Origin of the sequence: Subtercola sp. YIM 133946, from assembly GCF_036553535.1 — a bacterium.
Taxonomy (GTDB): Bacteria; Actinomycetota; Actinomycetes; order Actinomycetales; family Microbacteriaceae; genus Subtercola.
This window is the reverse complement of the sequence record NZ_JAZHPE010000049.1, coordinates 1-111,611: the sequence shown is the minus strand read 5'-3', so window position 1 is coordinate 111,611 and position 111,611 is coordinate 1. Positions and strand designations below refer to the sequence as shown.

111 protein-coding genes, 4 tRNA genes, 1 other RNA gene and 1 pseudogene (1 of these 117 running past the window's edge) are annotated in these 111,611 nt (G+C 68.8%); 71 read left to right on the top strand and 46 right to left on the bottom strand.

The window, feature by feature from the left end; all coding sequences use genetic code 11:
• Positions 1–79, top strand: partial view of an inositol monophosphatase family protein gene (locus V3W46_RS16950; RefSeq protein ID WP_443070002.1) — the 3' portion only. The gene continues 743 nt to the left of window position 1, outside the view; the window shows 79 of its 822 coding nt (coding positions 744–822); its start codon lies beyond the left edge, outside the window; the stop codon is at positions 77–79.
• Positions 80–276: 197 nt separating this feature from the next.
• On the opposite strand, the gene V3W46_RS16945 is transcribed toward V3W46_RS16950, so the two are convergent.
• Entirely contained in the window at positions 277–2,046 is a 1,770-nt protein-coding gene (locus V3W46_RS16945; protein WP_331784308.1) for a glycoside hydrolase family 13 protein, read from the bottom strand.
• A gap of 100 nt (positions 2,047–2,146) precedes the next feature.
• Here V3W46_RS16945 and V3W46_RS16940 point away from each other — a divergent pair.
• The 4 genes from V3W46_RS16940 (at position 2,147) to V3W46_RS16925 (ending at position 4,253) form a co-directional block, all read left to right on the top strand.
• Positions 2,147–2,218, top strand: a tRNA-Thr gene (locus V3W46_RS16940).
• A gap of 46 nt (positions 2,219–2,264) precedes the next feature.
• Positions 2,265–2,338, top strand: a tRNA-Met gene (locus V3W46_RS16935).
• Between the two features lie 398 nt (positions 2,339–2,736).
• The gene (locus V3W46_RS16930) at positions 2,737–3,462 is read left to right on the top strand and encodes a hypothetical protein (protein ID WP_331784307.1); all 726 of its coding nucleotides are present in this window, start codon (positions 2,737–2,739) and stop codon (positions 3,460–3,462) included.
• An 11-nt stretch (positions 3,463–3,473) separates the two neighbouring features.
• Complete coding sequence (locus tag V3W46_RS16925) at positions 3,474–4,253, top strand: PspA/IM30 family protein (RefSeq protein ID WP_331784306.1); 780 nt, start codon at positions 3,474–3,476, stop codon at positions 4,251–4,253.
• Positions 4,254–4,328: 75 nt separating this feature from the next.
• Here V3W46_RS16925 and V3W46_RS16920 read toward each other — a convergent pair whose 3' ends face one another.
• Positions 4,329–5,189 carry an NAD(P)H-binding protein gene (locus V3W46_RS16920; RefSeq protein ID WP_331784305.1) on the bottom strand — a complete coding sequence of 287 codons (861 nt, stop codon included), beginning with the start codon at positions 5,187–5,189 and terminating at the stop codon, positions 4,329–4,331.
• Between the two features lie 86 nt (positions 5,190–5,275).
• On the opposite strand from V3W46_RS16920, the gene V3W46_RS16915 reads away from it, so the two are divergent.
• Positions 5,276–5,998, top strand: a complete 723-nt coding sequence (locus V3W46_RS16915; protein WP_331784304.1) for a TetR/AcrR family transcriptional regulator — start codon at positions 5,276–5,278, stop codon at positions 5,996–5,998.
• Between the two features lie 128 nt (positions 5,999–6,126).
• Here the strand turns inward: V3W46_RS16915 and V3W46_RS16910 are convergent, their stop codons facing one another.
• From V3W46_RS16910 to V3W46_RS16895, 4 genes are all read right to left on the bottom strand, one after another.
• Positions 6,127–6,300: a CsbD family protein gene (locus tag V3W46_RS16910; protein ID WP_331784303.1), complete on the bottom strand. Its 174-nt coding sequence runs from the start codon at positions 6,298–6,300 to the stop codon at positions 6,127–6,129.
• 108 nt (positions 6,301–6,408) lie between these two features.
• Positions 6,409–6,648 carry a DUF1905 domain-containing protein gene (locus tag V3W46_RS16905; protein WP_331784325.1) on the bottom strand — a complete coding sequence of 80 codons (240 nt, stop codon included), beginning with the start codon at positions 6,646–6,648 and terminating at the stop codon, positions 6,409–6,411.
• A gap of 132 nt (positions 6,649–6,780) precedes the next feature.
• Positions 6,781–7,536: a DUF4190 domain-containing protein gene (locus tag V3W46_RS16900; RefSeq protein WP_331784302.1), complete on the bottom strand. Its 756-nt coding sequence runs from the start codon at positions 7,534–7,536 to the stop codon at positions 6,781–6,783.
• A 91-nt stretch (positions 7,537–7,627) separates the two neighbouring features.
• Positions 7,628–8,650, bottom strand: coding sequence for a serine hydrolase domain-containing protein (locus V3W46_RS16895; RefSeq protein WP_331784301.1), 1,023 nt, complete (start codon positions 8,648–8,650; stop codon positions 7,628–7,630).
• A 94-nt stretch (positions 8,651–8,744) separates the two neighbouring features.
• On the opposite strand from V3W46_RS16895, the gene V3W46_RS16890 reads away from it, so the two are divergent.
• The 6 genes from V3W46_RS16890 to V3W46_RS16865 all read left to right on the top strand — a co-directional run bounded on the left by V3W46_RS16890 (position 8,745) and on the right by V3W46_RS16865 (position 13,893).
• Positions 8,745–10,028 (top strand): hypothetical protein, encoded by a 1,284-nt coding sequence (locus V3W46_RS16890; protein WP_331784300.1) that lies wholly within the window; start codon positions 8,745–8,747, stop codon positions 10,026–10,028.
• Between the two features lie 35 nt (positions 10,029–10,063).
• Positions 10,064–10,510, top strand: a complete 447-nt coding sequence (locus V3W46_RS16885; RefSeq protein ID WP_331784299.1) for an FAS1-like dehydratase domain-containing protein — start codon at positions 10,064–10,066, stop codon at positions 10,508–10,510.
• The gene (locus V3W46_RS16880; protein ID WP_331784298.1) at positions 10,507–10,938 is read left to right on the top strand and encodes a MaoC family dehydratase; all 432 of its coding nucleotides are present in this window, start codon (positions 10,507–10,509) and stop codon (positions 10,936–10,938) included. Before V3W46_RS16885 ends, V3W46_RS16880 begins: the two co-directional genes overlap by 4 nt.
• Positions 10,939–10,953: 15 nt before the next feature.
• Entirely contained in the window at positions 10,954–12,120 is a 1,167-nt protein-coding gene (locus tag V3W46_RS16875) for a UDP-N-acetylmuramate dehydrogenase (RefSeq protein WP_331784324.1), read from the top strand.
• A gap of 74 nt (positions 12,121–12,194) precedes the next feature.
• A complete protein-coding gene (locus V3W46_RS16870; protein WP_331784297.1) occupies positions 12,195–13,205 on the top strand; it encodes an ATP-binding cassette domain-containing protein in 1,011 nt (336 codons plus the stop codon).
• A 16-nt stretch (positions 13,206–13,221) separates the two neighbouring features.
• Complete coding sequence (locus tag V3W46_RS16865) at positions 13,222–13,893, top strand: ABC transporter permease (protein WP_331784296.1); 672 nt, start codon at positions 13,222–13,224, stop codon at positions 13,891–13,893.
• 36 nt (positions 13,894–13,929) lie between these two features.
• Here the strand turns inward: V3W46_RS16865 and V3W46_RS16860 are convergent, their stop codons facing one another.
• The 4 genes from V3W46_RS16860 to V3W46_RS16845 are packed head-to-tail and all read right to left on the bottom strand — an operon-like array spanning position 13,930 to position 17,661.
• Entirely contained in the window at positions 13,930–14,553 is a 624-nt protein-coding gene (locus tag V3W46_RS16860; RefSeq protein ID WP_331784295.1) for a response regulator transcription factor, read from the bottom strand.
• Between the two features lie 19 nt (positions 14,554–14,572).
• Positions 14,573–15,802 (bottom strand): sensor histidine kinase, encoded by a 1,230-nt coding sequence (locus V3W46_RS16855; protein ID WP_331784294.1) that lies wholly within the window; start codon positions 15,800–15,802, stop codon positions 14,573–14,575.
• Positions 15,803–16,675, bottom strand: a complete 873-nt coding sequence (locus V3W46_RS16850) for an ABC transporter permease (RefSeq protein WP_331784293.1) — start codon at positions 16,673–16,675, stop codon at positions 15,803–15,805. It abuts the gene before it with no gap.
• Positions 16,672–17,661: an ABC transporter ATP-binding protein gene (locus V3W46_RS16845; protein WP_331784292.1), complete on the bottom strand. Its 990-nt coding sequence runs from the start codon at positions 17,659–17,661 to the stop codon at positions 16,672–16,674. The genes V3W46_RS16850 and V3W46_RS16845 overlap by 4 nt, the downstream gene beginning before the upstream one ends.
• Before the next feature lie 151 nt (positions 17,662–17,812).
• On the opposite strand from V3W46_RS16845, the gene V3W46_RS16840 reads away from it, so the two are divergent.
• Positions 17,813–18,709: a Fic/DOC family protein gene (locus V3W46_RS16840; RefSeq protein ID WP_331784291.1), complete on the top strand. Its 897-nt coding sequence runs from the start codon at positions 17,813–17,815 to the stop codon at positions 18,707–18,709.
• Positions 18,710–18,715: 6 nt separating this feature from the next.
• Here the strand turns inward: V3W46_RS16840 and V3W46_RS16835 are convergent, their stop codons facing one another.
• The 4 genes from V3W46_RS16835 to V3W46_RS16820 all read right to left on the bottom strand — a co-directional run bounded on the left by V3W46_RS16835 (position 18,716) and on the right by V3W46_RS16820 (position 22,735).
• The gene (locus V3W46_RS16835; protein WP_331784290.1) at positions 18,716–19,915 is read right to left on the bottom strand and encodes a pyridoxal phosphate-dependent aminotransferase; all 1,200 of its coding nucleotides are present in this window, start codon (positions 19,913–19,915) and stop codon (positions 18,716–18,718) included.
• Between the two features lie 77 nt (positions 19,916–19,992).
• The gene (locus V3W46_RS16830; protein ID WP_443070001.1) at positions 19,993–20,565 is read right to left on the bottom strand and encodes a flavin reductase family protein; all 573 of its coding nucleotides are present in this window, start codon (positions 20,563–20,565) and stop codon (positions 19,993–19,995) included.
• 127 nt (positions 20,566–20,692) lie between these two features.
• A complete protein-coding gene (locus V3W46_RS16825) occupies positions 20,693–21,670 on the bottom strand; it encodes an NAD(P)H-quinone oxidoreductase (protein ID WP_331784289.1) in 978 nt (325 codons plus the stop codon).
• A gap of 21 nt (positions 21,671–21,691) precedes the next feature.
• The gene (locus V3W46_RS16820; protein ID WP_331784288.1) at positions 21,692–22,735 is read right to left on the bottom strand and encodes an AI-2E family transporter; all 1,044 of its coding nucleotides are present in this window, start codon (positions 22,733–22,735) and stop codon (positions 21,692–21,694) included.
• A gap of 166 nt (positions 22,736–22,901) precedes the next feature.
• Here V3W46_RS16820 and V3W46_RS16815 point away from each other — a divergent pair.
• The 6 genes from V3W46_RS16815 to V3W46_RS16790 all read left to right on the top strand — a co-directional run bounded on the left by V3W46_RS16815 (position 22,902) and on the right by V3W46_RS16790 (position 26,244).
• Positions 22,902–22,974 (top strand) — tRNA-Trp (locus tag V3W46_RS16815).
• Positions 22,975–23,026: 52 nt separating this feature from the next.
• A complete protein-coding gene (secE, locus tag V3W46_RS16810) occupies positions 23,027–23,317 on the top strand; it encodes a preprotein translocase subunit SecE (RefSeq protein ID WP_331784287.1) in 291 nt (96 codons plus the stop codon).
• A 43-nt stretch (positions 23,318–23,360) separates the two neighbouring features.
• A complete protein-coding gene (gene nusG / locus V3W46_RS16805) occupies positions 23,361–24,407 on the top strand; it encodes a transcription termination/antitermination protein NusG (protein ID WP_331784286.1) in 1,047 nt (348 codons plus the stop codon).
• Positions 24,408–24,494: 87 nt separating this feature from the next.
• Positions 24,495–24,926, top strand: coding sequence for a 50S ribosomal protein L11 (gene rplK / locus V3W46_RS16800; protein ID WP_331784285.1), 432 nt, complete (start codon positions 24,495–24,497; stop codon positions 24,924–24,926).
• Positions 24,927–24,935: 9 nt separating this feature from the next.
• Positions 24,936–25,628 carry a 50S ribosomal protein L1 gene (gene rplA / locus V3W46_RS16795; protein ID WP_331784284.1) on the top strand — a complete coding sequence of 231 codons (693 nt, stop codon included), beginning with the start codon at positions 24,936–24,938 and terminating at the stop codon, positions 25,626–25,628.
• 82 nt (positions 25,629–25,710) lie between these two features.
• Positions 25,711–26,244 carry a GNAT family N-acetyltransferase gene (locus tag V3W46_RS16790; RefSeq protein ID WP_331784283.1) on the top strand — a complete coding sequence of 178 codons (534 nt, stop codon included), beginning with the start codon at positions 25,711–25,713 and terminating at the stop codon, positions 26,242–26,244.
• 103 nt (positions 26,245–26,347) lie between these two features.
• Here the strand turns inward: V3W46_RS16790 and V3W46_RS16785 are convergent, their stop codons facing one another.
• The 3 genes from V3W46_RS16785 to paaI all read right to left on the bottom strand — a co-directional run bounded on the left by V3W46_RS16785 (position 26,348) and on the right by paaI (position 29,429).
• Entirely contained in the window at positions 26,348–27,388 is a 1,041-nt protein-coding gene (locus V3W46_RS16785) for an NADP-dependent oxidoreductase (RefSeq protein WP_443069999.1), read from the bottom strand.
• 227 nt (positions 27,389–27,615) lie between these two features.
• Positions 27,616–28,935 (bottom strand): phenylacetate--CoA ligase PaaK, encoded by a 1,320-nt coding sequence (gene paaK, locus V3W46_RS16780; protein WP_331784282.1) that lies wholly within the window; start codon positions 28,933–28,935, stop codon positions 27,616–27,618.
• A gap of 65 nt (positions 28,936–29,000) precedes the next feature.
• Positions 29,001–29,429 (bottom strand): hydroxyphenylacetyl-CoA thioesterase PaaI, encoded by a 429-nt coding sequence (gene paaI, locus V3W46_RS16775; protein WP_331784281.1) that lies wholly within the window; start codon positions 29,427–29,429, stop codon positions 29,001–29,003.
• A 204-nt stretch (positions 29,430–29,633) separates the two neighbouring features.
• On the opposite strand from paaI, the gene V3W46_RS16770 reads away from it, so the two are divergent.
• The 5 genes from V3W46_RS16770 (at position 29,634) to V3W46_RS16750 (ending at position 35,381) form a co-directional block, all read left to right on the top strand.
• Complete coding sequence (locus V3W46_RS16770) at positions 29,634–30,818, top strand: acetyl-CoA C-acyltransferase (RefSeq protein ID WP_331784280.1); 1,185 nt, start codon at positions 29,634–29,636, stop codon at positions 30,816–30,818.
• A gap of 114 nt (positions 30,819–30,932) precedes the next feature.
• On the top strand, positions 30,933–31,679 hold the full coding sequence (locus V3W46_RS16765; protein ID WP_443070000.1) for an enoyl-CoA hydratase/isomerase family protein: 747 nt from the start codon (positions 30,933–30,935) through the stop codon (positions 31,677–31,679).
• Complete coding sequence (locus V3W46_RS16760) at positions 31,676–32,584, top strand: 3-hydroxyacyl-CoA dehydrogenase family protein (RefSeq protein WP_331784278.1); 909 nt, start codon at positions 31,676–31,678, stop codon at positions 32,582–32,584. The genes V3W46_RS16765 and V3W46_RS16760 overlap by 4 nt, the downstream gene beginning before the upstream one ends.
• A gap of 83 nt (positions 32,585–32,667) precedes the next feature.
• A complete protein-coding gene (locus V3W46_RS16755; RefSeq protein ID WP_331784321.1) occupies positions 32,668–33,018 on the top strand; it encodes a hotdog fold thioesterase in 351 nt (116 codons plus the stop codon).
• A gap of 68 nt (positions 33,019–33,086) precedes the next feature.
• Positions 33,087–35,381, top strand: coding sequence for an aldehyde dehydrogenase family protein (locus tag V3W46_RS16750; protein WP_331784277.1), 2,295 nt, complete (start codon positions 33,087–33,089; stop codon positions 35,379–35,381).
• Positions 35,382–35,390: 9 nt separating this feature from the next.
• Here V3W46_RS16750 and V3W46_RS16745 read toward each other — a convergent pair whose 3' ends face one another.
• Entirely contained in the window at positions 35,391–36,416 is a 1,026-nt protein-coding gene (locus V3W46_RS16745) for an aldo/keto reductase (RefSeq protein ID WP_331784276.1), read from the bottom strand.
• 151 nt (positions 36,417–36,567) lie between these two features.
• Between V3W46_RS16745 and V3W46_RS16740 the strand changes: the two genes are divergently transcribed.
• The gene (locus tag V3W46_RS16740) at positions 36,568–37,125 is read left to right on the top strand and encodes a TetR/AcrR family transcriptional regulator (RefSeq protein WP_331784275.1); all 558 of its coding nucleotides are present in this window, start codon (positions 36,568–36,570) and stop codon (positions 37,123–37,125) included.
• 12 nt (positions 37,126–37,137) lie between these two features.
• On the opposite strand, the gene V3W46_RS16735 is transcribed toward V3W46_RS16740, so the two are convergent.
• Positions 37,138–37,794 carry a TetR/AcrR family transcriptional regulator gene (locus tag V3W46_RS16735; RefSeq protein WP_331784274.1) on the bottom strand — a complete coding sequence of 219 codons (657 nt, stop codon included), beginning with the start codon at positions 37,792–37,794 and terminating at the stop codon, positions 37,138–37,140.
• Positions 37,795–37,908: 114 nt separating this feature from the next.
• Here V3W46_RS16735 and paaA point away from each other — a divergent pair, with 114 nt between their 5' ends.
• From paaA to V3W46_RS16685, 10 genes are all read left to right on the top strand, one after another.
• Positions 37,909–38,985: a 1,2-phenylacetyl-CoA epoxidase subunit PaaA gene (gene paaA / locus V3W46_RS16730; protein WP_331784273.1), complete on the top strand. Its 1,077-nt coding sequence runs from the start codon at positions 37,909–37,911 to the stop codon at positions 38,983–38,985.
• Positions 38,985–39,293, top strand: coding sequence for a 1,2-phenylacetyl-CoA epoxidase subunit PaaB (gene paaB, locus V3W46_RS16725; RefSeq protein WP_331784272.1), 309 nt, complete (start codon positions 38,985–38,987; stop codon positions 39,291–39,293). Before paaA ends, paaB begins: the two co-directional genes overlap by 1 nt.
• Positions 39,290–40,165, top strand: a complete 876-nt coding sequence (gene paaC, locus V3W46_RS16720) for a 1,2-phenylacetyl-CoA epoxidase subunit PaaC (RefSeq protein WP_331784271.1) — start codon at positions 39,290–39,292, stop codon at positions 40,163–40,165. The genes paaB and paaC overlap by 4 nt, the downstream gene beginning before the upstream one ends.
• A gap of 104 nt (positions 40,166–40,269) precedes the next feature.
• Complete coding sequence (gene paaD, locus V3W46_RS16715) at positions 40,270–40,800, top strand: 1,2-phenylacetyl-CoA epoxidase subunit PaaD (protein WP_331784320.1); 531 nt, start codon at positions 40,270–40,272, stop codon at positions 40,798–40,800.
• Positions 40,801–40,802: 2 nt separating this feature from the next.
• A complete protein-coding gene (paaE, locus tag V3W46_RS16710; RefSeq protein WP_331784270.1) occupies positions 40,803–42,077 on the top strand; it encodes a 1,2-phenylacetyl-CoA epoxidase subunit PaaE in 1,275 nt (424 codons plus the stop codon).
• A 178-nt stretch (positions 42,078–42,255) separates the two neighbouring features.
• Positions 42,256–43,038 carry an enoyl-CoA hydratase/isomerase family protein gene (locus tag V3W46_RS16705; protein WP_331784269.1) on the top strand — a complete coding sequence of 261 codons (783 nt, stop codon included), beginning with the start codon at positions 42,256–42,258 and terminating at the stop codon, positions 43,036–43,038.
• Between the two features lie 164 nt (positions 43,039–43,202).
• Complete coding sequence (locus V3W46_RS16700; protein ID WP_331784268.1) at positions 43,203–43,619, top strand: nuclear transport factor 2 family protein; 417 nt, start codon at positions 43,203–43,205, stop codon at positions 43,617–43,619.
• Entirely contained in the window at positions 43,616–44,884 is a 1,269-nt protein-coding gene (locus V3W46_RS16695; protein ID WP_331784267.1) for a PucR family transcriptional regulator, read from the top strand. Before V3W46_RS16700 ends, V3W46_RS16695 begins: the two co-directional genes overlap by 4 nt.
• Positions 44,885–44,889: 5 nt before the next feature.
• Positions 44,890–45,774 (top strand): fumarylacetoacetate hydrolase family protein, encoded by an 885-nt coding sequence (locus V3W46_RS16690; protein ID WP_331784266.1) that lies wholly within the window; start codon positions 44,890–44,892, stop codon positions 45,772–45,774.
• 38 nt (positions 45,775–45,812) lie between these two features.
• Positions 45,813–46,217: a nuclear transport factor 2 family protein gene (locus tag V3W46_RS16685; RefSeq protein WP_331784265.1), complete on the top strand. Its 405-nt coding sequence runs from the start codon at positions 45,813–45,815 to the stop codon at positions 46,215–46,217.
• A gap of 39 nt (positions 46,218–46,256) precedes the next feature.
• On the opposite strand, the gene V3W46_RS16680 is transcribed toward V3W46_RS16685, so the two are convergent.
• The 7 genes from V3W46_RS16680 to V3W46_RS16650 form a co-directional block, all read right to left on the bottom strand.
• Positions 46,257–47,852, bottom strand: a complete 1,596-nt coding sequence (locus V3W46_RS16680) for a dihydrolipoamide acetyltransferase family protein (protein ID WP_331784264.1) — start codon at positions 47,850–47,852, stop codon at positions 46,257–46,259.
• Between the two features lie 5 nt (positions 47,853–47,857).
• Entirely contained in the window at positions 47,858–48,937 is a 1,080-nt protein-coding gene (locus V3W46_RS16675) for an alpha-ketoacid dehydrogenase subunit beta (protein ID WP_443069998.1), read from the bottom strand.
• Positions 48,934–50,049, bottom strand: coding sequence for a pyruvate dehydrogenase (acetyl-transferring) E1 component subunit alpha (gene pdhA / locus V3W46_RS16670; RefSeq protein WP_331784263.1), 1,116 nt, complete (start codon positions 50,047–50,049; stop codon positions 48,934–48,936). The genes V3W46_RS16675 and pdhA overlap by 4 nt, the downstream gene beginning before the upstream one ends.
• Before the next feature lie 148 nt (positions 50,050–50,197).
• Positions 50,198–50,662, bottom strand: coding sequence for an Lrp/AsnC family transcriptional regulator (locus V3W46_RS16665; RefSeq protein ID WP_331784262.1), 465 nt, complete (start codon positions 50,660–50,662; stop codon positions 50,198–50,200).
• Positions 50,663–50,732: 70 nt separating this feature from the next.
• The gene (locus V3W46_RS16660) at positions 50,733–51,788 is read right to left on the bottom strand and encodes a YncE family protein (RefSeq protein WP_331784261.1); all 1,056 of its coding nucleotides are present in this window, start codon (positions 51,786–51,788) and stop codon (positions 50,733–50,735) included.
• 54 nt (positions 51,789–51,842) lie between these two features.
• Positions 51,843–52,805 (bottom strand): acyl-CoA thioesterase, encoded by a 963-nt coding sequence (locus V3W46_RS16655; RefSeq protein WP_331784260.1) that lies wholly within the window; start codon positions 52,803–52,805, stop codon positions 51,843–51,845.
• Entirely contained in the window at positions 52,802–54,241 is a 1,440-nt protein-coding gene (locus tag V3W46_RS16650) for a helix-turn-helix domain-containing protein (RefSeq protein WP_331784259.1), read from the bottom strand. Before V3W46_RS16650 ends, V3W46_RS16655 begins: the two co-directional genes overlap by 4 nt.
• A 187-nt stretch (positions 54,242–54,428) precedes the next feature.
• On the opposite strand from V3W46_RS16650, the gene aceA reads away from it, so the two are divergent.
• The gene (aceA, locus tag V3W46_RS16645) at positions 54,429–55,799 is read left to right on the top strand and encodes an isocitrate lyase (protein ID WP_331784258.1); all 1,371 of its coding nucleotides are present in this window, start codon (positions 54,429–54,431) and stop codon (positions 55,797–55,799) included.
• A 29-nt stretch (positions 55,800–55,828) separates the two neighbouring features.
• Positions 55,829–57,466, top strand: coding sequence for a malate synthase A (aceB, locus tag V3W46_RS16640; protein WP_331784257.1), 1,638 nt, complete (start codon positions 55,829–55,831; stop codon positions 57,464–57,466).
• Positions 57,467–57,892: 426 nt separating this feature from the next.
• Here the strand turns inward: aceB and V3W46_RS16635 are convergent, their stop codons facing one another.
• From V3W46_RS16635 to V3W46_RS16625, 3 genes are all read right to left on the bottom strand, one after another.
• Positions 57,893–58,516 (bottom strand): YqaJ viral recombinase family protein, encoded by a 624-nt coding sequence (locus V3W46_RS16635; protein ID WP_331784318.1) that lies wholly within the window; start codon positions 58,514–58,516, stop codon positions 57,893–57,895.
• A 119-nt stretch (positions 58,517–58,635) separates the two neighbouring features.
• Positions 58,636–59,304 carry an ABC transporter ATP-binding protein gene (locus V3W46_RS16630; protein WP_331784317.1) on the bottom strand — a complete coding sequence of 223 codons (669 nt, stop codon included), beginning with the start codon at positions 59,302–59,304 and terminating at the stop codon, positions 58,636–58,638.
• Between the two features lie 93 nt (positions 59,305–59,397).
• Positions 59,398–60,975: an ABC transporter permease gene (locus tag V3W46_RS16625; protein ID WP_331784256.1), complete on the bottom strand. Its 1,578-nt coding sequence runs from the start codon at positions 60,973–60,975 to the stop codon at positions 59,398–59,400.
• A 208-nt stretch (positions 60,976–61,183) separates the two neighbouring features.
• On the opposite strand from V3W46_RS16625, the gene V3W46_RS16620 reads away from it, so the two are divergent.
• Both V3W46_RS16620 and V3W46_RS16615 read left to right on the top strand, forming a co-directional pair.
• A complete protein-coding gene (locus tag V3W46_RS16620) occupies positions 61,184–61,945 on the top strand; it encodes a response regulator transcription factor (RefSeq protein WP_331784255.1) in 762 nt (253 codons plus the stop codon).
• The gene (locus V3W46_RS16615) at positions 61,942–63,573 is read left to right on the top strand and encodes a sensor histidine kinase (RefSeq protein ID WP_331784254.1); all 1,632 of its coding nucleotides are present in this window, start codon (positions 61,942–61,944) and stop codon (positions 63,571–63,573) included. Before V3W46_RS16620 ends, V3W46_RS16615 begins: the two co-directional genes overlap by 4 nt.
• A gap of 245 nt (positions 63,574–63,818) precedes the next feature.
• Here the strand turns inward: V3W46_RS16615 and V3W46_RS16610 are convergent, their stop codons facing one another.
• Positions 63,819–65,240, bottom strand: a complete 1,422-nt coding sequence (locus tag V3W46_RS16610; protein ID WP_331784253.1) for an RNA polymerase sigma factor — start codon at positions 65,238–65,240, stop codon at positions 63,819–63,821.
• Positions 65,237–65,614, bottom strand: a complete 378-nt coding sequence (locus V3W46_RS16605) for a YciI family protein (RefSeq protein ID WP_331784252.1) — start codon at positions 65,612–65,614, stop codon at positions 65,237–65,239. The genes V3W46_RS16610 and V3W46_RS16605 overlap by 4 nt, the downstream gene beginning before the upstream one ends.
• A 105-nt stretch (positions 65,615–65,719) precedes the next feature.
• Between V3W46_RS16605 and V3W46_RS16600 the strand changes: the two genes are divergently transcribed.
• From V3W46_RS16600 to V3W46_RS16565, 8 genes are all read left to right on the top strand, one after another.
• Positions 65,720–66,580, top strand: a complete 861-nt coding sequence (locus V3W46_RS16600; protein WP_331784251.1) for a DUF1684 domain-containing protein — start codon at positions 65,720–65,722, stop codon at positions 66,578–66,580.
• Between the two features lie 57 nt (positions 66,581–66,637).
• The gene (locus tag V3W46_RS16595) at positions 66,638–67,381 is read left to right on the top strand and encodes a YqjF family protein (RefSeq protein WP_331784250.1); all 744 of its coding nucleotides are present in this window, start codon (positions 66,638–66,640) and stop codon (positions 67,379–67,381) included.
• A 227-nt stretch (positions 67,382–67,608) separates the two neighbouring features.
• Entirely contained in the window at positions 67,609–68,124 is a 516-nt protein-coding gene (rplJ, locus tag V3W46_RS16590) for a 50S ribosomal protein L10 (RefSeq protein ID WP_331784249.1), read from the top strand.
• An 80-nt stretch (positions 68,125–68,204) separates the two neighbouring features.
• Positions 68,205–68,588: a 50S ribosomal protein L7/L12 gene (gene rplL / locus V3W46_RS16585; protein WP_231024950.1), complete on the top strand. Its 384-nt coding sequence runs from the start codon at positions 68,205–68,207 to the stop codon at positions 68,586–68,588.
• Positions 68,589–68,885: 297 nt separating this feature from the next.
• Complete coding sequence (locus tag V3W46_RS16580; protein ID WP_331784248.1) at positions 68,886–70,241, top strand: ABC transporter substrate-binding protein; 1,356 nt, start codon at positions 68,886–68,888, stop codon at positions 70,239–70,241.
• Between the two features lie 117 nt (positions 70,242–70,358).
• Positions 70,359–71,330 (top strand): carbohydrate ABC transporter permease, encoded by a 972-nt coding sequence (locus V3W46_RS16575; RefSeq protein ID WP_331784247.1) that lies wholly within the window; start codon positions 70,359–70,361, stop codon positions 71,328–71,330.
• A complete protein-coding gene (locus V3W46_RS16570) occupies positions 71,327–72,316 on the top strand; it encodes a carbohydrate ABC transporter permease (RefSeq protein WP_331784246.1) in 990 nt (329 codons plus the stop codon). Before V3W46_RS16575 ends, V3W46_RS16570 begins: the two co-directional genes overlap by 4 nt.
• Before the next feature lie 83 nt (positions 72,317–72,399).
• Positions 72,400–74,274 (top strand): ABC transporter ATP-binding protein, encoded by a 1,875-nt coding sequence (locus V3W46_RS16565; RefSeq protein ID WP_331784245.1) that lies wholly within the window; start codon positions 72,400–72,402, stop codon positions 74,272–74,274.
• Between the two features lie 186 nt (positions 74,275–74,460).
• Here V3W46_RS16565 and V3W46_RS16560 read toward each other — a convergent pair whose 3' ends face one another.
• Positions 74,461–75,204: an isochorismatase family protein gene (locus V3W46_RS16560; RefSeq protein WP_331784244.1), complete on the bottom strand. Its 744-nt coding sequence runs from the start codon at positions 75,202–75,204 to the stop codon at positions 74,461–74,463.
• A gap of 53 nt (positions 75,205–75,257) precedes the next feature.
• Between V3W46_RS16560 and V3W46_RS16555 the strand changes: the two genes are divergently transcribed.
• Genes V3W46_RS16555 through V3W46_RS16545 form a run of 3 tightly spaced genes read left to right on the top strand, consistent with a single transcriptional unit; the run spans position 75,258 to position 78,116 of the window.
• Complete coding sequence (locus tag V3W46_RS16555; protein ID WP_331784243.1) at positions 75,258–76,622, top strand: cystathionine beta-synthase; 1,365 nt, start codon at positions 75,258–75,260, stop codon at positions 76,620–76,622.
• 60 nt (positions 76,623–76,682) lie between these two features.
• Entirely contained in the window at positions 76,683–77,837 is a 1,155-nt protein-coding gene (locus V3W46_RS16550) for a cystathionine gamma-synthase (protein ID WP_331784242.1), read from the top strand.
• A gap of 48 nt (positions 77,838–77,885) precedes the next feature.
• Positions 77,886–78,116: a hypothetical protein gene (locus V3W46_RS16545; RefSeq protein ID WP_331784241.1), complete on the top strand. Its 231-nt coding sequence runs from the start codon at positions 77,886–77,888 to the stop codon at positions 78,114–78,116.
• Between the two features lie 18 nt (positions 78,117–78,134).
• On the opposite strand, the gene V3W46_RS16540 is transcribed toward V3W46_RS16545, so the two are convergent.
• Both V3W46_RS16540 and V3W46_RS16535 read right to left on the bottom strand, forming a co-directional pair.
• Entirely contained in the window at positions 78,135–79,424 is a 1,290-nt protein-coding gene (locus tag V3W46_RS16540; protein WP_331784240.1) for an arginine deiminase, read from the bottom strand.
• 391 nt (positions 79,425–79,815) lie between these two features.
• Positions 79,816–80,085, bottom strand: coding sequence for a hypothetical protein (locus V3W46_RS16535; protein WP_331784239.1), 270 nt, complete (start codon positions 80,083–80,085; stop codon positions 79,816–79,818).
• A gap of 152 nt (positions 80,086–80,237) precedes the next feature.
• Here V3W46_RS16535 and V3W46_RS16530 point away from each other — a divergent pair, with 152 nt between their 5' ends.
• Positions 80,238–81,248, top strand: coding sequence for an NAD-dependent epimerase/dehydratase family protein (locus tag V3W46_RS16530; RefSeq protein WP_331784238.1), 1,011 nt, complete (start codon positions 80,238–80,240; stop codon positions 81,246–81,248).
• Positions 81,249–81,385: 137 nt separating this feature from the next.
• A pseudogene (locus tag V3W46_RS16525) lies at positions 81,386–81,664 on the top strand (sulfatase-like hydrolase/transferase); the annotation flags it as partial.
• Positions 81,665–81,869: 205 nt separating this feature from the next.
• On the opposite strand, the gene V3W46_RS16520 reads toward V3W46_RS16525, so the two are convergent.
• Together V3W46_RS16520 and V3W46_RS16515 are read right to left on the bottom strand one after the other, a co-directional pair.
• Positions 81,870–82,274, bottom strand: coding sequence for an SHOCT domain-containing protein (locus tag V3W46_RS16520; RefSeq protein ID WP_331784237.1), 405 nt, complete (start codon positions 82,272–82,274; stop codon positions 81,870–81,872).
• 119 nt (positions 82,275–82,393) lie between these two features.
• A complete protein-coding gene (locus tag V3W46_RS16515; RefSeq protein ID WP_331784236.1) occupies positions 82,394–83,392 on the bottom strand; it encodes a formylglycine-generating enzyme family protein in 999 nt (332 codons plus the stop codon).
• A gap of 140 nt (positions 83,393–83,532) precedes the next feature.
• On the opposite strand from V3W46_RS16515, the gene V3W46_RS16510 reads away from it, so the two are divergent.
• The 4 genes from V3W46_RS16510 to V3W46_RS16495 are packed head-to-tail and all read left to right on the top strand — an operon-like array spanning position 83,533 to position 86,727.
• Positions 83,533–85,161 carry a SulP family inorganic anion transporter gene (locus tag V3W46_RS16510; protein WP_331784235.1) on the top strand — a complete coding sequence of 543 codons (1,629 nt, stop codon included), beginning with the start codon at positions 83,533–83,535 and terminating at the stop codon, positions 85,159–85,161.
• Positions 85,162–85,174: 13 nt separating this feature from the next.
• Positions 85,175–85,846: a GAP family protein gene (locus V3W46_RS16505; RefSeq protein ID WP_331784234.1), complete on the top strand. Its 672-nt coding sequence runs from the start codon at positions 85,175–85,177 to the stop codon at positions 85,844–85,846.
• Positions 85,847–85,883: 37 nt separating this feature from the next.
• Complete coding sequence (locus V3W46_RS16500; protein ID WP_331784233.1) at positions 85,884–86,309, top strand: DUF6325 family protein; 426 nt, start codon at positions 85,884–85,886, stop codon at positions 86,307–86,309.
• Positions 86,310–86,361: 52 nt separating this feature from the next.
• Positions 86,362–86,727, top strand: a complete 366-nt coding sequence (locus V3W46_RS16495) for an SHOCT domain-containing protein (RefSeq protein ID WP_331784232.1) — start codon at positions 86,362–86,364, stop codon at positions 86,725–86,727.
• Between the two features lie 90 nt (positions 86,728–86,817).
• Here V3W46_RS16495 and V3W46_RS16490 read toward each other — a convergent pair whose 3' ends face one another.
• Positions 86,818–87,711, bottom strand: a complete 894-nt coding sequence (locus tag V3W46_RS16490; RefSeq protein ID WP_331784231.1) for an ROK family protein — start codon at positions 87,709–87,711, stop codon at positions 86,818–86,820.
• Positions 87,712–87,886: 175 nt separating this feature from the next.
• On the opposite strand from V3W46_RS16490, the gene V3W46_RS16485 reads away from it, so the two are divergent.
• The 7 genes from V3W46_RS16485 to nrdF all read left to right on the top strand — a co-directional run bounded on the left by V3W46_RS16485 (position 87,887) and on the right by nrdF (position 95,753).
• Positions 87,887–89,260 carry an APC family permease gene (locus tag V3W46_RS16485; protein WP_331784230.1) on the top strand — a complete coding sequence of 458 codons (1,374 nt, stop codon included), beginning with the start codon at positions 87,887–87,889 and terminating at the stop codon, positions 89,258–89,260.
• Positions 89,220–89,951 (top strand): cyclase family protein, encoded by a 732-nt coding sequence (locus V3W46_RS16480; protein ID WP_331784229.1) that lies wholly within the window; start codon positions 89,220–89,222, stop codon positions 89,949–89,951. Before V3W46_RS16485 ends, V3W46_RS16480 begins: the two co-directional genes overlap by 41 nt.
• 135 nt (positions 89,952–90,086) lie before the next feature.
• Complete coding sequence (locus tag V3W46_RS16475) at positions 90,087–91,526, top strand: MFS transporter (RefSeq protein ID WP_331784228.1); 1,440 nt, start codon at positions 90,087–90,089, stop codon at positions 91,524–91,526.
• 279 nt (positions 91,527–91,805) lie between these two features.
• A complete protein-coding gene (nrdH, locus tag V3W46_RS16470) occupies positions 91,806–92,042 on the top strand; it encodes a glutaredoxin-like protein NrdH (RefSeq protein WP_331784227.1) in 237 nt (78 codons plus the stop codon).
• Between the two features lie 59 nt (positions 92,043–92,101).
• Entirely contained in the window at positions 92,102–92,521 is a 420-nt protein-coding gene (nrdI, locus tag V3W46_RS16465) for a class Ib ribonucleoside-diphosphate reductase assembly flavoprotein NrdI (protein WP_331784226.1), read from the top strand.
• Positions 92,506–94,653 (top strand): class 1b ribonucleoside-diphosphate reductase subunit alpha, encoded by a 2,148-nt coding sequence (gene nrdE, locus V3W46_RS16460; RefSeq protein ID WP_331784225.1) that lies wholly within the window; start codon positions 92,506–92,508, stop codon positions 94,651–94,653. The genes nrdI and nrdE overlap by 16 nt, the downstream gene beginning before the upstream one ends.
• Before the next feature lie 125 nt (positions 94,654–94,778).
• Positions 94,779–95,753, top strand: coding sequence for a class 1b ribonucleoside-diphosphate reductase subunit beta (gene nrdF / locus V3W46_RS16455; protein WP_331784224.1), 975 nt, complete (start codon positions 94,779–94,781; stop codon positions 95,751–95,753).
• Positions 95,754–95,806: 53 nt separating this feature from the next.
• Here nrdF and V3W46_RS16450 read toward each other — a convergent pair whose 3' ends face one another.
• A complete protein-coding gene (locus V3W46_RS16450; RefSeq protein WP_331784223.1) occupies positions 95,807–96,394 on the bottom strand; it encodes a DoxX family protein in 588 nt (195 codons plus the stop codon).
• 191 nt (positions 96,395–96,585) lie between these two features.
• Between V3W46_RS16450 and V3W46_RS16445 the strand changes: the two genes are divergently transcribed.
• Together V3W46_RS16445 and V3W46_RS16440 are read left to right on the top strand one after the other, a co-directional pair.
• The gene (locus tag V3W46_RS16445) at positions 96,586–97,944 is read left to right on the top strand and encodes a glycerate kinase (protein ID WP_331784222.1); all 1,359 of its coding nucleotides are present in this window, start codon (positions 96,586–96,588) and stop codon (positions 97,942–97,944) included.
• An 8-nt stretch (positions 97,945–97,952) separates the two neighbouring features.
• A complete protein-coding gene (locus V3W46_RS16440) occupies positions 97,953–98,876 on the top strand; it encodes a sulfurtransferase (RefSeq protein WP_331784221.1) in 924 nt (307 codons plus the stop codon).
• 12 nt (positions 98,877–98,888) lie between these two features.
• Here the strand turns inward: V3W46_RS16440 and V3W46_RS16435 are convergent, their stop codons facing one another.
• The 3 genes from V3W46_RS16435 to xylA form a co-directional block, all read right to left on the bottom strand.
• A complete protein-coding gene (locus tag V3W46_RS16435) occupies positions 98,889–99,281 on the bottom strand; it encodes a VOC family protein (RefSeq protein ID WP_331784220.1) in 393 nt (130 codons plus the stop codon).
• 46 nt (positions 99,282–99,327) lie between these two features.
• Complete coding sequence (locus V3W46_RS16430) at positions 99,328–100,929, bottom strand: xylulokinase (RefSeq protein ID WP_331784219.1); 1,602 nt, start codon at positions 100,927–100,929, stop codon at positions 99,328–99,330.
• Between the two features lie 328 nt (positions 100,930–101,257).
• Positions 101,258–102,448, bottom strand: coding sequence for a xylose isomerase (gene xylA, locus V3W46_RS16425; protein WP_331784218.1), 1,191 nt, complete (start codon positions 102,446–102,448; stop codon positions 101,258–101,260).
• A gap of 256 nt (positions 102,449–102,704) precedes the next feature.
• Here xylA and V3W46_RS16420 point away from each other — a divergent pair, with 256 nt between their 5' ends.
• The 3 genes from V3W46_RS16420 to V3W46_RS16410 all read left to right on the top strand — a co-directional run bounded on the left by V3W46_RS16420 (position 102,705) and on the right by V3W46_RS16410 (position 105,974).
• Positions 102,705–103,910 carry an ROK family protein gene (locus V3W46_RS16420; protein ID WP_331784217.1) on the top strand — a complete coding sequence of 402 codons (1,206 nt, stop codon included), beginning with the start codon at positions 102,705–102,707 and terminating at the stop codon, positions 103,908–103,910.
• An 82-nt stretch (positions 103,911–103,992) separates the two neighbouring features.
• Positions 103,993–104,703 carry a phosphatase PAP2 family protein gene (locus V3W46_RS16415; protein ID WP_331784216.1) on the top strand — a complete coding sequence of 237 codons (711 nt, stop codon included), beginning with the start codon at positions 103,993–103,995 and terminating at the stop codon, positions 104,701–104,703.
• Complete coding sequence (locus tag V3W46_RS16410; RefSeq protein WP_331784215.1) at positions 104,700–105,974, top strand: saccharopine dehydrogenase family protein; 1,275 nt, start codon at positions 104,700–104,702, stop codon at positions 105,972–105,974. The genes V3W46_RS16415 and V3W46_RS16410 overlap by 4 nt, the downstream gene beginning before the upstream one ends.
• Positions 105,975–106,011: 37 nt before the next feature.
• Here the strand turns inward: V3W46_RS16410 and V3W46_RS16405 are convergent, their stop codons facing one another.
• Together V3W46_RS16405 and V3W46_RS16400 are read right to left on the bottom strand one after the other, a co-directional pair.
• The gene (locus V3W46_RS16405; RefSeq protein WP_331784214.1) at positions 106,012–106,644 is read right to left on the bottom strand and encodes a hypothetical protein; all 633 of its coding nucleotides are present in this window, start codon (positions 106,642–106,644) and stop codon (positions 106,012–106,014) included.
• A gap of 126 nt (positions 106,645–106,770) precedes the next feature.
• Positions 106,771–107,661 (bottom strand): potassium channel family protein, encoded by an 891-nt coding sequence (locus V3W46_RS16400; protein WP_331784213.1) that lies wholly within the window; start codon positions 107,659–107,661, stop codon positions 106,771–106,773.
• Between the two features lie 20 nt (positions 107,662–107,681).
• Between V3W46_RS16400 and V3W46_RS16395 the strand changes: the two genes are divergently transcribed.
• Together V3W46_RS16395 and V3W46_RS16390 are read left to right on the top strand one after the other, a co-directional pair.
• Positions 107,682–107,885, top strand: a complete 204-nt coding sequence (locus V3W46_RS16395) for a hypothetical protein (RefSeq protein WP_331784212.1) — start codon at positions 107,682–107,684, stop codon at positions 107,883–107,885.
• 31 nt (positions 107,886–107,916) lie between these two features.
• Entirely contained in the window at positions 107,917–109,197 is a 1,281-nt protein-coding gene (locus V3W46_RS16390; RefSeq protein WP_331784211.1) for an MFS transporter, read from the top strand.
• A gap of 9 nt (positions 109,198–109,206) precedes the next feature.
• On the opposite strand, the gene V3W46_RS16385 is transcribed toward V3W46_RS16390, so the two are convergent.
• From V3W46_RS16385 to V3W46_RS16375, 3 genes are all read right to left on the bottom strand, one after another.
• Positions 109,207–110,319, bottom strand: a complete 1,113-nt coding sequence (locus tag V3W46_RS16385) for a DUF4190 domain-containing protein (protein WP_331784210.1) — start codon at positions 110,317–110,319, stop codon at positions 109,207–109,209.
• A gap of 143 nt (positions 110,320–110,462) precedes the next feature.
• A tRNA-Ser gene (locus tag V3W46_RS16380) sits at positions 110,463–110,547 on the bottom strand.
• A gap of 207 nt (positions 110,548–110,754) precedes the next feature.
• Positions 110,755–111,408 carry an NAD(P)H-binding protein gene (locus V3W46_RS16375; protein ID WP_331784209.1) on the bottom strand — a complete coding sequence of 218 codons (654 nt, stop codon included), beginning with the start codon at positions 111,406–111,408 and terminating at the stop codon, positions 110,755–110,757.
• Between the two features lie 105 nt (positions 111,409–111,513).
• Between V3W46_RS16375 and ffs the strand changes: the two genes are divergently transcribed.
• Positions 111,514–111,610, top strand: an RNA gene (gene ffs / locus V3W46_RS16370) — signal recognition particle sRNA small type.
• Position 111,611: the final 1 nt, after the last annotated feature.

Here is a 111,611-nt window from a genome sequence, read left to right as displayed (position 1 = left end):
CACGCTCGCCGCCGAACCGCTGCTCGCGGCGCGGCTCGAGCCGATCATCCGCTCGCTCTTCGACGACGCGGGCCTCTGACGCCGCCCGCAGACGCCGCCCGCAGACGCCGCCCGCCTCAGATGCGCGGCAGTTCGGCGCGTGCGCGGTAGTTCGAACAGGCGCGCATGCGCCGAACGGGCGCGCATGCGCCGAACTACCGCGCATGCCGAACTACCGCGCATGCGCCGAACGGGCGCGCATGCGCCGCGTCGCACGCGTGAGCGACGCGACGCGGGTCAGGCCGTGCGCAGCCAGACGGTGGTGTCGGTCGGCACGACGGCCTCATCGACCGGGCCGCTCGCCAGCAGCAGCTCGCCGAACTCCTCCACGGGAATCTCGACGGGCAGCGCACCCGTGTTCGAGATCACGGTGACGTCGCCGTTGCTGAACGCGATGACATCGGGGCCGAAGCCGAGGTCGTCGAGCCAGGTCAGCCGGCCGAAGCTCAGGTCGAACTCGGCACGCAGGGCGAGCGCGAGCTTGTACAGCTCGAGCGTCGACCCCGCGACGCCGCTCTGCCGGTCACGGGCGTACTGCTGCCAGTCGTCGGGCTGCGGCAGCCAGCTCGCCGTGCCCGGCCCGAAACCGTAGCTGGGGGCGTCGGCCTCCCACGGAATCGGCACGCGGCAGCCGTCGCGGCCGTAGCGCTCGCCGTGGGTGCGGAACCAGGTCGGGTCTTGCCTGGCCTCGTCGGGCAGGTAGATCGATTCGGGCAGCCCGAGCTCTTCGCCCTGGTAGATGTAGGCGCTGCCCGGCAGGGCGAGCATCACTGCGGTCGCCGCGCGCGCCCGGCGCAGGCCGTCGACGGGGTCGGGCAGCCCGGTCGACTTCGGGCCGACGCCGTCACCCTGCAGGTGACCCGGGCCAAGCGAGAGTCGGGTCGCGTGCCGCACGACGTCGTGGTTCGAGAGCACCCAGGTGCTCGGGGCGCCCACGCCCGCGAAGGCGGCGATGGATGCATCGATCACCAGTTTCAGCTCGGGCGCCGACCACTTCGCCTCGAGGTAGGTGAAGTTGAAGGCCTGATGCATCTCGTCGTCGCGCACCCAGTTCGCGAGCTTGTGCAGCGGCTCCACCCACGCCTCGGCGCAGAGCACGCGGTCGCCCTCGTACTCGCTCAGCACGTTGTTCCAGTCGCGGTAGATCTCGTGCACGCCCTCCTGCGCCCAGTAGGGCGGGGTCGGGGCATCCACTGTCTCTGAGATGGCGTCTTGAATCGAGACGCCGCCGCCCATGCTGCCCCCGTCGGCCGGCGGCGTGTAGTCGGGCAGGCCCTCCTCTTTGACGAGGCCGTGGGCGACGTCGACGCGGAACCCGTCGGCCCCACGGTCGAGCCAGAACCGCAGAATGTCGCGGAACTGCTCGCGCACCCACTGGTTCTCCCAGTTCAGGTCGGGCTGGCTCTGGTCGAAGAGATGCAGGTACCACTGGCCGGGGGTGCCGTCGTCGTTCGTCAGCCGGCTCCACGCCGGGCCGCCGAACACCGACTCCCAGTTGTTCGGGGCCTCGTCGCCGTTCGGGCCGCGGCCGTCTCTGAAGATGTACCGTTGGCGCTCGACGCTGCCGGGCGCAGCCGCCGTGGCCTCTCTGAACCACACGTGATCCCACGAGGTGTGGTTCGGCACGAGGTCGACGATGACCCGGATGCCCAGGGCATGGCTCTTGGCCAGCAGAAAGTCGAAGTCGGCCAGCGTGCCGAACCGTGGGTCGACGTCGCAGTAGTCGGCCACGTCGTACCCCGCGTCGTGCTGCGGTGAGGTGAAGAAGGGGGAGAGCCAGATGGCGTCGACGCCGAGCTCCTGCAGAGCATCCATTCGGCTCGTGATGCCGGCGAGATCGCCCAGCCCGTCGCCGTCGGAGTCGGCGAACGAGCGCGGGTAGATCTGGTAGATGACCGCAGACCGCCACCATTCCGACCCGGTCGTGACCAGGGTTTCGGCGTCGATTCCGGTGAACGTTCGCGTCTCGGCGGGTTCGTCGGCCGCAGGAAGGTACTCGGTTGTCATGCTAAAACCCTACTGGCCGAAGCGTGCGTCTTTTCGGGTGGCCTGGGGATGCTATTCTCTTACGGTGCCAAAACGCGGCCGTTCGTCGGTGTGCGTGTGCGCCCCCTTAGCTCATTGGTAGAGCACTTCCTTGGTAAGGAAGAGGTAGTGGGTCCGATTCCCACAGGGGGCTCGCCTCCAGCAATGGAGTGGGTTCGCGCTTCACGCGTCGGGCCCTTGGCGGGGTAGCTCAGGTGGTTAGAGCACACGGCTCATAATCGTGGTGTCGCGGGTTCAAGTCCCGCTCCCGCTACGAAGCCCTCGAGATCTCGCCGTCTCGGGGGCTTCTTCCTTTCCCGCACACCGCCGAACGGGGCAGCAGTGGATGCGATACGGGCACTTCTCGAGGAGCACTGGCGCGCGTCGGAGAGCGGCGATGTCGAGGCCGAGCACGCGCTGGCCGAACGGATGCCGCACGGCAGCTGACAGGACGCTGGCGGGGGCTAACGTTCCCGGGGCGAGAGGCGTAGATTGGCGCTCATCCCTTTCGAGGGGTGCACCTCGAGGTGTGCGCAGATCGGGATGTGCACAGAGCGGGATGTGCACGCAACAGTTCGCGCAGGTCGGTGAAGGTGGTCACATGCAATCGTTCCGTTCGGCATCCGTTCTCGTCTGCGTTGCCGTAGTGCCAGACTCACGGGGAGTGCGCCGATGACCACCCTCGCGATCGTGCTCATCTGCCTGGCCGGCCTCGTGGTGCTGGTGTGGGCGGGCATCGTGCTGGCGATCGTCTCGGGTGTGCGTCGCGCGCGCCGCAGTCGGGCGCTGCAGTCGGCGGCCCTGCGAACGCGTGCCACGCTGAGCGTCGGGCGCCAGCGCACGGTGCTGAAGCTCCGGATGCGCCTGGCCGAGAGCGTGCAGAGCGGGCGGGCGGCCGTCGACCTCGCCGCTCAGCGGGATGTCGCTCGGGGGGAGCTGCCGCGTCTGTTCGGGCGCCTCGAGGCCGAGGCGCGCACGCTCGACGCGCAGTTGCGGCTGATGGAGAGCGAGACCGACAGGGGTGTTCTGGCCCGGGAGCTGGTCTCGGCCGAGAATCGGGTCGCGCAGGTGGGCGCGCTGGTGAGGCAGGTGCGGTCGGCCGTGGCCGACGCTCTCGCCGTCGACGAGGAGTCGCTGGGCTCGCTGGGTGCCGACCTCGACCGCGAGGTCGAGGCGCTGTACGCCGGCGTCGAGGAGCTGCACAGCCTGAACGGCGGCGGCAGCGGAGTCGGCGGCGTCGGCGCGCGTGACGGCCGGGGTTCCCGCGCTGGGAATGAGCGCGCCAGTTCTGCCCGTGCGACGGATGCCCGCGACGCCCGCGCCCGGGATGCCCGCGACGCTCGGGATGGCCGCGACGCCCACCCGCAGCCGGCCTACCGTTCCAGCACCCGCAGATAAGGAAGACACCCATGAGCAGCAACGGCAGCAGCAACACCTCGCGCATGCGAACCATCTTTCGCACCAAGTCGTCGAAGGCCCTCGACCGCATGGAAGACCCCCGCGACGCCCTCGACGACAGCTACAACCAGCAGGTCGCGATGCTTCAGCAGGTGAGGCGGGCGCTCGCCGACGTGGCGACGGCGAAGAAGCGTGTCGAACTTCAGGGTCAGGAGATGGGCGCGCGCTACCAGAAGCTCGCCGACCAGGCGCAGGAGGCGCTGAACCAGGGCCGCGACGACCTCGCCCGCACGGCTCTCGAACGCCGCTCGCTGCTCGAACGACAGGTGGTGGCGCTGCGCGACCAACACGCTGCCGTCACGCTGCAACAGACGCAGCTGCAGCAGAAGGAGCAGCGGCTGGCCGCCAGCGTCGAGGCGTTCCGCACCGAGAAGGAGACCATCAAGGCGCTCTACTCGGCCTCGGAGGCGCAGGTCAGGGCCAACGAGGCCGTCGCGGGCATCGGCTCGGCGAAGAACGATGTGGGCCTCAGCCTCGAGCGCGCCAAAGACCGCGTGGCCCAGATGCAGGCGCGGGCGGCGGCGACGGATGAACTGCTCAGCTCCGGCGCGCTGAACGACCTGACCGCGGCCCCCGATGCCGACCTCGAACGGCAGCTCGCCGCCGGAGCGATGGCGTCTGACGTCGACCGCCAGCTGCGCGAGATGAAGTCGGGTGGGGCGCGGCCGATGGGAACGCGCACCGGCCCCGACAGCTGGCTGACGATTGCGGAGTCGTCGCCGACGCCGTAGGCTCCCCTCGCGCAGTGCGCGGCCCGCTCACTGCGCGGCCGGCTCAGTGCATGGCTCGCTCGAGGCGCCGCTCGCTCAGTGCGCCGTGGCCGGCTGCCGCAGCTGCGCCTGCACCGTGAGCGGCTCGCGGCCGAGCAGTGTTGCGAGCAGCGGGTCGGTGCCGGCGAAGAAGCCGGCCTCTGCGGCCTGGTACATGCCGAGCATGAAACGCGCGACGAACTCGGGCTGCCCCCCCGCCACCTGCGCCGCGACCCACTTCTGCTCGCCCAGAACCTCGAGCTCGACGGGGCGGCCGGCCTGCGGCGAAGCGAGGTCGGCGATCTCGGCGAACGTCGGTGCCGCCCCGGCCGTGAGGGTGACCGGGCCGTCGTAGGCGCCGTCAGAGGCGAGGATGAGCGCGGCGGCCTGTGCGGCATCCTCTCGCGCCGTCCACGAGACGGGACCGTCGGCTGGAACCGTGATGACCCCCGTCTCGCGCCACGCCCCGAGCATGAACCCGAGGCTGTGGGCGTAGAACCCGTTGCGCAGAGAGGTCCAGGCGACCCCGGAGTCGGCGAGCAGCTGCTCGGTCGCCGCGTGGTCGCGGCCCGGTCCGAACGGGGTGTCGAGGGCGGCGCCCTGGTGGCTGGTGTACAGGATGCGCCCGACCCCTGCGCTCACGGCCGCCTCGATGGCGGCCCGGTGCAGGCTCACTGCGTCGGCCTTCGGGTCGCTCGACGACACGAGCAACAGCTGGTCTGCGCCCTCGAACGCGCTCGGCAGTGACCCCGCATCGGCGTAATCTGCGACTCGCACCGCGACCCCGCGGTCGGCGAAGCGCTGGGCCTTCGCGACGTCGCGCACCGCCACCGTGATGTCGTCTGCGGGGGTGGTCTCGAGCAGGTGTTCGACGGTGGCGCCGTTGAGCGCCCCGGTGGCTCCGGTGACGATGATCATGACGTGCCTCTCGGTGTTAGCAATGGATGCTCCACCAGCGTATCAACGGAAACACAACGGTAGCAACTCTGCGTTACCATCGATTCATGACAGAGGCACCGGCGATCGACACCCGCGCGGAGACGCGCACCCGCATCGTCGAGGCCGCCGCGACCCTGTTGCGCGAGCACGGGCCCGCAGCCGTCACCACGCGGCGGGTGGCCGAGACGGCCGGCGTGCAGGCGCCCACCATCTACCGCCTCTTAGGCGACAAAGACGGCCTGCTCGAGGCTGTCGCCGAGCACGTGATGGCCACGTTCGTCTCGGCGAAGGCCGCGATCGTCGAGGCCGCGTCAGCGCAGAACGTCGACCCGCTCGACGACCTGCACGCGGGGTGGCAGTCGCAGATCGAGTTCGGCCTCGCCAACCCCGCCCTGTTCCGCCTGCTGAGCGATCCGAGCCGGATCAACGCCTCGCCCGCCGCCGCGTCGGGGCGACACGTGCTCGAGTCGCGCGTGCACCGCATCGCCGAGGCGGGCCGGCTGCGGGTGAGTGAGCAGCGCGCGGTGGGGCTCATCCAGGCCGCCGGAAGCGGCGCTATCCAGACCATGCTCACCACCCCGCCCGAGCAGCAGGATGCAGCGCTCGCCGATGCCGTCTACGAAGCGGTTCTCGCCCAGATCCTGACCGATGCGCCTGCGCCGGCCGACAGCCGCCGGCTGGCTGCGACCGTGGCCTTCCGGGCCATCGTGCCGTCTCTCGACGTGCTGAGTGAGGCCGAGCAGAACCTCATGCTCGACTGGCTCGACCGGGTGCAGCGGGCCCTCTGACCTCGGGTCGCTCCCGGTCGCCGCACCGCCGGGCATGCGGTCGCCCTGCCACGACCCCATCGTCAGAGAAGGGCCAGCCCCGGCGCACGGTGCGCGCGGAGCCGGCCCTCACTGCGACCTCGAACGATCTACTTCTTGAAGACGTCTTTGACGTTCTCGCCGGCCTTCTTGGCGCTGGCGCCGGCCTGGTCGGCCTTGCCCTCAGCCACCTTCGAGTCGTCGTTGGTCACGTTTCCGACGGCTTCCTTCGCCTTGCCCTTGAGGTCTTGGGCGGCGTTGCTGATCTTGTCTGATGCGCTCATCGTTGTGCTCCTTCTTCGGTGTACAGTGCCTGCGCACGTTCGCGCGAGGCGTCGTACTACCTAGACGCACCCACGCGGAGTTTCGTCACACATCAGCTGCACCTTTTTTCAGGAGAGGCGCTGTTGCAGGTGCACGGCGACGAGTTCGCCGGCGGCGCTCTTGCCGAGCTGGGTGCAGAGGGCGGCCCGCAGCGGCAGCCAGTGAGCGCCGGTGCCCGACGGCATGAGGGTGGCGGCGAATGGATGCCCGTCGAGTGTTCCGGTGACCTTGACCGCCCTGCCTGTCTCGAGCACGGCTACCGAGTCGGGCACGGTCAGAAAGGTCGGGTACGCGTTGTCTTTCTCGATCGGAGCCGTGAACGCGTGATCGAGGGGCGCCGTGGGGGTGCGGTCGCTCAGGGGGTGCTCCTTTCTGCTGGCCGGGGTCGGCGTTGCTCGGGCGGAGCGGGGCCGGGCGCGCTGCGCTGCTGTCGGGGGCCGCTAGCCGCAGAGCGAGCTCAGCGCCGTCAGCGACGAGCCCACCTGTGACGAGTCGTTGACGATGGCGTCGCTGCCGCCGGTCGGGTTCGCGATGTAGGCCTGGATGTCGGCGATCATCGTGTCGAGGTCTGACTTGGTCTGCGTGGCTGCTTCGAGTACGTCGGGGTTGTCGATCTCGCCGTCGGCCGTGCCGAAGTCGTCGGAGAGGTTCTGCAGGGCGGTGATGGCGGCGGCCGGGTTGCTCTGCAGCTGCGAGGCGTTGTCGTTGAGGGCCGAGATGGAGTCGCCGATCTCACCCTCCAGCACGGTGCACGCCTCGGCCGTCGTCTGGGTGCCCAGACCGCTGTCGGGGTCTGACGTGGCGAACGGCTCACTGCTGCTCGTGCTGGCGTGTTCGAGCGCGTCGTTCACACTGTTGCCGGCCACACCGATGGCCGCGAACACGAAGATCAGCACGACGACGACGATGATGCCGGCGAGAATGCTCAGATAGCCGAGAATCAGGCCGGCGATGGCGAACCCGCGCCCCTTGTCGCCCGTCTTCTTGATCTGGCTGAGCGCGATGTGGCCGGTGATGACCGCGCCGATGGCGAGAAAGAAGCCCGTGAAGTACGAGACGATGCCGAGCACCAGCGACACGATCGACAGCACGTTGGTGCGTTGCCCGGCGGGCGTGACCGGCGGCCCCGCGGGGTAACCGGAGTAGGGCGCCGGTGGCTGCGACGGCGGGCCGGGGGGAGGGGGTTGCATGGTCATGTCGGTCTCCTTGCACGCTGCCGGATGTTCAGTTCGCCTGCTGCAATGCTACCGAGGGAGCGGGGCCACGCGGGGCGGTGAGCCGCAGATGTCATGCCCGCGGCGGCAGGCCCCTGACGAAGGCGTTGTGCAGCTCGTCCATTCGCAGCCCGATGTCGACCACGTCGAGCCGGTTGGTGAGCAGCACGAAGCAGGCGTCATAGTCGGGGTAGATCGAGAACTGGCAGCCCGACCAGCCGCCGTGGCCGAAGAAGTCGTGTTCGAGAAGGGCCGACGACTTCTGCAGATTGAATGTCAGGCCCCAGTCTTGGTCACGGGCATCCTGCGGCCGGCCGTTCAGACGCGGCAGGCCGGCCGTTCGGTTCACCCGCATCGCGGCGAGGGTGGCCGGATGCACGACCTCGGTCGAGCCCGCGGTCACCGTTCTGAGCACCGCACTGCCGAGCGCCAGCAGGTCTGTCGCCGTGGCGTGGGCCCCGGCCGCGGGGTGCTTCGCCGCGGCCATGGTGGCGAAGTCGAGCCCGGCCCGCTGCTGGCCGTGCACGTGGTGCGCGCCCCGGCCGGCGCCCGAGTCGAGGCCGAGCGTCGAGACGCCGTCGAGCTCGTTGAACGCCGCGATGTGGTCGGGCATCGCTACCCCGGTGGCGGCCTCGACCAGGGCCTCGACCCCCACGAAGGCGAGGTTGCAGTACTGGCTCATCGTGCCGGGCACGAAGGTGAGCCCGGCGTTCCGCAGCGCGGCGCGCGGGTCGGCCAGGTCGAGCGCGGGGTCGGCTATGCCGCTGGTGTGGCTGAGCAGCTGCTCGAGCGTCACCTCGCCGGCCGGCGTGCCGGCGAGCGACGGAACCGCCTCGGCCAGCCGCGCGCGCAGGCTGAGCTGCCCGCGTTCGACGGCCCGCATGGTGGCCAGGCCCACGAGCGGTTTCGTCACCGAGAACAGGGCGAACTGGTCGTCGACCGCGGCGCGCCTGCCGTCGTCGGTGCCGAATGCCGCGAGCTCCTGGATGCCCGTCGACGTGGCCGCCCCGAAGACGGCGACGGGCATCGGGCCGTCGTCGACCGACCGCTTCACCCAGTCGAGGGCGTCGTCGTAGCTGGTGCCGTGTGCGCTCATGGCATCCATTCTGACCGAGAGTGGGCGGGCATCCCGTCGATTTACGGCCGCAGAACGAATGCTTTCGGCCAGCACCGGTTGTGGAGAAGGCAGAATGAGACGTACGCAGATCAATGATGAGCGCGCAGGGCACGCAGGAGGCGGTGTGGTGGTGATGGTCGATGCAGCCGAAGCCGCTCGCATCCTCGCGCTGGCCCACGACGATCACGTGCTCGCGGAGGCGCTCGACGACGCGCTCGACGGAGCGCTCGACGCCCTGCACTGGCGCGCGCACCCCCTGACCGACGCGCCCAGCGGACGCCCCGATCCGGCTGCCGAGCGCACACGCCTGCAGGCCGAGGCCTTCTCGCGCCAGGCCGAAGACGGCCCGCAGGTCGAGGCGGTCGACCCCGTCACGGGCGAGGCCGCGCTCATGCCGGTTGCGGCCGCCGCGCTCGCCGACCTCGAACGCCGGCTCGCCGACGATGCGGCCGCCCTCGACCAGGCGGTTCAGGATGCCCGGCCGGCCATCGACGCGGCCGAGACCCGCGCAGCCGACCACGCCGCGGCACGCCTGGCCGACGAGGCCGCCGAACGCAGGAACGCCCGCGCCGCCGTCCGCTCGCACCACGCCGGGTCTGCTCAGGACGTCGGGTCTGCCCGCGACGCCGGCCCGACCCGCGACGTCGGCCCGGCTCGTGACGCCGGCCCGGCTCGTGACGCCGGCCCGACCCGCGACGCCGGCCCGGCTCGTGACGCCGGCCCGACGCGTGACGACGCCGGCGCGGCCCCAGACGGCCGGGCATCCGAACGCACCGCCGAGCGCACCGCCGAGTCGTGGCGCAGACGCTCGCAGGTGTGGATGTGGACGGCGATCGCCTGCGGCGTCATGCTGCTCGGCGGCGTCGGCCTCGCGGTCGTTCAGCACGTGTCACCGGGTACGTCGGCCGGCTTCGCCCTGCTGCCGGGCACGGGTGGAACGGTCATCCCGACCCCGCAGCCGACCGAGACCCTCACCGCACCGCGCGGGCTGACCATCTTCGAAGACCCGACGCTGGCGCCGCAGATACCGCCCGCGAACATCGACCCCTACTACAAGCCCGACTCGTTGCGGCTGCTGGGCGTGGCCGACGCGAACCTCACGGTCTACGCCGTGGAGAACCGGCTCGACCAGCCGTGCCTGCTCGCCGTCTACACCGATGGAACCCAGAGCGCGACCTGCGTGACGAAGGCCGAGTTCACCTCGATGGGCATCGAGCTGCGGTTGACGAGCCTGCAGGTCATCTCGGGCGACACCCCCACCAACTACCCGGTGTCGCAAGACGTCGTGTTCTGGAACCCCGACGGCTCGTACGGCGTCAGCTCGAGCCCGCCGGTCGCCGCCGACTCGTCGCCCTGAGGCCGCGCAGCGCGACGGCCTCGTACACTGGTGGGGTGCCGATCAACCCAGAACTGCAGGGGCGCGTCTACGAGAAGACGCCCAGTTATCTCGTCGGGCGGGAGAAGATCCGCGAGTTCTCTCGTGCGGTCTTCTCGACCAGCCCGCTGAACTTCGATGTCGAGGCCGCCCGGGCCGCGGGCTACGCCGACGTGGTCGCGCCGCCCACGTTCGCCATCGTGCTGCAGGAGTTGACGCTGCAGCAGCTGATCGGCGACGAAGATGCCGGAATCGAGCTCTCGCACGTGGTGCACGGCGACCAGCGGTTCAGCTCGACCCGGCCCATCGTGGCCGGCGACGAGCTGACCGCCACGATGACCATCGCCAGCGTGAAGACGCTCGGCGGCAATGCGATGATCACGTCGGAGTCGCGCATCGAAGACCTCGAAGGCAACCATGTCGTGACCTCGATCTCGACCCTCGTGGTCAGGGGTGACGCATGAGCCTCGACGCAGCCTCTCTCGGAGCGCTCGCCGTGGGCGATGTGGTCGCCGAGCGCTCGTTCACGCTCACCCGCGACTCACTCGTGCGGTACGCGGGGGCGTCGGGTGACTTCAACACCATCCACTATCGCGACGACATCGCGAAGGCCGTCGGCCTCGACGGTGTGCTCGCGCACGGCATGCTCACCATGGGCCTCACGGTGCAGCCTGTCGTCGACTGGCTGGGCGACCCTGGTCTGATCGTCGACTACCAGGTGCGCTTCACCCGCCCGGTGTACGTCGACGCCGACACCGGCGCCGTCGTCTCGGTGACCGCGAAGGTGGGCCAGCTCGACGCTGAGGCGGCAACGGCCCGCATCGACCTGGTCGTCACCAGCAACGACCAGACGGTGCTCGGCAAGGCCCAGGTTCGCGTTCGCGCGGCCTAGAGCGGAGTCGACCTGATCGAGCAATCGGCCGGCACGGCGCTGGCTGCACTCACCACCCTGCGGGTCGGGGGTGCGGCCCGTCGGCTGCTGCGCGCGTTCGACCGGGGAGAGCTGGTGGAGGCCTGCCTGTCGGTGTGGGCCGACGGCGAACCCTGGTTCGTGCTCGGCGGCGGGTCGAACGTCGTCGTCTCTGACGAGGGGTTCGACGGCACAGTCATCGCGGTCGCCACACAGGGCATCGAACTGTTCGAGGCGGGCCCGGCGGATGCGCCCGGCACCGTTCGCATGCGAGTTCAGGCCGGCGAGTCGTGGGAGGCGGTGGTCGCCACGGCGGTCGCGCAGGGCCTGAGCGGAATCGAGGCCCTCTCGGGCATCCCGGGCCAGACCGGAGCGGCGCCCGTGCAGAACATCGGCGCCTACGGGCAGGAGATCGCGTCGGTGCTCGTCGGTGTCGAGTTCCTCGACTACGAGACGGGCGAGCTGCAGTGGCTCGCCGCCAGCGAACTCGCGTTCGGCTACCGCACCTCGGTCTTCAAGCGCGGACGCGCGGGCGTCGTGGTGTCGCTCGACCTGCGGCTGTCGCGCGGGGGCGCAGACGGGCCCGAAGCGCTGGGTCAGCCCATCGAGTACGACCAGCTGGCCAGGGCGCTCGGCGTCGGGCTCGGCGAGCGAGTGGCCGTGGGGGCCGTTCGCGACGCGGTGCTCAGGCTCCGGGCATCCAAAGGCATGGTGCTCGACCCTGCAGACCCCGATTCGGTCAGCGCCGGGTCGTTCTTCACCAACCCGATCGTGAGCGAGACCTTCGCGCGCACCCTGCCGACGGATGCTCCGCGGTGGCTGACCGAGCCCGAGGAGCCTGCGACGATCATTCCCTTCGCGGGTTTCGGCGCACACGTCGACGAACCGTCGACGCCGGTGCCGCGTGACAGCGCATACACGGTGAAGCTCAGCGCGGCGTGGTTGATCGAACAGGCCGGAATACGGCGGGGCTTCGCGCTGCCCGGGTCAGACGCCGCGATCTCGTCGAAGCACACCCTCGCCATCGTCAACCGGGGCGGTGCGACGGCCGAACAGGTGGCCGAACTCGCGCGGTTCGTGCAGTGGCGCGTGCAGGCCGAGTTCGGCGTCAACCTCGCGCCCGAACCGGTGTTCGTGGGATTCGGCGCCCCTGCCGACGAGTAGCGCTCCGGGTGTCGGAGGTGTTGAGTAGGGTTCACTAAAACCCGAAACGTCGCCTCGGCGACTGAGGAGCAGCCATGATCCACGCACAGGGCCTCGCCCGCACCTTCCAGACGAAGCGCGGTCGCGAGAAGGCCGAGGTCACGGCCGTGGCCGGGGTCGACATCGACGTCGACGAGGGCGAGATCGTCGGGTTCCTCGGGCCGAACGGCGCAGGCAAGACCACCACACTGCGCATGCTCACCACGCTGCTGACGCCCACCTCGGGCACCGCCACCGTGGCCGGCCACGACCTCTACCGCGAGCCGGTGAAGGTGCGGCAGAGCATCGGCTACGTGTCGCAGAGCGGCTCGGTGTCGAGCGAGGCGCGGGCGGGCGACGAGATCGTCGACCACGGCATGCTCTACGGCATCTCGCGCCAGCAGGCGCTGAGCCGGGGGCACGAGCTGTTCGACCAGCTCGACCTGGGCGGCATGTGGCAGCGCCAGGCGCGCACGCTGTCGGGCGGCCAGCGCCGCCGGCTCGACATCGCCATGGGGCTGGTGCACGACCCGAAGCTGGTCTTTCTCGACGAGCCGACCACCGGGCTCGACCCGCAGGCGAGGGCCAACCTCTGGGTGCACATCGCCGATCTCCGAGCGAAGCTCGGCAGCACGGTGTTCCTGACCACCCACTACCTCGACGAGGCCGACGCTCTCTGCGACCGCATCATGGTCATCGACCACGGCTCGATCGTCGCCAGCGACACCCCCGAGGCGCTCAAGCAGGCGGTCGCCGGCGACCTGGTCGAGCTCGTCGTGACCGACGCGGGCCAGGTGGCCGGCGCGGGGGCGCGGTTGGGCGAACTGGCGGCGGCCGCGGGCGAGGGGCGCGGGCCGGTGCGTGCGGCCGTCCCGCCCGACGTCGAGGTCGACGGGCTGCGGGTGAGCATGCGGGTGCCGCAGGCCGCGACGCTTCTGCCGCGACTGTTGCGCAGCCTCGACGCCGACGGGGTGCTGCTCGCCTCGGTCGATGTTCGGCGGCCGACCCTCGACGACGTGTTTCTCAACCTGACCGGCCGTTCGCTGCGCGACGACAACGCGGCGTGAGCACGAGGAGACAACAATGACGTTCTGGCACGACACCTTCATCATCTTTCGCCGCCAACTGCGGCTGGCCGTGCGAAACCCCGTGTGGGTGTTCGTCGGGCTGCTGCAGCCGATTCTGTACCTCACGCTGTTCGGCCCGCTGCTCGAACCGATCGCCGCGCAGCTCGGCACCGACAACGCGTACACGCTGTTCGTGCCCGGTCTGCTGGTGCAGCTCGGGCTGTTCGGCTCGCTGTTCGCGGGCTTCGGCCTGCTCGGCGAGTGGCGCGACGGCGTCATCGAGGCCGAACGGGTGACGCCGGCGAGCCGCACGGCGCTGCTGCTCGGGCGGGTGCTGCGCGACGTGCTGCAGCTCACCGTGCAGGGCGTCATCCTGGTCGGGCTGGCGTTCCTCTTCGGGCTCACCGGGTCGGTCGCCGGCATGGTGCTGGGGCTGGTGCTCGTCGTGCTGCTGGGTGCGTCGTGCTCGTCGGCTTCGTACGCCCTGGCGCTCACCACCAAGAGCGAAGATGCGCTCGCGCCGATTCTCAACACGGTGGCGCTGCCGATTCTGCTGCTGTCGGGCATCCTGCTGCCGATGAGCATCGGGCCGCAGTGGCTGCAGACGCTGTCAGACTTCGTGCCGGTGAAGTACGTCGTCAACGGCGTGCGGTCGCTGTTCGTCACCTTTCGGCGGCAGAACGCGTAGCGGCAGAACTCCTGGCGGCAGAACGCCTCGCGGCGGCTACAGCAGGCCGAGTTCCATCGCGCGCGTCACCGCGCGGGTTCGGTCGGTGACCTGCAGCTTCTCGAAGGCATGCTGCAGGTGCGTCTTCACCGTCGCGTCACCGATGAAGAGCGCCCGCGCGATCTCGGGGTTGCTGCTGCCGCCCGCCACCAGACGCAGCACCTCGAGTTCGCGGGTGCTCAGGCGCGGGGCGGCCTGGCGATCGCCGCGCATGCGCTCGACCAGTTTCGACGCGATCGAGGGCGCCAGAACGGTCTGCCCGGCCGCGACCGCGCGCACGCCGGCGAGAATCTCCTGCTCGGGGGCGGCCTTCACGAGATAGCCGCTGGCCCCCGCCTCGATGGCCGGCAGAATGTCGTCGTCGGTCTCGTAGGTGGTGAGCACGAGAACGCGAACGCCGGGCGTCTCGGTCACGATGCGCGCCGTCGCCGCGGCTCCGCCGAGGCCGGGCATGCGCAGGTCCATCAGCACGAGGTCGGGCAGAAGCTGGGCGGCGAGTCGCACCGCGTCGGCGCCATCGGCCGCCTGCCCCACCACGTCGAGGTCGGGCTCGTCTTGCAGCAGCGCTACGATTCCGCCGCGCACGATGGGATGATCGTCGGCCACCACGACCCGGATCATGCCGCCACCACTACCCTGATCATGCCGCCCCCACGCTCTGCTCTGCGCCGTTCTCGACGGGCAGCGTCACAGTCAGCTCCGCGCCGCCCGCGGCCGACTGGCCGATCGCGAGCGTTCCGCCCACGATGGCGAGTCGCTGCTGCAGCCCGGTCAGCCCGAAGCCGCCGTCGAGCGGTTTCGCGGCGTCAATGCCCGAGCCGTCGTCGCTGACGACGAGCCGCACGGTGCCCTGTGCGCCTGCCAACCGCCCGGCGGGCCCCTCGGCGGCCACCCGGATGCTCACGGCCGATGCGCCGGAGTGCTTGCGCACGTTCGCCAGGGCCTCCTGGGCCGCCCGCAGCAGCACCACCTCCACCTCGTTCGACTGAGCGACGTAGGTCGACGCGTCGAGGGTGATCGCCACCGAGGTCTCGCGGGTGAACCGGGCGATCAGCCGGTCGAGGGCGGCCAGCAGTCCGCCGGCCGGATCGACGGCCGCGCTGGCGGCGACGAGCGCTCGGGTCTCGACGAGGGCGTCGCGGGCGATGTCTTCGATCAGCCCCAGGCTGTCGCGGGCGGTGGTCAGGTCATCCGGCAGCTGTGAACGCGTGCGCTGGGCGACCATCACGAGCCCGGTCAGGCTCTGCGCGATGGTGTCGTGTATCTCGCCGGCCAGCCGTTCACGCTCGCTGAGCACGCCGCTGTCGCGGTTGAGGGTGGCGAGTTCGTCTTGCGCGGCGCGCAGTTCGCCGAGTAGTCGGGTGTTCTCCTGACCCTGCTGCAGCGCGAAGGTGAACCACAGACCGAGGGCGAGGCTGAACAACAACGAGATGGTCTCGATGACCATCGACTGCACGATGTTCATCGCCGTCGGGCCGCCCGCCACGATGAAGCCCAGCGTCACCCCGACCGCGAGCACGACGTTGAGCAGAACAGCCCGGTAGAGCGGGTCGACCGAGAACCAGATGATCGGAAAGGTCACGGCCTGCAGGATCGCCAGGTTGGGGTCGAACGCCACGCCGACGCTCGTGCAGACGATGGCGAGCAGGGGGAAGGCAAGTGCCGCGGCAGACTCTCGCCGCTGCGCCGACGCCTCGGTGGTGGTGAAGCTGCGCCAGCCGAACACGACGTAGCCGCCGCCGAGCACGGCCAGGCACACCCAGGCGCCGATGGTCGTGCCGGGCGACTCCAGGTAGTTCGCCGCTGCCGCCCCGGCCAGGGCGAGCACGGTCGCCCCGACCGCGACGTGCCACCAGCTGAACCTGACCATCTAGCTATCTTTGCGGATCCAGCGGAAGGTCGCCCGGCAGATCACCAGACCGGCGATCAGCCAGATGAGCAGCGCCACAGCCACCAGGCCGAGCTGCCAGCTGCCACCCGGCTCGACCGAGGCGAACGACTCGGGCAGGAACACCGAGCGCATGCCCTGCGCGATCCACTTGAGCGGAAAGATGCTGGCCACCGTCTGCAGCCAGTCGGGCAGCAGCGCGAACTGCAGGTAGACGCCCGAGATGAACTGCAGAATCAGCACCGGCGGAATGATGACGGCCGTCGCGCTCTTGCCCGACCGGGGCAGCCGCGAGATGGCGATGCCCAGGATGGCGGAGGTTGCGATGCCGAGCAGATAGACCCAGGCGAAGGTCATCCACTTGGCCGGGTCGGTCGGCAGCGACACCCCGAAGGCGACGACGGCCACCACGAGCAGCAGCGCGATCTGCAGCACCGAGGTGGCGAAGACCTGGCCCATCTTGCCGAAGAAGTACGACAGCACGGGCAGGGGAGTGCCGCCGAGCCGCTTGAGGGTACCGTCGCCCCGTTCGGTGGCGATGTCGACGCCGAGGTTCTGCACCCCCGAGAGCAGGATGCCCGCGGCGATCATGCCCGGCAGGTAGGCGGCTGCCTGGCTGATGCCACCGGTGCCGTCGGGGTTCGCCCCGACGTTGCCCATGCCCTGGAACGCGACCGAGAAGATCGTCAGCATGATCACCGGAAAGAGGAAGGTGAAGAAGAGGGTGTCGGTCTGCCTGAAGTACACCTTCGTCTCGTAGCCGATGCGGCTGAGGCCGAGCCTGACGGTTCGGCCCAGGCCGAACGCCGCGGGGGCAGGCTGGCTCGCTGTCGCGGTGCCGGTCAGAACGCTCATGCTCGTGTCTCCGTTCGGGTCTGTGCGGGTGTCTGCGCTTTTCGCTGCGCCCGGGTCGTGGTGGTCGCCGCTGCCGCCGGTGTCTGCGGCGCCTCCTCGGTGGCCAGGCTGTTGGCGGCGACCCGGGCTTCGGCCTCGGCGTTCTCCTCGGTCACCAGCTCGAGGTAGATGTCTTCGAGGCTCGGCCGCACGACCTCGAGTTCGGCGGGCTCGCCGAGCCGTGCGAACAGCTCGGCGACGAGCCGGCCGGGGTCGGTCGACCGCTGCTCGCGCACGATGCCGCTCTCGCGCCAGCGCACGATGGGAATGCGGGCCTCGGCCGAGCCCAGCGAGCCGACGGGCCCGATGTCGACCAGCTTGCCGCCCGCGACGACGGCGGCGCGGTCGCTGAGCTGCGCGGCCTCGTCGAGGTAGTGCGTCGTCAGCAGAATCGTCGTTCCCTCGCGCTTCAGCGACCGGATGAGCTCCCAGAACTGGCGCCGGGCCTCGGGGTCGAACCCGGTGGTGGGCTCGTCGAGAAAGAGCAGCTCGGGCCGGCCGATGACGCCGAGCCCCACATCCACTCGCCGTCGCTGCCCGCCCGACAGGTTCTTGATGCGGGTGTTCGCCTTCTCGTCGAGCCCGATCGCGCTGATCACCTCGCCCACGTCGCGGGGGTTCGGGTACATGCCGGCGAACTGGGTCAGCTGCTCGCGCACGGTGACGTTGCCGCTCTCACCCGAACTCTGCAGCACGATGCCGAGCCGAGCCTTCCACGGCAGACCGCCGTGCTGCGGGTCTTCGCCGAGCACCCGCACCTCGCCGCCGGTGCGGTCGCGGTAGCCCTCGAGTATCTCGATGGTCGTGCTCTTGCCGGCGCCGTTCGGCCCGAGCAGGGCGAAGGTCTCGCCGCGCTCGATGTCGAACGAGACGCCCGAGAGGGCGTTGAACGCCCCATAGCTCTTGGTGAGGTTCTGCACGCTCACTGCGTGGTCGACTGCTGTCATGTGACCATGCTGGCGCAGAGCGCTGCGCAGCAACAGCCTCCACCCGGTCGAGGCCTCTATCCCCCGATCGGGGGATCGCGCCTGAGGTGCAAAAGCATTGAACTAGATGAGGAAGATTCTTCTTTGGTTTGCAGGGGTGAGAGAACAGGGGGTGACCGTGCCAGACGACGGTCTCATCGCACACCGCATCGACTTCGCCGACGCGGCGCTGGCGTTGGTGAATGCCGATCTCGGCGACGCTCGGCATCGGGTGCTGGTTCATCGGGTGGCCGGCGAGACCCTGACTGCCGACGAGGCGGTGCGCGAGACGGCCGCGCGCGCCGGTCTCCGGCTGGCGAGTGCGCCGTTCGCGATCTGCGACTTCGACGACTACCTCATCCCGGGCACGTTCGTGTTGCGCAATCGGCTGCGCGACAGCGATCATCCGTTCGGCATCGACGACCCCGCCCTGCTGCGCCGGCTCGAGAACGAGATCTCGCGGCTGCGCATCGTCGAGCTGGCCATCGACCCCGTGATCGGTTCACTCGACTACGACCACATGAAGAGCATCCATCGGCGCATCTTCGGCGACGTGTACGAGTGGGCGGGTACCCAGCGGGTCGGGCCCGAGGGCGCGGTGGTGCGGTTCGCGCCCGATGCCGTCAACTTCGAACCGGGCGACCCCGCGGCCCCGATGATCACGTACCAGTACTTTCCCGGCCCGCAGATCGCCGAAGCCGCGTCTGTCGTCTACGCGCAGCTGGCCGACCTGGCACGGCGGTCGACCATGTCCAGGGAAGACCTCATCGACCGCATGGCCGAGCTGGCCGGTGAGGTGCAGACCATGCACGCCTTCCGCGACGGCAACAGCCGGGCGGTGTACGTGTTCGCGATGCAGTTCTTCGAGCGGCTCGGTTTCACGGCCGACCCGTCTCTCTTCCTCCGGGGCGGTTCGTTGCGCGAGCGCATGATCCACGCCCGGTTCCAGAACCATGCGACCGGGCGCCACGAGGCCTACTACCGCACGTTCGACGCCCTGCTGAGCGCTGAGCGCTCGGCGCACCGCTAGCCGGCCTCAGCCGAAGAGACGCTTGAGCCGCGCCACACCCTCTGCGAGAGCGTCGTCACCGAGCGCATACGACATGCGCACGAAACCGCTCGGCCCGAAGGCCTCGCCGGGAACCACCGCGACGTCGGCCTGCTCGAGAATCAGGTCGGCGAGCTCGAGCGAGGTCGTGGGCGTGACCCCGCCCCACTCGCTTCCCAGCAGCCCGGTCACGTCGGGGTAGACGTAGAACGCGCCCTCGGGCGTGGGGGTGTGGATGCCCGTCACCTCGTTCAGCCCGGCCACGATGCTCTTGCGGCGGCGGTCGAACGCCTGGCGCATCTGCTCCACGGCCTCCTGCGGCCCCGTGAGCGCCGCGAGGGCGGCGCGCTGCGAGACATTCGCCACGTTCGACGAGAGGTGCGACTGCAGGTTCGCGGCGCCCTTGATCGCGTCGGCGGGGCCGACCATCCAGCCCACCCGCCAGCCCGTCATGGCGTAGGTCTTCGCCACACCGTTCACCAGGATCGTGCGGTCGGCCAGCGCCGGAACGGCCTCGACGATCGAGATCGCGCGCACCCCGTCGTAGGTGAGGTTCTGGTAGATCTCGTCGGTGATCACCCAGAGGCCGTTCTCGTCGGCCCACTCGCCGATAGCGCGGGTCTGCTCTGGCGAGTACACGGCGCCGGTCGGGTTCGACGGCGAGACGAACAGCAGCACCTTGGTCTGGGGCGTGCGGGCGGCTTCGAGCTGCTCGACGGTGACGAGGTAGCCCTGGTCGCTGCCCGCGAACACCTCGACCGGCACGCCACCGGCGAGCCGGATGGCCTCGGGGTACGTGGTCCAGTACGGGGTGGGCAGCAGCACCTCGTCGCCCGCGTCGAGCAGCGTGGCGAACGACTCGTAGACGGCCTGCTTGCCGCCGTTCGTGACGATGACCTGGGCCGGCGACACCTCGAGACCCGAGTCGCGCAGCGTCTTCGCCGCAATGGCCTCACGCAGTTCGGGCAGGCCGGCGGCGGGCGTGTAGCGGTGGTTCTTCGGGTCGCGCGCCGCCTCCACCGCCGCCTCGACGATGAAGTCGGGCGTGGCGAAGTCGGGCTCGCCCGCAGCGAAGCTGATGATGGGCCGGCCGGCCGCCTTCAGCGCCTTGGCTTTGGCGTCGACCTTCAGGGTCGCCGACTCGGCGATCGACGAGATGCGGTGCGAGATTCTTGCGCGTTCAGTCACGACCCCAAGTTTAGGCCGCGCCGTCTGGCCGTCACCTGCCAGAAACCGCAGTGTTACGCGATCGCAAGCGCCTCGCGTCAGAGAATCTTCGAGTTCTCGTCGAGCCGGTGCCAGGTGCGGTTGTGGTAGACCAGCGGATGCGCGAGCGAGGCGTCTGCCGCCTCGTCGCCGGCCTTCGGGGCGTGCGTCTCGAGGGCCTGCACGGCGACGACGGTCGAGCCGCCGGCATCCATCTGGTTCACGATGCGACCGCGGATCCACGCGTGTGCTGCGGGAAAGTACGGCTCGCCGGTGGGCAGCCGCGTCCAGATGGAGGTATCGGCGAATCGGTCGATGCCGCTCGTGGCGCCGAGCTTGGCGATGTCGATCTGGTCGGCACCGAGCAGGTGCACCACCACGGTGTCGGCGCGACGGATGGTCGGTGTGCTCGATGACAGCTCCGAGACCGAGAACACCAGCAGCGGGGGCTCGGCGCTCACCGAGAACACCGACGTCGCCGTGAGCGCCACGGGGCCGTCGCCCGCGTCGGCGGTGATCACGGCCACACCGGCGGGATGGTTGCGGAAGGCCGCCTTGAACTCCTCGGGCGTGACGGTCTCAGAGCTCGGGTGCTGCACGACGTGGTGCTCGCTGGTGATGGCGTGCACCACGCCACCCTCGTCGTTCGACCTGCTGAACGGGTTCGATGCCTGCGGATCGCTCACGATTGCTCCTGAAAGTAGACGCGTCACTTGACGAGTGCAACAAGGCTACGTCTGCATCTATTTCGTGCGGATGTCAGCGCGTAACAGTGAGCAACACCTTGCCGATGTGCGCCGACGACTCCATCAGCCGGTGAGCCTCGGCCGCGTCGGCCAGCGGCACCCGCGTGTCGATGATCGGCTGCACGGTGCCTGCCGCAACGAGCGGCCACACATTCTCGCCGACGCTTGCCACGATGGCGGCCTTGGCCTGCGGCGAGCGGGCCCGCAGGCTGGTGCCGTGGATGTTGCCCCGCTTCATCATGAGCACGCCGAAGTTGAGCAGGCCGGGCTCGCCGCTGAGGTTCCCGATGTTCAGAATGTGCCCGTCGAGCGCGAGCGCCCTGATGTTGCGTTCGAGGTAGCCGCCGCCGATCGAGTCGAGAATCACGTGGGCGCCGGGCCCCTCGGCCTTCAGCCGTGCCACGAAGTCGTCGGTCTTGTAGTCGATCAGAATGTCGGCCCCGAGCGCCGCGCAGGCTTCGAGCTTGGCGGCGGAACCCGCCGTCACGGCCACGCGCGCGCCGAGCGCCTTGGCCAGCTGGATGGCCATCGTGCCGATGCCGCTCGACCCGCCGTGCACGAGCAACGTCTCGCCGCGCCGCAGGTCGGCGAGCAGAAAGACGTTCGACCACACCGTGCTGGCCACTTCGAGGAGCCCGGCCGCATCGACGAGGTCGACGTTCTCGGGCACCTTCAGCACCTGGCCGGCCGGCACGCTGACCGCCTCGGCGTAGCCGCCGCCGCTGAGCAGCGCGCAGACGCGGTCGCCGACGGCGAACCCGCTCACTCCGGCGCCGACGGCCGAAATCAGCCCTGACACCTCGAGGCCCGGCCACTCCGGCGCGCCGGGCGGCGGCGGATAGTGCCCCTCGCGCTGGCTCACGTCGGCGCGGTTCACCCCCGCTGCGACGACATCGATCAGAACATCGCCCTCGCCCGCCTCGGCGTCGGGCACCTCGCCGATGCGCAGAACCTCAGGGCCGCCGAAGGAGGTGATCAGAACAGCTTTCATGACTTCACCGTACGCCGCTGGTCACAGCCGTTGCTGGCGGGGCACGACCACCTGTTTGATGATGATCAGCATCGAAGCCGTCACGGGCACGGCGACGAGGGCCCCCAGAATGCCGAGCAGAGTGCCGCCGACGAGCGCGCCGATGACCACGAGGATGCCCGGAACATCCACCGCCCTGCTCATCACCCGTGGGCTGAACACGTACGCCTCGACCTGCATGTAGATCAGGAAGTAGACGCCGATCGCGATGGCCGTGCCGGGCGACACAGTCAGGCCGACCAGCGTCACCAGCACGGCGCTGATGACGGTGCCGATCAGCGGAATCAATGCGAGCAGGAAGGCGACGACGGCCAGCACGCCGGCGAACGGCACGCCGATGAGCGTCATGGCGATGAAGCCGAGAACTCCGTTCGAGGCGGCGAGAATCACCTGGCCGATCACGTACTTGCCGACAGAGGCGACGATCTGTTCGGTGATCGACATCACGCCCGCCCGCTTCGACGCGGGAACGAGCAGGTACAGCGCGCTCTTCGAGGCGTCGAGCGAGCCCAGGAAGAAGAGCGAGAGAATCACGATGGTGATTCCGCCGAAGATGCCGCCGACGACGTCACCGCCCACCTTCAGCAGCCCGCCGCCGAGGGAGGCCAGGTTCGCCGGGTCGCTGAGGAAGTTCTGCAGGGCGGCGGATGCCCCCGAGAGGTTCAGCGTGTTGCCCATGGACGCGTTGAGCGAGACGAACCAGGGCTGGGCGGCGAGGCTCGAGATGGAGGCCGGCAGCCCGGTGATCAGCGCGGCGCCCTCTTTGACGACGACAGGAACGACGAGGAACAGCACGCCGATGATCACCACGATGAACAGCACGAAGACGATCGTGATGGCGAGCATCCGTCGAAGTCCGCGCCGTTCGAGAAGACGCACGATGGGGTCGAGACCCAGCGCGATGAACACGGCGGCCGCGAGGTAGACGAGAATAGTGGCGATCGATGACAGCGCGAGACCCAGCAGAATGGCAGCCAGCCCGCCCAGCGTTGCGACGAAGCCGATTCTGAAGGCGTTGGTTTTCATACGGGCCTCCGTCGGCTGCGCTGGTCTTTGCGGTCGTCTGCGATGTGACTTACACTAGGTTGAGGTAGTTGAAATCTGCCATGCTTTTTTGTGCCCATTTTCGATGGGTGTCTCCCTCAGCCTGCTGTTGGTCTGAGTGTAGTGAAGCGTGACGATTTCACCTCTTAGGGTGGTGGCTCAATTGGTAGAGCAGCGGTCTCCAAAACCGCAGGTTGCAGGTTCGAGTCCTGTCCGCCCTGCAAATCGAGGAGTGCGCTTGCCCTCTTCGATCGCTTGTGAAAGGTACTGACGGTGGCACGAAAGATAGTCGACGAACCCAGCGAGGCTGTCGTCGAACGCGCCAAGAGCGACAGGGATGCCCGGCGCAACCCGTTCGCCCGAATCGTGCTGTTCATCAGGCAAGTCGTCACAGAACTCAAGAAGGTCGTCACCCCGACGCGAAAAGAGCTGATCAGCTACACGCTGGTCGTGCTGGTCTTCGTGGTCATCATGATGGCGCTCGTCGGCGGTCTCGACTGGCTCTTCAGCTGGGCGGCCGTGATCGTGTTCGGTGATCCGGGAACCAGCCCCATCGGTTCCTAGTTCCGGCACCGGAACCCCCCAAATCAGAAATGGAACGTATTCAGTGGCTAAGTCAAACCATGACGACCTCGACCTCGGGGCTGCGCAAGAGCAGTCGAGCGAGGTAGAAGAGGCGCAAGAGGGCGACAACATCGAGATCGAGTCTCCGACCGACCTCGATGCGCTGTTGCGCGCCATCGACGGTGGTTCGGGTGACGAGCACTTCATCGACGAGAACTCAGATGGCATCGAGACCGAGGTCGATGACCTCGAAGCAGACAACGAGGTGAACGAGGCCCTCGCGTCTGGCGATGCTCTCGACACCGAGGCGGCTCTCGAGGCGATCGAAGACGAAGAAGAGATCGACGGCGCCGAGACAGATGCCGAAGACGACGACTTCATCTCTGATTCCGTCGTGTCGGCTGACGACGCCGGCGAGGTCGAGCTCGAAGCCGAACTGGCCGAGGCCGCAGAAGTCGACCCCGCAGATGTCGATCCGTACGAGGCGTTCCGTGCCGAGCTGCGTTTCATGCCGGGCAAGTGGTACGTCATCCACTCGTACGCCGGCTTCGAGAAGCGCGTGAAGCAGAACATCGAGAGCCGCAAGAGCTCCATGGGCATGGAGGACTACGTCTACCAGGTCGAGGTTCCGATGGAAGACGTGGTCGAGATCAAGAACGGTCAGCGCAAGCTGGTCACCCGCGTGCGCATCCCCGGCTACGTGCTCGTTCGCATGGACCTGAACGAAGACAGCTGGTCGGTGGTCCGCCACACGCCCGGTGTCACCGGCTTCGTCGGCAACTCGCACAACCCCACCCCGCTGCGGTTCGAAGAGGCCTTCAACATGCTGAAGAGCCTGGTCGAGATCGTCGAGGCCCCCGTGGCCAAGTCGGCCGGCGGCAAGGGCGGCAAGGCCGTGTCGCGGTCGATCCCGGCCGAGATCGACTTCGAGATCGGCGAGACCATCACCATCAAAGAGGGCTCGTTCGCGGGCCTGCCCGGCTCCATCAGCGAGATCAAGCCCGAGAGCGGCAAGCTCACGGTTCTCGTCTCGCTGTTCGAGCGCGAGACCCCGGTCGAGCTGTCGTTCGACCAGGTCACCAAGCTGTAGCAACAGCTTCCACAATCCACCGATACCGGGATCTGCCCGGCTTCGGGAGCGCCGTTCATCCGGGCGGCACGAAAGAGAAGAGAAGAAATGGCACCGAAAAAGAAGGTCACGGGTCTGATCAAGCTTCAGATCAAGGCCGGCGCCGCCAACCCCGCACCGCCCATCGGGCCGGCGCTGGGCCAGCACGGCGTGAACATCATGGAGTTCTGCAAGGCGTACAACGCGGCGACTGAAGACCAGCGCGGCAACGTCATTCCGGTCGAGATCACCGTGTACGAAGACCGTTCGTTCACGTTCATCCTGAAGACCCCGCCTGCCGCTGAGCTCATCAAGAAGGCGGCCGGCGTCGCCAAGGGCTCGGGTACTCCGCACACCGTCAAGGTCGCGAAGCTCACCAAAGACCAGGTTCGCGAGATCGCCCAGATCAAGCTCACCGACCTGAACGCGAACGACCTCGAGGCCGCCTCGAAGATCATCGCTGGCACCGCCCGCTCCATGGGCATCACGGTCGAGGCGTAGGAGGCTCTCATGGCACACAAATCAAAGGCTTACCGGGCTGCCGCTTCGAAGATCGAAGAGGGCAAGCTCTACTCCGCCGCCGAGGCGGTCGTTCTTGCGAAAGAGACCGGCTCGGCCAACTTCGACAGCACCGTTGAGGTCGCCCTCAAGCTCGGCGTCGACCCCCGCAAGGCAGACCAGATGGTTCGCGGCACCGTGATCCTTCCGCACGGCACCGGCAAGACCGCCCGCGTCATCGTCTTCGCAACCGGCCCCGCGGCCGAGGCGGCCATCGCCGCCGGCGCCGACGAGGTCGGTGGCGACGAGCTGATCGAGAAGGTGGCCGCCGGCTACACCTCGTTCGACTCGGCCGTCTCGACCCCCGAGCTCATGGGCAAGGTCGGTCGTCTCGGTAAGGTGCTGGGCCCGCGTGGCCTCATGCCCAACCCGAAGACCGGCACCGTCACCCCCGATGTGGCGAGGGCTGTCACCGAGATCAAGGGCGGCAAGATCGAGTTCCGCGTCGACAAGCACTCGAACGTGCACTTCGTCGCCGGCAAGGCGAGCTTCTCGCCCGACCAGCTGCGTGAGAACGTCGCCGCAGCGCTCGACGAGATCGTTCGCCAGAAGCCGTCCTCCTCGAAGGGCCGCTACATCACCAAGGGCACCGTTTCGACGACCTTCGGTCCGGGCATCCCGGTCGATGTGAACGCACTCGCGTAGTCGCAGCACAGAATGAGTGAAGGGGGTCCGCTTCGGCGGGCCCCCTTCTTCGTGCCCGCCGCGTACGCCGTAGGGTGGGGGAGTGACTGTTGACTACCGCCGGGCCGACCGGGGCGACGCCGCCCGGCTCGCCCTCCTCGCCGCCGCGACCTTTCCCCTGGCGTGCCCCGACGACGCTCCCATCGCCGACGTGACCGACTTCATCGCCGCGCAGCTGACCGAAGACCGCTTCGCCGACTACCTCGCCGACGCGGGCCGGCTGCTGTTCGTCGCCGAGCAGGATGGCCTGCCGATCGGCTACACCATGGTCATCCTGGGCGAACCGAACGACCCCGATGTGGCGTCGGCTGTCACCGTGCGCCCGACGGCCGAGCTCAGCAAGATGTATGTCTTTCCCGGCCACCATGGCAGCGGCGTCTCGGCGCACCTGATGGAGCTCTCGGTGCAGGCTGCCGCCGACGCCGGGGCGGGCGGAGTCTGGCTCGGCGTGAACGACGAGAACCGGCGGGCGAACCGGTTCTACGAGAAGAACGGCTTCGCCATCGTCGGCGCCAAGTCGTTCACGCTCGGCTCCCGCACCGAGTCGGACTTCGTGCGCGAGCGCCTGCTGCGCTGACCCGCAAACACGCACCATGCATCGCAAGAATCGCCTTCCGCCGGGGGCACGGTGCGGATCGTGTGATGCGGGTGAGGCCAGACGGGCGGGCGGGCGGGGCGGGTCAGATCTGGTCGGCGAGGTTGATGACGAGCTTGCCGCGGGTGTGGCCCGTCTCCAACGCGCTGTGGGCGGCAACGATGTCGCCCAGTTCGAAGACCTCGTCGATGTGAACGATGACGTCGCCCGAGTTGATCAGGCGCGTGATGATCGTGAGTGTCGCCGCGTCGGGCGACACGCGATAGGTCGTGGCACGCACTCCCACCGCATGGGCGTCGTCGATGAGGGTGGGCCAGCTGCCGGTGGGCGCGTTCACCAGCAGGCCGCCGGGCCGGAGGGTCTGCAGCGAGCGGGTGCCGGTGTCGTCGTGCACGTTACCGATGAGGTCGATGACCACATCGACGTTCGACACCTCGTCTTCGAACTGCTTCGACTGGTAGTCGATGACCTCGGCAGCGCCGAGCTCGCGCAGCCAGCTCGAGTTGCGGGCCGAGGTCGTGGCGATGACGTAGGCACCGAAGTACGACGCGAACTGCACGGCGAAATGGCCCACCCCGCCGGCCGCCGCGTGGATGAGGATGCGCTGGCCCTCGTGCGCCTTGGCGACCTCTACGACCATTCCCCAGGCGGTGAGCGCCGCCAGCGGCACACCGGCCGCCTCGATGAGCGAGAGCCGCCCGGGCTTCTTGCACAGCTGCAGAGTGGGCGCCGAGACGTATTCGGCGTACGACCCCTGGCCGCGCGGCGTGCTGAGCATGCCGTAGACCTCATCGCCCGGTTTCAGCGGGTGGCCCTCGTAGGGTGTCTCGACGACGACCCCGCTGAAATCCTGGCCCAGGATGAACGGAAAGCCGGTGATTGCGGCGGCGACCCCGCGCCCCGCCCGGGTCTTGGCGTCGATCGGGTTGAGCCCGGCACCGGCGACCTTCACCAGCACCTCGGCGTTGATGCGAATCGGCAGCGCGACGTCGGTGACGTGCAGAACTTCGGGCGATCCGGTGCTCTCGATCACGGCGGCCCGCATCGTGGTCGGGCGCTCTTCGGCCTCAGCGAACTCTGCTTTCGGATTCGACAAGTGGCTCACTCCGGTCGTTCGCTGCGTCATCGGTAGCCTTTCTGTGGTGCGGTCAACTCCGCTGGTGACCGCGAGGTATCGACTGTGCGTTCTAGCCCTTCGCGGGGCCCCCGTGAACCAGTAAAGCCCCCCATTGATACAAAGATGTTACGAGCGCATCACCTTGGTGCTAACAAAGCGACACATTCGCTCACTTTGTGTCGGCCGCGCGAGCACCCAGGAAGGTGCGTTCAGGCGGGCCGGTGCAGCGCCGGCCGTCAGCGCCGGTCGTAGACGCGCTTGAGCTTGCCGCCCGAGCGCTCGAGCGAGTCGGGGGCGGCGAGTTCGACGGTGACGGTCGAGCCGATGCGGGTCTTGATGTCGCGCACGAGGGCGGCCGCGGCGCGTTCGCCCTCGGCGGCCGGGAGCCCGGCGATGGGTTCGATGCGCACGGTCATGCAGTCCATGCGACCCTCTTTGGTGAGCTCGAGCACGAAGTGCGGCGAGAGCCCGTCGATCGTGAGTGCGATCTCCTCGATCTGCGTGGGAAAGAGGTTCACGCCGCGCAGGATGATCATGTCGTCGTTGCGCCCGGTGATCTTCATGATGCGGCGCATGTTCGGCCGCCCCGTTCCGGGCAGCAGTGTCGAGATGTCGTGGGTGCGGTACCGGATGATCGGCAGCGCCTCTTTCGTCAGAGTGGTGAACACGAGCTCGCCCTGCTGGCCATCCGGAACAGCGTGGCCGAGGGCATCGACGATCTCGGGGCGAAACTGGTCTTCCCAGATGTGCGGGCCGTCTTTGCTCTCGATGCACTCGCTGCCCACCCCCGGGCCCATGACTTCGCTGAGGCCGTAGATGTCGAGCGCGTCGATGCCGAAGCTGTCTTCGATGGTGGCGCGCATCTCGTTGGTCCACGGTTCGGCGCCGAGCACGCCGACCTTCACGGAGCTGTCGCGGGGGTCGATGCCGCTGTCGCGCAGCGCGTCGATGATGGTGAGCAGGTAGGTGGGGGTGCACATGATGGCGTCGGGCTCGAAGTCGCGGATCAGCTGCACCTGCTTCAGCGTGTTGCCTCCCGACATGGGAACCACCGTGCAGCCGAGCCGTTCGATGCCGGCGTGTGCGCCGAGGCCGCCGGTGAAGAGCCCGTAGCCGTAGGCGTTGTGCACCATCTGGCCGGGGCGGATGCCCGCCGCCCGCAGAGATCGGGCGACCAGGTCGGCCCAGCGGTCGAGGTCGCCCTGCGTGTAGCCGACCACGGTGGGCAGCCCGGTGGTGCCCGAGGACGCGTGGATGCGCGCGACCTGCGAACGCGGCACGGCGAACATGCCGAACGGGTAGGTCTCGCGCAGGTCGTCTTTTGTGGTGAACGGCAGCTTGTCGAGGTCGGAGAGCTCGCGGATGTCGTCGGGGTGCACACCGACCGCGTCGAACTTGCGGGTGTACAGCGGCACGTTCTCGTAGGCGCGGCGCACGGTCTGCTGCAACCGGGTGAGCTGCAATGCCTCGAGCTCGTCGCGCGACATGCGCTCTTCGGGGTCGAGCTCGTCGGCCGCCGGGGCGTGCGCGCGAATCTTGTGCGAGACCAGTGACATGGGGCCCTCCGTCGGGTCGAATGCGAAGCGGGTTGAGAAGAGAGGTGGCTGCGGTGGAGGTACCGTCAGCGGGTGGGAACGGGCAGGTTCGTCGTGCGGCTGCGGCCGCGGAACTCGGCGACCACCGCCCCGGTCTCGTCGGTGACCTGAACGTCGTACAGCCCGCTGCGGCCGCTGAGTGATCGGCGGACTGCGGTGGCGGTGAGCACTTGGCCCAGCCGCGCAGGGCGCAGGAACGTCACATCGGCGCCGGCGGCGAGCGTGACCGACTCGGTCTCGTTGCAGGCGATGGCGAACGCGGTGTCGGCGACCGAGAAGATCATGCCGCCGTGCACGACGTCGAAGCCGTTGAGCATGTCTTCGCGAACCGCCATCGAGACGACGGCATGCCCGGGGGCAGAGGCGATCACGTGGATACCGAGCTGGGCTGAGGCGCGGTCGCGGGCGATCATGGAATCGGCCCCAGCGGCGCTCGTGCCGGTCGAAATGGTCACGCGGGTTCCTCTCCGTCGAGAACGTTGTCTGCACACCATACCGCACTGACTGAACGTACGGTAAGCACATCGCACCCGCAGTGGTCGAGCCGCAGGTTCGCGGCACGCGTCGTGCCGACCGCCTGCGCAGATGAGAGTTGACCGCGGGGAGCGGTTCGTGACATTGTTTACAGAACGAACGGTCAGTAAGTGGGTGATGGAGCCATGACAGAAGCTTTTGCGATTGGCGGGGTGCGCACCCCGATCGGCCGGTACGGCGGGTCGCTGGCGAGCGTTCGCCCCGACGATCTGGCCGCCCTGGTGATCAGAGAGCTGGTGGCTCGCACCGGGATCGACCCCGACGCGATCGACGACGTCATCTTCGGCGCCGCGAACCAGGCGGGTGAAGACAACCGCAACGTGGCGCGGATGGCGGCACTGCTCGCCGGGCTGCCGGTGAGCGTACCCGGCATCACGGTGAACCGCCTCTGTGCATCCGGTCTGTCGGCCGTTCAGCTGGCGGCCGCGATGGTCAAGTCGGGTGAGGCCGACGTGGTGATCGCAGGCGGTGTCGAATCGATGACCCGAGCGCCCTGGGTGCAGGCGAAGCCCGAGAAGGCGTGGGGCAAGCCGGGGGTGGCGTACGACACGTCGATCGGCTGGCGATTTCCGAACCCCGAGTTCGTCACACGCGACAAGTTCACGTACAGCATGCCCGAGACGGGCGAAGAGGTGGGCGTGCAGGAGGGCATCACGCGCGAAGACGCCGACGCCTTCGCCCTGCGCTCGCACCAGCGCGCCCTGGCCGCGGCGGCGGCCGGGCGGTTCGACGACGAGATCGTCGCCGTGCCCACCCGCGGCGGCCTCGTCACGGCCGACGAGGGCCCGCGGGCCGACACGTCGATGCAGATTCTGGCCGGCCTGCGCCCGGTAGTGAAGGGCGGCTCGCTCGTGACGGCGGGCAACGCGTCGCCGCTGAACGATGGTGCCGCCGCGATTCTGGTGGCGAGCGAGGCCGCGGTCGAGCGGTACGGGCTGGCGCCGCGGGCGCGCATCATCGGTGGGGCATCCGCCGGGGTGTCGCCCGAAGTGATGGGGCTCGGGCCTGTTCCCGCCGTGCAGAAGCTGCTGGCGCGCACGGGGCTGTCGCTCGAACGCATCGGGGCCATCGAGCTGAACGAGGCATTCGCGACGCAGGCGCTCGCCGTGGTGCGGCAGCTCGGCCTCGACGAGTCGATCGTGAACGCCGACGGCGGGGCGATCGCGCTGGGGCATCCGCTCGGGGCGTCGGGCACGCGCATCCTCGTCACGCTGCTCGGGCGCATGCAGCGCGAGGGCGCGTCGACGGGGCTCGCGACGATGTGCGTCGGTGTCGGCCAAGGGGCCGCGCTGGCGGTCGAGGCGGTGTGAGACGGATGCCCGTGACCTCGCCGCGCCCATCGGCCCGCCTGTGCGCCATGCACCGGGGCGGTGTGGAACGTGGCTGAACCGACGGGCGTTCCCCACCTGACCGGCGCGACCGGCCTGCCCGCGTTCACCACCGTTCGCGTCGTCGACGACCGCCCGGATCGCCTGCACATCGCCCTCGACCGCCCCGACGTGCGCAACGCCATTGACCAGACCATGGTCACCGAACTGCACGCCGTGTGTGCCCTGCTCGAGCGGTCGCCGCGCATCCTGATCGTGTCGGGCGGCGACGGCGTGTTCGCCTCGGGCGCCGACATCGCGCAGCTGCGCGACCGACGCCGAGACGACGCGCTGGCCGGCATCAACTCGCGCCTCATGGTGCGCATCGCAGCCCTACCGCTGCCTGTGATCGCGGCCATCGACGGCTGGGCGCTCGGCGGCGGGGCCGAGCTGGCCTACGCGGCCGACTTCCGCCTCGCCTCGACGCGGGCGAAGATCGGCAACCCCGAGACGAGCCTCGGCATCGTGGCGGCGGCCGGGGCGACCTGGCGGCTCGTCGAGCTGGTGGGCGAACCGCTGGCGAAGGACATTTTGCTCGCCGGGCGGGTGCTCGATGCATCCGAAGCCCTCGCGGTTCGGCTCGTGTCATCGGTGCACGAACCCGCCGAGCTGCCGGCGGCGGCGGATGCCCTGGCCGACCGCATCGCGAAACAAGACCCGCTGGCGCTGCGCTTCACGAAGAGCATGATGCACGCACCCCGGTCGGCGCACCCCGCCATCGACGAGCAGGCGCAGGCCGTGCTGTTCGAGAGCGATGCGAAGTTCGAGCGCATGACCGCCTTTCTCGAGAGGAAGAAGCGATGACCACCATCGACGCGACCGCCGCACCCGCCACTCCGACCGCCCCGCCGGTACCCGCCGTCGTGGGCGTGCTCGGCGGCGGCCGCATGGGTGTCGGCATCGCCCACGCGTTCCTGCTCGCGGGCAGCCGGGCGATCATCCTGGAGCGTGACGACGACAGTGCCGCTCACGCACAGGCGGCCCTCGAGACCGCCGTCGGCCGCAGCCTCGCGCGCAACACCACCACCGAGACAGAGCACGCGCTGCGTGAACGCATCACGGTGACGACCGGCGTCGCCGCCTTCGCCGACGCGGGCCTGGTCGTCGAAGCGGTGCCCGAAGACGCGGCGCTCAAGACTGCCATGCTGCAGCGGGCCGAAGGAGTGCTCGCCTCTGACGCCTGGCTCACCTCGAACACCTCGTCGCTCTCGATCGATGACCTCGCCGCCTCCCTCTCACGCCCCGAACGGTTCTGCGGCCTGCACTTCTTCAACCCCGTTCCGGCCTCGACGCTCGTCGAGGTCGTGCGCGGCGAGGCCAGTCTGCCGGCCCTCATCGAGGCAGCGCAGGGCTGGGTTGCGGCGATAGGAAAAACGCCCATCACCGTGCGTAACTCCCCCGGTTTCGCCAGCTCCCGCCTGGGTGTCGCGATCGGTATCGAGGCGATCCGGATGCTCGAAGAGGGCGTCGCCAGCGCCGCAGACATCGACGCGGCAATGGTGCTGGGCTACAAGCACCCCGTCGGCCCACTTCGGCTCACCGACCTCGTCGGCCTCGACGTGAGACTCGGCATCGCCGACTACCTCGCCTCGACGCTCGGCGAACGCTTCGCCGCCCCCGAGCTGCTGCGGCAGAAGGTGGCCGAGGGCAAGCTCGGCCGCAAGAGCGGCGAGGGGTTCTTCGTGTGGAACGAGGAGGAGTCAGCGTGAGCGACAGTTCTTCGCGAGCCGCCGACGATGCGGCTGCGGCACACACGCCGTGGGTCATCGAACTCGGCGACCTCGACCGCACGATGGGCGTCGTCGTACTCGAGCAGTCGGCCGAGCGGGTGGTGGCGACCATGCCCGTGAGCGGCAACACGCAGTCGTTCGGGCTGCTGCACGGTGGGGCATCCGTCGCCTTCGGTGAAGCGCTCGGCTCGTGGGCCGCCGTCATCCACGCCTCGACCCTCGGCAAGACCGCGGTGGGGCTCGACATCAACGCGACCCACCACAAGGGTGCCCGAAGCGGCGTCGTCACCGGCGTCGCGACTGCACTCTCGCTCGGGCGCACCATGACCTCGCACGAGGTCGTCATCAGCAACGAGCAGGGCGAGCGGCTCTGCACGGTGCGCATCACGAACCTGATCATCGCCACGACCTGACCCCGCACGCTCGCCGCTCGCCGCTCGCCACCAGCGCGCTGCCGTTCGACCGTTCGAAAGGACACCCCATGACCACCATCGAGACCCCCTCCCGCCAAGGCGCCGGCGACGCCGCGCAGGTGCAGCTGCTGCCGAGCTTCGTGCGCGGCGCCTGGTGGAGCCCCGAGCCGTCGGCACGGGCATCCGCCTCACCGGTGCGCGACGCCTCGACGGGAGAGCTCGTGTCGCTGGTGTCGAGCGAGGGGCTCGACGTGCAGGCCGCCGTCGACTACGCCCGAACCGTGGGGCAGAAGAGTCTCGGCGCATTGACGTTCCATCAGCGGGCTCTCATTCTGAAGGCCCTCGGTGCGTACCTGACCGAGCACAAGGCCGAGCTGTACGAGGTGAGCAGCTCGACCGGCGCGACGAGACGCGACTCGCTCGTCGACATCGACGGCGGCATCGGGGTGCTCTTCACCTACGGGTCGAAGGGCCGGCGCGAGCTGCCGAACTCCACCATCATCGTCGACGGCGCGCCGGAGAACCTGGCCCGAGACAACACCTTCGGCGGCCAGCACGTCTACACCCGGGTGCCGGGCGTGGCCTTCCAGGTGAACGCCTTCAACTTTGCGGTGTGGGGCATGCTCGAGAAGTTCGCGCCCGCGTTTCTGGCAGGAGTTCCGAGCATCGCCAAGCCGGCGACACCCACCGCCTACCTCACGCAAGTCTGCGTGCGGCTGATGCATAACTCGGGCCTGCTGCCCGAGGGCTCGCTGCAGCTCATCTCGGGATCGGTTCGCGGCTTTCTCGACCACCTCGACCTGCGCGACCGGGTCGGCTTCACGGGGTCGGCCTCGACCGCCCGCTCACTCTTCGAGCACGCCAACGTCATCTCGGGCGGGGTGGGGCTCACCGCCGAGACCGACTCGCTGAACGCCGCCATCCTGGGGCCGGATGCCGCACCGGGCACCCCCGAATTCGATGCGTTCGTGGCGTCGGTGGTCACCGAGATCACCTCGAAGGCGGGGCAGAAGTGCACGTGCATCCGTCGGGTGATCGTGCCGCAGCCGCAGGTCGACGCGGTGATCGAGGCGATCGGAGCGCGCATCACGGCCCGCACCGTCATCGGCGACCCGCGCGCCGAGGGTGTGACGATGGGGCCGCTGGCGAGCCTGGAGCAGCGCGACGAGGTCATCCGTTCGATCGACTCGCTCGTGGCGGGCGGCGGGCGCATCGCCTTCGCAGGCTCCGCCTCACCCAGCACGTCGGCCACCCCGTCAGGTGGGCCCGACGTGCGACCGGGCGACGCGACGGGCCGCAGTTCGGGCCCACACGATGGCGTTGCCGGAGGCGGCGGGCTCGACTGGCGGGCGCCCGAGGTGGTGCGAGCCGACGGCAGCGTGGGTGCGGCAGAGCAGGGCGCGTACCTCGCGCCGGTCGTGCTGCGGTTCGACGACCCCGAGGCGCCGGCCGTGCACAGCATCGAGGCGTTCGGGCCGGTGTGCTCGGTGATCGGCTACACCGACGTCGACGACGCCGTGCGCCTGGCGAACCTCGGCGGCGGCTCGCTCGTCGCCACCATCGCCAGTGCCGATCCGGCCGCCGTGGCGACCCTCTTCGGCGGTATCGCGGCGTTCCACGGGCGCGTACTCGTGCTCGACCGCGAGGATGCCCGAACGAGCACCGGTCACGGCTCACCGGTTCCGCACCTCGTGCACGGCGGCCCCGGGCGCGCCGGAGGCGGCGAAGAGCTCGGCGGAATCCGCGCGGTCAAGCACTTCATGCAGCGCACGGCGGTTCAGGGCACTCCCACTGTGCTCACGGCTCTCACGGGCGAGTGGCGCGCGGGTGCTCCGACCACGGCGGCGCCGGGCGTGCCGGCTGTCGGCAGCACGGCGGGCAGCGCGAGGGGCGACTCCGGTGCGCCGACGGCCTCCGAGCATCCGTTCAGAAAGGCGCTGTCGCGCTTGAAGCTCGGTGATGCAGTCGAATCGGATGCCCGCGAGATCACGCTCGACGACATCACGCACTTCGCCGAGTTCACCGGCGACACGTTCTACGCCCACACGAACGAGGAGGCCGCGGCGGCGAATCCGTTCTTCCCGGGAAGGGTCGCGCACGGCTACCTGCTGCTCTCGTGGGCGGCCGGGCTGTTCGTCGACCCGGAGCCTGGCCCGGTTCTCGCCAACTACGGCCTCGAGAACCTGCGGTTCGTCACCCCGGTCTCACCCGGCGACAGCGTGCACGTCACGCTGACCGCCAAGCAGATCACGCCGCGCGAGAACGAGGAGTACGGCGAGGTGCGCTGGGACGCGGTGCTGCGCAACCAGCGCGACGAACCCGTCGCCACCTACGAGGTGCTCACCCTCGTCTCGAAGCAGTAGCGCCGTCGATCACGCGGCGGCGCGTTCGTCGAGCGGGCGGCGGCGCAGCGAAGGGGTCAGCACGGCCGGTGTCTTGTACGCCATGTCGAGCGGACTGACATCGGTGCCCGGCGGCACAATCGCGTCGATCTCGGCCAGAACGTCGTCGCCGAGCACGACCTCGGCGCCCGCGAGCACGTCGTCGAGCTGTTGCATGGTGCGCGGCCCCATGATGGCCGAGGTCACGCCGGGGTGCGCGATGGCGAAGGCCATCGCCAGGTGCGTCAGCGAGAGTCCGGCCTCGGCGGCGAGGGGAACGAGCTGCTCGACCACGTCGAGGCGCCGCTCGTCTGATAGGTAGGTGAAGAAGGCGGCGCGGCGCAGGTCGGTCTGCTGCCCCTTGCGCACACGACCGGTGAGCATCCCGCCCGCCAGCGGGCTGTACACCAGCGTGCCCATGCCGTACCGCTGGGCGACCGGCAGCACCTCGCTCTCGATGCCCCGGTTCAGGATGCTGTACGTCGGCTGCTCGCTTCGAAACCGTTCGAGGCCCCGGCGCTCAGAGACCCACTGCGCCTCGACAATCTCAGAGGCGGGCATCGCCGACGAGCCGATGGCGCGAACCTTGCCGGCGTGCACCAGGTCTGACAGCGCCGACAGCGTCTCCTCGATGTCGGTCGACGGGTCGGGGCGGTGGATCTGGTACAGGTCGATGTAGTCGGTCTGCAGTCGGCGCAGCGAGTTCTCGACCTCGGCGATGATCCAGCGGCGTGAGTTGCCCTGCCGGTTGGGGTCGTCGCCCATCGGCAGATTGAGCTTGGTGGCGAGCACGACGTCGTCACGGCGGCCGGCCAGGGCCTTGCCCACGATCTCCTCCGACTCGCCGTGCGAGTACATGTCGGCGGTGTCGATGAAGTTCACGCCGGCGTCGAGGGCCTTGTGGATGATCGCGATCGAGTCGTCGTGGTCGTCATTGCCGATCGTGCCGAACATCATCGCGCCGAGGGCGTAGGGACTGACCTTGATGCCGGTTCGGCCGAGGGTGCGGTAGTGCATGGAATCTCCTTCTCGCACCCGTCGCGGGTGCCGTATGCTGATCTAAGTGGAACAACGTCCCGCTACCGCCCACGTTATGGGACATTGTTCCACTTAGCAACCCCGAGCCGTTCGGCCGCCGCCGTTCGCGCCCCAGCATGAAGGAGACGCCGTGCCCCGCGTCGACGCACAACGCAACATCGACGCGCTGCTGGCTGCCGCGAAAGAAGAGTTCGCCGCCCAGGGTGTCGACGTGAATGTGCGCGCCATCGCGGCGCGGGCGGGCGTGGGAACCGCCACCCTCTATCGCCACTACCCGCTGCGCTCCGACCTGATCTCGGCCGTCTTCCGCCGCGAGATCGACGAGGTCGCGGCCGCCGCGCCCATGCTGGCCGAGACCCACCCGCCCCTCGAGGCGCTCGAGCTCTGGCTGCAGCGCTACACCGCGTTCGTCGCGACCAAGCAGGGTCTCGCCGCCGCGCTGCACTCGGGCGACCCCGCGTTCAGCGCGCTGCCGGTGTACTTCGAGGGCCAGGTGGGCCCGGCACTGCAGAAGCTGCTCGAGTCCGCCGAGTCGGCGGGCGCGATCCGCGGCGGGGTGGATGCCCTCGACCTGCTCGGCGCCGTCGCCAACCTGAGCATCCCGCCGCCCGGGTCACGCGACCCCGCCCGCGCGTACCGCATGGTCGCGCTGCTGCTCGACGGCATGCGCTTCGGCGCCGGCGCCTGACGCGATGCGGGGTCAGGCGATCGGCCTGTGCAGCCCGTCGAAGGCGACCGAGATGACGTCGTCGGCGAGCCGGCCCGGGGTCAGCGTGCCGCCGGGCTTGTACCACTCGACGATCGAGTTGATCATGCCGAAGAGCAGACGCGTGATGGTTCCCGAGTCGACGTCGGTGCGCAGTGATCCTTCGTCACGGGCCTGGTCGACGAGCCGCGACACCGCATGGTCGAACGCGCGGCGGCGTTCGAGCGCCGACCGCTCGATCTCGGTGTTGCCGCGCAGGCGAAGCAGCAGGGTGACGTAGGGCAGGTCATCCACCAGCACCTGCACCGCGCCGCGCAGAACGAACCGCAGCCGGTCTTCGGCGGGGCCGTCGGTGGCGCCGGGCAGGCTCAGGATGCCCTCGAGAGCCCCGAGCGCGCGCTCGAGCGCCAGGCGCAGCAGGTCTTCTTTGCCGCTGACGTGGTAGTACACGGCCGACTTCGACGTGCCGAGCCGTTCGGCGAGCAGGCCCATCGATGTGGCGTCGTAGCCGTAGTCGTTGAAAGCGGTCACGGCGATGTCGAGCACGGCGGGCAGGTCGTAGGCGGCGCGGCCGTTGCGTCCGTTGCCGCCGGTGGTGCTGCGCACGCCGGCTCCGGCCCCCGCCACCTCTGCGCCTGCTGCTTGTCTCATTTGCACTCGACTCTAGCCGAACTGAGTGCTTGCCCACCGCTCACGGGCATGGTAGTTTTACTGAACGATCGGTAAGTAACGAGGCTCCGACGAGCCTCAGACGAGGAGTCCCTGATGGACGTGTTCGAAGCGCCGGGTGCAGCCCCGCAGGCGACGGCGACGGTGACGGCCAAGACCGAGTCGCCTACCACGCCGGCCACGCCTGCCACCCCTGTCACTCCGGAAGACGAGCAGGGCCTGGCCCGCTTCCTCGAGCTGATCGAGAGCGACAGCCGCGTCGAACCGACCGACTGGATGCCGGAGGCCTACCGCAAGACGCTCGTGCGTCAGATCTCGCAGCACGCGCACTCCGAGATCATCGGCATGCAGCCCGAGGGCAACTGGATCACCCGCGCCCCCAGCCTCAAGCGCAAGTCCATCCTGATGGCCAAGGTGCAAGATGAAGCCGGCCATGGCCTCTATCTCTACTCCGCCGCCCAGACGCTCGGCACCGATCGCGACACCATGTTCGAGCAGCTCATCACCGGCAAGGCGAAATACTCCTCGATCTTCAACTACCTGACGCCCACCTGGGCAGACATGGGTTCGATCGGCTGGCTCGTCGACGGCGCCGCCATCTGCAACCAGGTACCGCTGTGCCGCGCCTCGTACGGCCCGTACGGCCGCGCCATGGTTCGCATCTGCAAAGAAGAGAGCTTCCACCAGCGCCAGGGCTTCGAGATTCTGCTCAGCCTCATGAACGGTACGGATGCCCAGCGGCAGATGGCGCAGGAATCGGTGAACCGCTGGTACGCCCCGGCGCTCATGATGTTCGGCCCGCCCGATGACGAATCGCCCAACTCGAAGCAGAGCATGCACTGGAAGATCAAGCGCTTCAGCAACGACGACCTGCGCCAGCGCTTCGTCGACATGCTCGTGCCGCAGGCCCAGGTGCTCGGCGTGACGCTGCCCGACCCCGACCTGAAGTTCAACGAAGAGACGGGCCACTGGGAGTTCGGCGAGCTCGACTGGTCGGAGTTCTACGAGGTTCTGAAGGGCAACGGCCAGGCCAACTCGGTGCGCGTGGCCAAGCGCCGCGCCGCGCACGAGAACGGCGCATGGGTGCGCGAAGCCGCCCGGGCCTACGCCGACAGGCAGGCGGCGGCGGCCGAAGCCACCGCGCTCGCCGCGAACGAGAGGGTGGCCGCCTGATGCCCAGCCCCGGAGACTCGGGCCCCCGCGAGGAGTGGCCGCTGTGGGAGGTGTTCGTGCGCTCGTCGCGCGGCCTCTCGCACGTGCACGCCGGTTCGCTGCACGCTCCCGACGAGACGATGGCCGTACGCAATGCCCGCGACCTGTACACCCGCCGCAACGAGGGCGTCTCGGTGTGGGTGGTTCGGGCATCCGACATCACCGCCAGCGACCCCGACGCCAGAGGCGCGTTCTTCGAGTCGCCACAGGGCAAAGACTTCAGGCACGCCATCTACTACACGAAGTCTGAAGGGGTGGCGCACCTGTGAGCGTGAAGCAGCGCCAGGTGCCGACCGGCATCGTGACGCCCGAGCTCATCGAGACCGAGATCGAAGGCGGGCTGGCGGCGACAGAGCCGATCGCCCAGTACGCCCTCGGACTCGGCGACGACGCCCTCGTGCTCGCCCAGCGCCTCGGCGAGTGGATCGCCAACGGCCCCGAGCTCGAAGAAGACATCGCGCTCGGCAACATCGGGCTCGACATTCTCGGTCACGCCCGCAGCTTTCTCACGTACGCGGGCTCGGCCTGGGGCATGACCGAAGATGACCTCGCGTACTTCCGCGACGAGCCCGAGTTTCGCTGCCGGCAGCTGTTCGAGCAGCCCATCGGCGACTTCGCGCAGACCATCGCGCGCCAGCTCATCGCCTCGGTGTACTTCGACAGCCTGTACCGGGCGCTGATGCACTCGTCAGATGCGACGTTGGCCGCCATCGCTGCGAAGGCGGCGAAAGAGGTCGACTACCACCTCGACCACAGCACGCAGTGGCTGCTGCGCCTGGGTCTCGGCACCGACGAGTCGGCGCTGCGCATGCAGCGCGGCCTCGACGCGATGTGGCCGTTCGTGGCCGAGCTGTACAGCGCCGAACCCGTCGCCGCGGGCGAGTCGGATGACCGGCAGGATGCTGGGCGTGGTGCTGAGCAGCGCGCGGCCGACCTCGAGGGTGTCGCGGTCGATCCGCGTGCGCTTCGGGCTCACTTCGACGACACCGTGCCGGCCCTCATCGAGCAGGCCGGCCTCGTCGTGCCGAAGACCGGTTCGGTTCGCGGCGGCGGCCGGCTGGGCATCCACTCAGAGGCCTTCGGCCCGCTGCTCGCCGAGATGCAGGTGCTGGCCCGCCAGCACCCGGGTGCGTCATGGTAGCGGCGTCGCCGGCGACGACCTTCGCGCCCAGTGCGACCGTGGATGCCTCCGTTGAGACCGCCGCGGTGCACGCCACCGGCCGCGACTTTGCCGGGGCCACCGCACTGCTCGAACGCGAGGCGCGCCCCGTTCCGGGCGGCGAGTTCGAGCGCACCCTCTGGGACATCGCGGCGACCGTCGTCGACCCCGAAGTGCCCGTGCTCACTATCGAAGACCTCGGCGTGCTGCGCGCCGTGCGCGTCGCGGGCGAGCGCATCTCCGTCGACATCACTCCGACGTACTCCGGATGCCCGGCCATCGACGCCATGCGCGACGACATCGTCTCGGCGCTCGCCGCGAACGGCCACCCGGGCGCGACCGTCAACGTCGTGCTCTCGCCGGCCTGGACGACCGATTGGATGAGCGAGGCCGGCCGCGGCAAGCTGCAGGAGTACGGCATCGCCGCCCCCGCGCCGCGCGGCTCGGGCGTCGGTGGCGCGGCGGGTGGGCGCGTGAGCCTGGGGCTCGGCATCCAGTGCCCGCACTGCGGTTCGATGCACACCCGCGTTCTCTCCCGCTTCGGCTCCACCTCGTGCAAGGCACTCTACGTGTGCCAGCGATGCCAAGAGCCGTTCGACTACTTCAAGGATCACTGAGCATGAGCGCTACCACCCAGGCGACGGGCGCCGTCGACGGCGAACTCGACAACGACGCCGCGTTCGCGGTGGCCGAGACCGGCAAGGCGGCCGACGAGGGGGCCGAGACCGGGGCCGACGCCGTCACCGACGCCGAGACCGGCACCGACGCCGACATCGACGCCGACCCGGGAGCCCCTCGCCGCCGCGCCCGATTTCACGCGCTGAGCGTCTCGGGTGTGCGGCACCTCACCGACGACTCCATCGAGGTCACGTTCGAGGTGCCGGCGGCGCTCGCCGACGCCTACGACTACGCCCCCGGCCAGTACATCGCCATTCGAACATCCGTCGCCGGTGAAGACGTGCGCCGCAGCTACTCGATCTGCCAGGCGCCGGTGCTGGGCGAGCTGAAGGTCGCGATCAAGCGCGACCTCGGCGGCCTCTTCTCGACCTGGGCCGTCGACAACCTCGCGCCCGGCATGAAGCTCGAGGTGATGAGCCCCGAGGGACGCTTCACCTCGCAGACGAATGCCGCCGCCCTCAGCACCGCCACCCACTTCGTCGGCATCGCCGCCGGCTCGGGCATCACGCCCATGATGGCTCTCATCGAGAGCACCCTGCGCGCCAGCCCCGCCAACCGTTTCTCGCTGGTGTACTCGAATCGCACGGCGATGGACACCATGTTCGTCGACGAGCTCGCCGACCTGAAAGACCGCTACCCGGCGCGGCTCGCGCTGTACCATGTGCTCACCCGCGAGCGCCGCAGCTCAGAGCTGCTCTCGGGCCGGCTCGACGCCGAGAAGTTCCGCGAGATCCTCGGGTCGCTCATCCGGCCCAGCGACATCGACGAGTGGTTCATCTGTGGGCCCTTCGACCTGGTGCAGCTGTGTCGCGACACCCTGGTCGACCTCGGGGTCGACGTGGCGGCCATCCGCTATGAACTCTTCACCACGGGGCGCCCCGATCGCCCCGCAGGCCAGTCGGGCCGCCCGGTCGGGCCCACCGCGGGCGAGGCGGTGCACACCATCAGCTTCACCCTCGACGGCACCACGGCCACCGTCACGAGCCCGGTGCACAGCAACGAGAGCATCCTGAACGCCGCGCTGCGCGTGCGCGGCGACGTGCCGTTCGCCTGCGCCGGGGGAGTGTGCGGCACCTGTCGCGCCGTCGTCACCTCGGGCACGGTCGACATGGTCGAGAACTACGCTCTGGAGCCCGAAGAACTCGAGCGCGGCTATGTGCTGACCTGCCAGGCCATTCCGACGAGCGAGGCCGTGTCAGTCAACTATGACGCGTAGTACGCCGCTGGTCGAGTAGCGACGCGCAGCGCCGCGTATCGAAACCCGCCCCGCCCCCCCGCTGGTTGAGTAGCGACGCGCAGCGCCGCGTATCGAAACCCGCCCCGCCCGCCCACGCCCGGTTTCGATACGCGCCTGTGGCGCTACTCAACCAGCGACAAGGAACAAGGAGAACACTATGACCGTCTCGCTCACCATCGAGGGCGGCGTCGCCGAGATCGCCCTCGACGACCCCGCCAAGCTCAACGCTCTCGATGCGACGGCCATCGCCGAGCTGTCGCAGGCGCTGACGGATGCCCGCGCTGCCGGCGTGCGCGCCCTGCTGCTGCGCGGCGAGGGCCGCGCCTTCTGCGCCGGACGCGACATCTCGAACGTCGACCCCACCACCGACGACGCCCGCGGCTACCTCGACGACGTGGTCACCCCCCTGCTGCGGCAGATCGCCGACTTCCCGGCCCCCACCTTCGCGGCCGCCCACGGCGCCTGCCTCGGCGTCGGACTCGGCCTGCTCGTCGCCACCGACGTCGTCTACGTGGCCGACACCGCCAAGATCGGCTCGCCCTTCGCGAACCTCGGCGCCACCCTCGACTCGGGCGGCCACGCCCTCTTCTTCGAGCGCCTCGGCGCCCACCGCACCCTCGACCTCATCTACACCGCCGAGCTGATGAGCGGCGCCGACGCCGTGGCCGCGGGACTGTTCAGCCGTGTCGTAGCGGCGGATGACCTGCTGGCTTTCACGCGCGAGAAGGTCGCCCACGTGGCATCCGGGGCAACCGAGGCGTTTCTCGCGAGCAAGGCGCTCATCGCGCGCCTCCGCGACGAGCGAATCGGACTCTGGACCTCGCTCGCCGAGGAGAACAAGGCGCAGGGCGACCTCTGCCTCACCGACGACTATCGCGAGGGCTTCGCGGCGTTCCAGCAGAAGCGCCCTCCTGTCTTCCACGGCTCCTCTGCTGTCTGATCGCTTGTGTAATCCACGGGAACCCGTGCTCGAATTTGTGGATCTAACGATTCTCTTCGTCTACTGTCGATCGTAGGCTCGCTTTGCCGGTGACCTCTGTTGCGAGGCTGGCCGACGCCCTGCCCCGCGGGCAGTTCTTCCCGACTCAATGACGAGAGGCAGCCATGTCACCCAGCGAGACCGTTCAGCCTGTGCATCCGAATGTCGCCTTCGTCGTCGAGGCGCACGAACGGCTCGAATCGGGCGACCTGGCGAGCATCAACGAGATGTTCGCGGCCGACATCGTGTGGCACGAATTCGGGTCATCGCCTCTGGCCGGAAGCTACCGCGGTCGCGACGCGGTCATGGCGTTCTGGAAGGTCTACTTCACGGCGGCGGGAGTCGGGTTCACGCAGACCATCGACTCCATCATGGCCAACGACGAATTCGTGTCGAGCATCGTGCAGCTGCACGGCAGCAAGGGGCAGATCGTTTTCGCCCAGTCGGCCATTGACGTGATGCGCATGCAGAACGGCCGGATCGCAGAGTTCTGGCGCTATTACGCCGACCTTGAAGCCGCCGAGCATTTCTTGTCGCTGTGACCAGTTCAGGAGCCGTGGGTACTGCCGGCGCGGGTCAGGCCCCCGGAGCCATCGGCGTGAGCGCCGACCGGCGCCAGACGCTCTGCCAGAGCGCCCAGTCGACCGTGCGGGCCTCCGTCGACGTGATCACGGCCACCCTGCGCGAGCAGCTGCCCTCCTACTCGCGGCTGTCTCTCGACGAACAGCGCCGAACCGTGCGCGAAACCACAGACCTGTTCTTCGAACGGCTGGCGCAGGGCGTCGGTCCGACCGCATCCGACCTCTCATTCGCGAGACGGGCCGCGCGCCGACGGGCGATGGAGGGCGTGTCAGCCTACGACGTGCTGGCCACCTTCAACATCGTGAGCGGTATGGTGTGGAAGACGCTGCGTGAGCTGGGCGAGCCGACGCCGGAGGTGCTGCTCGACCTCGTCGCGCCGCTGAACCGCTGGACCAGGCAGATGAGCGAAGCCGTCATCTCTGCCTTCGCCGATGAGCCGCTCAACCGGCAGGCTCATGACAGTGTCGCACGAGAGAATCTCTTCGAACGGCTGGGCCAACACGGCGCCGGAGCCGATCTTCGTGCCCTTTCGCACGAGCTGGCGTTCGACCCCGATGGGCCGTTTCGCGGGTTCTGTGCGCCTCGGTCGTTCTGGTCGACCGAGGCGCTGGCCATCCTGCATCGATCGGCGAGGCAGCTGCCGGGCATCCTGCACTTCGGGTATCGCGGAGATCGGCTCGTCGGTCTCACCCAGCACACGGCCGAACAGGAGGTCGTCGACCTGCTGCGCGAGACGGCGGGCGACAGGTGCCCGTTCGGCGTCGGGCTCGAGCGCGAGGGACTGGTCGGAGCGGAACTCAGCCTCGGTGACGCCGAGCGAGCCCTGCACCTCGGCGCGGCGCGTGGCCTGGCGGTACAACGATTCGCCGACGTCTGGCTCGACTCGACCGTGTCTGACGCGGCCGATCGCCTGAGCCCGCTCTTCGCGAAGGCACGCCAGACGGCGGAGACGTCGCCAGATCTCGCCGAGACAGTGCGCGTCTTCGCCGACAGCGGGTTCTCGCTGGCTGCAGCCGCTCAGGTGCTCGGGGTGCATCCGAATTCCGTCGGCTATCGGCTCGACCGCTGGCGAGAGCTGACCGGTCTCGACCCACGCGGCTACCGCGGTCTCACCCAGTCGATGGTCGCGCTCGGCGTGGCGCCCTCCGTCGCCCCTTCTCACTCCTCCTCGGCCTCATTCTCGTCCTCATCCTCCGCACGGACGATCGCGGAGTCAGCATCGTGAGACTCGTGAGCTTCGGACCGCGGCACGGCGAACAGCCCGGGGTCATCGTGGGCGACGACATCGTGGCAGTGCGGCCCATCCTCACTGCCGCCGCCCTGCCCTGCGCGACCATCATCGACGTGCTCGCCGTCTGGCCGCTCGCCGAGCCCGTGCTTCGCGCCGCACTCGACGGCGCCGACCGCATTCCGCTCGCCGGTGTTCGTCTGGGTTCACCCGTGCCGCGGCCCGGCACGATCGTCGCCATCGGCTTCAACTACCCTTCCCATACGGCAGAGGCCCTGGCTAGTGCGCCACCGGCGGGCCCACCGATCGTCTTTCTGAAGCCGCCGGGCAGCGTCAGCGGCCCGAACGACGCCATCATCCGGCCACCCGAAACGCTGGCTCTCGACTACGAAGTCGAACTCGCGGTCGTGATCGGGATGCCCGGCAGACGCATCCCCCGAGCATCCGCTGCCCGGCACATCGCCGGTTACATGCTCGCGAACGACGTCACCGCCCGCGATGTGGCCTTCGGGCTCGGGCTCGACTATCCCCTGCACCTGCAGGTCGCGCGCGGCAAGGGGTTTCAGACGTTCTGCCCCCTCGGGCCCTGGCTCGTCACCAGCGACGAGCTGCCGGCTGACCCGGTTTTCGACCTGCGCCTCGCGGTGAACGGGGAAACCCGTCAGAACGGCTCGACCGCCGAGATGGCCGTCGATCTAGCCGGACTCATCGAGTCGGTCAGCGCCACGATGGAGCTGCGACCCGGCGACGTCATTCTCACGGGCACGCCCGCGGGCTGCGGCTTTCAGATGAGCCCGCCGCGCTTTCTCACCCCTGGCGACCGCGTCACGGCCGGCGGCACGTCGCTCGGGGAGATGTCGATGCTCATCGAAGACGAACACGTCTGAACACCCCGCCGAACCCGCGCAGATCGAGGAGAACCACCATGTCGAACGACGACTACAAGACCATCGTCAGAAACGCCTACGAGGCCTTCGACCGCCATGACGGCGCACCCCTCATGGCGGCGCTCGCCGACGACGTCGACTGGTCGGATCCACTGCCCGACGATCACCCGGTTGGAGGGACTTTTCGCGGCAAGGCGGCGGTGCGAGAATACTTCGCCGCCCTGTCGCAGATCGCTGAGATCCGCGCCTTCGAGATCGTCGACATCGTCGGTGAGGGCGACAAGGTGGTCGCCCAGATGCACCTCGAAACCACAATGCGGCACAACGGAGCCGACTTCGTGGGCGACTCGGCCCACGTCTGGACCTTCAACGCCGAGGGCCGGGCGAGCAGCTACCGCATCTACGCCGACACCGAGCGCATCATGGCGGCGTTCCGGGCGTGAGGCGCTCCATGGTGCCGACCTCGCGGCCCGACCCGCGGGTCACACGTTGCCGAGCAGCAGCAGGGGCTCCTCGATGCAGCGGGCCACGTAGGTCAGAAAGCCCGACGCCACGTCGCCGTCGCAGACGCGGTGGTCGAAGACGAACGACAGCTGCATGACGCGGCGAACGGCGAGCTGGTGGTCGACCACCCAGGGGCGCTCGAGCACCCGGCCCACGCCGAGCATCGCCACCTCGGGGTGGTTGATGATCGGGGTCGAGCCGTCGACACCGAAGCCGCCGTAGTTGTTCAGGGTGAATGTTCCGCCGGTGAGGGCAGGCGGCGCGAAGTCGCCACGCTCGCTGGTCGAGACCAGGTCGGTGATCGCGTCGCGCAGCTGACGGGTGGTCATGTCGTGGGCGCCGTGCACCACCGGCACCATCAGTCCGCGCGGCGTCTGGGCCGCGAGACCGAGGTTGATCGATCCGTGCTGGATGATCTCCCGACCATCCGGGCTCATCGACGAGTTGAGAATGGGGTACTGCTTCAGCCCGGCCACGGCGAAGCGCGCGATGAGGGCGGTGAGGCTGAAACGTTCGCCGGTCGACTTCTGCAGCCGCTCCTTGGCGGTGAACAGTTCGGTGGCGTCGACGTCGAGCCAGATGGTGGCCTCGGGAATGACGCGCCGCGACTCGCTGAGCCGCGCGGCGACGAGCTTGCGCAACCCGGTCAGCGGAATGCGCACGTCGCCGACGCCGATCGAACTCGGCACGGCCGGCAGCACGACGGCCGTCGCGCCGACGGGGGTGGCGCCGCTGGGGTCGGCGGGTCTGGGAGCGTCGGCGGCGGTGGTGGTCTCGCCGGCGCGGGCACGGATGACCGCCTCGACGTCGTCGCGCAGCACGAGGCCGTCACGGCCGCTGCCGCGCAGGTGGCTCGCCTCGAAACCGTTGTCGCGGGCGCGCTTTCGCACGATCGGCGACACCACGGGCGACTGGCGCGTCACATCGATCAGCTGGGCCGGAGGCGCCGACGCGCCGCCCGCAGCGGTTTCGTGGGCCACCGCGGGGGTAGGGAGAACGTTCGTAGAGTCGGCGGGGTCCGTGACGCCGGCGGTGCCGCGACCGCGGAAGCGTCCACCCTCGGGGCGCTTCAGACGGAGGGTCGACTCCTTTGTTCCGTACCCCACGAGCACAGCGCCGGAGGAGACGGGCTCGGTGTCGGCGGTGGGGCGCAGTGCGGTGCCGGGCACCAGGTCAGGCGCCGGGTCTGCGGCATGGGCATCCGGAGCACCCACCGGCACCACCGTGATGAGCGGAGCTCCCTTCGGCACCACGTCGCCGACGGCGGCATGCACCGACTCGACGCGGCCGGCGAAAGGGGAGGGCAGCTCGACGATCGACTTGGCCGATTCGACCTCGACCACCAGCTGGTCGACGGTGATGACGTCACCGGCCGAGACCAGCCACGAGACCACCTCGGCCTCTTCGAGCCCCTCGCCGAGGTCGGGCAGCAGAAACGCCCGCGCGGCGGCCCCGCCAGCGGGGGCGGCACCGATGTCGGCGGCAGCAGAAAGAACAGAAGCAGCAGCAGCAGCATCAGAGGGCGCTGGCGCATCAGAAGGCGCCGACGACCCGGAAGACAGCAGATTGGTCATGACGCTCACCATTCCCAGGTGTCGAGGGCGGCGAGCACACGCTCGGCCGTCGGCAGGTAGTGCTCTTCGAGCTTCGGGGCCGGAAACGGAATGTCGAACCCGGTGATGCGCAGCACGGGCGCAGCGAGGTGGAAGAACTGCCGCTCGGTGACCCGCGCGGCGACCTCGGCCCCGTACCCGCCGAACTGGGCGGCCTCGTGGATGATCGCAGCCCTCGAGGTCTTCTGAACCGAGGGCCCGACCGTCTCATCGTCGAACGGCGACAGGCTGCGCAGGTCGACGACCTCGACCGAGAGCCCTTCGGCCGCGCCGAGCTCGGCTGCCTGCAGTGCCGTCTTCACGGTCGGTCCGTACGCCAGCAGCGTCACATCGGTGCCCTCGCGCAGCACGACGGCCCGGTTCATCGGCTCGGTCTGTACCGGCAGCGCAACGGTGTCTTTCGACCAGTACCGGCTCTTCGGCTCGAGAAAGATCACCGGGTCGTCGCTCGCGATCGCCTCGCGCAGCATCGAGTACGCGTCGGCCGGGTTCGACGGCGTCACCACCGTGAGCCCGGGCGTGTGCGTGTAGTACGCCTCCGACGAGTCGGAGTGGTGCTCGACCCCGCCGATGCCGCCGGCGTAGGGAATACGAATGACGATCGGCAGCGAGATGCGCCCGCGCGTGCGGTTGCGCATCTTCGCCAGGTGCGAGGTGATCTGCTCGAAGGCCGGATACGCGAAGGCGTCGAACTGCATCTCGATCACCGGGCGCATGCCGTACATCGCCATGCCGATCGCCGTGCCGACGATGCCCGACTCGGCCAGCGGCGAGTCCCAGACGCGGCTCTCGCCGAAGTCGGCGGTGAGGGCATCCGTGATTCTGAAGACCCCGCCGAGCGGGCCCACGTCTTCGCCGAACACCACCACGCTGGGGTCGTCGGTGAGGGCGTCGCGCAGCGCGCGGTTGAGCGCGGCGGCCATGCTCACGGTCGCCGGCGCGGCGAGCGCGGGCGGCGCAGCGGGCGAAACGGGCGCGACTGCGGCGTCAGCGTCGGCGGCAGGGCTGCGGATGCCCGCCGGGGCGGTCTCGTCGATGAGGGTCATGCGTGGCCTCCCGGTGCCGTCTCGGTCTGGGCGAGTTCATGGGCGAGGTACTCACGCTGCTCGAGCAACGCGGCCCGAGGGGTGGAGTACACGTGGTCGAACAGTTCGAGCGGATCGATGACCGGCGTCTCGTTCATCGCATCGCGGGTGCGCGACGCCAGGTCTTCGGCCTCGACGCTGATGCTCTCGCGCAGCTCGGGCGTCAGAACGCCCGCCGCATCGAGGTAGCTCTCGAGCCGAGCGATGGGGTCTCGGCCCTGCCAGTCGGCGACCTCGGTCTTCTCGCGGTAGCGGGTGGGGTCGTCGGAGTTGGTGTGCGCCTCCATGCGGTACGTCAGCCCCTCGATCATGCTCGGCCCGCCGCCCGCCCTGGCGCGGTCGACCGCTGCCGAGACGACGGCGTACATCGCCGCCACGTCGTTGCCGTCGACGAAGAACCCGGGCATGCCGTAGCCGATGGCGCGGTCGGCGAGGGTTCGGGCGTGCGACTGCTTGGCGAACGGAACGCTGATGGCGTACTGGTTGTTCGAAATGACGAAGATCGTCGGGGCCTGCCACACCGAGGCGAAGTTGAAGGCCTCGTGCGCGTCGCCCTCGCTCGTCGAACCGTCGCCGAGAAAGGCCAGCGACACCACCGCGTCGCCCTTCAGTGTGGCGGCGGTGGCGAGGCCCACCGCGTGCAGCGCCTGCGTGGCGAGTGGGGTCGACTGGGGAGCGATGCGGTGCTCGTGCGGGTCGTAGGCCATGTGCCAGTCGCCGCGGAAGAAGGAGAGGATCTCGACCGGACTGACGCCCCGGGTCAGCAGGGCGATGGTGTCGCGGTAGGTCGGGAACAGCCAGTCGTCGGCGCCCAGCGACTTCACCGCCGCGATCTCGCAGGCCTCCTGGCCGAGCGCCGACGGGTAGGTCGCGAGGCGGCCCTGGCGGGTCAGCGCTGTCACTTGGGTGTCGAAACGGCGCGCCGTGACCATGGCCCGGTAGAGGTCGAGCAGCGTCTCGTCGTCGGGCATCGCGAACCCTGCGGTCTGCTCGCCGGTCACGGCGTGGCCGTTCTCATCGATCAGCCTGATCGGTTCTGCCGTCGGAAGCGTGGGCACCACGTTGTCGCTCATGCAGCAATGCTGCGGCACCGCGCGAGGCGGCGCCAGAGCCGCCTCGAGGCATGCGACAGATGGCCCGCCGACGGTCGGCGCGAGAGCCATTCGGCTCTTTCGGCAGGCCTGTCAGGCCCGTTCGTCTCGGGCCCTCAGACCCGGGCCATCAGGCCCAGGTGTCGGGTGCCGCGCCGGGCGCCGTGCCCGCGCGCTCGTCGAGAATGACGTGCGAGCGGGTCGAGATCACGCCCGGCATGTCGTGCACCCGAGACAGGATGACCGCCGAGAGGCTCTCGTTGTCGGGCGCGCTCACGGTCAGCACGAAGTCGATGTCGCCGCTCACGGCCTGCACCTTCTCGACGAACGGCAATTCGGCGAGGCGCGCCGCCATGTCGGGCCACGGCAGGTTGCCGACCTTCACGATGACGATCGCTGTGACGTTCAGGCCCAGCGCCTTGCGGTCGACCTGCGCCGCGAAGCTCGTCAGCACTCCGTCGCTCACCAGGCGCTGCACGCGGTTGTGCGCCTGGGTGCGCGAGATGTGCACCCGTTCGGCGAGCGTGCGGATCGAGAGCCGGGCATCGGTGGCCAGCTCGGCGATGATGGCGCGATCAACGCGGTCGACGGTCATCCATTCACTGTACTTCGTGCACTGACTCTTCGTTCAGTGCGGCCCCGGGCAGAACGCGCAGCCCCCGAGTTCAGAGGCAGAACGTGCACCCGTGCCTGGGCGCCAGCTCGGGGGCGGGACTGATCAACGCGATGGTAGAACTGTTCCGACCGGTGACGAATGCCACGTGCAGCGCGTCGTCGACCGCTACGCGCCACGGCTGACCATCGATCGGCCCGACTGTCTCACCCAGCTCGTTCGTGAGTCCGTCGAGGAGCGTGGCCGTGTGTGCGCCTTCGGTTGCTACGTACACTGCGTGGGTGTTCGAATCGACCGCAACGCCCCATGGACCGTTCGGGATGCTGAGGGTCTCGATGGTCGAGTACGTCACGGCACCGCTTGTCGGGTTGCGGGTAGAGGCGATGACATCGACTGCGGAGCCGCGCCACAGCGTGACGAAGACGTGTCCGCTGGACCGATCGACCGCTACTCCAGCCGGCTGCTCGCCCACGTTGATGACAGCCGCCACGGTTCGATCCGTCTCATCGATCACAGACACCGAATTCGAGGTCGAGTTGGCGACGAAGACGCGCCCGGCCAACAGATCGATGTCGACGGCCGAGGGATCGGAGCCGACTCCCACGCTGTTCTCGACCACGTTCGCCTCTTCGTCGATGAAGGTGGCCGAGCCTGCTCCGGCCGCCGACCCCACGGCGACCACCGTGTGCGTCTGCTCGTCGACCGCCAGAGCTTTCGCACCACCGGGAACCGGAATGGTGGCGATCTTGCTGTGCGCCGCACCGGCGAAGACGAGTACCCAGAAGTGTCCGTACTCGTCGTACTGCGCCGCGAACACCTCGTCATAGACAGAGTCGACCGCGACCTCGTCGAGATTGCCTCCGACGTCATCGGCGAAAACGGTGGTCGCGCCCGTGCGCTCGTCGACGGCAAGCAGCTTGTCATGATCGGCCACGTAGAGCTGATGCCTGCGGGAGTCGATTGTCACGCCGCGCGCGCCGCCCGTGTCGCTCAGTGGAAGATCGAAGTGCGACACACCGTGTAGTGCGTGGGCATCAGTCGGCGTCGATGCCGAGGCCGACGCGGTGCCGATCAGGCAGATCGCGAGCACCACCGTGGTCGCGCTCAAGGATGTTTGACCTCTCATCCCTGAGAAGATATCAGTTACGTGAGCAAACCTCAATCATCGATGGGCAGCCATCATCGGCGGCAGGTGCGTGGCCGGCGAGCGGAGCCGGCTGAGGTGCTGCGCGTGCTCGTCGAGCCGACGGTCTTCGTCGGTCTCGGGCACCCAGCTGCGCACGGCGGTGGTGTGCCCGGTGTCGTCGAGGGCCGCCATGATGGTGAGGCAGTGGGTGGTGAGCTGCAGCTCGCGCTGCCTGGGGTCGCGCGAGCGCACGTGCGTGCTGATGTGCATCGACGACTGCCCCGTGTGCACGAGCCGCGCCTCGATCTCGACGAGGTGCCCGATGGGAATCGGCCGGTAGAACCTGACCCCGCCCGAGTACACCGTGATGGCGTCGAGGCCGCTCCAGGTGGATGCACAGGCCAGCGCCGCCTCGTCGATCCACCGCATCACGGTGCCGCCGTGGGTCTTGCCGCCCCAGTTCACGTCGGTGGGCGCCGAGATGAACCGGAACGTCACCGCCTCGGCGGTGCTCGCCGACGTGTACGTCTGCTCCTTCATCGCCGCTTCGATGCGGGCGCGGATGTCGATGCGGTTCACGGCGTCGTTGTAGAGCGCGGCGTCGTCGTCGTTCTGGGGAACCCAGGGTGCGACCTCGGTCGGCCGGGCATCCGCCCCCACCGCCACGAAGATCACCACGCAGTCGGTCGATGTCACGTAGCGGCCCACCTTCGGGTCGGCGCTCGACACGTTCACCCTGATGTGCATGCTCGAGCGGCCGGTGTAGACGAGCTTGGCCCGAACCTCGACCATGTTGCCCGGGTCGATCGGGGCCACGAAGCTGATGCTGCCGACGTAGGCGGTGACGCAGTAGCTCGCGCTCCAGCCGACCGCGCAGGCGTACGCCGCCTTGTCGATCCATTCGAGCACGCGGCCGGCGTGCACCTTGCCGCCGAGGCTCGCCACGTCGGTGGGAGAGGCGAGGAACCGCAGGGTGACCTCGGATTCGCCGTGGTTCATCGTGCCAGCTCCTCGGGGGCGTGGCGCTCGAGAAACTCGAACACCGAGGTCGTGTCGACCCCCGCGAAACTGCCGGTGGGCAGGGCCGCCAGCAGGCTCGAGTTGAGCCGCGCGCTCGGCCAGGACTGGTGCTGCCACTTGCGCGACAGGCTGGCCGGGGGCGTTCGGCAGCAGCTCGGGTCGGGGCAGGTCGAGGCGAACCGGGTGGTCGTGTCGCGGCCACGAAACCAGCGCGCGTCGGCGAACGGGGTGCCCACGCTGATGGAGAAGTGACCGCGCGACGACGACTGGATGCGCGAGGTGCACCAGTACGTTCCGGTGGGTTTGTCGGTGTACTGGTGATACGGGCTGAACCGGTCTTCGGCGTCGAACACCTGCCGGGCACTCCAGTAGCGGCACACGATCATGCCCTCGACGCTGCCCAGGGCATCCGTCGGCAACACCACGTCGTCGTTCTCGTAGGCCTTCACCACCGAGCCCGATTCGTGCACCTTCAAGAAGTGCACAGGAATGCCGAGGTGCTCGGTGGCGAGGTTCGTGAACCGGTGCGCCGCGGTCTCGTAGGTGGTGCTGAAGGCGTCGCGCAGGTCTTCGACGCTCAGTTCGCGTTGGGTCTTCGCCGCGGAGAGAAACTCGACGGCGGTGCCCTCGGGGATGAGCAGGGCGCCGGCCAGGTAGTTCGTCTCGACCCGCTGGCGCAGAAACTCGGCGTAGCCGGTCGGCTCCTCGTGCCCAAGCACGTGGCTCGCCAGCGCCTGCAGCAGCACGGTGCGCGGGTCGGCGTCGGGGCTCTGCCCGCGCGGCACGTAGATGCGCCCGTTCTTCAGGTCGGTGATCGACCGGGTCGACCCGGGCAGGTCGGCGACGTAGTGCAGGGTGAAGCCGAGATGCGAGGCGAGGTCGGATGCGACGCGCTGCGAGAGGGGGCCGCCCCGGTGCTCCACGGCGTCGAGCAGCTCTTTGGCCGTCGCCTCGAGTTCGGCGAAGTAGTTGCCGCGTCGGCGCATGGCGGCGCGCAGCACGGTGTTGGCGCGGCGGGCCTCCTCGGGTGTCGCGATGCGTTCGCCGTGCATCCGTTCGAGTTCTGCGTGCAGCCCGAGAATCGTCGTGATGGCCTCATCGCTGAGGGTCTTGCGGGGCGGCACGGCCGGCAGGCCGAGTGAGCTGTAGAGCTGACCCTGCTGGATGCGCGTGAGGTCGATCTCGAGGGCGGCCCGTTCGCTCGGCGCTTCGTCGCTCAAGAGCTGCTCGATCGTGACGTCGAGCGCGTCGGCGAAGCGCTGCATCTCGCCGAGCTTGAGTTCGCGCTTACCGTTCTCGACGACGGAGACCTGTGACGCGGCCCGGCCGATGGCGGTGCCGAGGGCATCGAGGGTGAGTCCGCGTTCGGAGCGCAGTTGGCGAATGCGTCGGCCGACGGTGAGTGAATCGAGCATGTCTTCATGGTGTTGGCTCGCGCGGGAGGGTGGGTGAAGCTCGTCGGGGCGACATCGATGCTTTTTGCGCGAAACAGAAGAATCGGCGTTCTTCTGCCCGGAATTCCCGATCTGGCGGGTTGCAGCGCCTCGATAGTGGGTTCAGCAGGCAAGTTCACCGATATTTGAGAAAGCAACGGAGCACACCATGACCACCCGACCAGGAGACCAGACCCAGACCGCGGCCGAGCTCGAGACGAGCTGGAAGACCGACAGCCGCTGGAACGGAATCGAACGCAGCTACTCGGCCGAAGACGTGGTCGGGCTGCGCGGGTCGGTCACCGAGGAGCACACGCTGGCCCGCCGCGGTGCAGAGCGGTTGTGGCAGCTCATCAACGACGACAGCGGTGAGTGGGTCGCGGCGCTCGGCGCACTGACGGGCAATCAGGCCGTGCAGCAGGTGCGGGCGGGGCTGAAGGCCATCTACCTCTCGGGCTGGCAGGTCGCGGCCGACGCTAATCTCTCGGGCCAGACCTACCCCGACCAGAGCCTCTACCCGGCCAACTCGGTGCCGGCCGTGGTTCGCCGCATCAACAACGCGCTGCTGCGGGCCGACCAGATCGAGACCTCGGAGAAGTTCGCCACGCGAAGCCGGAATTCGGCGACCGGTGCGGCGAGTTCCGGCGCGCACACCGGGCAGGCGCCGGCGTCAGCCGAACAGACACAGTGGCTGGCGCCGATCGTCGCCGACGCCGAGGCCGGTTTCGGAGGGCCGCTGAACGCCTACGAACTGATGACCAGCATGATCGAGGCGGGCGCGGCCGGAGTGCACTGGGAAGACCAGCTCGCCAGCGAGAAGAAGTGCGGCCACATGGGCGGCAAGGTGCTCGTGCCCACGGCCCAGCACATCCGCACGCTGAACGCAGCACGGCTCGCGGCCGACGTGGCGGGCATCCCGAGCATCATCATCGCGCGCACCGATTCGCTCGCGGCGAACCTGGTGACGAGCGATGTCGACGAACGCGACCGGCCGTTCCTGACCGGTGAACGCACGGCCGAGGGCTTCTACGAGACCCGCCCGGGCATCGAGACGGTGCTGGCCCGTGGTCACGCCTACGCGCCGTTCGCCGACCTGCTGTGGGTCGAGAGTTCAGAGCCTGACATCGAGCTGGCGCGCACGTTCGCCGAGAGCATCCACAGGGAGTTTCCGGGCAAGAAGCTGGCCTACAACTGCTCGCCGTCGTTCAACTGGAAGGCGAAGCTCGACGACGCGCAGATCGCGAAGTTCCAGCGTGAGCTGGCGTCGATGGGCTACGCGTTCCAGTTCATCACGCTCGCCGGGTTCCACGCCCTCAACCACTCCATGTACACGCTCTCCCGCGACTACTCCCAGCGGCACATGAGCGCCTACGTCGAACTGCAGGAGGCCGAATTCGCCTCCGAGGCAGACGGCTACACCGCCACGAAGCATCAGCGCGAGGTCGGTACCGGCTACTTCGATCGCATCTCCACGGCCCTGAACCCGGCCAGCGCCACCCTCGCGCTGGTGGGTTCGACCGAATCCGAACAGTTCCACTGACCCGCTCATACCTGAAACGGAATACGATCATGACCGCACACACCCGCATCGAGATCCTCGGTGACGACGAACGCCGCTTCGACGAGATCCTGACTCCGGATGCCCTGGCCTTCGTCACCCGAATGCACGACGCCTTCGCCCACCGCCGCCAGGAGCGGCTGCACGAACGCATGCGCTCCCGGCTGGCCGTCGAGAACGGACGCGACTTCCGCTTCCTGCAGGAGACGGCGCCGATCCGCACCGACACCGAGTGGCGTGTCGCCGGTGCGGGCCCGGGACTCGAAGACCGCCGCGTCGAGATCACCGGGCCGACCGACCCCAAAATGACCATCAACGCGCTCAACTCGGGTGCCAAGGTGTGGCTGGCCGACCTGGAGGACGCCACCAGCCCCACCTGGTCGAACATCATCGGCGGTCAGCTCTCGCTGTACGACGCCATCCGCGGCGACCTCACCTTCACCACCGACGAGGGCCGCGAATACCGCGTCACCGCTGAGGCGACGCCGACGATCGTGATGCGCCCGCGCGGCTGGCACCTGGTCGAGAAGCACCTGCGCTTCACCGATCGGGCCGGCCAGCGGCAGGCGGCGTCGGCCTCGCTCGTCGACTTCGGGCTCTACGTCTTTCACAACGCCGGCACCCTCATCGCGGGCGGCCGCGGGCCGTACTTCTACATTCCGAAGATCGAGAACCACCTCGAGGCCCAGCTGTGGGATGACGTGTTCACCTTCACCGAGAATGCTCTCGGACTGCACCACGGCACGATCCGCGCCACCGTTCTGATCGAGACCATCTCGGCGGCGTTCGAGATGGAGGAGATCCTCTACGAGCTGCGCGAGCACTGCGCCGGCCTCAACGCCGGCCGCTGGGACTACATCTTCAGCTTCATCAAGAGCTACCGCGACCGGGGCCCGCAGTTCGTCTTCCCCGACCGCGACCGCATCACCATGACGGTGCCGTTCATGCGCGCCTACACCGAACTGCTGGTGTCGACCTGCCATAGGCGCGGCGCATATGCCATCGGAGGCATGAGCGCGTTCATCCCGAACCGCCGTGACCCCGAGGTTACGGCGCAGGCCCTGGAGAAGGTCGCGGCAGACAAGCGCCGCGAGGCCGCCGACGGGTTCGACGGTACGTGGGTAGCGCATCCGGGGCTCATCGAGGCCGCCCGTGGCGAGTTCGACGCGGTTCTGGATGCCCGGCCGAACCAGCTCGACCGCCTGCGCTCAGACGTGCACGTCACGGCCGAGCAGCTGCTCGACGTGCGCTCCCTCGAGAAGCACGTCAGCGACGCCGGAGTGCGGGCGAACGTCTCGGTCGCGTTGCGATACATCGAGAGCTGGCTGCGGGGGGTGGGCGCCGCGGCGCTCGACAACCTGATGGAAGACGCGGCCACGGCCGAGATCTCGCGCTCGCAGCTCTGGCAGTGGATGCACTACGGCGTCACCACCGTGGAGGGCACCCGCATCTCGCACGAGCTGGTCTCGCGTGAGCTCGACGCCGCGGTCGCGTCGGCCACCCGTTTCGACGGGGACCACTTCGACGACGCCGCGCGCATCGTGCGCCTGGTCGCGCTGCACGACGACTTCCCGACCTTCCTCACCATCCCGGCCTACGCCCACTACCTCGTCGACGTGCCGCCCGCTCGCCAGCCCGTCGCCGCCTGACCTGGCCGCCGCCCGGCGCGGTGGTTCTGCGCAAGCGCGGCACTTCGGCACAACCGCGGTACTTCGAACGACCGCGCTCGTGCCGAACTGCCGCGCTCGTGCCGAACGACCGCAGATGGACGGCCACGGCGGCGCACACGAGGTCGGGTGAACGCGGCGACCGCGCTCGTCGCGTTCACGGTTGGTAGCGGCCCGGACGCCGGTCGAGCATCCGTTCGCACGGTGCGCCGTCCCCACCGGGCCACTCCACCCGCCGCAAGCGGCGCGCGGAGCCTCCGGCCGGCGTGGGCCCAGAGGCGGCGGCGCCCACGAGGTCGGGTGAACGCGGCGACCGCGCTCGTCGCGTTCACCGTTGGTAGCGGCCAGAACGGTGGCCGGGCATCCGTTCGCACGGTGCGCCGCAGAGGCGGCGGCGCACGAATATACTCAGCGCCGGCGCATGAGGTCGAGCAGTTGGTCTGCCAGACGCACCAGCTGCTCGATCTCGTTGTCGTCGCGGTCGACCCAGCGGCATTCCGGCTCGCGGTGGATCGGAACGAACTCGCTGTGCTGCTCCCACACCACGAGCGTGCGCTCGGCGCCGAGCACGTACTGCTGCCACCACACCTGGCGCAGGTAGTGCCGCGGAATCGACCGCCAGGCCTTGTTCGTCGTCTTGATCTCGGCGAGCTCCGTCTCACCCGACGACGGATTCACGGCGACACCGTCAGGCGTCGCGAGGTGCAACGGCCGCCCGTGCGCGTGGAACAGCGTCGTGCTCGGTTCGATGCCGTGCTCGCGCAGTACCCACGCGGCGATGGCCGGCTCCCGGACACGCCCGTGGTCGGTGTAGGCGTTGCCGCCGAAGTTGTTGCCGTTGAGCTTGTCGTACGCCGTGTTCTCGACCGACTTGCGTGTCGTCAGCCGCGCGGCATCGGTGGCGGTGACCCCCCGGCTGCGCGCCCGAATCCACGCCACCCGGTCTGTCGAGTCGGCGACGACGCGCTTCAGGTAGGCCGGCGGCTGGGGTGCGGCCGCTGCCTGCTCCTCTTCCCACGGGAAGGTCAGCATCAGGGCGGTCGTCGTCACCCTTCCATTCTGCCTCGTTCCCACCGACACGCCCACGTCGCCGCCGCCCGGCGCGCCGCTCCCGCCCGGCGCGCCGCTCACACCGGAGGGAGTGCGCCGGGTCAGGCCTCCTTGACCTTGCCCGCCTTGATGTGCAGGCGGCGCTCGGCGCGGCGGGCCACCGCCGAGTCGTGGGTGACGATGACGAGGGTGAGGCCCTGCTCGCGCCAGAACCCTTCGAGCAGTTCCATGATCTCGTCGCGGGTGCCCTCGTCGAGAGCCCCGGTGGGCTCGTCGGCGAGCAGAACATCCGGGGCCTTCACCAGCGCGCGGGCGATGGCCACGCGCTGCTGCTGGCCGCCCGACAGCTCGGCCGGCAGGTGGGTCGAGCGGTCGGCGAGGCCGACAGAGGCGAGCGCGGCCTGCGAACGGTCACGGCGTTCCGAGCCCGAGACGCCGAGCGGCGCCAGGGCGGTCTCGACGTTCTCGAGTGCGGTGAGCGTTGGAATCAGGTTGAAGCTCTGAAACACGAACCCGATCTCCTTCGCCCTGATCCCGGCCAGCTTGTGGTCGCCGAGCTTCGACAGGGTCGAGGTGCCGAGCGACACGTCGCCCGAGGTGGGTCGGTCGAGCGCGCCCAGCATCTGCAGCAGCGTCGACTTGCCGCCGCCGGTCGGGCCCTGAATGGCAACCATCTGGCCGTTCGGGATGCTCAGCGTGACGTTGTCGAGCGCCGTCACCTTTCGCTTGGTGGCGTTGTAGGTCTTGGTGACGTTCACGAGTTCATACATGGCGGTGGCTCCTTGCCGGTCGGTAGGGGCGGAGGGTGAGGCGGCGGGCTGGGTCGACACGGGGGTGAGCGATTCGGCAGTCATGATCGTCTGCTAGCCGACCGACCGCAGGGCCTCGGCCGGGCGCAGCCGCGCTGCGCGCCAGCCGCCGATCGCACCGGCGAGGAGTCCGCCGAGAATGGCGAGCCCGACGGCGATCAGTACGACCTCGATGGTGAAGGGCGCGTGCAGCGCGACGTTCGTCGCGGTCTGCGCGGCGGCACCGAAGCCGCCGCCGCCCGCGCCGCGCTGGCCGAAGCCGCCGCCCGCTCCGCCTTCGCCGCCGGTCACGGCCCCGCCCGCGGCACCAGCAGCGCGCTGGGCGAACCCGCCCGCCCCGCTGCCGGTGGTGGATGCCGAACCGCTCAGCGTGGGCGAGATGATGTTGATCACGACGATGCCGATCACGCCGATCACGATGCCGAGGATGCCGCCGATCAGCCCCTGCACGACCGACTCGCCCGCAACCTGGCCGACGATGCGATTGTTGCTCCAGCCGATGGCCTTGAGCGTGCCGAACTCACGAGTGCGCCGGGTGACCCCCGAGATCGTGAACAGAATGGCGATGAGGAAGGCGGCGGCGAGCACCAGGATCGACAGCCAGGTGCCGAGGTTCGAGACCAGCGACGACGCGGTCGAGAGCGAACCCGAGACGGTGTTGGCCAGGTCGGCCTGGGTGTCGACGGTGGCCGTCGGCAGGGCGGTCTTGAGGTCGGCGGCGAGCTGGTCGACACCGCTCGACGAGCTCGCGGTCACATAGATGTTGCTGAGCATCCCGGGGTTGCTCGAGAGGGTCTGGGCCACGTCGAGCGGAATGTACACGTTCGACGCGGTGGCCGAGTCGGTGCTCGTCGAGTCGACGGTGCCCACGATGGTGAAGGTCGTGCCGGCGATGGAGATCGTTCCGCCGGTGGCGAGTGAGGCGCTGGTGGCGTAGCTCGAGTCGAGCACTGCATTGTCGGTGCCGGCGTCTGCCGCTGTCAGCAGCCGCCCGGTCGCGAGCGACACCGCGGAGAGCGGGCCGACCGAGTCGCCGGCCGGGTCGAGGCCGAGAACGCTGAAACGGTCGAGGTTGAACGCGCTGCCGCCGGCCCCGTCGGCACCGCCGGTCGCGCCGCCCGCGGCACCGCCGGTGGTGCCCTGCTGGCCGCCGCCGAAGCCGCCGCCCGTCGTGCCACCGGCCGCGGCTCCCGTACCCTGGCCGGGAATCTGGCCGCTGAACGTGGTGTTCTCGAGCGCCAGCGTGCCGGTTGCGGCGGCGACGCCGCTGACACCCTTCACCGTGGTGAGCTCGGAGTCGGCGAAGACGGTCTGCGTCGGCGTGCTGCTGAGCCGCGACTGGCTGAGGTTGGTGGTGCCGCCCGACGTCGCGCCCGACCCCGAGCCGAAGCTGAAGTTCTGGCGCCCGCCGCCGGCCGCACCCGCGGTCGGTGGTGTGGCGGCCTGGCTGACGGTGATGTCGGTGCCCACCCCGTAGACCGACTGCAAGACAGAGGCCTGCGCGTTCTGCACTCCTGCCGAGAACGAGTTGACGAGAATCACGAGTCCGATGGCGAGGCCCATGCCGATGGCGATGATGATGGTCTGCCTGCGCCGGTTGACCAGCTCGCGTCGCAAATACGTACCGAACACGAATGCTCCTTCTAGCCACTGACAATGCGGGTGTGAACGCAGCACAACCTAGGGAGCGTCATTATCGAATTGCCAAGGAGAAGCTATGAATCAGCTGGGCATGAAGGCTTGCTCAGACCCGGTCCCAGAAAAGCGCGCATCCGCAACTCACAGGCCGGGCGTAGGCGGCTCATAGACTTCTCTTAGCAAAGAGCGATTACTTAGGGGGGTGACCATAGACAACTCAAGGCTCTCGTCCAGTTCTTCTGCCACCCGCCCCCGCCTGTCGCGGGCCGACGGTTCCCCGGTGCGCGCCCTCGTCGTCGACGATGAGCCCACACTGACCGATCTGCTGTCGATGGCGCTGCGCTATGAAGGCTGGGAGGTGAAGACCGCCGCCGAGGGCCGCAACGCCGTCACGCTGGCACGCGAGTTCCGCCCCGACGTGATCGTGCTCGACGTCATGCTGCCCGACATCGACGGTCTGCAGGTGCTGCAGCGGGTGCGGGCCGATGGCCAGGAGACACCGGTGCTCTTCCTCACCGCCAAAGACTCGCTCGACGACCGCATCGCGGGCCTCACCGCGGGCGGAGACGACTACGTCACCAAGCCCTTCAGCCTCGAAGAGCTGGTCGCCCGCCTGCGGGGGCTGCTGCGCCGTTCGACCGTGCTCGTCACCGACGCCGTCGACCCCGAGGTGGTCGTGGGCGACCTGGTGCTGAACGAAGACAGCCACGAGGTGCACCGCGCCGGCGAGCCGATCGAGCTCACCGCCACCGAGTTCGAGCTGCTGCGCTTTCTCATGCGCAACCCGCGTCGCGTGCTCAGCAAGGCCCAGATTCTCGACCGCGTGTGGAGCTACGACTTCGGCGGGCGCTCGAGCGTCGTCGAGATCTACATCTCCTACCTGCGCAAGAAGGTCGACGCCGGGCATTCCCCTATGATCCACACCGTTCGCGGGGCCGGTTACATGCTGAAGACCGCCCCGTGACCCTGCGGCGCCGGCTGATCCTGAGCGTCGCCGCCCTCGTCGTACTGCTCGGCCTCACCATTGGTGCGGTCAGCGCGCTGACGCTCAACGGCATCCTGGTCAGCCGATTGGATGCCCAGCTGCCCGGAGGCGGAGCAACGGGTGCGCCGCCCGGGGGGTACTCCCTGCAGCTGCGCAACAACGACCCGGCCAACTTTCTCGAACGACAGCCCGTCGGCACGGTCGGCCTGATCGTCGACTCGACGGGGGTCGAGGCATCCGGAGCCGTCGTCTCGTCGGGTTCATCGTCGAGCGGCGCGTTCGGCGGCGGAACGGTGATCACGCTGTCGGCCGCCCAGATCGCACAGTTGCAGGCGGTGCCCACCTCGGCCACGCCGAAGACGGTCGACCTCGGCGGCGGTCTCGGCCAGTACCGGGTGGTCTCGCTCGTGACCACCGCCGGCCAGACCGTCGTGCTCGGGCTGTCGCTGGCCGAAGTGCAGGCCACCGTCGCGCAGCAGGCGCTCATCATCGTGGTCATCACGGTGGCGGCGCTGATCGTGGCCATCGTGCTGGGGCAGCTGATCATCCGGCTCGCCCTGCGCCCGCTGCAGCGGGTCGCCGAGACCGCGGCGCACGTGGCCGAGCTACCGCTCGACCGCGGAGAGGTGGCGCTCGCGGTGCGGGTACCCGACGAAGACACGAACCCCAAGACCGAGGTCGGGCGGGTCGGGTCGGCGCTCAACCGCATGCTGGAGCACGTCGCCTTCGCGCTGACCTCGCGCCAGCAGAGCGAAGACAAGGTTCGGCAGTTCGTCGCCGACGCGAGCCACGAACTGCGCACCCCTCTGGCGTCGATCAGGGGATACGCCGAACTCACCCGGCGCGGGCGGTACGACCTGCCCGACGACGTGACGCACTCGCTCGCCCGCATCGAGTCTGAGGCGACACGCATGACGTCGCTCGTCGAAGACCTGCTGCTGCTCGCCCGGCTCGACTCGCGGCCCGACGTGGCGCATGACCGCGTCGACCTCACGCTCACCGTCGTCGACGCCGTGAGCGACGCGCACGTCGCCGGCCGTGACCACGATTGGATTCTCGACCTGCCCGAAGAGCCGGTCGAGATCGAGGGCGACGGCCCGCGGCTCTACCAGGTCACGGCGAACCTGCTCGCGAACGCGCGGGTGCACACCCCTCCCGGCACCCATGTCACGGCGGGGCTGTCTCGCGAGATCGTCGGCGGAACCGACTACGCCGTCATCAGCGTCGCCGACGACGGCCCGGGCATCGACCCGGCCCTGCTGCCGACACTCTTCGAGCGCTTCGTGCGTGGCGACGTATCGCGGTCGCGGCACGCGGGCAGCACCGGGCTCGGTCTCGCGATCGTCTACGCGGTCGCCGAAGCGCACGGTGGCACCGTCACGGTCGAGAGTGCGCCCGGCCGCACGGTCTTCCGCGTGCTGCTGCCGGTCGTCTTCGCCGGGCCGTCAGACGGCGGCGCATCAGACGGCCGCCCGTCGCCCTCTGCGGGTGCGGGTGCGTCTGCGTCTGCGGGTGCGGCTGGCTCCGCGGCACCGGTGTCGTCGCCAGCGCCAGCCACGTCGCCAGAGCCAGCCCCGTCGCCGACGGATTCATCGGCCGCCGTGTGACGGTCGCCCCCGGCTGGTGACGGCGCCGCTCGCGGCAGGCCCGTGGTGGCCGGAGGGTGTTCAGTCCGTAGCGCGAGAGCGAAGGCGCCACGGGCGGGGTGGTCAGAGGGCGTCGGCGGCGCGAGTGCGCGGTGGCGCTGCGGGCTGCGGCGGGGAAGCGGGTGACGCGGTATTCGCGCCACGGCCGGCGGGGTGGCGCCGCTATCTGCGGGGCACGACGGCGATGGCGACACGGGCGGGGGTGGTCAGAGGGCGTCGGCGGCGTGAGCGAGGGCGTTGCGGATGCCCGGGGAGGGCGTGCGGGCGATCGCCTCGGTGTAGGCGAGCCGGGCATCCGCGACCCTGCCCGACCGGGCCAGAAGGTGGGCCCGGGTCGCCCAGGCGGGTTGGAAGCCGCTCACGACGGGCGTCGCGCCCAGCGCATCGAGCGCCTCGAGCCCCGCCTCGGGGCCCTCCGCCTCGCCGATGGTGGCCGCCAGCGCGACCCGCGCGCCGAGCGTCGGCGAGACGCGTACGAGGGCGCGGTGGAGGGTGACCAGGGCGGTCCAGTCGACGGTGCCCGAGCGGGCGCGGTCGCAGTGCGCAGACTGGATGGCTGCCTCGAGCTGGAAGCGCCCGACATGCCCGAGTGCGTACGCACGGCGCAGCGTCGTCTCGCCGAGCGAGATGAGGGCGGCATCCCAGAGCACCGGGTCTTGCTCATCGAGCGGGATGGGCACGCCGTCGGCCGACACCCGCGCCGCAGCGCGCGAGCAGGACAGGGCCAGCAGGGCCTCCAGCCCCAGCGCCTCGGGCTCGTCGGGCAGCAGGGCCGCGAGCATCGTCGCGAGCGAGAGTGCCTCGCCAGAGAGTGACTCGGGGTCGTACAGCACATCGCGGCCGTGCTCGAGCGCCGCCGCAGACTGCCAGTCGATGGCGTAGGCGCCGTAGATCGCCTCGAGCACGGCAGGCAGGCGGCCCGGCAGCTGTTCGGCGGTGGGCACGACGAACGGGATTCGCGCATCCCTGATGCGGCGCTTGGCCCGAACGAGCCGCTGCGCCATGCTCGCCTCCGACACAGCGAAGGCCGCGGCGATCCGGGCCGCGTCGAAGCCGAGCACGGTCTGCAGCATGAGGGGAGTGCGCACCCGTGCCTCGATGGCGGGGTGAGCGCAGACGAACAGCAGCTCGAGTCGCCGGTCGGGGATGACCTCGCCGTCGAGATACCGTTGAACGGCCTCGGTGGGATCGTGCGCGTGTGCGTCGAGCGCCGCAGAACCCTGGAGCCTCCCGGCCTCCGCAGTCTCGTCGCGACCCTCGTCGAGCGGGGCCGAGGTGCGCCACGCGGCCGACTTCCACACGTCGCGCAGGCGATTGCGTGCCACGGTGAGCAGCCATCCTTCCGGGTTGTCGGGTATGCCGCGCTCGGGCCAGGTGGAGAGCGCGGCGACGAACGCCTCGCTCAGGGCGTCTTCGGCTGCCGCGATGTCGCCGTTCGGCGCCGACAGCAGCGCGACGAGCCGCCCATACGACCGCCGCGCGGCCCCTTCCTCCGCGCCGGCTGCGCCCGCCGCACCCGCTGCGCCCGCCGCATCCGCCGCCCCGGCCCCACCCGCACCCGCCCCGCCGGCCGCGACCACCAGGCCCACCGCGCCGGCCGCGCCCGCCGCACCCACCCCGCCGCTCATGCCACCGGGTGCCACTCGTGGTCGTGGAAGACGATCGCCGAGGGGCGAACCTCCACCGCGCCGTACTGCGCCCCCGGGCACTGGCCCGCCCACGAGATGGCGGCGTCGAGATCGGCGACCTCGATAACGAACGTGCCGTTCAGGCGCTCTTTCGTGTCGGCGAAGGGGCCGTCTTGCACCTGCAGCTCGCCGTCGCGCACCGAGACCGTGGTCGAGACGGCGACCGGCTGCAGAATGTCGGCCGACACGAGCACGCCGGCCGAGTCGAGCGACTTCGCGTAGGCGTCGAACGCGGCGCGGCCCCATTGCATGGCCTCTTCGCCGATGTCTTCGACCGTCGCCTCGCGGCTGATGACGAGAAGTGAGTACTGCATGATGTGTCCTTTCGGTTGTTCGATGCTGACACTTCTGTGACGAGCGAACCAGTGCCCGATCGACACTTCTGGCATAAATCGCCGCACCCGTCTGTTGGGGAGAACATGCAGTACGACGTGCGCGAACCCCAGGCGAAGAACGAATCAGAGCTGCGGTCGCAGCTCGACAGCTATCGCGAGGCCCGCCGGCGCTTCGTCACCGGCCCCCAGGGCAGCCTCGCTCTCGTCAACACCGAATGGATCACCGGGTCGCCCGCCGAGGGCCACACCGCGTACGGCGTCGCGGGCACGTGGTTTGCCCTCCCGAAGGGCGAGTCGGGGCTGCGGCTCGAGGCCCGGGCGAGCGACGGTATCGTCGTCGACGGCGAACCGGTCGACGGCAGCGTCGTCGTTCGCGGCAGAGACGACCCCCGGGCATCCGCTGTTCAGTTCAGCGACACCGTCTCCGGCTTCGTCATCGCGAGCGAAGACGGCGACTACGCCCTGCGGGTGTGGGATGCCGCGTCTGACGCCATCGCCGAATTCGGGTCGATCGACGTCTACCCCTTCGACCCCGCCTGGGTCGTCGAGGCCACATTCGCCCCCATCGAGGGCGGCCGCGCCATCGGCATCGAGCACCTCAAAGACGGCGGAGTGACCCGCGAGCGCGTCGTTCCCGCCGAGATCACCTTCAGCAGAGACGGCGTCGACTACAACCTCGCTGCCTTCCACGACGACGGCGGCCTGCTGCTCGTCTTCTCCGATGCCACGAGCGGCACCGACACGTACGGCGTCGGCCGCTTTCTGCGCGTCACAGCCACGACCACCGGCACCGTCACCCTCGACTTCAACCGCGCCTACCTTCCGCCCTGCGCCTTCTCGTACCACTTCAACTGCCCCATGCCCCCGGCCCAGAACCGTCTGGCCGTCGCCGTCGAGGCCGGCGAGAAGAACGTGCTCAACAAGGCCGGAGGGCCGCTGCACTAGCACGCAACCCCGCCGCCCGATTGGGCGCGGTGCGCCCCTGTCGCACAGAATGGCGAAGTGAGTTCACCTCCGCACACCGTCGACCGCCCCATTCTCAGCCAGCAGTGGCGCAACCTGACCTTTCTGCACTGGCGCATCCCCACCGACGATGCGGCGTCGCTGATGCCGCCCGGTGTGACGCCCGACGAGTTCGACGGCAGCTCGTGGGTCGGGCTCGTGCCGTTCACCCTGCGCGACACCCGGTTCGGGCGCAGCCCCGCGCTGCCGTTCTTCGGAACCTTCCACGAGACCAACGTTCGCCTCTACGCGAGAGACGCCGACGGCCGCCGCGGAGTGGTCTTTCTCTCGCTCGAGGCCGAACGCCTCGCCGCCGTCGCCGGCGCGAATGCGGCGTTCGGCTTGCCCTACGTGTGGTCGCAAATGCGGGTGCGACGCTCAGGCGGCACCATCACCTACACCTCGCGCCGGCACAGCACGCCCCGGGGCCAGGTCGACTCGGCGGTGTCGGTGCGCCCGGGGGCCCCGATCGGGCATCCGGATGCCCTGGCCGACTTTCTCACCGCCCGATGGGCGCTGTTCTCGCGCCACCTCGGCCGCACGCTCTACCTGCCGAACACGCACCAGCCGTGGAGCCTGCAGCACGCCGAGCTGCTCGACTTCTCTGACACGCTGCTGACCCGGGCGGGTCTGCCCGCCGTGGCGAACCGGATGCCCGACTCGGTGTTGTTCGCACCCGGAGTCGACGCGCGCTTCGGCCCGCCGCAGAGGCTCGAGGTTGCGCCGGGCCGCGCGAGCCGTTAGATTAGACGGAGCCAAAGACCGCTGGTCATCGGCGTGCCTGCATCCTTCGCGAGAATCATGCAAGCACATCGGTCGAAGTTTCGCTCACGCGAGGCCCGCGCAGGTGTTCGAAGTTCGATTGTTCGTGTTGCGAAAGCAACGCGAGACTCCCAAGCTCCGCACTCCTGTGTGGAGCTTTTTCAGTGTGTGGAGCCGGGGCTGCCAGCACTATTTCATCAAGGAGCGCCATGGCGAACAAAGAAGCCACGGTTGCCGAACTCGAGAACCTGTTCGAGAGCTCGACTGCCGTACTGCTTACTGAGTACCGCGGTCTCACTGTGTCGCAGCTGACAAGCCTGCGTCGCTCTATCAGTGAGCACGCCACCTACGCCGTGGTAAAGAACACGCTGACCAAGATTGCGGCCAACAAGGCCGGCATCGACTCGTTCGACGACGAGCTCGTTGGTCCTTCCGCTATCGCTTTCGTTCACGGTGACCCCGTGACCGTGGCAAAGGCTCTGCGCGACTTTGCCAAGGCAAACCCTCTTCTGAGCGTGAAGGGCGGTTACTTCGACGGTAACCCGCTGACCGCTGAAGAGGTCAACAAGCTCGCTGACCTCGAAAGCCGGGAGGTGCTGCTCGCGAAGTTCGCGGGTGCCGCCAAGGCTTCGCTGTTCAGTGTCGCCTATCTGTTCAACGCACCGCTGTCGAAGGCCGTTCGCACGGTCGAGGCGCTGCGCGAGAAGCAGGAGTCCGGTAACTAGTTCTGACGGAAGGCTGCCGCAGGGCATCCGTTCGCCCGATCTGACAACCGGTTATCAACGAAAACAACAAGGAGAAAAAAATGGCAAAGCTGTCACAGGACGAGCTCATCGATGCCTTCAAGGAGCTCACGCTCATTGAGCTCAGCGAGTTCGTGAAGAAGTTCGAAGAGGTCTTCGAGGTCACCGCCGCGGCTCCCGTCGCCGTCGCCGGTGCCGCTGGCCCCGCCGCCCCCGCCGAAGAGGTCGAAGAGAAGACGTCGTTCGACGTCATTCTCGAGGCCGCCGGTGAGAAGAAGATCCAGGTCATCAAGGAGGTGCGTTCGATCACCAGCCTCGGCCTCGGTGAGGCGAAGGCGCTCGTCGATGGTGCCCCGAAGCCTGTTCTCGAGGGCGTCAACAAGGAAGCCGCCGACAAGGCCAAGGCTCAGCTCGAAGAGGCTGGCGCTACGGTTACCCTCAAGTAATCAGCTTCACCCTCACAGAAATGCCCGGGCTTCGGCCCGGGCATTTTTTTGTGCCCAGACGGCTTCCAGCCAATATATTGCTCAACTTGCCTCGAGCCTCAGATCCTTGTAGATTCAGCGATGAGCGCGCTCTCATGAAATGAGAGGCCTCTCAGGTAACGATTCGGCATCCACTCGCTGGAATCGCCCCGAGCAGCTTGCGCGACATGTAACCGGCACCTAATGTTTGTCACTGGAAGCGCTTGCTGTCCCCATTTGGGGGAGTGCGGCCACCGTTACTCAATGAGGAGGAAACCCATGAGAATCACCCGTTCGAAACGAGTGATCATTCCCTTGGCAGGAGCGGCCGCGGTAGCGCTCGCTCTGTCTGCCTGCACGGGCGACGCGCCCGCGTCATCGGGCGGCACGAGCGCCGCCGGCTGTGAAGACTACGCCGACTACGGCACATTCAGCGGGTCACCCACCGTCAACATCTACGGCACCATCGTCGACATCGAAGCCGACCAGCTGAACCAGTCGTGGGCCGACTTCGAGAAGTGCACCGGCATCACCATCAAGTACGAGGGCAGCCAGGAGTTCGAGACGCAGATCAACGTGCGCGCCCAGGGCGGCAACCCGCCCGACCTCGCGATCTTCCCGCAGCCCGGTCTGCTCGCCTCGATGGTGGCCGGCGGCTACATCAAGACCCCCGCGAAGAGCGTCGAAGACAACGTCGACGCCAACTGGTCGGCCGACTGGAAGAAGTACGGCACCGTCGACGGCACCTTCTACGCCGCGCCGCTGATGGCCAGCGTCAAGGGCTACATCTGGTATTCGCCGACCTTCTTCAGCGACAACGGCTACACCGTTCCGACCACCCTCGACGAGCTGACCAGCCTCACCGCGAAGATCGCGGCCGACGGCAAGGCGAAGCCGTGGTGCGCGGGGTTCGCTTCAGGTGAGGCGAGCGGATGGCCGGGCACCGACTGGATCGAAGACACCGTTCTGCGCCAGGCCGGCCCCGACGTGTACGACAAGTGGGTCACGAACGACGTGAAGTTCACCGACCCGCAGATCACGAAGGCCTTCGACTACGTCGGCAACATCCTGAAGAACCCGGCGTACGTCAACGCCGGCTTCGGTGACGTGACGAGCATCAACTCGACCACGTTCCAGGATGCGGGCCTGCCGATTCTGCAAGACCAGTGCGCGATGATGCACCAGGCCTCGTTCTACGAAGCGCAGTGGCCCGAGGGCACCAAGGTCGCCCCTGACGGCGACGTCTACGGCTTCCTGATGCCGCCGGCCAAGGCGGGCGACCCCCAGGCCGTCACCGGTGGCGGCGAGATGGTCGGTGCGTTCAAGACGAGCGACGAGATCACCGCAGTGCAGACCTACCTCTCGAGTGCCCTCTGGGCGAACAACCGAGTCTCGATCGGTGGTGTGATCAGCGCCAACAAGGGCCTCGACCCGAACAACGCGAAGTCGCCCCTGGCCGTCGACAGCATCAAGATTCTGCAAGACCCGAACACCACGTTCCGGTTCGACGCGTCTGACCTGATGCCCGCCGCCGTCGGATCGAACTCGTTCTGGAAGGGCATCGTCAACTGGATCAACGGCGACAGCACCCAGACCGTCACCGAGTTCATTCAGTCGACCTGGCCCCAGCAGTAGTCACCACCCCCGACAGAACACGCGAATGCGACCGTGCGGTGCCCCGATGGGGCGCCGCACGGCGTTCGCGCTCCACCCCCTGAACCAGCACGACGACGTACTAGTAAGAGGTGAACTATGACCACTGCCGACCTCCTCAACAAGATCGAACAGGTGGTTATCGCTCTCGCGGCCTTCGCCGCGGTGATCGGTCTCCTTCTGTTTCTCATCGACCGGGCGCCGAAGAAGCGCAAAGACGTCTTTCAGCTCATCGGCTTCGTCGCCCCGGCCTTCATCCTCCTGATCATCGGGCTGGTGTACCCGGCCATCCGCACGGCCATCCAGTCGCTGTACGACGCCAGGGGCAACTTCATCGGCTTCGACAACTTCGTCTGGGCCTTCACCCAGCCCGACTCGCTCGTGAGCCTGCGCAACACGATCATCTGGGTCATCCTCACCCCGCTCGCTTCGACGGCCATCGGTCTCGCCTACGCGGTGTTCATCGACAAATCGCGGGGTGAGAAGTACTTCAAGGCCCTCGTGTTCATGCCGATGGCGATCTCGTTCGTCGGCGCAAGCATCATCTGGAAGTTCGTCTACGAGTACCGCCCCACCAGCGCCAACCAGATCGGCATCCTGAACCAGGTGGTGGTGTGGCTCGGCGGCGAGCCGGTGCAGTGGCTGCAGGCCGTACCCGCCAACACGGTGTTCCTCGTCATCGTCATGGTGTGGATCCAGACCGGCTTCGCGATGGTCGTTCTCTCGGCCGCCATCAAGGGCGTGCCCACCGAGATCGTCGAGGCGGCACAGCTCGACGGCACCAACGCGTGGCAGCGCTTTCTGCACGTGACCATTCCGGGCATCCAGGGCTCGCTGGTCGTGGTGGTCACCACCATCTCGATCGCGACGCTGAAGGTGTTCGACATCGTGCGCACCATGACGGGCGGCAACTTCGACACGAGCGTGCTGGCCAACGAGATGTACACGCAGGCGTTCCGTGCCGGTGAGCCCGGGCGGGGGTCGGCACTGGCGCTGATTCTGTTCGTGCTGGTGCTGCCGATCGTCATCTACAACGTGAGAGTTCTACGCAAGCAGAGGGAGATCCGATGAGCAGCGTCGCACCAGTCGAGCTTCCGATCCCGGGCGGCACCGCCGGCCGGGCACCGTCGCTCGAAGAAGAGTATGTCGAAGCCACCACGAAGACGGCGCGCGTCAAGCGCAACCTGACATCGAAGTGGGCCACTGTCGCAGCGCTGCTGATCGCGGTGCTGTGGACCATTCCGACGTTCGGGCTGCTGCTGTCGTCGTTCCGGCCGGCCACCCTCATCAAGACCACGGGCTGGTGGACCATCTTCACCAACCCGGGCCTGACGCTCGACAACTACAAAGACGTGCTGCTTTCGTCGTCGGCTTCGGCGCCGCAGCTCGGGCAGTACTTCGTGAACTCGGTGGCCATCAGCATCCCTGCCACCATCTTTCCGCTCGTTCTCGCCTCGATGGCCGCGTACGCGTTCGCGTGGATGAACTGGCGGGGTCGCGACGTCGTCTTCGTGCTGGTGTTCGCGCTGCAGATCGTGCCGCTGCAGATGGCGCTCATCCCGCTGCTGTCGTTCTTCTCGCGCGGCATCACCATCGGCAACGCGCTGATCATTCCGCCGACGCCGTCGGGAACCTACGCGCAACTGTGGTTCGCGCACACCGCGTTCGCGCTGCCGCTGGCGATCTTCCTGCTGTACAACTTCATCTCGCAGGTACCGGGCGAAGTGATCGAGGCGGCACGGGTCGACGGTGCGTCGCACGGGCAGATCTTCCTGCGCATCATCATCCCGCTGGCCATGCCGGCGCTGGCGTCGTTCGCGATCTTCCAGTTCCTCTGGGTGTGGAACGACCTGCTCGTGGCGTTGGTGTTCTCGGGCGGCTCGCCCGACGTCGCTCCGCTGACGCAGCGACTGGCAGAGCTGACCGGCAGCCGGGGCCAGGACTGGCAGCGCCTGACGGCGGCGGCGTTCGTGTCGATCGTGGTTCCGCTGATCGTGTTCTTCAGCCTGCAGCGGTACTTCGTGCGCGGACTGCTGGCGGGTTCGACGAAGGGCTGAGCCCGGTCACCGACGATTGCGCTTTGAGAGAGCATCCACCTGCCGGGGGTGGGTGCTCTCTCGGGTGGAGTTAGCCTGAACGGATGAGTGGATTACGAGGCGGTCCGCCGGCCCGCATGATGGGCGGCGGCGACGCGAACGCGCAGCGCGCGCGAAACGCAGAGGCGCCCAAGGTGGAGCACCTGCTGCGTCGCATCACGGAGCTGTTTCAGCCGTACCGCATGCCGATCATCCTGACCATCGTTCTGGTGCTGGTCGCCGCTGCTCTGTCGGTGATACCGCCCCTGCTGACCGCGCGCGCCTTCGACGTCGGGCTGTTCCCGACCGGTGGCGGGGGCCCGAACCTGCCGGCCCTGGGCGAGATCGTGGGCGCGATGATCGGGCTCTACATCATCACCACCCTGCTCGGGGTGTGGCAGACGTACCTGACCGCGACCGTCGGCAACAAGGTCATGGGCGCCCTGCGCGTTCGGCTGTTCAGCCACCTGCAGGCGATGGATCTGAGCTTCTTCACCAAGACGAAGACCGGCGTCATCCAGTCGCGCCTGCAGAACGATGTGGGCGGCGTCGCCTCGGTTCTGACCAACACCATCTCGAGTGTGCTCGGCAACACGGTGACGGTGATCGCGGCGTTCGTGGCAATGCTGCTGCTGAACTGGCAGCTGACCATCGTCGCGGTGCTGCTGATGCCGATTCTGGTCATCGCCCAGCGGAGGGTGGGCCAGGTTCGGGCGCGGATAGCCACCAAGACGCAGGAATCGCTGTCAGACATGACCGCAATCACGCAGGAGACCCTGAGCGTGTCGGGCATCCTGCTGTCGAAGAGTTTCAATCGGCAGGGAACCGAGATCGCGCGTTACGCCGACGAGAACGCGAACCAGGTGCGGCTGCAGGTGAGCCAGCAGATGAGCGGCCAGGTGTTCTTCGCCATGGTCAGCATCTTCTTGTCGAGCATCCCTGCGATCGTGTACCTCGTGGCGGGCTTTCTGCTCGACAACGGTGCGGCCGACATCACGGCCGGCACCATTGTGGCGTTCACCACCGTGCAGGCGCGGCTGCTGTTCCCGCTGCTCGGGCTGTTGCGCGTCGCTCTCGACCTGCAGACCTCGGGCGCGCTGTTCGCGCGCATCTTCGAGTACCTCGACCTCGTGCCGCAGATCGCCGACGCCCCGGGCGCCGTCGATGTGCCCACCCGCCAGGCGGCGGCGGGCCGGGTCTCGTTCGACGACGTCACCTTTCGGTACGCCGACGCGTCGCCCACCTCGCGAGCCACCCTCGACCGCGTCTCGTTCGACATCGAGCCGGGTCAGTTCGTGGCATTCGTCGGCCCTTCCGGGGCGGGCAAGACCACCGTCTCGTACCTCATACCCCGGTTCTACGAGGCGACCGGTGGCCGGGTGCTGTTCGGCGGCGTCGATGTGCGCGACCTGAAACAGCAGTCGCTCATCTCACACCTCGGCATCGTGAGCCAGGAGACCTACCTCTTTCACGCGACCATCGCCGAGAACCTGCGCTACGCGAAACCGGATGCCACGCAGAACGGCCTCGAGACGGCAGCGAAGCTCGCGAACATCCACGACCGCATTCTCAGTTTCGACGACGGCTACGACACCGTCGTGGGCGAGCGCGGCTACCGGCTCTCGGGGGGCGAGAAGCAGCGCATCGCCATTGCTCGGGTGCTGCTCAAAGACCCGGCGGTGCTCATTCTCGACGAGGCGACCAGCGCACTCGACTCGATCTCCGAGCGCATCGTGCAGCAGGCGCTCGACACCGCGGCCCGGGGCCGAACGACCATCGCGATCGCGCACCGGCTGTCGACCATCGTCGCGGCCGACGTCATCTTCGTGGTCGAGAACGGGGAGATCGTCGAGCGGGGTACACACGCCGACCTGCTGGCGGCGGGCGGCGCCTATGCGGCGCTGTACTCGGAGCAGGTCACTGCCGCCATCGCTGGTTGAGTAGCGCGGAGCTACTCGGAGTAGGTCGCTGGTTGAGTAGCGCGGAGCGCGTATCGAAACCCTCGCCGGGCGGGCCGGTTTCGATACGCGGCGCTGCGCGCCGCTACTCAACCAGCGGGGGCAGGCGGGCCGGTTTCGATACGCGGCGCTGCGCGACGCTACTCAACCAGCGGGGGCCAGCGGGGGTCAGAAGCCGAGGCGGGTGCCGAGCATCTCGCCGAGGCCGGCATCTTCGATCTCGGTGGCCTCGACGTTCGAGCCGGCCTCTTCGGCCCGCTCGCGGGTGGCGGCACCGAAGCGCCCCAGCTTCTCGTGCAGCGAGAGGTGACGCGCGGGTTCGGTGCTGCTGAAGACGTTCGACAGCGCCAGTTCGGAGCCCGATCGCAGGGCATCCAGCCACTGCGATGTGGTGGCGACCGCCGCGAACCCAGTCTGCAGGGTGACGAGAACGCTCTCGTGCAGGGCCTGCGCCGAGACCGTTCCGGCCGAGTTGGCGAGGTCGAGCGTGCCGGTCGCGTCAGAGAGCAGCTCGACGGTCAGGCCCCGCTGCGTGGCGTCGCGGGCGGTGGCCTCGTCGCAGTTCTGCGTCATATAACCGGCGATGGTGATGGTGTCGATGCCGGCGTCGGCGAGCCACGCGGCGAGGTCGGTGCCGTCGAACGCCGAGGCCGCGCTCTTCTGCACGAGGTGGTCGCGCGGCTTGTCGGCGATCGACTCATGCAGCTCGACGCCGCGGCCGCCGGCGGCGAAGATCGGCGACGATGCGCCGGCGACGTGCTGCACGACGACGACGGGCACGTGGGCGTCGGCCGCGACATCCATGGCCATCATGATGTTCGGGATGCTCACATGCAGTGACGGGTAACCGATGGGCAGCTTGCCGTCGACGTACTCGTTCTGCACATCGATGACGATCAACGCTCTATTCACAGCCCCAACGTAACACCGGTGGGCGGTGGTGAACCGTCAAGTACAGTGAGTGGGTGAAGTACGCAGAGACAGTTCTCGACCTGATCGGCAACACCCCGCTCGTTCGGCTCAACAGCGTCACCGAGGGCATCAATGCCACGGTGCTGGCGAAGATCGAATACCTGAACCCCGGCGGGTCGTCGAAAGACCGCATCGCCACGCGCATCATCGACGCGGCAGAACGCGACGGTCTCCTGAAGCCCGGCGGCACCATCGTCGAGCCCACCTCGGGCAACACCGGCGTCGGCCTGGCGCTGGTGGCGCAGCAGCGCGGCTACCGCTGCGTGTTCGTGCTGCCCGACAAGGTGGGTGAAGACAAGCGCAACGTGCTCACGGCGTACGGTGCCGAGATCGTCGTGACTCCGACGGCCGTCGCGCCCGAGCATCCCGACTCCTACTATTCGGTGTCAGACCGGCTCGCCCGCGAGATTCCGGGCGCGTTCAAGCCGAACCAGTACGCCAACCAGAACGGCCCACTCAGCCACTACGAGTCGACCGGCCCCGAGATCTGGCGCGACACCGACGGCCAGATCACGCATTTCGTCGCCGGGGTCGGCACGGGTGGCACCATCAGCGGCACCGGGCGCTACCTCAAAGAGGTGTCAGAGGGCCGGGTGCAGGTCATCGGCGCCGACCCCGAGGGCTCGGTGTACTCCGGCGGCACGGGGCGCCCCTACCTCGTCGAGGGCGTTGGCGAAGACTTCTGGCCCACCGCCTACGACCCCTCGGTCGTCGACCAGGTGATCGCGTCGAGCGACGCCGAGTCGTTCGAGCTGACCCGGCGGCTCGCCCGCGAAGAGGGCCTGCTCGTCGGTGGCTCGAGCGGTCTCGCCGTCTCGGTGGCCCTCAAGGCGGCGAAAGACCTGCCGGCCGACGCCGTCGTCGTGGTGCTGCTGCCCGACGGTGGCCGCGGTTACCTCGGCAAGATCTTCAACGACAAGTGGATGCGGTCGTACGGCTTCACCCCCGAGTCGAGCGAGAGCACGGTTCGCGACCTGCTGCATCTGAAAGACGGCGCCCTGCCCGACCTGGTGCACGCCCACCCCACCGACACGGTGCACGACGCCATCGAGATTATGACGAAGTACGGCGTCTCCCAGCTGCCCATACTGACCGCAGAGCCGCCCGTCGTGATCGGCGAGGTCGTGGGGTCGCTGAACGAGCAGACCCTGCTCGAGCAGGTCTTCAGCGGCGAGGCGAACATGCCCGACAAGGTGGGCGGGTTCGCAAGCGAGGCGCTGCCGCTGATCGGCATCAACGAGTCGGTCGCCACCGCACGCGCTGCTCTGACCACATCGCAGGCGCTGCTGGTGACCGACGACGGCAAGCCCGTCTCGGTGGTCACGCGGCAAGACCTGCTGAGCTTCCTCAGCGCGTAGGCCACCCGTCACAGACCGTCACAAACGAATACATTCGCGCCGAGGAGCGTTGAAGAAACCATGCCTGAATCACAGCACTTCGAGACCACCGCCATCCACGCCGGGCAGGAGTTCGACCCCACCACGGGCGCGATCATCCCGCCGATCTACCAGACCTCCACGTTCGTGCAAGACGGCATCGGCGGGTTTCGAAACGGCTACGAGTATGCCCGCGGCGGCAACCCCACGCGCACGTCGCTCGAGACGCTGATCGCCGCGCTCGAGGGCGCCGCGCACGGCTACTCCTTCTCGTCGGGGCTGGCGGCCGAGGATGCCCTGCTGCGCGCTGTGCTCGAACCGGGCGATCACGTGGTGCTGGGCAACGACGTGTACGGCGGAACGCACCGGCTCATCAATACGATCCACTCGAAGTCGGGCATCCTGAACGACACGGTCGAGATGATGGATCTCGAGGCCGTTCGCGCCGCGATCGTTCCGGGCAAGACCAAGATTCTCTGGCTCGAGACGCCGAGCAACCCGCTCATGAAGATCAGCGACATCGCGGCGCTCGCCGAGATCGGGCACGCGGCCGGGGCCATCGTCGTGGTCGACAACACGTTCGCCTCGCCCTATCTGCAGCAGCCGCTGTCGCTCGGCGCCGACGTGGTGGTGCACTCGACGACGAAGTACCTGGGCGGCCACTCCGACGTGCTCGGTGGTGCCGTCGTGCTGAACGACGACGAGCTCGCGTCGAAGGTCGGCTTCCAGCAGTTCGCGGCGGGCGCCGTGTCAGGCCCGATGGATGCCTGGCTGACGGTTCGCGGCATCAAGACGCTCGCCGTGCGCATGGACAGGCACAGTGCCAACGCGCAGGCCATCGCCGAGCGTCTGGTCGGGCATCCGGCGCTCGAGCGCGTCTACTACCCCGGCCTGCCGTCGCACCCGGGCCACGAGCTCGCCGCCCGCCAGATGCGTGGCTTCGGTGGAATGCTCTCGGTCGCTCTGGCGGGCGGGCCGGCCGCTGCACGCACGTTCGCCGAGTCGACGAAGGTGTTCTCGCTTGCCGAGTCGCTCGGTGGGGTCGAGTCGCTCATCGGCTATCCGAGCGAGATGACGCATGCGTCGGTGCGCGGCACGGCGCTCGAGGTGCCCGAGAACATCATCCGTCTCTCGGTGGGCATCGAGAACGTCGATGACCTGCTGGCCGACCTCGACGAGGCGCTCGGCGCGCTCTGACCGGGTCGGGTTTGCCGGCGTCACGGGGCTCGATTTACGATGGTCGGCATGACGACCGACGACGATCCGACACCGGCCCAGCTCGAGAACTCCGACAAACTCGCCAAGCGAACGGTGGGCGGCGAGCTGCGCTACTACGTGAAGAACATCCGCGAACACTGGCCCGTGATCGAGAACGAGCCCGATGCCGAGGGTCACGAGGCGTGGTTCACACCTGACGGAAAGTTCCACGCGACGCACGCGCAGCTCAGGCGCGACGCGGTGCTCGGGGTGCTCTGACCCCGGCCGGGCTTCGCGTCAGAAGACGACGGGTTCGCGGATGATCGGGCAGGTCATGCAGTGGCCACCACCCCGGCCGCGGCCGAGCTCGGCGCCGACGATGGGTATGACCTCGACGCCGGCGCTCGTGAGCAGGTCGTTCGTCTGGGTGTTGCGGTCGTAGGTGTACACCACGCCGGGTCGCAGGGCGACGGCGTTGTTTCCGCTGTCCCACTGCTGGCGCTCGGAGGCATATGCGTCGCCGCCGGTCGCGATGACCTGCAGGCCGGGCAGCCCCAGGGCGCGCGCGACCACGTCGGTGAACGGCGACTGGCCCTCGTCGGTGACGTCGAGGGTGGGCTGGGTCGAGCCGTGACGGGATGCCGAACCAGAGCCTGCCGCCGGGCCGGGCCGCAGCGTGAACGAGTGCACCTCGTCGACGATGCGGGGGTAGAGCGTCACGATGTCGCGATCGGCGAAGGTGAACACGGTGTCGAGGTGCATGGCAGAACGGAGTTTCGGCATACCGGCGACCACGACCTGCTCGGCCGCGCCCTGCTCGAACAGCGCGGCCGCGACCTGGGTGATGGCCTGCCGTGACGTGCGCTCGCTCATGCCCATGAGCACCACGCCGGTGCCCACGGGCATGATGTCGCCGCCCTCCATGCTCGACTGGCCCCAGTTCTGCTCGGGGTCGCCCCACCACACCGTCGAGCCGACGAAGTCGGGGTGGTGCAGGTAGATCGCCTTCATGAGCAGCGTCTCGTCTTTGCGGGCTCCCCAGTACAGCGGGTTGAGAGTCACTCCGCCGTAGAGCCAGCAGGTCGTGTCGCGGGTGTAGAGGGTGTTGGGCAGCGGCGGCATGAGATATTCGCGAACGCCGGTGGTCTCACGGGCGAGCGACAGGTAGCCGTTGCGGTACTCGTCGGGCAGGTCGGAGGTGGCGAGGCCGCCGATGAGGTATTCGGCGAGCATCCGGGGCGTGAGGCTGTCGAGAAAGGCGAGGGTGTCGTCGACGAGCCCGAGTCCGACCTCGTTGGGAACGATCTTGCGGCTGAGCAACCACTCTTTGGCGCCCGGAATGGTCATCGTCTCGGCGAGCAGGTCGTGCAGTTCGACCACCTCGACGCCGTTCGAGCGCAGGTCGGCGACGAAGGCGGCGTGGTCGCGCTGGGCGTTCTCGACCCACATCACGTCGTCGAACAGCAGCGCTTCGGCGTTGGTCGGGGTCAGCCGCCGGTGCGCGAGCCCCGGGGCGCAGACGAGCACTTTGCGCAGCGCCCCCACTTCGGAGTGAACCCCGTACGACGCCGACACCAGCTCCACCACGCGATCTCCCTCGCCCCTGTGCTCCCGCTGCGCTCTGGCGCCACTCTACCCGTCCCCGCTCGCCCGCGCCCCTTGGGCGCAACTGCACCCCTTCGAACTACCGCCCTTGTGCCAAACTGGCGCGCTTACAAGGGATGAGGCTCGAGGCGGCGGCGCGGGAGGGCGGTGGCGGCGGGCGCCTAGCGCCACGTTGTGCCGCAGAGGTGGTGACGCGGGAGGGTGGTGGCGGCGGGCGCGTAGCGCCACGCTGCACCGCAGAGGTGGTGACGCAGGGCGGCGGCGGCGGGCGCGTAGCGCCGCGCTGCGCCGCAGAGGCGGTCGCGCGGGAGGGCGGTGGAGGCGGGCGCGAAGCGCCACGCTGCGCCGCAGAGGCGGCGGCGCAGCCATATGTTCAGAGGTCGGCGGAACCCGAAGTGGCCTCGTCGGGGGAGCCCGACTCGCCCGAGGCAGCGGCGGCCTCGCGGGCCTCGGCCTCGGTGTCGGTGAAGTCGGCAGCGTCTTCTTTGTAGAAGATGGGGCGGTCGCCGATGGAGTCTCCACCCTCGTCGGCGATGGCGTTCTCCTCGGCCGCGTGCGCGCGGTTGGTGAACGCCTCCTGCCCGGGCACGGTGCGGGCGTCGTCGGCGAATTCGCTGGCCAGGATTCCTGGGATGTCGGTCATGGTGAGCTCCTTCTGTGGCTGACGCGGCACGCGCCGCCGGTGCGGGCGGGTGGCGCGATCAGTTCTTCAACGGTAGGCGCGCGGCCCCAGACTGGCAAGCGGGTGGCAGATCTGCTCTTGCCCATTGCTGGCAGGGCGTGTTGACTCGGTGCATGCGGCTCCTTGTTCTCGGCGGAACAGCGTGGCTCGGCCAGCACGTCGTGGTGGCCGCACTGCGGCGTGGGCACTATGTGGCTGCGCTGGCCCGCGGCGAGTCGGGGTCGGTTCCGCCGGGCGCCGAGATCGTGAAGAGCGACCGCAGCCGCCCCGACGCGTACGCCATCGTTCGAACCCGCGACTGGGATGCCGTACTCGACGTCTCGCGTCAGCCGGGCCAGGTGCGGGCCGCCGTCGCCGCCCTGCATGAGCGCAGCGAACGCTTCCTGTTCGTGTCGTCGGGCAATGTCTACGCCGACACCTCGACCCCGCACCAAGACGAGAGCGCCGAGCTGCTCGCCCCTCTCGCCGGCGATGTCATGGAGTCGATGGAGACCTACGGCGAGGCGAAGGTCGCCTGCGAACAGGCCGTTCTCGATGCTTTCGGCGACGACCGGATGCTCGTCGCACGGTCGGGCCTCATCGGCGGCCCCGGCGACACCTTCGACCGCACGGGGTACTGGCCGTGGCGCTTCTCGAAGCCGAGCGTGCCCGACGGCCGCGTGCTGGTGCCCGACGTGCCCGAACTGTTGACGCAGGTGATCGACGTGCGCGACCTCGCCGAGTGGCTGGTCGACGCGGCAGAGAACAAGCTGCACGGAACGTTCAATACGACAGGGCCGAGCATCCCGTTGCCCGATCACCTCGACGTCGCCCGCAGCGTCGCCGGCCACACCGGGCGCGTCGTCAAGGCCCGACAGCACTGGCTGGAGGCGAATGACATCGAACCGTGGGCCGGCGACCGCTCTCTGCCGCTCTGGCTGCCGGTGCCCGAGTACGCCGGGTTCTCGTCGCGCGACAGCACTCGGGCGCGGGCGGCCGGCCTGCGTCACCGCCCGCTCGAAGAGACGCTGGCCGACACGCTGGCGTGGGAGAAGACGAGGCCCGAGGCGAAGCAGCGGCGCTATCGACGCCGCGCCGGCCTGTCAGACTTCGATGAGGCGGAACTGCTGAGCCTGCTGAGTTGACGCGAGGTGTGTCGCCGGATGCCCGGCAGCACATCGACCCTGTGAAGCGCAGTATCGAGAGGAATCACCACATGGCCGACGAGCTACCCGGTACCGTTCTGCCCATCCCCGACCAGGTCTACGTGGGCCCGATCGTGATGGACGCGAAGAAGATGGAGGAGAAGCTCCCGCCCATCGAGATGAAGCGGCCGCCGAAGAAGGCGCCGAACGTGCTGCTCATCATGCTCGATGACGTCGGTTTCGGGGCATCCAGCGCCTTCGAGGGCCCGGTGCCGATGCCGACCGCCGAGCGACTCGCGAACGACGGCCTGCGCTACAGCCGTTTTCACACCACAGCGATCTGCTCGCCCACCCGCGCCGCGATGCTCTCGGGCCGCAACCACCACCAGGTCGGCATGGGAACGTGGCCATCAACGTGAAGAACCGGTCGTGGTCGGTGACGGCCGAGATCACGGTGGACGACCATTCGCACCTCATCGACCCCGAGGAGTGGCTCGCCGCGGCCATGCGCCACCAGTAGGGGGCAGGTCTCGATACGCGTGCCTGCGGCGCGCTACTCGACCGGCGGTTCGCTCGCTGATTGAGTAGCGCGCCGCAGCGACGCGTATCGAAACCCCCGCGTCAGACCGCGGTGATGGTACCCGCGAGCGCCTTCGCCTTCAGAGCGTCGAACTCGGCCTGCGAGATCGCGCCCGAGTCGAGCAGGGCCTTCGCCTTGTGGATCTCGTCGGTCGGCGTGGTGCCGGCGACAGTGCGGATGTAGTCGTTCGCGGCCGTCTCGGCCTGCTTCTGCGCGGCCTGCGAACGCTCTGCCATGCCCCGGCCACGCGCGATCAGGTACACCAGCGCGGTGAGGAAGGGCACGAAGATCAGGAAGATGACCCAGATGGCCTTGAACCACCCGTTCAGCTGGTGGTCGCGAAACAGGTCACCGATGATCGAGAACAGGGCCATCAGGTAGGCGATGAAGACGAAGCTCCAGAAGAAGATGCCGATGACGTTCCAGACGTTGTTGAAAAAATCCATGATGATTCCCCTTGTTGATGCGCCCCGGGTAGGCGCGAGTCCGCGTGCCCGTTCGCACGGTTCGGTGCCTCAAGTATGACGCTCCGCGTACGCCGGCGACACAACCGATTCGGATGAGATCAGGCGGCGTCGATCGAGCGTGCGCACCGGAATCCGATGTGCGTCGTGGCGGTGTCGTCGGCCTGCGGTGAGCGGGCCGCGGGCCGGTAGCGCAGGCAGTATTCGGGCGCGCACAAGTGCGAGCCGCCCTTCAGTGCACGGCGCGGGATGCTCGACCCCGGTTCCGCGCTCGCCGCCGCCCGGCCGGCATCGCTCGGGCTGCACCCGCACGCGCACCCTGCCGCTTCTGCCGGGTGACTGGCCCCCGAGGCCCAGGCGGCCTCGCCGTGTGCGCCCGCCTCGTGCCTCGCCGTGTAATAGCTCGACGTCCACTCCCACACGTTGCCGATCATGTCGACGAGCCCGTAGCCGTTCGGCGGAAACGACCCCACCGCAGCCGTGCCGCGCCACCCGTCGGCCCCCGTGTTGGCGTACGGAAACCGGCCCTGCCAGGTGTCGGCCATCACACGCCCGCCCGGGCGCACCTCGTCACCCCAGGCGTAGGTGGTCTGACGGGTGCTGCCGCCGCGGGCCGCGAACTCCCACTCCTCTTCGGTGGGCAGCCGCCGGCCGGCCCAGGCGGCGTAGGCCGAGGCGTCTTCGAAGCTCACCTGGGTCACCGGATGCTCGTCGAGGCGTTCGGCCCACCCCGCGGGCCGCGCCCCCGCACCGAACGGCTCGCGCCAGTTCGCCCCGGCGCCCCACGCCCACCACTGGCGCCAGTCGTCGAGCGCCACCGGGCCGGCAGACGGCACGAAGACGAGCCCGCCCGGCACGAGGTCGGCCGAGTCGGCGCCCGGAAAGTCGGCGGGGTCGAGCGGCCGCTCAGCCACGGTCACGTATCCGGTCGCCTCGACGAACCGGCGGAACTGCGCCACGGTGACCGGGTGCCGATCGAGCTCGAAGGCCCCCACGGTGACCTCGTGCACCGGCCCCTCCTCGGGGTAGAACTCGTTCGAGCCCATGAGGAACGTGCCGCCGGGTATCGTCACGGCGTCACCGGTGGGCAGAGCATCCATGACGCAATTCTGCCACCCGGCCCCGGTGCGCGGCCCAGTTCGTGCTCATCTCATTCGGCTGATGCCCGTTCGCCGATCGGGCCTCTGGCGCTACGCTCGACATCATCACCGGCACTCGGGTGAGCCGAAGGAGGGGGTCTGTGCGGGTTCTTCCTGGTCTGACGCTGCAGAACGCCGGGCGTGAGACGCTCGCCGGCGTCACCCTGCTGGCCATCGCCGTTCCCCTGAACATCGGCTACGCCCAGATCGCGGGGCTGCCGCCGACCGCCGGTCTGTATGCCCTCATCGTGCCGGCCGTGGTCTACGCGCTCATGGTGTCGTCGCGGCAGTTGGTGGCGTCTCCGGATGCCGCTGCCGCCGCCCTGGTCGCCTCCTCGCTCGGCGGGCTCGCCGTCGCAGGCAGCCAGAGCTACCTCACCATGGCGTTCGCCCAGGCCATCATCGCCGGCGTCTTCTTCGCCCTCTGCTCGGTGTTCCGGCTCGGATTCCTCGCGAACTTCCTCTCGAAACCGATTCTGATCGGGTTCGTCGGCGGCCTGGCGCTCGACATCCTCGTCAGCCAGGTGGCGAAGATGCTCGGCGTGAAGATCAACAGCGGCGGCGACTTCGTTGAGAAGCTGGGCGGCCTCATCACCGGCCTGCCCACGGTGAATGTCTGGGCGGTCGCCATCTCAGTCGGGTCGATCGCCGTGCTGATCATCGGCCGCCGATTCGCACGCGCCGTGCCGTGGGCGCTCCTCGTGCTGATCGCATCGACGATCGTCACCGTTCTCGCCGATCTCGAAGACGCCGGTGTGGCCGTGCTCGGCCCGATCGACGCCGGGCCACCCACGCTGACCTGGCCGATTCTGCCCTGGCTGACGTGGCTGCAGCTCGTGCCGTCGGCCATCGCGCTCGTGCTCGTGACCATGGCCGAGGGCCTGCTCGTCGCGCGCAGCTACGGCGAGAAGCGCGGCTACCCCACGAGCCCCAACCGTGACCTGATGGCCTTCGGCCTCGGCAACATCGCGGCCGGCGCGACCGGCGGCTTCACGATCGGCTCGTCGACCTCGCGCACCGCCGCCATGGACCAGGGCGGCAGCCGCACCCAGCTGCCGAGCATCGTGACCGCGGTGGGCACGCTGCTGCTGGTCATCTTCGGCACGGCGCTGCTCGAACACATTCCGTCGCCGGCCATCGGGGCGATCGTGGCGGTGGCGATCATCCCGTTGCTCGGCATCGCCGAGTTCCGGATGCTCTGGCACCAGCAGCGGTTCGAGTTCGTCATCGGGGCGGTGTGCTTCCTCGGCGCGCTGCTGCTCGGCCCGATCGCCGGCATCGTGATCGCCTTCGTGCTGTCGCTGATCAACCTGGCTCGCCGAGCGGCCAACCCGGCCATCGACGTGATCGGGGCCGACGACGAACCCGCGACATCGCTGCTCGCCGACGGCACGGTCGGCTCTCTCACGGCGCCCGGACTGGTGGTGCTGCGATTCGCCGCGCCGTTGTTCTTCGCCAACGCGAGCGTGTTCGAGAGCGCGGTGCACAGGGCGGTCGGGGCACCCGTCAGCACGCTGGTGCTCGACCTCGAGGCGATGACCGACATCGACGTCACCGGCGCCGAGAGCTTCACGAACGCCCGCGCCTGGCTCACCGGGCGCGGGGTGGCCCTCGCCTACAGTCGGCTGCGGCCCGATCTCGCCCAGAAACTCGACCACTACGCGCTGCTCTCAGGCGTTACGGTGTACCCAACGAACCGGGCGGCCGTCGCCGACCTGGCCCTGAGGTAGCGGGAGACTCTGCATGGTTTCAGCAATCGGCAGCATTCTGCCCCTTGCCTTCGGCATCGCGATCAGCCCGATTCCGATCATCGCGGCCATTCTCATGCTGCTCTCGCCGAAGGCGCGGGGCACCAGCCTCGGCTTCCTGTTCGGCTGGATTCTCGGCATCGTGGTCGCGGTCGTGGTGTTCACCCTGCTGTCGTCGCTGCTGCCCTCCGGGGGCGACGACGCATCGAATCCGACCGCGGGCACGATCAAGATCGTGCTGGGCATCCTGCTGCTGCTGCTCGCCGTGCGGCAGTGGCGCTCGCGGCCGAAGGGCGACGCCGAGCCGGCCCTGCCGAAGTGGATGGCCGCCATCGACTCGATGACCGCCCCGAAGGCCCTCGGGCTCGGCTTTCTGCTGTCGGCGCTGAACCCGAAGAACCTGCTGATGGGGGTCGCCGCGGGCGTGGCCATCGGCTCGGCGGCGCTGCCGGTCGGCGACGACGTGGTCGTCATCGCGGTGTTCACGGTGATCGCCGCCTCGACCGTGGCCGTGCCCGTCATCGGCTACCTGATCGCCTCGGCCCGGCTCACCGGTGCGCTGCAGCAGCTGCGCACCTGGCTCGTGCACAACAACGCCACCGTCATGAGCATCCTGCTGCTCGTGATCGGCATCGTCGTCATCGGCAAGGGCCTCGCCAACTTCTGATCCCGTCACGCACCATCAACCAACAAGGAGTAACACAATGGCAGATTTCGAATACGGGCCCGTCGAGATGCTTCTCATCGGGTTCGAGGGTGAGCGCCCCGGCCCCGCAGTGGTCGAGGCCATCGCCGACCTCATCGAGGGCGGGCTCGTGCGCCTGCTCGACCTCACCTTCATCACACGCAACGAGCTCGGCGAGGTGAGCACCGTCGAGATCGAAGACGTCTCAGACGAGTACGGCTTCGGCGGCGTCGAACTCGAGGCCACGGGTCTCGCGGCCGACGAAGACATCGCGGAGTTCGCCGAATCGGTTCCCCCCGGAACCTCGGCCGCGCTCGTGGTGGTCGAGCTCGTCTGGGCCAAGAACCTCGCGTCGAAGCTGGCGCAGTCGAACGGCACCGTGCTCGGCTTCGAGCGCATTCCCGCGCCGATCGTGAACGCGGCGCTCGCCGAGATCACCGACTGAGCCGTTCGCACTCCCTCCCCACACCCGAACAACACGCAGAGAGAAGCACATCATGATGATGAGAAGAATGGGCCGCCCCGGCCTGATCGGCCTCGCCGCCCGCACCGCCGTCGTCGCCGGAACGGCCACCGCCGTCTCGGGCGGCATGCAGCGCCGCAGCGCCGAGAAGCAGCAGGGCCAGGCCGAGCAGCAGCAGTACGAGGCCCAGCAGCAGCAGGCCCAGATCGACGCGGCGGCTGCAGCGGCCGTGGCGGCCCAGACGGCGGCGGCACCGGTCGCCGCGCCCGCACCGGCTGCTCCGGCCGACAGCGGCAGCGATGTCATCGGCGAGCTGCAGAAACTGGCCGGCCTGCACTCGCAGGGCATCCTGTCTGACGCCGAATTCTCGGCCGCGAAGGCGAAGCTGCTCGGCATCTGACGTTCGGGCCCAGGTGCGGGCCGCCCCGGTGCGGCCTGACCCTGGGCGCCCGTGCCCGGGTGTTGCCTGACCGTGGCCCGGGTGCGGCCGTCAGGCGTGCGTGAGCCAGTACGCTGCGCCGAGCAGGGGCGCGTCGTCGAGCAGGCGGGATGCCCGCAGCTCGACCCGCGCCGCCCGCTCGGGATACTGCGCCGCCAACCCGGCGCGGAACGGGGCCTCGAGCAGATCCCACGAACGCGAGATCGACCCGCCTGCGACGAGCACGGCGGCGTCGAAGGCGTCGATCCACGGCGCGAGTGCGCCGCCGAGCGCCTCGAACGCCGAGGCGAGCACCGCCATCGCGGTCGAGGTGCTGTCGGCGCGGGCGAGCTCGGCGATGGCTTTGACGCTGAGGGTCTCGCCGGTCATCCGTTCGTAGCTCGCGATGATGGCGCGGGTCGAGACCGTGTCTTCGAGGGGTTCGCCCCCGATGCTGAGCAGGTGCACGGTGCCATTGGTCGGCACGTCGACGCGGGTGCGCACCGGCACACCGTGGTCGAGGAACGACGACCCGATGCCGGTGCCCAGGGTGATGCACACGGCGCGGTCGAACCCGGCCGCCTGGCCGTACACCCACTCGCCGATGCCATAGGCACCCGCGTCGTGCACGAACCGCACGTTCGCAGGCTCGGTCGACAGCCGTGGCGCCAGCTCGGCGCGCAGGTCGACATTCGCGAGGCGTTCGAACTTGGCGACGTTCTCGAACGTGCCGACGGCGCGCTCGAAGTCGAACGGGTCGGGCATGGCGATGCCCCAGCGCGCCCCCGGTGCCGCGCCCAGTTCGAGGCAGGCGGCCGCCCAGCCGCCCACGATCTCGTCGACCGAGCCGTGGGCGTCGATGTCGCGCTGCACTCGAGCGACGACCTCGCCGCCGCGGGTGACGGCGGCGGTGACGTGGCTGCCGCCGACGTCTACGACGTGCACGAGTGCGGGGGAGTCGGTCATCGTGGTGCGGTGCTCTCGTCGAAACGCTGCGGCTGCAGCTGGTGCCTGGTGCCGGGTGCCGGGTGATCACGCGGCGCCTCCAGAACAGTACCAAAACGCCTGGCGTGGCAGTAAAACGACGAAAGTGGGCGGGGCAGCCATGTCGCCGCGGGAGTGGGCGGGCCACGATGGAGCCATGACAGGTCAGGAGGCGGCGGGCGGGTCGGCCGCGCCGGGCGGGTCGGCTGCGCCGGACGCGACGGGCGGGCCGGGCGTACACCGGGGAACGGTCGGGCTCGCCCAGGGCGCGGCACTGTACATCGCGGCCGTGCTCGGAACGGGCATCCTGGTGCTGCCCGCCCTCGCCGCGCAGGCCGCCGGGCCGGGGTCGATCGTGGCCGTCGCGGTGCTCGTGCTGCTCTCGGTGCCGCTCGCCGGCACGTTCGCGGCGCTCGCCGCGCGGTTTCCCGACTCGGGCGGCGTCGCCACGTTCGTGCGTTCGGCGCTCGGCCGAACGGCGGCACGGATGACCGGCTACTGGTTCTTCTTCGGCGTGTCGGTCGGCACGCCCGTCGTCGCCCTGCTCGGGGCCGAGTACGTCGTCGCGGTGCTGGGCGCACCTGAGTGGGTGGCCTTCGTGGTCGCTCCGGTCATTCTCGTGCCCTCGTTCGTGCTCAACGCGTTCGGACTGCGAGTGTCGGGGCGGGCGCAGCTGGTGCTGTCGGCTCTGCTGGTGGCGACGGTGATCGGGGTGGTGGTGGCGGCCGCGCCGGCGGCCGACCCGGCGAACTTCGAGCCGCTGCTGCCGCACGGCTGGGCGGGCGTCGGCACCGCGATCAGCCTGTTCGTCTGGGCATTCGCGGGCTGGGAGGCCGTCACCCACATCGCGGGCGAGTTCGTCGACCCGCGGCGCACCATTCCGCGCGCCACCGCGATCGCGATCGTGGTGGTCGGTGCCGCCTATCTCGCGCTGCAGATCGTCACGGTCGGCGTACTCGGCTCGTCGGCCGGCTCGAGCACAGTGCCGCTGCTCGCGCTCGTGCAGACCGCGGCACCGTTCTGGGGGCGCATCGCCGTGGCCTCCATCGCGGCGATCGTCGCGCTCGGAGTGCTGAACGCCTACGTCGGCGCCTTCGCCAAGCTCGGCGCGTCGCTGGGCCGCGACGGCGACCTGCCGCGCTGGTTCGGTGCGGGCTCTGAAGCGGGTGGTCTGCCGCGTCGAGCCCTGCTGCTGGTCGCCGGCCTGGCCGCCGTCGACTACACGCTGATGGTGCTCTCGGGCGGCACCCTGACCCCGTTCATCCTCGTGCACACCAGCTGCATGGTGGCTGTCTACGCGCTCGGAGTCGCGGCGGCGCTCCGGCTGCTGAAACGGTTCTCGGTGGGGTGGTGGATGGCCGGGTCATCCATTCTGCTCGTCGCCGGGCTGCTCGTGCTCGCCGGTGCCCACCTGCTCGCACCAGCCGTGCTGGCGCTTACCGCACTCGTTGTTACCGTTGTCACACCCGCACTGCACAGGAAGAAGGGCCATGTCACGCCGATTCGTCGACCTAAGCCACACGATCAGTGAGGGGCTGGTGACCTACCCGGGCCTGCCGTCTCCGACGTTCACGCCGCATCTCACCCGGGAGGCGTCGCGGGCGAACTACGCGCCGGGCACCCAGTTCCAGATGGACATCATCACGATGATCGGCAACACGGGCACCTATCTCGACAGCCCGTTCCACCGCTACGCCGACGGCGGAGACCTCTCGACGCTGGCCCTCGAGACACTCGCCGAACTGCCGGCCGTCGTCTTCCAGTTTCCGGGCGTCGCGGGCACCTCGCTCGACGGCCCGGCGCCCGAAGACCAGTCGGAGTTCGCGTTCGACGGCCGCGCCGTCACCGCAGACGCGTTCGGCACCGAAGACCTGCGGGGCACCGCCGTTCTGCTCAGCACGGGCTGGGATGCTCATTTCGGCACTCCTGCGTACGCCTCGGGCGCTCCCTTCCTGAGCGAAGACGGGGCGCGGCTGCTGGTCGAGCGGGAGGTGGCGCTGGTGGGCATCGACTCGCTGAACATCGACGACACTTCGCCGCAGTCGGGCGGCGCGCGACCCGCCCATTCGCTGCTGCTCGACGCGGGCATCCACGTCGTCGAGCACTTGACGGGCCTCGGCGGCCTGCCGTTCAGAGGCGCGCGGTTCACGGCGGTGCCAGCGAAGGTGGCCGGGTTCGGCACCTTTCCGGTGCGAGCCTTCGCGACCATCGACGGCCCCTGACCCGCGGCGGGCGGCGTCTCGCGCGGCCCGCTTTGCGCACGAGCACGTTCTGGGGCGTCATAGCGTGCATCTGCGCACTACCGAACGCCGGGCAGGGCTCGGTGGGCGGCGGTGGGGCGCCGTAGGCTCAGAGGTGTGACCAGCGACACCGACGAGGCCGAGGCGGGCATCCTGAACCGGCCCTACCGCTGGGTTACCGTCGGCATGCTGGCGATGATCCTGCTGGCGGCGTTCGAAGCGCTCGCGGTGACCACGGTGATGCCCACGATCAGCCGCGAACTCGATGGGGGCAGCTTGTACGCCCTGGCCTTCTCGGGGCCGCTGGCGGTGGGCGTGGTGGGCATGGTCGTCGCCGGCAACTGGTCTGACCGGGCAGGTCCGAAGCGTGCCCTGTACGCCGCGGTGTTCTCGTTCGCCGGCGGGCTGCTCGTCGCCGGGTTCGCGGTGAGCATGCCGATGCTGGTCGCCGGCCGGCTGATCTCTGGTCTCGGCGGCGGCGGGCTCACGGTCGCGCTGTATGTTCTGGTCGCGCGCGTCTTTCCGCCGCACCTGCATGCGCGGGTGTTCGCCGCCTTCGCCGCCGCCTGGGTGATCCCCTCGCTGGTCGGGCCGTTCGTCGCCGGCGCGGTGGCACAGACGGTCGGCTGGCGCTGGGTCTTCCTCGGCGTCGTCGTGCTGGTGCTGCTCGCGATGATCATGGTGGTGCCCGTCATGCGGGGGTTCCCGACCGCGCACAGCGACGTTCCGTGGAACGCCACACGCATTCTCTGGTCGATCGTCGCCGCCCTCGCAGTGCTGGGCGCGAGCCTGGCGGGCCAGTTCAGCGGTGTGACGGTGTGGCTGGTGTCGCTGGCCGCCATCGTCGTGGCGGTGTTCGCTCTTCGCCCCCTGCTGCCGGCCGGGGCGCTGCGGGCGGCGCGCGGGCTGCCCACGATCATCGTGCTGCGCGGACTGCTGTCGGGCGCCTACTTCGCCTCTGACACCTACCTGCCCTACTTCTTCACCAGCCAGTACGGCTTCTCGCCCACGCTGGCCGGGCTCTCGCTGTCGGTGTCGGGGGTGTCGTGGGCGATCGCGTCGTGGGCGATGACCCGGTTCGCCGGCCGCTGGAGCGACACCGCGAGCATCCGTCTCGGAATCGTGCTGGTTCTGGTGGCGGTGGCTGCGGCCCTCGGATGCTCGCTGCTGGCTCTGCCGGCCGGTGTCGCCATCGCGGGCTGGGTGTTCGCCGGTGCCGGCATGGGCGTGGTCTACCCGCGACTCTCGGTGGCGACCCTGCGTCTGTCGACGCCGTCGAACCAGGGCTTCAACTCCTCGGCCCTGGCCATCTCCGACTCGACGATCGCGGCCCTCGCCCTCGCCCTCACCGCCGGCATCTTCGCCGCGCTGGGCGGCGGCTCGGCCGGTGCGGGCCAGGGGGCATCGGCCGGAGCGGGGTCGGCCGAGGCGGTCAGCGTGCTTGCTTTCACGGGGTGCTTTGTGCTGTCGGGCATCCTGGGCCTGTTCGCCCTGGCGCTCAGCGGCAGGGTGCGTGCGCGACACGCCGAAGCGGCCGATGTCAGTGGTGGCGAGTAGATTTTTTTTCGTGGGGCGAGGTTATCCACAGTTCTGAATCGAAGGCCGGTTTTTCGCGGAATTACCTGTGGATGGCGGGTGTTGAATAAGTGTGGAAAGCGGTGCGAACCTGTGGAAAATTACACGGGTGTAACTACTTCATGTAGGGGTCTGTTCAGAAACTGACAACTAGATGTAGTGTTGGATTCCCCGGCAGGGAGAACATCGGCCGGTACAGAATTTCATCCAGAATCCGCACCCATCGGCGTAGCCGACGGTGATGAGCGAAAGGCGCAATACATGGCAATCACGGTCTACACCAAGCCCTCGTGCGTACAGTGCACGGCGACCTACCGCGCCCTCGAGAACAAGGGGCTCGAGTTCGAGATCTTCGACGTCTCCGTCGACGAGAAGGCCCTCGCGGCCGTCAAAGAGCTGGGGTACCTCCAGGCTCCCGTCGTCATCACCGACGACGACCACTGGTCGGGCTTCCGCCCCGACAAGATCGCCGAGCTGGCAGCCCGCTCTGTCGCGTAGATGTATGTGCTGATGAAGCGCCGGTGCCTCTCCGGCGCTCCGCGCGTCGGAAGTGCTCGATGGTGACAGATCTGGTTTACTTCTCCAGCGTCTCTAACAACACGCACCGATTCGTCGAGAAGCTGGGCCGGCAGGCGAAACGCATCCCCGTCAATGCATACAAGAACGGGGCACGGGAGAAGCCGCTCGTCGTCAACGACCCGTACGTGCTCGTACTGCCCACGTACGGTGGGGGAACAAACGGGGGCGCAGTACCCAAGCAGGTCATCCACTTTCTCAACGACACGCACAACCGCTCGCTCATACGCGGTGTGATCGCTGCCGGCAACACGAACTTCGGCGAGGCCTACTGCCTCGCCGGCGACATCGTCTCGAAGAAGTGCGACGTCGCCACTCTCTATCGCTTTGAAGTATTCGGTACGCCCGACGATGTCGAGGCCGTCACAACAGGATTGGATGAATTTTGGAAAGCACACTGATCGAGGCGCCGGGCGCGGCCACGGCCCTCGACTACCACGCGTTGAACGCGATGCTGAACCTCTACGACGCCGACGGCAACATCCAGTTCGACAAAGACAAAGAGGCGGCGAAGCAGTACTTCCTGCAGCACGTCAACCAGAACACCGTCTTCTTCCACAACCTGAAGGAGCGCCTCGACTACCTGGTCGAGAAGGAGTACTACGAGCAGGCTGTGCTCGACCAGTACTCGTTCGAGTTCATCCAGAAGCTCAACGACCTCGCGTACTCGAAGAAGTTCCGTTTCGAGACGTTCCTCGGGGCGTTCAAGTACTACACCTCGTACACGCTGAAGACGTTCGACGGCAAGCGGTACCTCGAGCGCTTCGAAGACCGCGTGGTCATGACCGCCCTCGGCCTGGCCGACGGTGACGAGACGCTCGCGATCAACCTCGTCGAGGAGATCATCGGCGGCCGCTTCCAGCCGGCCACCCCCACCTTCCTCAACACGGGCAAGGCCCAGCGCGGCGAGCTCGTCTCGTGCTTCCTGCTGCGCATCGAAGACAACATGGAGTCGATCTCGCGGGCGATCAACTCGTCGCTTCAGCTGTCGAAGCGCGGCGGCGGTGTCGCGCTGCTGCTGTCGAACATCCGCGAGGCCGGCGCACCCATCAAGCAGATCGAGAACCAGTCGTCGGGCATCATTCCCGTGATGAAGCTGCTCGAAGACTCCTTCAGCTACGCCAACCAGCTCGGTGCCCGCCAGGGTGCCGGCGCGGTGTACCTGTCGGCGCACCACCCCGACATCCTGCGCTTCCTCGACACCAAGCGGGAGAACGCCGACGAGAAGATCCGAATCAAGACCCTGTCGCTGGGTGTCGTCGTGCCCGACATCACGTTCGAGCTCGCCAAGAACGACGAAGACATGTACCTGTTCTCGCCGTACGACGTCGAGCGGGTCTACGGGGTGCCGTTCGGCGACATCAGCGTGACCGAGAAGTACCGCGAGATGGTCGACGACCCGCGCATCCGCAAGTCGAAGATCAAGGCGCGTGAGTTCTTCCAGACGCTCGCCGAGATCCAGTTCGAGTCGGGCTACCCGTACATCATGTACGAAGACACCGTGAACAAGGCGAACCCCATCAAGGGGCGCATCAACATGTCGAACCTCTGCTCAGAGATCCTGCAGGTCAACACGCCGACGACCTACAACGAAGACCTGTCGTACGCCGAGATCGGCAAAGACATCTCGTGCAACCTGGGCTCGCTCAACATCGCGCTGACCATGGATTCACCCGACTTCGGCCTCACGGTCGAGACGGCCATCCGGGGCCTCACCTCGGTGTCGAACCAGAGTCACATCTCGTCGGTGCGCTCGATCGAGGTCGGCAACGACCGCTCGCACGCTATCGGCCTCGGCCAGATGAACCTGCACGGCTACCTCGCTCGTGAGCGCGTGTTCTACGGGTCGGAGGAGGGTGTCGACTTCGCGAACATCTACTTCTACACGGTGCTGTTCCACGCGCTGCGGGCCTCGAACCGCATCGCCATCGAGCGCGGCGAAGCCTTCGACGGGTTCGCCGACTCCACCTACGCCTCGGGCGAGTTCTTCGACAAGTACACCTCGCAGGCGTGGACGCCGGCCACCGTCAAGGTCGCGTCGCTGTTCGACAACGCGTCGATCCACATCCCGACGCAGGCCGACTGGGAGGAGCTGCGCGCCTCGGTGATGGCGCACGGCATCTACAACCAGAACCTGCAGGCGGTGCCCCCGACCGGCTCGATCTCGTACATCAACAACTCGACGGCGTCCATCCACCCGATCGCGTCGAAGATCGAGATTCGCAAGGAGGGCAAGATCGGGCGCGTGTACTACCCGGCTGCGTTCCTCACGAACGACAACCTCGAGTACTACCAGGACGCGTACGAGATCGGCTACGAGAAGGTCATCGACACCTACGCCGCGGCGACGCAGCACGTCGACCAGGGCCTCTCGCTGACGCTGTTCTTCCGCGACACCGCCACCACCCGCGACATCAACAAGGCGCAGATCTACGCGTGGCGCAAAGGGATCAAGACGATCTACTACATCCGCCTGCGCCAGATGGCCCTCGAGGGCACCGAGATCGAGGGCTGCGTCAGCTGCACCCTGTAGTAGGTCCGCTGGTTGAGTAGCGACGAAGTCGCGTATCGAAACCAACACACCCGAGCGCATCGATGCTGGTTTCGATACGCGCTTCGCGCTCCTCAACCAGCGAACCGTGAGAAGAGAAGAAACCCGTGGCTGAACAGCTTCGACTGGCCCGCAATGTGCAGGCCATCAACTGGAACAAGATCCAAGACGACAAAGACGTCGAGGTGTGGAACCGTCTCGTGAACAACTTCTGGTTGCCCGAGAAGGTTCCGCTCTCGAACGACGTGCAGTCGTGGGCCACGCTGACGCCGGCCGAGCAGCAGCTGACGATGCGGGTGTTCACCGGGCTGACGCTGCTCGACACCATCCAAGGCACCGTCGGCGCCGTCTCGCTGATTCCCGACGCGGTGACCCCGCACGAGGAGGCGGTGTACACGAACATCGCCTTCATGGAGTCAGTGCACGCCAAGTCGTACTCGTCGATCTTCTCGACGCTGTCGAACACGAAAGACATCGACGAGGCGTTTCGCTGGTCGACCGAGAACCCGAACCTGCAGAAGAAGGCAGACATCGTTCTCGACGACTACCACGGTGACGACCCGCTGAAGCGCAAGGTCGCCTCGACGCTGCTCGAGTCGTTCCTGTTCTACTCGGGCTTCTATCTGCCGATGTATTGGTCGTCGCGGGCGAAGCTCACGAACACGGCCGACCTGATTCGTCTCATCATCCGTGACGAAGCTGTGCACGGGTACTACATCGGCTACAAGTTCCAGCGCGGGCTCGAGAAGGTCGACCAGGCCAAGCGCGACGAGATCAAGGACTACACGTTCGCGCTCGTCTACGACCTCTACGAGAACGAGACGCAGTACACGCAAGACCTGTACGACGAGGTCGGTCTGACCGAAGACGTCAAGAAGTTCTTGCACTACAACGCCAACAAGGCGCTGATGAATCTCGGCTACGAGCCGATGTTCCCGAAGACGGTCACCGACGTGAACCCGGCCATCCTCTCGGCCCTCTCGCCGAACGCCGACGAGAACCACGACTTCTTCTCGGGCAGCGGTTCGTCGTACGTCATCGGCAAGGCCGTGAACACCGAAGACGAAGACTGGGACTTCTAGGCTCCTCTCGCCCACCCGCGCGTAGGATCGTGGCGTCGGAGGGCGTCGGAGGCCTAGGCGGCGCCGCCCTGAGCGGCCACGTCGTCGGAGTCGGCGGGCAGCTGGCCCACCAGCTCCTCGGCCTCGTCGGCGTCATCGGCCGACGCGGCCGCCTCGCTGGCGCGCTTGCCGAGCTCGACGGCGACCAGCGACCCGATGATGCCACCGCCGAGCGCCAGCACCCCACCGAGTACGCCCCAGCGGCGCTTGCCGAAGAGGGAATCGAGCGAGACCGTTCCCGGCCCGTCTTCGCTGAGAGCGGTGACCGCGGCGATCAGCACGGCGTTGTACTCGAAGCCGCCGCCGCTGTTCCACACGCCGTTCTTCCAGTGCACTTTGCGCACCGCGGTCAGCATGGTCGCCACGAGCCCGGCGGATGCCACGGGCGTGAGCAGCCCGAGTGCGAACGCCGCTCCGCCGAACGTCTCGGTACCGGCCGCGAGTACGGCGTTGCGCCTCGCGGGCTTCATGTCGATGCTGCTCATCATCTTCTCGGCACCGTCGAGGCCGGGGCCGTCGAACGAGCCGGTGAGCTTCTGCAGTCCGTGGCCGACGAAGAGCCCGCCGATCAGCAGTCGAAGAAAGAGCTTGCCAAGATTCATGAGTGCCTCCGCCGGGGTGGATGATCGAAACCACAGGTTCTGCCTGCTGCCACGCTAGCGCACTCGCCCGGCGACCGATCGGGGCTTGACGCGACCGACCGGGGTTCGCCTCCCCGAGTCGAGGTCTGGTGGTCCGCTGCGACCGCGGCGCTACGCGGCGCCCGCACGCGGCGTAGGGCAGGATTGAAGCCATGAGCCCGTCGCTGAACGTCGTTGTCGCGCCCGATTCGTTCAAGGGCAGCGCGACCGCTGCCGAGGTGGCTGCGGCCATCGGCGCCGGCTGGCGTGACGCCCGCCCAGACGACACCGTTCAGCTGCTGCCGATGGCCGATGGCGGCGAGGGAACGATCGACGCCTTCGCCCTCGCGGTGCCCGGCGCGATTCGAATCGCGGTCAGGGTAACCGGCCCCGACGACCGGCCCGTCGAGGCCGAATGGCTGTGGCTGCCCCCGGCGCCGGGCGACACGGGTACCGGCGGCACCGGCGTGGTGGAGCTCGCGAACACCAGCGGCATCACCCTCCTCGACCCGCTTCGTCCGCTGGATGCCCACACCATCGGCTTCGGCCAGGCCATCGCCGCGGCGCTCGACCACGGCGTCGACAAGCTCCTGCTCGCCATCGGGGGCAGCTCGTCGACCGACGGCGGCGCAGGAGCGCTGAGCGCCCTCGGCGCCCGCTTCCTCGACGGCGCAGGCGAGCCCATTGTGCCCGGCGCCCGCGGTCTGGCCGCCCTCGCCTCCGCCGACCTGACTGGGCTCCGGGCGCTGCCGACCGACGGCGCCGTGGTCGTCACCGACGTGACCAACCCGCTGCTCGGTGAGAACGGCGCGGCCGCCGTCTTCGGCCCGCAGAAGGGCGCCGACCCCGACACCGTGGGCGAGCTGGATGCCGCACTCGCCACGCTCGCCCGTGTGCTCGGCGCCGACCCGGCTGCCATCGCCGCCGTCGACGCCCCCGTCGATCTGCAGGAGTGGTCGGAGGGCGACCTCGGCTACATTGCCGACCCGGTGACGGGCGAGGCCGACGTCTCGGGGTTCGCGCCCGCGCCAGACGGCGACGGCTCGGGCGATGTATCCCGTGACGGCGGCGTTGCCGCGCCCCACGGGCAGGCCTCAGCGGGCAACGGCGCCATTGCCGCGATCGACCTCGCCGCGCCGGGGGGAGGAGCCGCGGGCGGAACCGGGTTCGGTCTGCTGGTGTGGGGCGCGAGCATCCGTGCCGGGGCCGACGCCGTGGGAAGCGCCATCGGGCTGCCGGCCCAGATCGAGACGGCCGACGTCGTCATCACGGGCGAGGGGCGGTTCGACAACCAGTCGGCGGCCGGCAAGGTTCCGGGCTACGTTCTGGCGCTCGCCCAGCGCTTCGACGCGTTCGCCCTGCTGGTGGCGGGCAGCATCGAGACCGACCCCGACGACTTCGCCGCCTTAGTCTCGCTGACCGAGCTCGCCGGCAGCTCGGCCGAGGCGATCGCCAACCCGAAGCCCTTTCTGCACGCGGCGGGGAGGTCGCTGGCGAAGGGCGACGCGAAGACGCCCGCGGCGGCGCTCTGAGGCGTGCGATGAGCATCCTGATCGAGGCCGACGAGCTGCGTGCCCTAGTGCAGCAGGATGCACCCGTGCGCGTTCTCGATGTGCGCTGGAGCCTGGCGCAGCCCGACGGGCGCCCTGCGTATCTGGCCGGGCATATTCCCGGTGCGGTATACGTCGACCTCGAGGCTGACCTGGCGGGTCACGGCGCGCCGTCAGATGGCCGGCACCCTCTGCCCGCGGTTGACGATCTGCAGGCCGCCGCCCGCCGCTGGGGTATCGACGACGGCGACACGGTCGTCGTCTACGACGATCTCGGCAACCTGTCGTCGGCCCGCGCGTGGTGGCTGCTCGGCCACGCCGGCGTCTCCGACGTGCGGATGCTCGACGGCGCCCTGCGCGCCTGGACCGACGCCGGCCTCCCCCTCGAACACGGCGAGCGCACGATCACGCGGGGCACGGTGCACCTGTCGTACGGCAGTCGTGCCACGCTCGCCATCGACGAGGCGGCCGAACTCGCGCGCACCGGAGTCCTGCTCGACGCCCGCGCTCCGGAGCGCTTCCGCGGCGACGTCGAGCCGGTCGACCCGCGGGCGGGCCACATCCCGGGCGCGGTCAACGCCCCGGCGGCGGTGACCCTCGACGCGACCGGCCGCTTCCTTCCCAGAGAGCAGCTGCGCGCGACGTTCGAGGCGCTCGGTGTGCGACCGGATGCCCCCACCGGCGTCTACTGCGGCTCGGGTGTGATGGCTGCGGCCGACATCGCGGCCCTCGCCCTCGCGGGGTTCGACGCCGCACTCTACCCGGGCTCATGGTCGGCCTGGTCGAACACCCCCGGCCGCCCGGTGGCCACGGGGCTCGCCGCTCCCGCCGCCACCGCTCCCGCCGTCGCTCGCGCCACCACTGCCGCGCAGACTCCGGGTGCCACCAACCGCCGAGCCGCGACGGACGAGTAGCAACGACAGGTGTCAGCCGTCGAGCTCCGCTGCGTCGAAGAGGGCCGTCGTCTGCAGCACGATGCCGTTGCCGTCGGGGTCGTCGATGGTGACGTACGTGCCCCACGGCGCGCGCTCGATCTCGCCGATCGAAACGCCGAGCGTGCGGAGGCGTTCGACCTCGCCGTCGAGGTCGTCGGTCTCGAGCACGATGCCCTTCACCGAGCCCGCCGGCATCGTGCCGAACCAGGTGACGAGGGTGATGGCGGTCTGCGCACCGGGTGGCGACACGACAACCCAGCGCATGTCGGGAGACATCTGCACATCGTCGACGAGGTCGAACCCCAGGGTGTCGACGTAGAAGTCACGCGCCCGGTCTTGATCGCTCACCGGAACCGAGAACAGCCGCACGTGGGTGATCGTCATGCCCACATCATGCGCGCGTGCCGCGCCTTCCGTCAACCGCGGGTGGTCAGTGGGGCTGGGGGAGTGAGCCGAGCACCTGCGCGGCGCGGTACTGGGCGGCGATGGCGGGCACGGTGGCCACCTCGAGCTCGGCCACGAACGAGACCGGCCAGGTGGGGCGGGCGCCCGTGAGGGTCCAGGCGGCCTGGCGGGCGGCCCCGTCGGCCACGTACTCACCCGGCGTCGGAACCGACACGGGTGCGTCGAACACCTGCGCGGCGACGGCCTGCACGGCCGCGTTCTGCGCCGCGCCGCCGATCAGCAGCACGCGCTGGGTGTCGACGCCGAGGTCGCGAATGGCGGTCACTCCGTCGGCGAGGCCGCAGAGCATCCCTTCGATCGCGGCACGCGCCAGGTTCTCGCGGGTGGTCGAGGCGATCGTCAGGCCGGCCAGCGTGGCGGTCGCCTCGGGCTGGTTCGGGGTGCGCTCGCCTTCGAAGTACGGCACGAGCACCGCGCCGCCCGCGCCGGGCTGGGCGGCCAGCGCCAGGCGGGCGAACTCGTCGTAGTCGACGCCGAGCAGCGCGCTGATCGACGCCAGGATGCGCGCCGCGTTCAGCGTCACGACGATGGGCAGAAAACCGCCCGCGGCGTCGGCGAAGCCGGCGACGGTGCCGCTCAGGTCGGCGACCGGATGATCGGTGACGGCGAAGGCGGTGCCAGAGGTTCCGATGCTGATGACCACGTCGCCCGCGGTGGCGTCGAGGCCGAGCGCGGCGCCAGCGTTGTCGCCCGCGCCCGCTCCGACCACGATGCCCGCCGGGATGATCGACGCGGGTGCGCCGGCGGCGTCGCCGGAGGCGTACGAGGCGTCGCCCGGGTGGTCGACTGTCACGCCGGCGACCTCGCCGGTCTGCACGACGCGCGGCAGGGTGACCGGAGCCTGCCCGTGGGCACGATCCGCCTCCTGCTCGGCCTCCGCCTCGAGGGCTGACTCGGCGCCGGCCTCGTCAGTGAGCTCTGCGACTCCGAGGGCCTCGACGGCTGGGCGGCCGAACGCCGTCTCGAACAGCCCGTAGTCGTAATCGTTCGTCGCCGGGCTCCAGTACGAGGTGCCACTGGCGTCAGAGCGATCGGTGGTCAGAGCATCCAGTACCGGGCCGAGCGGGGACTCGTCAGCAGGGCCGTAGCCGAGCAGCCGCCAGGTCAGCCAGTCATGGGGGAGGGCCACTGCGGCGACCCGAGCAGCATTCTCGGGCTCGGCATCGCGCAGCCAGCGCAGTTTCGTCGCGGTGAACGAGGCCACCGGCAGAGATCCTGAGCGTGCGGCGTACCCGTCGGGCCCATCGGTGCCCACCTCTTCGCGCAGGGCGGTGGCGGCGGCGGCGCTGCGGGTGTCGTTCCAGAGCAGCGCGTCGCGAATCACCCGCCCGTCGGCGTCGAGCACCACCATGCCGTGCTGCTGGCCGGCGATCGACACGGCAGAGACATCGGCGAACCCGCCTGCGTCGGCGATGGCCTTCTGCAGGGCATCCCACCACGCCGCCGGGTCGACCTCGGTGCCGTCAGGATGCCCGGCGCGCCCTTCGCGCACCAACGCCCCCGTGTCGGCGTCACGGATGACGACCTTGCAGCTCTGCGTACTCGAGTCGACTCCGGCGACGAACATCGGTGTTCCTTACATGTGTTCGGTGATGGGGATGGTTGGTCTCGATACGCGCTGTGCGCTACTCGACCGGCGGTGGCGCGCCGGTTGAGTAGCTCCGCAGGAGCGTATCGAAACCGCGGTGGGGCGCTGGTTGGTCTCGATACGCGCTGCGCGCTACTCGACCGGCGGTGGGGCGATGGTTGGTCTCGATACGCGCTGCGCGCTACTCGACCGGCGGTGGGGCGATGGTTGGTCTCGATACGCGCTGCGCGCTACTCGACCGGCGGTGGGTGGGCCGCTGGTTGAGTAGCTCCGCAGGAGCGTATTGAAACCCCCCGACCAGTACGACCTAGCGCGCGCCCGTGAGGTGCTCGAGCGCGAGCTGGTTGAGGCGCACGAAGCCGAAGCCCTTGCCATTGAAGTACTGCGCGCTGTCGAAGTCTTCGTAGGCGCTGCGGTCGGCGAGCAGGTCGTCGTACGTCTCCCCGTCGTTCAGGGTCGGCTCGGCGAGCTCGGTGACGCGCGAAGCAGCCAGCGCCTCCTGCACCTCGGGGTCGGCGCGGAAGGCCGCGGCGCGCTCCTTGAGCAGCAGGTAGGTGCGCATGTTCGCCGCAACCGAGTCCCAGACGCCCGTGAAGTCTTCGGTGCGCGACGGCTTGTAGTCGAAGTGGCGCGGGCCGTCGTACGTGGGGCCGCCGTTCGGGCCGCCGTTCTCGAGCAGATCGACGAGCGCGAACGCGTTGTACAGGTCGCCGTGACCGAACACGAGGTCTTGGTCGTACTTGATGCCGCGCTGGCCGTTGAGGTCGATGTGGAACAGCTTGCCCTGGTACAGCGCCTGAGCGATGCCCGACGCGAAGTTCAGCCCGGCCATCTGCTCGTGCCCGACCTCGGGGTTCACGCCGACGAGCTCGGGGCGCTCGAGGGTCTGGATGAACGCCATGGCGTGACCGACGGTCGGCAGCAGAATGTCGCCGCGGGGCTCGTTCGGCTTTGGCTCGATGGCGAACCGGATGTCGTAGCCCTTGTCGGTGACGTAGTCGCCCAGCAGGTTGACTGCCTCGCGGTAGCGCTCGAGCGCCGACCGGATGTCTTTCGCGGCGTCGTACTCGGCGCCCTCGCGGCCACCCCACATGACGAACGTCTTGGCGCCCAGCTCGGCGGCGAGGTCGAGGTTGCGCAGCACCTTGCGCAGCGCGAAGCGGCGAACCTGGCGGTCGTTCGACGTGAACCCGCCGTCTTTGAAGACAGGAGCGCTGAACAGGTTCGTGGTGACCATCGGAACGATGACGCCGGTCGACTCGAGCGCGCCCGTGAGGCGGTCGATCTGCTTCTGGCGCTCGGCGTCGGTCGAGCCGAACGCGAACAGGTCGTCGTCATGGAAGGTCAGGCCGTATGCGCCGGCCTCGCTGATCTTCTCGACGCCCTCGACCACGTCGAGGGGAGCGCGGGTGGGGCCGCCGAACGGGTCGGCGCCGTTGTAGCCGATCGTCCAGAGTCCGAAAGAGAATTTGTCGTCGCGGGTGGGCGTGAGAGACATGCCGTAGTGCTCCAGTCAGCATCGTTGGTGATACAGGTCGTTGAGTTCGGGTGACCGGGCCCGCCGGGAAGCGGGCCGAAATAGTTACCTCGCCCAACATATTCCGGATGCCCGGCGGTTGTCAAAGGTCGGCTGGGGCTTGACGCGGTTGGCCCGACCGTGTTGATCTGAGGTCGATGCCAGCGATGCGGTATATGTTCGTAGTGTCAACAAAGCGTCGCGGGCGGCGCTGCAACCCCCGGAGGGAGCCCTGCCGATGACCCTGACACGTGCATCCCGGCCCCTCTCTGCCGGCGTGGGCAACCGCAACGACCAGACGCGCAGGCACAATCTCTCCACACTGCTCACGATGCTGCACCACGGCGGGGCGCAGACCCGGGCTCAGCTGACGCGCCAGGCCGGGCTCAATCGCTCGACCATCGGCGCCCTCGTCACCGAACTGGCCGACCTCGGTCTCGCCTACGAGACCGACCCGCAGGATTCGGGGCTCGTCGGGCGCCCCAGTCCGCTGGTGCATGCCAACGAGAAGGTCGTGGCGATCACGGTCAACCCCGACGTCGACGCCATCACGATCGGCCTCGTCGGGCTGGGGGCGGTGCTGCACAAACGCATCCGGTTCGAGACGGCGGCGGTGCCGACGGTGCGCGAGACCGTGAACGTGGTGTCGGCCGTGCTGGCGGGCATGCGCACCGAGCTCGAGGCGCAGTTTCGGGTCGTGGGCGTGGGGGTGGCCATCCCGGGGCTCGTGAACTCGAACGACGGCACGGTGCTGCTGGCGCCGCACCTCGGCTGGCGCGACGAGCCGGTCGCGGCGCCGCTGGCCGATGCGCTCGGCTTCGCCACCCGTGCCGCGAACGACGCAGGGCTGGCGACCGTGGCCGAGAGCCTCTACGGCAGCGGTCGCGGGGTGCACGACCTCGTCTACCTGAACGGCAGTGCCAGCGGCATCGGCGGCGGCGTGCTCGCTGGCGGGTCGATGCTGCGCGGCAGCCAGGGCTTCGCGGCCGAACTCGGCCACACCCTCGTGAACAGCCGGGGCGAGCGCTGTCACTGCGGCAAGACCGGTTGCCTCGAGACCGAGGTCAACCTCGACCGGCTGCTCGCCGTGCTGGGTCGTGACAGTCTTGGGCTCGACGAGCTCGACGAGCTTCTGCTGAACGAGACCCTGGCCCCGGATGTTCGTGCCGAGGTCGATCGGCAGCTCGACGTTCTGGCACTCGCCATCGGCAACTTCGTGAGCGTGTTCAACCCCGAATCGGTGGTGCTCGGCGGTTTTCTCGGGTCGCTCTACGAGGCGAATCCCGAGCGCCTGCGAGCGGCGGTGCGCGAACTGACGCTCGGTTCGCTGGGTGAGACGCTGCGTATCGACCGGGCCCAGCTGCGCTCACGCCTGCTCACGATCGGGGCGGCCGAACTGGCCTTCGGTGATCTGCTGGCCGACCCCGCCGGCACGGCGTTCTAGCAGGCGGCACCGCCGCACGACTGCGGAAGCGCTGCGGCGCAAGGCCCCCGTGGCTCGCGGTGGCGTCGCGTAGGGTCGGTGGATGACCGTTCCCGGCCCCCTCACCGACCCCGCCAAGGCGCGCCGCGTGCGCCGGTTCTGGCCGCTCATCTCGGGCGTGATCGCCGTGCTGCTCGCCGCCGTCACCGGGCTCATCATCGCCCTGCGCGACCGCGGCGCCCCCACCGAGATCGACACCGACTGGATGGACGAGATCATCGAGCACCGCTCACCGGTGTGGACCCTGCCGTCCCTGTTCATGAACTATCTCGGTGGGGGAGTCGTGGGCGTGTTCGTGGTGCCGGTCGGCATCATCGTGGTGCTCCTGCTCTTCCGGCGGCGCTGGGCCGCGCTGTTCTTCCTGATCGCCTCCGTGCTGAGCGCCGGTCTGGTGCAGCTGCTGAAGGCGACATTCGGCCGCGCACGGCCGTCAGAGATCCTGGTGACCGCCGACTTCGGCTCGTTTCCGAGCGGCCACACCGCCAACGCCGCGACCATCGCGGTGTGCCTCGCGATCATCTTTCCGCGGGTGTGGGTGTGGGCGGCAGGCGCGGCCTACGTCGTGCTGATGCTCTTGAGCCGCACCTACCTCGGAGCGCACTGGCTCACCGACACCCTCGCCGGAATGCTGATCGGGGCGGGCGTGGCCATCATCGTGTGGGCACCGTTCGCCGTGAAGCTGTGGGAGGAGCGCGCCAGGCCGCATCCGTTCGTGTTCGCCCGGCCACGGGCATCCGGTACCCTCGGGCCATGAAGATACTTTTGGTGGGCGCCGGCGGCGTGGGTGACTCGATCGCGAAGATCGCGGCCCGGCGGGCGTTCTACGAGCAGATCGTCGTGACCGACTACGACCTGGCCCGGGCTGAGCGCACCGTGGCCTGGATCGCGGCGCGGCACACGCCCGAGGTCGCGGCGAAGTTCACGGCCGATCGCATCGACGCCTCTGACGCGAGCGACGTCGAGAGGGTCGCCCGGCGGCACGGCACCACGCACGTCATGAACGCGGTCGAGCCGAAGTTCGTGCCCACCATCTTCGCCGGGGCCCTGGCCGCCGACGCCAACTACGTCGACATGGCGATGAGCCTGTCAGAGCCGCATCCGACCGACCCCTACAGCGAGACCGGCATCAAGCTCGGCGACGACCAGTTCGCGCAGAGCGCTGACTGGGAGCTGAAGGGCACGCTTGCGCTCGTCGGCATGGGCGTCGAGCCGGGCCTCTCCGACGTGTTCGCGCGTTATGCCGCCGACCACCTGTTCAGCGAGATCGACGAGCTCGGCACCCGCGACGGCGCCAACCTCGTGGTGCGCGACGACGACGGCACCGAGGTGTTCGCTCCGTCGTTCAGCATCTGGACCACGATCGAAGAGTGCCTGAACCCGCCCGTGATCTGGGAGAAAGATCGGGGCTGGTTCACGACCGCGCCGTTCAGCGAGCCCGAGGTCTTCGACTTTCCGGGCGGCATCGGCGCCGTGGAGTGCGTCAATGTCGAGCACGAAGAGGTGCTGCTCATGCCGCGCTGGGTCGACGCCAAACGGGTCACCTTCAAGTACGGGCTCGGTAATGAGTTCATCGGCATCCTGCGCACCCTGCACCAGCTGGGCCTCGACAAGACGGCCCCGCTCACGGTGCGCTCGGCGAACGGGCCCGTTCAGGTCGCACCCCGCGACGTGGTGGCGGCAGGCCTGCCCGACCCGGCGACCCTCGGGCCACGGATGACCGGCAAGACCTGCGCGGGCCTCTGGGTCACGGGCACCGGTGTCGACGGCTACCCGCGCGAGGTGTACCTGTACCACGTGGCCGACAACGAGTGGACGATGGCCGAGTACGAGTCGCAGTGCGTGGTGTGGCAGACCGCCCTCAACCCGGTGATCGCACTCGAGCTGCTGTCGCTCGGCGTGTGGGGAGGCAGTGGTGTGCTCGGCCCGGAGGCGTTCGACGCGCTGCCGTTCCTCGAGCTGATGGCGCTGCCCGTGGAGGAGGGCGGCTACGGCCAGGCCTGGGGGCTCGAAGACCGCGCGGTGTGAGGCGGCACCCTGTGAGGCGGCACCCTGTGAGGTCGCGTCAGAGGTTCGCCGACGACATCAGTGCGATCATCAGCAGTGAGAGCGCCGCGATCGCACCGACCAGGCAGAAGGTGCGCACCCACGGCCAGCGTTCGAACCAGTACACGAGCTCTGGATGATCTGCTCGCAGCTGCGCCCGGGTGAGCGCCTCGGCCGACACCCGCACCGGCACGCCGTAGGCGTTCGCGACCGCGTGCACGCTCTCGTCACCCCAGTACTGCCCGCGCATGCGCAGCAGCAGCTCGCCCGCCGCGTCGAGCACGAAGAGCTGGGGTGCGGTCTCCATGCTCTGGCCGCGGTAGACCTGCACGACCAGGGCGCTCGCGATGCGCTTGGCCGCGATGCGGCGGTTGTGGGTGAAGAACCCGTTCTCGACCAGTGCGTCGGGTTCGATCACCACGCGAACCCGTGAGAGCAGGTAGACGGCACCGAAGTAGGCCAGGGTGATGACAGCGATGACGGCCAGCACTCTCGGCCACGTGCCGCGCGGAATGGCGAACCAGAGCATCGCCGCAAAGACCGGCAGCGTGAGGGCTGCGGCGACGGCGCGCGACTGCGCGAACAGCGTGCGGCTCGGGCGGAGGGTTCGAGGCGTGGCGAACGGCGTCGCGTGCAGCACTGTACTTTCCATCTCACCCCTCGCAGGCGGCGGAATCGGTGCGCGCGTACCCGCGCCCCTCGTCACCGGGCTCTGCTGCACACCAGTGTCGCCTATCGCGCTCGACGTGTATAGGCCGCATTAAGGGGGACACCGGGGTCAGACGGCACCGCTTACGCCTGTGTCCGTGCCGGTGCCGGTGCCGCTGCCGGTACCGGTGGCGGTGGCAGCGCCACTGTCGGCGGTGGCAGGGCGCATCTCGGTGCCGGTGGCGGTGCCTGTGCCTGTGTCGTGACGCTTCTCGTCGTCGCTGCGCGCCTTCAACTGCGCCTGCAACGCCGTGATCTGCGCGGCGAGGTCGTCGACCTGCTTCTTGCTCGCGCCCGTGCGGTTGGCGTCGTGGGCGCGTGACCGCTCGCCCAGGTACGAGGCCAGGGTTCCCGTGATGGTACCGATGAGGGCCACTCCGCTCAGCATCAGTGCCGCCGCGACGAGGCGGCCCTGGGCGGTGATGGGCACGAAGTCTCCGTAGCCGACCGTCGTGACCGTGACGATGGCCCACCAGAGGGCGTCGGGCAGGTTGAGGATGTTCGCTCCGGGAGCGTTCTGTTCGGCATCCAGAACCCCCAGCGCACCCACGTACACGACGAGGATGAGCGTCGACAGCACGTACAGGCCGACGCGGCCGCGCAGCCGGCCCCCCTCGGTGGTGGGCGGCAGCAGGTCGGCGAGCTTCACCAGCCGCAGCAGCCGCAACGGCTCAAGCGCCGGCAGCAGGGTGATGGGAATCTGGTACCAGTTCTTGCGCACCCACTGCCGGCGGTTCGGGCCGGCGATGGCCAGGTTCACGACGTAGTTGATGACGAACGCCACCCACACGACGATCATGACGCCGTAGAGGAATGCCAGCGTGAAGCCCTGCGAGTTGGCGATGACCTTCACCGAGTAGGCGACCAGGAAGAGCAGCGCTGCGATGTTCAGCGGCCACTCGGTGACCGTCTGCCAGCGCTCCTGCGTCATGCGCGCGTGGGGCTCGCGCTCGGAAGTCATGCATTGAGTATTGTGGGTGCATGGCCGAATCTGGAAATTCCGAAGAGATATGGATCGGCGACGTTCACGTTGCGAATATTCGTGAGGAGCACGGTCACGGCGACCGCCCGTTCCGGGTCGAGAGCGTGAACGGCAAGCTGCTCAAAGAGCTGGCCGACAAGCACGCGGCCGAGGTGTGGATCGCGCTGCACACCGACACGATCACCGAGCGCGAGCTCGGCTGAGCCCTCGGGCCGGCCGCAGCGGGGCAGTAGCGTGAGCAGCCCGCTCGGCACCGTTCTGCGCACCCGCGGAACGATCTACCTGCTCGGCACCTCGCTCGTCGGCCGCCTGCCGACCGCGATGGCGGCCCTCGCCATCGTTCAGCTCGTGCGCCTGCAGGGCGGCGGCTACACCCTGGCCGGCACCATGACGGCCGCCTACATCGTCGCTGGCGCGTTCGGCCAGCCCCTGCTGAGCAGGCGTATCGACCGGGTCGGGCAGACCCTGGTGCTGCTGATCTCGGCCGTGGTGAGCGCGGCCGCCTTCGTGTGTCTGGCGCTGCTCGCCGCCCCGGTGCCGGTGCTCGGGCTGCTCTGTGCGGTCGTGGCGGGCGTGTTCACGCCGCCGCTCGAGCCATCGCTTCGTACCCTCTGGCCCCGGATGCTCGGCGAGGGCCGCACGCTGAAAGCCGCCTTCAGCCTCGACGCTGGTGCGCAGGAGATCCTGTTCATCGTGGGCCCCCTGCTCACCGTGCTGGGCATCGCCTGGTTCGGATCGACCGGCGACGTGGTGTTCGCGGGGCTGCTCGGGTTGGCAGGGGCCGTGGCGTTCGCCGTGCATCCGGTGTCGCAGGGAGCGGGGCGGCCGGTTGCGGCACCGCCCGGCGAGGCTCGGTTGCCGGAGGCGGGGAGGCCGGTTGCGGCAGAGGCGGGGTCGGGTGCGTCGGGCGGTGTGGCGCGGGGTGGTGCCGGCGGGCATCCGTCGCCCCTGCGCAACCGGCAGTTCGTACGCATACTGGTGTTCACGTTCGGGGTGGGGATTCCCGTCGGGGTTCTGACGATCGCCGTGACGGTGTTCGAAGACCAGCACGCAGCGCCGGGGTTCGCCGGCTGGGCGCTGGCGGCCAACGCCTTCGGCGCGCTCATCGGTGCCACGGTGCTGGCCGTGCGGCCGCTGCGTGCGGCCCCGCAGCGGGCGATGTGGGTGTGTGGTCTGCTGCTGGCGGCGGTCTATGTTCCGCTCGCGGTGGGGTCGGCCGGGGCCGGCTACTATCTCGTGGCCGCTGTCGTGTCAGGACTGCTGCTTCCGCCGACGCTCACCCAGATCTTCGAGACGGTCGAGCAGGTCAGTGCACGGTCCGGGCTCACCGAGGCGAACGCCTGGGTGGTGAGCGCCATCAACCTCGGCATCGCGTTCGGCACGCTGGGCGCGGGCGCGGTGGCGAACACGCACGGCACCTACACGATCACGGTGGTGGTCGGGGTGGCCGTGCTGGTCACCGCCGGGCTCGCGCTGCTCGTACGGCCCCGGCGGCTCGGCGTCGCCGGGGCGTGAGGCTGACAGCTAGTCGACGACGATTCCGACCTCGGTCAGCACCTGGTCGTACACCTTCGTGAGGTCGGTCGCGGGCTGGCAGGTGAGGTCGAAGTACAGGCCGGAGTCGAGCTGCGTGAACGCGCGGGCCGCGGTGATCCAGTGGGTGCCGTCGCTGTCGGTGCCTGTGAGGGTGCGGGTCTTCACGATGTCGCCCGAGCCCGAGTACTGGTAGTCGACCGAGTCGGTGACCGCATACTGGTCGACGTCGTCGGCGGTGGCGTTGTCGACGTAGACGAGGAAGTTGTCGGTGGTCGCCTGGTCGTCGCCGTCGACGACCGTCACCTTCGTGCCGAGGTCGCCCTGAAAGAACTTCAGCGTGCACTGGTTGTCGCTCGAGGTGAACGACCAGCTGCCGGTTCCCGTATCGGGGGTCTTCACGACCCACGACGGGTCTGAGCTGAGGTTGTCGGCGAAGCTCGCCGTGTTCAGTGCCGTCAGCTGCTGGCCCGCGCCGAAGGTCAGATCGCCCGTCGGCACCGAGCCCGACGCGCCGTCGGTCGGCTCGGGCGTCATCGATGAGAGGTAGTTGTTCTCGTCGTTCAGCAGCTCACGGTCGCGGGCCGCATTCGTGCCGGCGGTGACAAGAGCGATGATCAGGATGATCGTTCCGACGATACCGAGCACGATGCCGAGGTAGCCCAGAATGAGCCCGGCGATCGCGAGGCCGCGGCCCTTCTCGCCGGTGCGCTTGATCTGGTGCAGCGCGATGTGCCCGGTGATGACGGCGGCGAGCGACACGAAGAACGCCGCGATCAGCGAGATGATCGCGAGCACGTTGTAGCCGCCCTGCGGGGCGGGGGGTTGGCCCGGCTGGCCCGGCTGGCCGGGTTGGCCCGGCTGGCCCGGCTGGCCGGGGATCGCGTACATGTCGGGCGCGGCAGGGGGCGGGGGTGGTGGGGCGTAGCCGTTCACCGGGGTGGGTGAGCCGGGTTGCGGGGCGGGAGAGCCGGGTTGCGGGGCGGGAGCCGGCGCGGCGGGCGGTGCCTCGGGTGGCGTCGGCGGGATGACCGGGCTCGGCGGAGTGGGCGGCACCGCGGTGGGTTCGGCTGGGTTCTCTGGCGGCAGGTTCGAATCGCTCATCGCGTGCTCCCTCATCGTTGCGAAGAATTCCACAGTCTAGTGAGGTGCTCGCGCTCGCCGTCGGCGGTTGCGCCGCACGCCGTCGAACCGATAGGGGCTGCGGATTCGAACCCGGGGGTGGGGGTTGCGCTGCACTCTGTCGGCGGAGGATGGGGGATTCGAACCCCCGAGAGCTTTCACTCAACACGCTTTCCAAGCGTGCGCCATAGGCCACTAGGCGAATCCTCCTGGCGGGCAGCCTCTGTCGGAGCAGAAACGACCAAAGAGCATCCTACGGCATCCGCGCCGAGCGCCCGGTTCGGCATCGGCCCGGCGCTCGCTCGGCATCCCCTCGGCTCCCGCCGGCGCGCGCACGTCGCCGCCCGTCGCCAGCCCAGCGCTCGCTCAGCATCCCCTCGGCGTCGGCTCGGCATCCGCCCCGCCGCGGCGCGCCGGTCAGTACCGCACGGCCGCCAGAGCGTCGGGGATGGGGGTGTCGCCCGAAATCGCCTCGAACTGGGCGTTGATGGCGATGCCGTCGAGCACGGCCGCAACGACCAGGGCTGCGACGTCGGCGCGCGGAATCGTGCCACGGCCGGTCGACTCGGCCAGCTCGACCTCGCCCGTGGCCGGGTCGTCGGTGAGGCCACCGGGGCGGATGATCGTGTAATCGAGGTCGCGCTGGCGGATGTTCGCGTCGGCCTCCGACTTCGCCCGCAGGTACACCTGGAAGACGTCGTCGGAGGTGGGGTCGAACGAGTCGGCTCCCATCGAGGAGATGAGCACGAGACGACGGATGCCCGCCGATTCCGCCGCGTCTGCAAGGAGTATTGCCGCGTCACGGTCGACGGTGAACTTGCGTTCTGCGCTCGATCCGGGGCCGGCACCAGCCGCGAAGACCGCCGCGTCGACGCCCTGGAGGTCGATGGCGAGCGTGCGGGCATCCACTTTCTCGAGATCGACGACGACGGGGATTCCGCCGGCGGCGAGGATGTCGCTGGCATGTTCGGGGTTGCGGATGATGGCGATTGCCTCGTGACCGGCAGTCGAAAGCTGTCGTTCGATGTGCAGGGCGATGGCGCCGTGACCTCCGGCGATGGCGATTCTCATGAGTCAATACAATCGCGCTGCGGAGGAGAAGCCAACCGTGACCGGTCGATTGGGAGGGTTTCGGAGGCCGCGTCGCGCGCGGGCGGCGGAACGGGTAAACTGGCCGACGGCTCCCTGCGTGGCGCCATCCAGGCCAACTCCCCCAGGGCAGAAATGCAGCAAGGGTAACCGGGCTCTGGCGGGTGCGCAGGGGGTCTTTTCTG

Excerpts from the sequence above, each read along its gene's own strand:
- V3W46_RS16945 (WP_331784308.1), bottom strand. The coding sequence starts at position 2,046 with ATGACAACCGAGTACCTTCCTGCGGCCGACGAACCCGCCGAGACGCGA.
- V3W46_RS16930 (WP_331784307.1), top strand. The coding sequence starts at position 2,737 with ATGACCACCCTCGCGATCGTGCTCATCTGCCTGGCCGGCCTCGTGGTG.
- V3W46_RS16925 (WP_331784306.1), top strand. The coding sequence starts at position 3,474 with ATGAGCAGCAACGGCAGCAGCAACACCTCGCGCATGCGAACCATCTTT.
- V3W46_RS16920 (WP_331784305.1), bottom strand. The coding sequence starts at position 5,189 with ATGATCATCGTCACCGGAGCCACCGGGGCGCTCAACGGCGCCACCGTC.
- V3W46_RS16915 (WP_331784304.1), top strand. The coding sequence starts at position 5,276 with ATGACAGAGGCACCGGCGATCGACACCCGCGCGGAGACGCGCACCCGC.
- V3W46_RS16910 (WP_331784303.1), bottom strand. The coding sequence starts at position 6,300 with ATGAGCGCATCAGACAAGATCAGCAACGCCGCCCAAGACCTCAAGGGC.
- V3W46_RS16900 (WP_331784302.1), bottom strand. The coding sequence starts at position 7,536 with ATGACCATGCAACCCCCTCCCCCCGGCCCGCCGTCGCAGCCACCGGCG.
- V3W46_RS16895 (WP_331784301.1), bottom strand. The coding sequence starts at position 8,650 with ATGAGCGCACACGGCACCAGCTACGACGACGCCCTCGACTGGGTGAAG.
- V3W46_RS16890 (WP_331784300.1), top strand. The coding sequence starts at position 8,745 with ATGAGACGTACGCAGATCAATGATGAGCGCGCAGGGCACGCAGGAGGC.
- V3W46_RS16880 (WP_331784298.1), top strand. The coding sequence starts at position 10,507 with ATGAGCCTCGACGCAGCCTCTCTCGGAGCGCTCGCCGTGGGCGATGTG.
- V3W46_RS16870 (WP_331784297.1), top strand. The coding sequence starts at position 12,195 with ATGATCCACGCACAGGGCCTCGCCCGCACCTTCCAGACGAAGCGCGGT.
- V3W46_RS16865 (WP_331784296.1), top strand. The coding sequence starts at position 13,222 with ATGACGTTCTGGCACGACACCTTCATCATCTTTCGCCGCCAACTGCGG.
- V3W46_RS16860 (WP_331784295.1), bottom strand. The coding sequence starts at position 14,553 with ATGATCCGGGTCGTGGTGGCCGACGATCATCCCATCGTGCGCGGCGGA.
- V3W46_RS16855 (WP_331784294.1), bottom strand. The coding sequence starts at position 15,802 with ATGGTCAGGTTCAGCTGGTGGCACGTCGCGGTCGGGGCGACCGTGCTC.
- V3W46_RS16850 (WP_331784293.1), bottom strand. The coding sequence starts at position 16,675 with ATGAGCGTTCTGACCGGCACCGCGACAGCGAGCCAGCCTGCCCCCGCG.
- V3W46_RS16845 (WP_331784292.1), bottom strand. The coding sequence starts at position 17,661 with ATGACAGCAGTCGACCACGCAGTGAGCGTGCAGAACCTCACCAAGAGC.
- V3W46_RS16825 (WP_331784289.1), bottom strand. The coding sequence starts at position 21,670 with ATGAAAGCTGTTCTGATCACCTCCTTCGGCGGCCCTGAGGTTCTGCGC.
- V3W46_RS16820 (WP_331784288.1), bottom strand. The coding sequence starts at position 22,735 with ATGAAAACCAACGCCTTCAGAATCGGCTTCGTCGCAACGCTGGGCGGG.
- rplK (WP_331784285.1), top strand. The coding sequence starts at position 24,495 with ATGGCACCGAAAAAGAAGGTCACGGGTCTGATCAAGCTTCAGATCAAG.
- rplA (WP_331784284.1), top strand. The coding sequence starts at position 24,936 with ATGGCACACAAATCAAAGGCTTACCGGGCTGCCGCTTCGAAGATCGAA.
- V3W46_RS16785 (WP_443069999.1), bottom strand. The coding sequence starts at position 27,388 with ATGACGCAGCGAACGACCGGAGTGAGCCACTTGTCGAATCCGAAAGCA.
- paaK (WP_331784282.1), bottom strand. The coding sequence starts at position 28,935 with ATGTCACTGGTCTCGCACAAGATTCGCGCGCACGCCCCGGCGGCCGAC.
- V3W46_RS16770 (WP_331784280.1), top strand. The coding sequence starts at position 29,634 with ATGACAGAAGCTTTTGCGATTGGCGGGGTGCGCACCCCGATCGGCCGG.
- V3W46_RS16760 (WP_331784278.1), top strand. The coding sequence starts at position 31,676 with ATGACCACCATCGACGCGACCGCCGCACCCGCCACTCCGACCGCCCCG.
- V3W46_RS16755 (WP_331784321.1), top strand. The coding sequence starts at position 32,668 with ATGGGCGTCGTCGTACTCGAGCAGTCGGCCGAGCGGGTGGTGGCGACC.
- V3W46_RS16750 (WP_331784277.1), top strand. The coding sequence starts at position 33,087 with ATGACCACCATCGAGACCCCCTCCCGCCAAGGCGCCGGCGACGCCGCG.
- V3W46_RS16745 (WP_331784276.1), bottom strand. The coding sequence starts at position 36,416 with ATGCACTACCGCACCCTCGGCCGAACCGGCATCAAGGTCAGTCCCTAC.
- V3W46_RS16735 (WP_331784274.1), bottom strand. The coding sequence starts at position 37,794 with ATGAGACAAGCAGCAGGCGCAGAGGTGGCGGGGGCCGGAGCCGGCGTG.
- paaA (WP_331784273.1), top strand. The coding sequence starts at position 37,909 with ATGGACGTGTTCGAAGCGCCGGGTGCAGCCCCGCAGGCGACGGCGACG.
- paaB (WP_331784272.1), top strand. The coding sequence starts at position 38,985 with ATGCCCAGCCCCGGAGACTCGGGCCCCCGCGAGGAGTGGCCGCTGTGG.
- paaE (WP_331784270.1), top strand. The coding sequence starts at position 40,803 with ATGAGCGCTACCACCCAGGCGACGGGCGCCGTCGACGGCGAACTCGAC.
- V3W46_RS16705 (WP_331784269.1), top strand. The coding sequence starts at position 42,256 with ATGACCGTCTCGCTCACCATCGAGGGCGGCGTCGCCGAGATCGCCCTC.
- V3W46_RS16700 (WP_331784268.1), top strand. The coding sequence starts at position 43,203 with ATGTCACCCAGCGAGACCGTTCAGCCTGTGCATCCGAATGTCGCCTTC.
- V3W46_RS16685 (WP_331784265.1), top strand. The coding sequence starts at position 45,813 with ATGTCGAACGACGACTACAAGACCATCGTCAGAAACGCCTACGAGGCC.
- V3W46_RS16680 (WP_331784264.1), bottom strand. The coding sequence starts at position 47,852 with ATGACCAATCTGCTGTCTTCCGGGTCGTCGGCGCCTTCTGATGCGCCA.
- V3W46_RS16675 (WP_443069998.1), bottom strand. The coding sequence starts at position 48,937 with ATGACCCTCATCGACGAGACCGCCCCGGCGGGCATCCGCAGCCCTGCC.
- pdhA (WP_331784263.1), bottom strand. The coding sequence starts at position 50,049 with ATGAGCGACAACGTGGTGCCCACGCTTCCGACGGCAGAACCGATCAGG.
- V3W46_RS16665 (WP_331784262.1), bottom strand. The coding sequence starts at position 50,662 with ATGACCGTCGACCGCGTTGATCGCGCCATCATCGCCGAGCTGGCCACC.
- V3W46_RS16655 (WP_331784260.1), bottom strand. The coding sequence starts at position 52,805 with ATGAACCACGGCGAATCCGAGGTCACCCTGCGGTTCCTCGCCTCTCCC.
- V3W46_RS16650 (WP_331784259.1), bottom strand. The coding sequence starts at position 54,241 with ATGCTCGATTCACTCACCGTCGGCCGACGCATTCGCCAACTGCGCTCC.
- aceA (WP_331784258.1), top strand. The coding sequence starts at position 54,429 with ATGACCACCCGACCAGGAGACCAGACCCAGACCGCGGCCGAGCTCGAG.
- aceB (WP_331784257.1), top strand. The coding sequence starts at position 55,829 with ATGACCGCACACACCCGCATCGAGATCCTCGGTGACGACGAACGCCGC.
- V3W46_RS16635 (WP_331784318.1), bottom strand. The coding sequence starts at position 58,516 with ATGCTGACCTTCCCGTGGGAAGAGGAGCAGGCAGCGGCCGCACCCCAG.
- V3W46_RS16630 (WP_331784317.1), bottom strand. The coding sequence starts at position 59,304 with ATGTATGAACTCGTGAACGTCACCAAGACCTACAACGCCACCAAGCGA.
- V3W46_RS16610 (WP_331784253.1), bottom strand. The coding sequence starts at position 65,240 with ATGAGCGGCGGGGTGGGTGCGGCGGGCGCGGCCGGCGCGGTGGGCCTG.
- V3W46_RS16605 (WP_331784252.1), bottom strand. The coding sequence starts at position 65,614 with ATGCAGTACTCACTTCTCGTCATCAGCCGCGAGGCGACGGTCGAAGAC.
- V3W46_RS16600 (WP_331784251.1), top strand. The coding sequence starts at position 65,720 with ATGCAGTACGACGTGCGCGAACCCCAGGCGAAGAACGAATCAGAGCTG.
- rplJ (WP_331784249.1), top strand. The coding sequence starts at position 67,609 with ATGGCGAACAAAGAAGCCACGGTTGCCGAACTCGAGAACCTGTTCGAG.
- rplL (WP_231024950.1), top strand. The coding sequence starts at position 68,205 with ATGGCAAAGCTGTCACAGGACGAGCTCATCGATGCCTTCAAGGAGCTC.
- V3W46_RS16580 (WP_331784248.1), top strand. The coding sequence starts at position 68,886 with ATGAGAATCACCCGTTCGAAACGAGTGATCATTCCCTTGGCAGGAGCG.
- V3W46_RS16575 (WP_331784247.1), top strand. The coding sequence starts at position 70,359 with ATGACCACTGCCGACCTCCTCAACAAGATCGAACAGGTGGTTATCGCT.
- V3W46_RS16570 (WP_331784246.1), top strand. The coding sequence starts at position 71,327 with ATGAGCAGCGTCGCACCAGTCGAGCTTCCGATCCCGGGCGGCACCGCC.
- V3W46_RS16565 (WP_331784245.1), top strand. The coding sequence starts at position 72,400 with ATGAGTGGATTACGAGGCGGTCCGCCGGCCCGCATGATGGGCGGCGGC.
- V3W46_RS16550 (WP_331784242.1), top strand. The coding sequence starts at position 76,683 with ATGCCTGAATCACAGCACTTCGAGACCACCGCCATCCACGCCGGGCAG.
- V3W46_RS16545 (WP_331784241.1), top strand. The coding sequence starts at position 77,886 with ATGACGACCGACGACGATCCGACACCGGCCCAGCTCGAGAACTCCGAC.
- V3W46_RS16535 (WP_331784239.1), bottom strand. The coding sequence starts at position 80,085 with ATGACCGACATCCCAGGAATCCTGGCCAGCGAATTCGCCGACGACGCC.
- V3W46_RS16530 (WP_331784238.1), top strand. The coding sequence starts at position 80,238 with ATGCGGCTCCTTGTTCTCGGCGGAACAGCGTGGCTCGGCCAGCACGTC.
- V3W46_RS16520 (WP_331784237.1), bottom strand. The coding sequence starts at position 82,274 with ATGGATTTTTTCAACAACGTCTGGAACGTCATCGGCATCTTCTTCTGG.
- V3W46_RS16515 (WP_331784236.1), bottom strand. The coding sequence starts at position 83,392 with ATGGATGCTCTGCCCACCGGTGACGCCGTGACGATACCCGGCGGCACG.
- V3W46_RS16505 (WP_331784234.1), top strand. The coding sequence starts at position 85,175 with ATGGTTTCAGCAATCGGCAGCATTCTGCCCCTTGCCTTCGGCATCGCG.
- V3W46_RS16500 (WP_331784233.1), top strand. The coding sequence starts at position 85,884 with ATGGCAGATTTCGAATACGGGCCCGTCGAGATGCTTCTCATCGGGTTC.
- V3W46_RS16495 (WP_331784232.1), top strand. The coding sequence starts at position 86,362 with ATGATGATGAGAAGAATGGGCCGCCCCGGCCTGATCGGCCTCGCCGCC.
- V3W46_RS16490 (WP_331784231.1), bottom strand. The coding sequence starts at position 87,711 with ATGACCGACTCCCCCGCACTCGTGCACGTCGTAGACGTCGGCGGCAGC.
- V3W46_RS16485 (WP_331784230.1), top strand. The coding sequence starts at position 87,887 with ATGACAGGTCAGGAGGCGGCGGGCGGGTCGGCCGCGCCGGGCGGGTCG.
- V3W46_RS16480 (WP_331784229.1), top strand. The coding sequence starts at position 89,220 with ATGTCACGCCGATTCGTCGACCTAAGCCACACGATCAGTGAGGGGCTG.
- nrdH (WP_331784227.1), top strand. The coding sequence starts at position 91,806 with ATGGCAATCACGGTCTACACCAAGCCCTCGTGCGTACAGTGCACGGCG.
- nrdI (WP_331784226.1), top strand. The coding sequence starts at position 92,102 with ATGGTGACAGATCTGGTTTACTTCTCCAGCGTCTCTAACAACACGCAC.
- V3W46_RS16450 (WP_331784223.1), bottom strand. The coding sequence starts at position 96,394 with ATGAATCTTGGCAAGCTCTTTCTTCGACTGCTGATCGGCGGGCTCTTC.
- V3W46_RS16445 (WP_331784222.1), top strand. The coding sequence starts at position 96,586 with ATGAGCCCGTCGCTGAACGTCGTTGTCGCGCCCGATTCGTTCAAGGGC.
- V3W46_RS16440 (WP_331784221.1), top strand. The coding sequence starts at position 97,953 with ATGAGCATCCTGATCGAGGCCGACGAGCTGCGTGCCCTAGTGCAGCAG.
- V3W46_RS16435 (WP_331784220.1), bottom strand. The coding sequence starts at position 99,281 with ATGACGATCACCCACGTGCGGCTGTTCTCGGTTCCGGTGAGCGATCAA.
- V3W46_RS16430 (WP_331784219.1), bottom strand. The coding sequence starts at position 100,929 with ATGTTCGTCGCCGGAGTCGACTCGAGTACGCAGAGCTGCAAGGTCGTC.
- xylA (WP_331784218.1), bottom strand. The coding sequence starts at position 102,448 with ATGTCTCTCACGCCCACCCGCGACGACAAATTCTCTTTCGGACTCTGG.
- V3W46_RS16420 (WP_331784217.1), top strand. The coding sequence starts at position 102,705 with ATGACCCTGACACGTGCATCCCGGCCCCTCTCTGCCGGCGTGGGCAAC.
- V3W46_RS16415 (WP_331784216.1), top strand. The coding sequence starts at position 103,993 with ATGACCGTTCCCGGCCCCCTCACCGACCCCGCCAAGGCGCGCCGCGTG.
- V3W46_RS16410 (WP_331784215.1), top strand. The coding sequence starts at position 104,700 with ATGAAGATACTTTTGGTGGGCGCCGGCGGCGTGGGTGACTCGATCGCG.
- V3W46_RS16405 (WP_331784214.1), bottom strand. The coding sequence starts at position 106,644 with ATGGAAAGTACAGTGCTGCACGCGACGCCGTTCGCCACGCCTCGAACC.
- V3W46_RS16400 (WP_331784213.1), bottom strand. The coding sequence starts at position 107,661 with ATGACTTCCGAGCGCGAGCCCCACGCGCGCATGACGCAGGAGCGCTGG.
- V3W46_RS16395 (WP_331784212.1), top strand. The coding sequence starts at position 107,682 with ATGGCCGAATCTGGAAATTCCGAAGAGATATGGATCGGCGACGTTCAC.
- V3W46_RS16385 (WP_331784210.1), bottom strand. The coding sequence starts at position 110,319 with ATGAGCGATTCGAACCTGCCGCCAGAGAACCCAGCCGAACCCACCGCG.
- V3W46_RS16375 (WP_331784209.1), bottom strand. The coding sequence starts at position 111,408 with ATGAGAATCGCCATCGCCGGAGGTCACGGCGCCATCGCCCTGCACATC.